This window comes from Flavobacterium anhuiense, assembly GCF_004151235.1.
In the GTDB taxonomy this organism is placed as follows: domain Bacteria; phylum Bacteroidota; class Bacteroidia; order Flavobacteriales; family Flavobacteriaceae; genus Flavobacterium; species Flavobacterium anhuiense_A.
Genome location: NZ_JUIV01000004.1, coordinates 230,687 through 335,758, shown reverse-complemented (window position 1 = coordinate 335,758; position 105,072 = coordinate 230,687). Strand labels below are relative to the sequence as shown.

At 34.3% G+C, this 105,072-nt stretch carries 79 protein-coding genes (1 of these 79 running past the window's edge); 45 read left to right on the top strand and 34 right to left on the bottom strand.

The window, feature by feature from the left end:
- The first annotated feature begins 197 nt into the window (after positions 1 to 197).
- Both NU08_RS08650 and NU08_RS08645 read left to right on the top strand, forming a co-directional pair.
- Positions 198 to 836, top strand: coding sequence for an NAD(P)-dependent oxidoreductase (locus tag NU08_RS08650; protein WP_129746732.1), 639 nt, complete (start codon positions 198 to 200; stop codon positions 834 to 836).
- 75 nt (positions 837 to 911) lie between these two features.
- Positions 912 to 2,054, top strand: a complete 1,143-nt coding sequence (locus tag NU08_RS08645) for an aminotransferase class I/II-fold pyridoxal phosphate-dependent enzyme (RefSeq protein WP_129746731.1) — start codon at positions 912 to 914, stop codon at positions 2,052 to 2,054.
- A 48-nt stretch (positions 2,055 to 2,102) separates the two neighbouring features.
- On the opposite strand, the gene NU08_RS08640 is transcribed toward NU08_RS08645, so the two are convergent.
- Complete coding sequence (locus NU08_RS08640) at positions 2,103 to 6,263, bottom strand: T9SS sorting signal type C domain-containing protein (RefSeq protein ID WP_129746730.1); 4,161 nt, start codon at positions 6,261 to 6,263, stop codon at positions 2,103 to 2,105.
- A gap of 408 nt (positions 6,264 to 6,671) precedes the next feature.
- Positions 6,672 to 7,154 carry a regulatory protein RecX gene (locus tag NU08_RS08635; RefSeq protein ID WP_129746729.1) on the bottom strand — a complete coding sequence of 161 codons (483 nt, stop codon included), beginning with the start codon at positions 7,152 to 7,154 and terminating at the stop codon, positions 6,672 to 6,674.
- A 278-nt stretch (positions 7,155 to 7,432) separates the two neighbouring features.
- On the opposite strand from NU08_RS08635, the gene NU08_RS08630 reads away from it, so the two are divergent.
- From NU08_RS08630 to NU08_RS08620, 3 genes are all read left to right on the top strand, one after another.
- Complete coding sequence (locus NU08_RS08630) at positions 7,433 to 12,286, top strand: T9SS sorting signal type C domain-containing protein (protein ID WP_129746728.1); 4,854 nt, start codon at positions 7,433 to 7,435, stop codon at positions 12,284 to 12,286.
- Positions 12,287 to 12,436: 150 nt separating this feature from the next.
- Positions 12,437 to 16,312: a T9SS sorting signal type C domain-containing protein gene (locus NU08_RS08625; RefSeq protein ID WP_129746727.1), complete on the top strand. Its 3,876-nt coding sequence runs from the start codon at positions 12,437 to 12,439 to the stop codon at positions 16,310 to 16,312.
- A gap of 452 nt (positions 16,313 to 16,764) precedes the next feature.
- Entirely contained in the window at positions 16,765 to 22,452 is a 5,688-nt protein-coding gene (locus tag NU08_RS08620) for a T9SS sorting signal type C domain-containing protein (protein WP_129746726.1), read from the top strand.
- A gap of 41 nt (positions 22,453 to 22,493) precedes the next feature.
- Here the strand turns inward: NU08_RS08620 and NU08_RS08615 are convergent, their stop codons facing one another.
- The 3 genes from NU08_RS08615 to NU08_RS08605 all read right to left on the bottom strand — a co-directional run bounded on the left by NU08_RS08615 (position 22,494) and on the right by NU08_RS08605 (position 25,008).
- Complete coding sequence (locus tag NU08_RS08615) at positions 22,494 to 23,360, bottom strand: cupin-like domain-containing protein (RefSeq protein ID WP_129746725.1); 867 nt, start codon at positions 23,358 to 23,360, stop codon at positions 22,494 to 22,496.
- A gap of 164 nt (positions 23,361 to 23,524) precedes the next feature.
- Positions 23,525 to 23,962: a hypothetical protein gene (locus NU08_RS08610; RefSeq protein ID WP_008465451.1), complete on the bottom strand. Its 438-nt coding sequence runs from the start codon at positions 23,960 to 23,962 to the stop codon at positions 23,525 to 23,527.
- Positions 23,963 to 24,060: 98 nt separating this feature from the next.
- Positions 24,061 to 25,008 carry a bifunctional riboflavin kinase/FAD synthetase gene (locus tag NU08_RS08605; RefSeq protein WP_129746724.1) on the bottom strand — a complete coding sequence of 316 codons (948 nt, stop codon included), beginning with the start codon at positions 25,006 to 25,008 and terminating at the stop codon, positions 24,061 to 24,063.
- 193 nt (positions 25,009 to 25,201) lie between these two features.
- On the opposite strand from NU08_RS08605, the gene NU08_RS08600 reads away from it, so the two are divergent.
- Positions 25,202 to 27,877 carry a reprolysin-like metallopeptidase gene (locus tag NU08_RS08600; RefSeq protein WP_129746723.1) on the top strand — a complete coding sequence of 892 codons (2,676 nt, stop codon included), beginning with the start codon at positions 25,202 to 25,204 and terminating at the stop codon, positions 27,875 to 27,877.
- A gap of 17 nt (positions 27,878 to 27,894) precedes the next feature.
- Here the strand turns inward: NU08_RS08600 and NU08_RS08595 are convergent, their stop codons facing one another.
- Entirely contained in the window at positions 27,895 to 28,575 is a 681-nt protein-coding gene (locus tag NU08_RS08595; protein ID WP_242502512.1) for a ComF family protein, read from the bottom strand.
- A gap of 98 nt (positions 28,576 to 28,673) precedes the next feature.
- Between NU08_RS08595 and NU08_RS08590 the strand changes: the two genes are divergently transcribed.
- The 5 genes from NU08_RS08590 (at position 28,674) to NU08_RS08570 (ending at position 34,562) form a co-directional block, all read left to right on the top strand.
- Positions 28,674 to 30,215 (top strand): glycine--tRNA ligase, encoded by a 1,542-nt coding sequence (locus NU08_RS08590; RefSeq protein ID WP_129746722.1) that lies wholly within the window; start codon positions 28,674 to 28,676, stop codon positions 30,213 to 30,215.
- A gap of 269 nt (positions 30,216 to 30,484) precedes the next feature.
- Complete coding sequence (locus NU08_RS08585) at positions 30,485 to 31,303, top strand: LytR/AlgR family response regulator transcription factor (RefSeq protein WP_129746721.1); 819 nt, start codon at positions 30,485 to 30,487, stop codon at positions 31,301 to 31,303.
- Positions 31,304 to 31,477: 174 nt separating this feature from the next.
- The gene (locus NU08_RS08580) at positions 31,478 to 31,723 is read left to right on the top strand and encodes a hypothetical protein (RefSeq protein ID WP_129746720.1); all 246 of its coding nucleotides are present in this window, start codon (positions 31,478 to 31,480) and stop codon (positions 31,721 to 31,723) included.
- Between the two features lie 351 nt (positions 31,724 to 32,074).
- The gene (locus tag NU08_RS08575) at positions 32,075 to 33,874 is read left to right on the top strand and encodes a tetratricopeptide repeat-containing sensor histidine kinase (protein ID WP_242502511.1); all 1,800 of its coding nucleotides are present in this window, start codon (positions 32,075 to 32,077) and stop codon (positions 33,872 to 33,874) included.
- Positions 33,864 to 34,562, top strand: coding sequence for a response regulator (locus NU08_RS08570; RefSeq protein WP_129746718.1), 699 nt, complete (start codon positions 33,864 to 33,866; stop codon positions 34,560 to 34,562). Before NU08_RS08575 ends, NU08_RS08570 begins: the two co-directional genes overlap by 11 nt.
- A gap of 118 nt (positions 34,563 to 34,680) precedes the next feature.
- Here NU08_RS08570 and thiL read toward each other — a convergent pair whose 3' ends face one another.
- Positions 34,681 to 35,727 (bottom strand): thiamine-phosphate kinase, encoded by a 1,047-nt coding sequence (gene thiL, locus NU08_RS08565; RefSeq protein ID WP_129746717.1) that lies wholly within the window; start codon positions 35,725 to 35,727, stop codon positions 34,681 to 34,683.
- Between the two features lie 302 nt (positions 35,728 to 36,029).
- Here thiL and NU08_RS08560 point away from each other — a divergent pair, with 302 nt between their 5' ends.
- Both NU08_RS08560 and NU08_RS08555 read left to right on the top strand, forming a co-directional pair.
- On the top strand, positions 36,030 to 36,509 hold the full coding sequence (locus NU08_RS08560; protein WP_129746716.1) for a DinB family protein: 480 nt from the start codon (positions 36,030 to 36,032) through the stop codon (positions 36,507 to 36,509).
- A gap of 46 nt (positions 36,510 to 36,555) precedes the next feature.
- The gene (locus tag NU08_RS08555) at positions 36,556 to 37,053 is read left to right on the top strand and encodes a DinB family protein (protein ID WP_129746715.1); all 498 of its coding nucleotides are present in this window, start codon (positions 36,556 to 36,558) and stop codon (positions 37,051 to 37,053) included.
- Between the two features lie 39 nt (positions 37,054 to 37,092).
- On the opposite strand, the gene NU08_RS08550 is transcribed toward NU08_RS08555, so the two are convergent.
- A complete protein-coding gene (locus NU08_RS08550; RefSeq protein ID WP_129746714.1) occupies positions 37,093 to 38,055 on the bottom strand; it encodes a helix-turn-helix transcriptional regulator in 963 nt (320 codons plus the stop codon).
- Positions 38,056 to 38,257: 202 nt separating this feature from the next.
- Here NU08_RS08550 and NU08_RS08545 point away from each other — a divergent pair, with 202 nt between their 5' ends.
- From NU08_RS08545 to NU08_RS08535, 3 genes are read left to right on the top strand one after another with little or no spacing between them, the layout of a single operon-like run.
- Positions 38,258 to 39,001 (top strand): prolipoprotein diacylglyceryl transferase, encoded by a 744-nt coding sequence (locus tag NU08_RS08545; RefSeq protein ID WP_129746713.1) that lies wholly within the window; start codon positions 38,258 to 38,260, stop codon positions 38,999 to 39,001.
- Positions 38,991 to 40,382, top strand: a complete 1,392-nt coding sequence (locus NU08_RS08540) for a radical SAM protein (protein ID WP_129746712.1) — start codon at positions 38,991 to 38,993, stop codon at positions 40,380 to 40,382. The genes NU08_RS08545 and NU08_RS08540 overlap by 11 nt, the downstream gene beginning before the upstream one ends.
- 5 nt (positions 40,383 to 40,387) lie before the next feature.
- Entirely contained in the window at positions 40,388 to 40,585 is a 198-nt protein-coding gene (locus tag NU08_RS08535) for a hypothetical protein (protein WP_129746711.1), read from the top strand.
- Between the two features lie 57 nt (positions 40,586 to 40,642).
- Here NU08_RS08535 and NU08_RS08530 read toward each other — a convergent pair whose 3' ends face one another.
- From NU08_RS08530 to NU08_RS08515, 4 genes are all read right to left on the bottom strand, one after another.
- Positions 40,643 to 41,260: an outer membrane beta-barrel protein gene (locus NU08_RS08530; protein WP_129746710.1), complete on the bottom strand. Its 618-nt coding sequence runs from the start codon at positions 41,258 to 41,260 to the stop codon at positions 40,643 to 40,645.
- 229 nt (positions 41,261 to 41,489) lie between these two features.
- Positions 41,490 to 43,286 carry a translation elongation factor 4 gene (gene lepA / locus NU08_RS08525; RefSeq protein ID WP_129746709.1) on the bottom strand — a complete coding sequence of 599 codons (1,797 nt, stop codon included), beginning with the start codon at positions 43,284 to 43,286 and terminating at the stop codon, positions 41,490 to 41,492.
- 163 nt (positions 43,287 to 43,449) lie between these two features.
- On the bottom strand, positions 43,450 to 44,151 hold the full coding sequence (locus tag NU08_RS08520) for an NUDIX hydrolase (protein WP_129746708.1): 702 nt from the start codon (positions 44,149 to 44,151) through the stop codon (positions 43,450 to 43,452).
- Between the two features lie 35 nt (positions 44,152 to 44,186).
- On the bottom strand, positions 44,187 to 44,903 hold the full coding sequence (locus NU08_RS08515; protein WP_129746707.1) for an NUDIX hydrolase: 717 nt from the start codon (positions 44,901 to 44,903) through the stop codon (positions 44,187 to 44,189).
- A 387-nt stretch (positions 44,904 to 45,290) separates the two neighbouring features.
- Here NU08_RS08515 and NU08_RS08510 point away from each other — a divergent pair, with 387 nt between their 5' ends.
- From NU08_RS08510 to NU08_RS08455, 12 genes are all read left to right on the top strand, one after another.
- Positions 45,291 to 45,536: a hypothetical protein gene (locus NU08_RS08510; RefSeq protein WP_129746706.1), complete on the top strand. Its 246-nt coding sequence runs from the start codon at positions 45,291 to 45,293 to the stop codon at positions 45,534 to 45,536.
- Positions 45,514 to 48,642 (top strand): SusC/RagA family TonB-linked outer membrane protein, encoded by a 3,129-nt coding sequence (locus tag NU08_RS08505; RefSeq protein WP_129746705.1) that lies wholly within the window; start codon positions 45,514 to 45,516, stop codon positions 48,640 to 48,642. Before NU08_RS08510 ends, NU08_RS08505 begins: the two co-directional genes overlap by 23 nt.
- Before the next feature lie 11 nt (positions 48,643 to 48,653).
- Positions 48,654 to 50,228 carry a RagB/SusD family nutrient uptake outer membrane protein gene (locus NU08_RS08500; RefSeq protein ID WP_129746704.1) on the top strand — a complete coding sequence of 525 codons (1,575 nt, stop codon included), beginning with the start codon at positions 48,654 to 48,656 and terminating at the stop codon, positions 50,226 to 50,228.
- 22 nt (positions 50,229 to 50,250) lie between these two features.
- On the top strand, positions 50,251 to 51,123 hold the full coding sequence (locus NU08_RS08495) for a hypothetical protein (RefSeq protein WP_129746703.1): 873 nt from the start codon (positions 50,251 to 50,253) through the stop codon (positions 51,121 to 51,123).
- A gap of 133 nt (positions 51,124 to 51,256) precedes the next feature.
- Complete coding sequence (locus NU08_RS08490; protein WP_129746702.1) at positions 51,257 to 53,743, top strand: glycoside hydrolase family 2 TIM barrel-domain containing protein; 2,487 nt, start codon at positions 51,257 to 51,259, stop codon at positions 53,741 to 53,743.
- A gap of 129 nt (positions 53,744 to 53,872) precedes the next feature.
- Positions 53,873 to 56,272: an alpha-xylosidase gene (locus NU08_RS08485; RefSeq protein WP_129746701.1), complete on the top strand. Its 2,400-nt coding sequence runs from the start codon at positions 53,873 to 53,875 to the stop codon at positions 56,270 to 56,272.
- Between the two features lie 317 nt (positions 56,273 to 56,589).
- On the top strand, positions 56,590 to 58,596 hold the full coding sequence (locus NU08_RS08480; RefSeq protein WP_129746700.1) for a glycoside hydrolase family 97 protein: 2,007 nt from the start codon (positions 56,590 to 56,592) through the stop codon (positions 58,594 to 58,596).
- Between the two features lie 143 nt (positions 58,597 to 58,739).
- Positions 58,740 to 60,311, top strand: a complete 1,572-nt coding sequence (locus tag NU08_RS08475) for a GH39 family glycosyl hydrolase (RefSeq protein ID WP_129746699.1) — start codon at positions 58,740 to 58,742, stop codon at positions 60,309 to 60,311.
- An 88-nt stretch (positions 60,312 to 60,399) separates the two neighbouring features.
- Complete coding sequence (locus NU08_RS08470) at positions 60,400 to 62,637, top strand: glycoside hydrolase family 3 C-terminal domain-containing protein (RefSeq protein WP_129746698.1); 2,238 nt, start codon at positions 60,400 to 60,402, stop codon at positions 62,635 to 62,637.
- Between the two features lie 95 nt (positions 62,638 to 62,732).
- Complete coding sequence (locus NU08_RS08465; RefSeq protein ID WP_129746697.1) at positions 62,733 to 64,223, top strand: cellulase family glycosylhydrolase; 1,491 nt, start codon at positions 62,733 to 62,735, stop codon at positions 64,221 to 64,223.
- 114 nt (positions 64,224 to 64,337) lie between these two features.
- Positions 64,338 to 66,284, top strand: a complete 1,947-nt coding sequence (locus NU08_RS08460; RefSeq protein ID WP_129746696.1) for a sialate O-acetylesterase — start codon at positions 64,338 to 64,340, stop codon at positions 66,282 to 66,284.
- Between the two features lie 264 nt (positions 66,285 to 66,548).
- Positions 66,549 to 68,945: a glycosyl hydrolase family 95 catalytic domain-containing protein gene (locus NU08_RS08455; RefSeq protein ID WP_129746695.1), complete on the top strand. Its 2,397-nt coding sequence runs from the start codon at positions 66,549 to 66,551 to the stop codon at positions 68,943 to 68,945.
- 249 nt (positions 68,946 to 69,194) lie between these two features.
- Here the strand turns inward: NU08_RS08455 and NU08_RS08450 are convergent, their stop codons facing one another.
- Positions 69,195 to 69,740, bottom strand: coding sequence for a CvpA family protein (locus NU08_RS08450; RefSeq protein WP_129746694.1), 546 nt, complete (start codon positions 69,738 to 69,740; stop codon positions 69,195 to 69,197).
- A gap of 243 nt (positions 69,741 to 69,983) precedes the next feature.
- Here NU08_RS08450 and NU08_RS08445 point away from each other — a divergent pair, with 243 nt between their 5' ends.
- The 4 genes from NU08_RS08445 to NU08_RS08430 all read left to right on the top strand — a co-directional run bounded on the left by NU08_RS08445 (position 69,984) and on the right by NU08_RS08430 (position 72,610).
- A complete protein-coding gene (locus NU08_RS08445) occupies positions 69,984 to 70,340 on the top strand; it encodes a hypothetical protein (RefSeq protein ID WP_091494339.1) in 357 nt (118 codons plus the stop codon).
- 146 nt (positions 70,341 to 70,486) lie between these two features.
- Entirely contained in the window at positions 70,487 to 70,936 is a 450-nt protein-coding gene (locus NU08_RS08440) for a hypothetical protein (RefSeq protein ID WP_242502510.1), read from the top strand.
- An 84-nt stretch (positions 70,937 to 71,020) separates the two neighbouring features.
- The gene (gene pheS / locus NU08_RS08435) at positions 71,021 to 72,040 is read left to right on the top strand and encodes a phenylalanine--tRNA ligase subunit alpha (protein WP_091129601.1); all 1,020 of its coding nucleotides are present in this window, start codon (positions 71,021 to 71,023) and stop codon (positions 72,038 to 72,040) included.
- A gap of 162 nt (positions 72,041 to 72,202) precedes the next feature.
- Positions 72,203 to 72,610 carry a hypothetical protein gene (locus NU08_RS08430; RefSeq protein ID WP_111365565.1) on the top strand — a complete coding sequence of 136 codons (408 nt, stop codon included), beginning with the start codon at positions 72,203 to 72,205 and terminating at the stop codon, positions 72,608 to 72,610.
- 162 nt (positions 72,611 to 72,772) lie between these two features.
- Here the strand turns inward: NU08_RS08430 and NU08_RS08425 are convergent, their stop codons facing one another.
- From NU08_RS08425 to NU08_RS08415, 3 genes are all read right to left on the bottom strand, one after another.
- On the bottom strand, positions 72,773 to 73,768 hold the full coding sequence (locus NU08_RS08425; protein ID WP_066033327.1) for an NAD(P)H-dependent glycerol-3-phosphate dehydrogenase: 996 nt from the start codon (positions 73,766 to 73,768) through the stop codon (positions 72,773 to 72,775).
- Positions 73,769 to 74,124: 356 nt separating this feature from the next.
- Entirely contained in the window at positions 74,125 to 75,282 is a 1,158-nt protein-coding gene (locus NU08_RS08420; RefSeq protein ID WP_129746692.1) for an iron-containing alcohol dehydrogenase, read from the bottom strand.
- Between the two features lie 193 nt (positions 75,283 to 75,475).
- Positions 75,476 to 76,237: a type 1 glutamine amidotransferase domain-containing protein gene (locus tag NU08_RS08415; RefSeq protein ID WP_165352436.1), complete on the bottom strand. Its 762-nt coding sequence runs from the start codon at positions 76,235 to 76,237 to the stop codon at positions 75,476 to 75,478.
- A gap of 85 nt (positions 76,238 to 76,322) precedes the next feature.
- Between NU08_RS08415 and NU08_RS08410 the strand changes: the two genes are divergently transcribed.
- The 11 genes from NU08_RS08410 (at position 76,323) to NU08_RS08360 (ending at position 84,692) form a co-directional block, all read left to right on the top strand.
- A complete protein-coding gene (locus NU08_RS08410; protein WP_129746691.1) occupies positions 76,323 to 77,228 on the top strand; it encodes a LysR family transcriptional regulator in 906 nt (301 codons plus the stop codon).
- A 104-nt stretch (positions 77,229 to 77,332) separates the two neighbouring features.
- Positions 77,333 to 77,689, top strand: coding sequence for a PKD domain-containing protein (locus NU08_RS08405; protein WP_129746690.1), 357 nt, complete (start codon positions 77,333 to 77,335; stop codon positions 77,687 to 77,689).
- A gap of 111 nt (positions 77,690 to 77,800) precedes the next feature.
- Positions 77,801 to 78,493, top strand: coding sequence for an NUDIX hydrolase (locus tag NU08_RS08400; protein ID WP_119793340.1), 693 nt, complete (start codon positions 77,801 to 77,803; stop codon positions 78,491 to 78,493).
- Positions 78,494 to 78,567: 74 nt separating this feature from the next.
- Positions 78,568 to 79,401, top strand: coding sequence for a ribose-phosphate diphosphokinase (prs, locus tag NU08_RS08395; RefSeq protein ID WP_129746689.1), 834 nt, complete (start codon positions 78,568 to 78,570; stop codon positions 79,399 to 79,401).
- Positions 79,402 to 79,523: 122 nt separating this feature from the next.
- Complete coding sequence (locus NU08_RS08390; protein WP_129746688.1) at positions 79,524 to 80,051, top strand: NADAR family protein; 528 nt, start codon at positions 79,524 to 79,526, stop codon at positions 80,049 to 80,051.
- Positions 80,052 to 80,061: 10 nt separating this feature from the next.
- The gene (locus tag NU08_RS08385; protein WP_129746687.1) at positions 80,062 to 80,586 is read left to right on the top strand and encodes an O-acetyl-ADP-ribose deacetylase; all 525 of its coding nucleotides are present in this window, start codon (positions 80,062 to 80,064) and stop codon (positions 80,584 to 80,586) included.
- Between the two features lie 33 nt (positions 80,587 to 80,619).
- Positions 80,620 to 81,168 carry an RNA 2'-phosphotransferase gene (locus NU08_RS08380; RefSeq protein ID WP_129746686.1) on the top strand — a complete coding sequence of 183 codons (549 nt, stop codon included), beginning with the start codon at positions 80,620 to 80,622 and terminating at the stop codon, positions 81,166 to 81,168.
- A 19-nt stretch (positions 81,169 to 81,187) separates the two neighbouring features.
- Positions 81,188 to 82,027, top strand: coding sequence for an ADP-ribosylglycohydrolase family protein (locus NU08_RS08375; RefSeq protein WP_129746685.1), 840 nt, complete (start codon positions 81,188 to 81,190; stop codon positions 82,025 to 82,027).
- A gap of 2 nt (positions 82,028 to 82,029) precedes the next feature.
- The gene (locus NU08_RS08370; protein ID WP_129746684.1) at positions 82,030 to 82,761 is read left to right on the top strand and encodes a metallophosphoesterase family protein; all 732 of its coding nucleotides are present in this window, start codon (positions 82,030 to 82,032) and stop codon (positions 82,759 to 82,761) included.
- 2 nt (positions 82,762 to 82,763) lie between these two features.
- Positions 82,764 to 83,216 carry a nucleoside 2-deoxyribosyltransferase domain-containing protein gene (locus NU08_RS08365; protein ID WP_129746683.1) on the top strand — a complete coding sequence of 151 codons (453 nt, stop codon included), beginning with the start codon at positions 82,764 to 82,766 and terminating at the stop codon, positions 83,214 to 83,216.
- Positions 83,217 to 83,222: 6 nt separating this feature from the next.
- Positions 83,223 to 84,692 (top strand): nicotinate phosphoribosyltransferase, encoded by a 1,470-nt coding sequence (locus tag NU08_RS08360; protein WP_129746682.1) that lies wholly within the window; start codon positions 83,223 to 83,225, stop codon positions 84,690 to 84,692.
- A gap of 248 nt (positions 84,693 to 84,940) precedes the next feature.
- Here NU08_RS08360 and nadD read toward each other — a convergent pair whose 3' ends face one another.
- The 4 genes from nadD to NU08_RS08340 all read right to left on the bottom strand — a co-directional run bounded on the left by nadD (position 84,941) and on the right by NU08_RS08340 (position 87,584).
- Positions 84,941 to 85,522, bottom strand: a complete 582-nt coding sequence (gene nadD / locus NU08_RS08355; protein WP_129746681.1) for a nicotinate (nicotinamide) nucleotide adenylyltransferase — start codon at positions 85,520 to 85,522, stop codon at positions 84,941 to 84,943.
- 108 nt (positions 85,523 to 85,630) lie between these two features.
- Positions 85,631 to 86,203, bottom strand: coding sequence for a guanylate kinase (gene gmk, locus NU08_RS08350; RefSeq protein WP_008465369.1), 573 nt, complete (start codon positions 86,201 to 86,203; stop codon positions 85,631 to 85,633).
- A gap of 68 nt (positions 86,204 to 86,271) precedes the next feature.
- Entirely contained in the window at positions 86,272 to 87,132 is an 861-nt protein-coding gene (locus tag NU08_RS08345; protein WP_008465368.1) for a YicC/YloC family endoribonuclease, read from the bottom strand.
- Between the two features lie 104 nt (positions 87,133 to 87,236).
- Positions 87,237 to 87,584: an arsenate reductase family protein gene (locus NU08_RS08340; RefSeq protein WP_129746680.1), complete on the bottom strand. Its 348-nt coding sequence runs from the start codon at positions 87,582 to 87,584 to the stop codon at positions 87,237 to 87,239.
- A gap of 79 nt (positions 87,585 to 87,663) precedes the next feature.
- On the opposite strand from NU08_RS08340, the gene NU08_RS08335 reads away from it, so the two are divergent.
- On the top strand, positions 87,664 to 88,119 hold the full coding sequence (locus NU08_RS08335) for a DinB family protein (protein ID WP_129746679.1): 456 nt from the start codon (positions 87,664 to 87,666) through the stop codon (positions 88,117 to 88,119).
- 33 nt (positions 88,120 to 88,152) lie between these two features.
- Here the strand turns inward: NU08_RS08335 and NU08_RS08330 are convergent, their stop codons facing one another.
- The 6 genes from NU08_RS08330 to NU08_RS08305 all read right to left on the bottom strand — a co-directional run bounded on the left by NU08_RS08330 (position 88,153) and on the right by NU08_RS08305 (position 95,135).
- Positions 88,153 to 88,641: a septal ring lytic transglycosylase RlpA family protein gene (locus NU08_RS08330; RefSeq protein WP_129746678.1), complete on the bottom strand. Its 489-nt coding sequence runs from the start codon at positions 88,639 to 88,641 to the stop codon at positions 88,153 to 88,155.
- Positions 88,642 to 88,732: 91 nt separating this feature from the next.
- Entirely contained in the window at positions 88,733 to 89,155 is a 423-nt protein-coding gene (locus NU08_RS08325; protein WP_129746677.1) for a hypothetical protein, read from the bottom strand.
- A gap of 107 nt (positions 89,156 to 89,262) precedes the next feature.
- The gene (locus tag NU08_RS08320; RefSeq protein WP_129746676.1) at positions 89,263 to 91,995 is read right to left on the bottom strand and encodes a TonB-dependent receptor; all 2,733 of its coding nucleotides are present in this window, start codon (positions 91,993 to 91,995) and stop codon (positions 89,263 to 89,265) included.
- 321 nt (positions 91,996 to 92,316) lie between these two features.
- Positions 92,317 to 93,960, bottom strand: coding sequence for a glucose-6-phosphate isomerase (pgi, locus tag NU08_RS08315; RefSeq protein ID WP_129746675.1), 1,644 nt, complete (start codon positions 93,958 to 93,960; stop codon positions 92,317 to 92,319).
- 117 nt (positions 93,961 to 94,077) lie between these two features.
- On the bottom strand, positions 94,078 to 94,563 hold the full coding sequence (locus tag NU08_RS08310; RefSeq protein ID WP_129746674.1) for a lipocalin-like domain-containing protein: 486 nt from the start codon (positions 94,561 to 94,563) through the stop codon (positions 94,078 to 94,080).
- An 11-nt stretch (positions 94,564 to 94,574) separates the two neighbouring features.
- A complete protein-coding gene (locus NU08_RS08305) occupies positions 94,575 to 95,135 on the bottom strand; it encodes a short chain dehydrogenase (RefSeq protein ID WP_129746673.1) in 561 nt (186 codons plus the stop codon).
- Between the two features lie 95 nt (positions 95,136 to 95,230).
- Between NU08_RS08305 and NU08_RS08300 the strand changes: the two genes are divergently transcribed.
- Entirely contained in the window at positions 95,231 to 96,073 is an 843-nt protein-coding gene (locus tag NU08_RS08300; protein ID WP_129746672.1) for an AraC family transcriptional regulator, read from the top strand.
- A gap of 16 nt (positions 96,074 to 96,089) precedes the next feature.
- On the opposite strand, the gene NU08_RS08295 is transcribed toward NU08_RS08300, so the two are convergent.
- The 8 genes from NU08_RS08295 to NU08_RS08260 form a co-directional block, all read right to left on the bottom strand.
- Positions 96,090 to 96,710, bottom strand: a complete 621-nt coding sequence (locus NU08_RS08295; protein ID WP_129746671.1) for a hypothetical protein — start codon at positions 96,708 to 96,710, stop codon at positions 96,090 to 96,092.
- 9 nt (positions 96,711 to 96,719) lie between these two features.
- Positions 96,720 to 97,328 carry a hypothetical protein gene (locus NU08_RS08290; RefSeq protein ID WP_129746670.1) on the bottom strand — a complete coding sequence of 203 codons (609 nt, stop codon included), beginning with the start codon at positions 97,326 to 97,328 and terminating at the stop codon, positions 96,720 to 96,722.
- 48 nt (positions 97,329 to 97,376) lie between these two features.
- Positions 97,377 to 98,597 carry a peptidoglycan DD-metalloendopeptidase family protein gene (locus NU08_RS08285; RefSeq protein ID WP_129746669.1) on the bottom strand — a complete coding sequence of 407 codons (1,221 nt, stop codon included), beginning with the start codon at positions 98,595 to 98,597 and terminating at the stop codon, positions 97,377 to 97,379.
- 25 nt (positions 98,598 to 98,622) lie between these two features.
- Positions 98,623 to 99,564, bottom strand: coding sequence for a tryptophan 2,3-dioxygenase family protein (locus tag NU08_RS08280; RefSeq protein ID WP_129746668.1), 942 nt, complete (start codon positions 99,562 to 99,564; stop codon positions 98,623 to 98,625).
- Positions 99,564 to 100,334: a DUF3108 domain-containing protein gene (locus NU08_RS08275; RefSeq protein ID WP_129746667.1), complete on the bottom strand. Its 771-nt coding sequence runs from the start codon at positions 100,332 to 100,334 to the stop codon at positions 99,564 to 99,566. The genes NU08_RS08280 and NU08_RS08275 overlap by 1 nt, the downstream gene beginning before the upstream one ends.
- 298 nt (positions 100,335 to 100,632) lie before the next feature.
- Positions 100,633 to 101,793 (bottom strand): 4-hydroxyphenylpyruvate dioxygenase, encoded by a 1,161-nt coding sequence (gene hppD / locus NU08_RS08270; RefSeq protein WP_129746666.1) that lies wholly within the window; start codon positions 101,791 to 101,793, stop codon positions 100,633 to 100,635.
- Positions 101,794 to 102,021: 228 nt separating this feature from the next.
- Positions 102,022 to 103,179: a homogentisate 1,2-dioxygenase gene (locus NU08_RS08265; RefSeq protein ID WP_129746665.1), complete on the bottom strand. Its 1,158-nt coding sequence runs from the start codon at positions 103,177 to 103,179 to the stop codon at positions 102,022 to 102,024.
- A gap of 318 nt (positions 103,180 to 103,497) precedes the next feature.
- On the bottom strand, positions 103,498 to 105,072 hold the 3' portion of the coding sequence (locus NU08_RS08260; RefSeq protein WP_129746664.1) for a patatin-like phospholipase family protein. Its footprint extends 696 nt past the window's final position; 1,575 of the gene's 2,271 nt are visible here — the last part of the coding sequence; the start codon falls outside the window, past its right edge; it ends in the stop codon at positions 103,498 to 103,500.

The following is a 105,072-nucleotide window of genomic DNA, read 5'->3' as shown; positions in this document are numbered from 1 at the left end:
CTTAATTTTAAATTTGTCTAAACTTTTGGGTGCAGTCTAATTTTTAGTCCGGCTTTTTTTATTTTCTTACTTTTGAAGTATCAAAATCTCTTTATAAAATATTTGATCGATTGTAAAAGCTGAGCAAGCTTTTACGCTTTGTTTCATCTAGAATGATGGAGCAAAATTTTTTATGTCAAATTTTATAAAGAATATGTATGAAAAATATATCAAAAGTAGCTGTTCTAGGCGGCGGCGGAAGAACAGGAAAATACCTTGTAAACCAATTATTAGAAAACGGATTCAGCGTAAAACTTCTATTAAGAAATCCGGACAATTTTACCATTCAAAATTCAAAAATAGAAATCATTAAAGGCGATGCTATTAATGAAGAATCTATAAGTTTATTACTCAGAGATTGTCAGGCCGTAATCAGTACACTTGGGCAACGACCTGGAGAACCGATGGTCGCAAGTCAAGCAACAAAGAATGTTTTGAATGCCATGGATACTTATGGAATTCAAAGATATATTCTTCTTGCAGGATTAAATATCGATACTCCATTTGATAAAAAAAGCCCTAAAACAATGATGGCAACAGATTGGATGAAAACTAATTTTCCAGAAATTCAGAAAGATCGACAATTAACCTATGATCTTTTAAATGAAAGTAAAGTGGATTGGACGCAAGTACGAGTTCCATTAATTGTTTTCTCTGATGATAGTAATGAAATCTCTGTAAATCTCGAAGATTGTTTAGGAGATAAAATTACAGCATTGGATATTTCAAAGTTTTTGGTGAAAGAATTGACAGAGTCAAATTATATTAGACAATCGCCTTTTATTAGTGCTATTTAAATTTAGAGAAACAGCGGATTTTTCTGCAATCCGCTGTTTATTTTATTCTGATTGGAATTGCCTAACTTTGTTCTTATGAAGTTTCCCGAAAATCTTAATCAAAAAATAGAAAGTTCTAAGCAGCAAAATCTGTTTAGAAAATTGCCTGTTTTTAGTAACCTCATTGATTTTTCTTCTAATGATTATATAGGATTTTCAAAATCAGAAACTATTTATAAACATGCACATGCCTATTTATTGGAAAATGAGATTTTTCAAAATGGAGCTACAGGTTCAAGATTGAATACAGGAAACCATTTGCTATATCAAATTGCGGAAAGTTTTATAGCGCAATTTCATGAGGCAGAATCTGCTTTAATTTTCAATTCGGGTTATGATGCCGATTTGGGATTTTTTAGCGCTGTACCACAAGAAAATGATGTTGTTTTGTATGATGAATTGTGTCATGCTTCGATAAAGGATGGTCTTGCATTGTCTAAAGCAAAATCATATTCTTTTATCCACAATGATTTTGAAGATTTGGAAAATCATATTCTTAGATTTCCAAGTGCAACAATTTACATTGTAACAGAGACTGTTTTCTCTATGGATGGAGATAGTCCAATATTAGAGGAGTTGGTTCAGCTTTCTGAAAAATACAATTGCTATTTGATTGTTGATGAAGCTCACGCTTTAGGTATTTTTGGAGATAAAGGAGAAGGTCAGGCTCAATATTTACAGTTGCACAATAGAATTTTTGCACGAATTGTAACTTTTGGAAAAGCTCTAGGGTGCCAAGGTGCGGCAATTTTAGGAAGCATCGAGCTCAGAGATTATCTAATCAATTTTGCGAGAAGCTTTATGTATACAACTGCGTTGTCTCCTCATACTGTTGCAACAATTTTTGCAGCATATCAGCAATTAGAAAATGAAAAAGAGGTAATTGAGAAACTTCGTGAGAATATTGTGTTTTTCAATCAGCAGAAGAATTTGTTGGGACTAAAACCAATGTTTGTTCACAGTAAATCTTCGATACATTCTGCAATTGTTCCGGGAAATGAAAATGTAAGAGAGTTGTCTCAGCAGTTACAAGATAAAGGATTTGACGTACAGTTTATTCTATCTCCAATTGTTCCAGAAGGTCAGGAACGTCTTCGTTTTTGCATTCACAGCTATAATTCGAAGGAAGAGATTAATCAAGTCTTGGAATTGATTAGGGATTTTGTTTTTTATAGTTAAAGAACAATAAAAAACAAGAAACCCATCGCATAGATGGGTTTCTTGTTATTAATTAAATATAATTTTCTTAGTGACTACGTGGCCATTTTCTAGAATTGCTTTTATTAGTAAAACTTGATTGCTAGAATGTAAGTTTGTAATGTTTAGTTCTTTTGCTTCAATCTTATTTTTGTTGTAAAGCAATTGCCCGCTAACTGTATAGATTTTTACTTCATTAATGTTTTCATTTTTGCTGGTCACTTTTATTGCTTTTGATTTTACAGCAACTATAACTCCATCTTTTACATTTTCAAAGTCATCTGTGCCTAATGTTTTATTTGTATAACGCAGTACAAAACGATCTGGAAATGTTCCAATAGCTGTATTAAAAGTATAATTATCAGCACGCAAATCAGTCACAATACCTGTTGTTTTGTCTTCAAGATAGACTTCCTGAGTGTTAAAAAATCCATCAGCGTGATCAATTGAAATTGTAAGTTGGGTTTCAGCAACCGCTTTATAGCCAAGAGGGATGATTTCTGTATTATCAAAAGGTAAAGCTCTTGCCTGAATAGTTAACCTTTTAGCTTCATTGATGGTGTAAAAATCTATATAAGAATTGCTGGACAATGTTGTGGCATCATAGCTATAATCGAAACTGTTTGTTGCGCCTTCTGCATATCCGATTAGTAATTGTTTAAATGCGTCCTCATCATTACTTAAATTTAGCCATAGACGATTTGCTTCAATTTCTGTTTCTTTTTCAGTAGTTTTGAAAAACTGTGTGTTTTGTGCTTTAACACGCTGCTCATTGGTAAATCGAAGCGATGTTACTTTTGGTTTTAACATAAATGCTTGCCCCACTCCAATGTATCCTGAAGGAGCCTCGCCTCCAGTTGTAGCTTTTGTTGATCCAAATAGCGTTAAAATAGCATAATCTGGGCTACTGTATTTAGCGGTGTTACTGCCATTTTCTTTTTTAGGAAGCGAAACGTGCGTCCAGAAATATAATGGTCCTACATCTCCGTTATCTCTAATAAATTTTCGCCCGTCTATAGCAGACGGATATGGATTTCCAATAAGATAGTATTTATCTGCAGTTGTTGGAATTGTAAAATCTCCATTGTTTGGTGTTCCATAGAATTTTCCAGTGAATTCAGAAGGAATTTGATTGTTAAAAGACTGCGGACCTCTAATACTGTATCCTTTTGTTGGCTCCATTGTCATTTTTCCGTACAAATCTGTTGCCCATTTGAAATCGGAAGTCCAATAGAAAAATTTATCGTATAAAGTTTCTGGAGATAAAGTGTTCATTTTGAAATCTTTATTGTCCACGGGTGATGACCAATAAGTCAAATCAAAACGACGAATACTAGTGGTTCTTTGTATTTCAAAACTTTCAGGGCTTCCAGTAAAGTTTGTTTTACTCGTTGAAGTTTGCAATAATGATCCTCCAGATTGAATAAGTAATTTTGCCCCAGCTCCAACGTTTATATTTTCATCGACTGTTAAAGTAACATCTTTTTTAACAGTTAATGTAACATTTGGATTGATAGTACAAGAACAAACAGTAAGGTCAGATTCTAATACAGTATTTTGATTTATAATTACGGCGCTTCCGTTTGGAATAGTACCAGTTCCGTCATAAACTATATCGGTTTTGTTGAAATTAATGCCAAGATTAGCATCACCGCCATCCTCTCTTAGGCGAATTTCTACTCTAGAATTATTGTTTAAGGCATAAAGTTGGTTGTTATTAATTGGAAACGAATTGTTGTTCCAGCCATTTTGAGAATAAATTAAAATATCGTCAATGTAAATCTCAATTGCATCATCATGATTAACATGTTGCAATTGATAAGATCCGCAATCAAAGCCTTTACGTTTAAAAACGGCTGTAAAGCTATTGTCTGGTATTTGAGAACCTTGCCAGATGGTTGCAGACGAAGGCGATTTGTCCTTTGGCCAATAATTTGTTGAATCAAGATTTAAATTTGGGTCAACATAATAACCAGCATATCTTACATTGGTTAAGGATATATCATTGTTAACGTAGCCATAAACATTCCATACCTTGTCTCCATATTCAGAAGGATTTCCTTTTGGAATACCAAAGAAAAAAGAAACTCTAGAATCGCCACCGTCTTCGTAATACTCAAGAACAAATTTATGTTGTCCAACTGTTAGATTTTGTGTAGCATAGTCTATAGTGAAACCATGGCCATTCCATCTCGACACAACTGGTACAGCTGCATCATCGATATAAAGTCTTACTCCATCGTCACTTCCAATATCAAAATTGTATAAGCCAGCTTCAGAAATATCAGCTAGCATTTTGTATCTGACAAAGAATCTATCAGAAGGAGCTTCATCACAAGAAAAATTTGAAGTTTCACCTGTAATAGTGCTTCCTCCAATATTTCTATCAAAGTTTTTGTTTTCAGTTACTGTTCCTATATAAGTTGCAACACTAGTATTTGGCAAAGCAGGATAAGAAATATTTGGTGGCAAAGCGGCGTTATCTGTTATTTTATATACATAACCATTCCAGATATTTGCTCCAAAAGCAGTTTGGTCACCAATCGGTACACAAGTTGCTAATTCATGTGCTCCCATATATGGTTTTACCCTTGTGCTATTGTCTATGTCTGTTGGTACAACAGCAATTAAAGTTCCTATAAGTGTTTTATTTACGGCATTATTTGCATCTAAATATAAACTGTTGTTTAGAAATAACGGATTTCCATTTTTAGAATTACTATCCTTACTTGTTGCTTCTTTCCATTCGTCAAGAGTGGTTTTTTTATTTGTTGATGTGTAGTAACTTCCAAAGGTTCCAACATACTGTGAGCTATAGTAGTTATTGTAGTCTAATGTAGGGAATTTTGAACGATCTGAAGATTCGAAGTATACTGCAAAACGTTCGCTTCCTGATGTTTGAGCATTTACAAATATATTGTTTCTAATATCAAATCCAGAACCATCTTTTACGTATAAAGCAGATGAACATCCGTTAGGCTGATTAGTTAAAAGTTTTACACTATTATGGTATAATTTAACACCAGTACCATTGTCAATATAAATACCAAAGCCATTTTGACTACTTACCCCGCCACCTCCAGCTGAACTTACGTCAAGGACAAAATTGTTATATAGCAGTTGATTGTTCCCTGTTGTATAAATTCCGCTAGCAGTTACAGCCTGGTCAGAAATTACAGAGCTAATTTTATTATTATAGATCGATGCGCCATTACCCTCTAGTTTAATCGCTAATGTTCCAGTACTAGTTGAGTTTGAAAAGAAATTAGAAACTATGTTTTGAGAAAGCGTTACATTGTCTCCTTTAATGTAAATTGGATAGCCAATACCGTAACCTTTGCGGTTTTCTATATTTGAAATGGTATTGTTTGAGACAGTTCCATCATTGGCATTTTCTAGATATATCCCAGAAAAGTTAAGATTACCATCAAAATTGGAAGGGATTTTTATCTCATCTAATCTATTTCCTATTACTGAATAATCATTTACATTTAAAAGAGAAATACCTAAAAAAGCTTTTGTGCTTATTTTATTATTTAAAATTTTCCATCCAGTATTGTTTTTGTTTTGACCTTTTACAACTATAGCTTGCTTAACATTGACGAATGTTACATTTTGAATGGTGTTATCGATATTATTTGCATTACTGTCGAAGCTATCTCCAGAGGCCAAAATTCCAGTCGATGTTGTTCCTATTGCATCACCTAAAGTGTTTAATTCGATTGTTAAATTTTTAATAGAATTGTTTTCAGACTTTTTGTACAACCAAATTGCAACTCGACTTGAATAGCTGTTATTGATGTCGTCAAAATTGTTGTAAATTTTTAACTTGTTGTCAGAAACTGTATTGTTTCCGTCAATGATAATGTAATCTGCATTATTAAGTGCAATTAAAGCTCCATTACTAACTTTTCCAGAGATGATAATTTCCTTTCCATCATTTGGTCTTATGGTTACTGTGTTTTTGTTTTTATTTTTAAAACTGGTAATTGTTAATTGAGAAGATAAATTTTGATTTTCATCCAATAGGAACTGAATATCTCTATCTATTCCCACATCTTTCAGTTTTTCAATTGCTTCTGGAAGATTTTTAAAATCGGCTCCAGATTTTGAACCAATGACATAATTACGATTCAATTGAGCGAATCCAAAAAAAGGCAATAATAAGAATAAAAGTAAAGTTTTTTTCATGCTAAATGTTTTCTATCAATTTGTTATGCTGGCATAAGACTTTTTGAACCGCGCAAAGATAGATACATCTACGAGCTAGAATTTGTTAGGGTTTTGTGAACCTCGATATAATCGATGAATTGATAAAATAGTCGATGAACTACATTAAAAATTTTAATGTTCGATAAGTATTCCTATAAAACGACAAAAAATATTATAAGAATAATCGTAAAATATTTGGTTTTTTGGGGCTGATCTTTGCGTTTTTAGACTAAAAAACGTCAGATATGCTATAAATTCTTCAGAAATGGAATAATTTACAACTTAAAGTTATACGGTTTTTAAGGCGATTTAATAACAGATGAAGTAAAGCGAGAAGATGTCGAACGAGCATTAATTTTCTCTTTTTTATTGGCAAAAGAAACAAATCTACTTTTCCTCGAGGTCTTTTACTTTTTCATATACTAAGTTACTTTCGAAACCTCTTCGAAGCATATAGTCGCAGAACTTTTTTCTTTTTTTTAAAAGATTAGTTTCCGGAATATTATGCCAACATCTTTCTGCTAGATTTTCGAAAGTTTCATAATATTCCTCAGCAGAAATTTCTTTTAAGGCCAAAGTGATATTTGTTGAAGAAATGTTTCTAGCTTTCAGTTCATTTGTGATTCTAATTTTTCCCCAATGCTTCATTCTGTGCTTGCCTCTAGCAAAGCTGCAAGCAAAACGAGTTTCGTTTAGAAAATTTCCTTCAATAAGCTGTACGACAATACTGTCAATCTCTTCGCGAGTCATATTTAGACTGTATAATTTAGCAACAACTTCATCATGACAACGCTCTTGATAGGCACAAAAATGCTCTAACTTTTGTAAAGCTTCTTTGATGGTAAAAGTGCTGTTCGTCGGGTTTTTCATGCGTTTTAACGTTTAAATTGAATAATGATGAATTAGTTATAAATTAATTCTGAAATTTGTTAATATTTTATAAAAAGAAATAAATTATAACCTTGCGTATTAGGCTAATTTAAATATTTTTGTACGGAATTTTAACATTTTGAAATTCCGGCCTGAAATGCCAGAATTTAACATTTTAGGGTTCAGTTAGTTACCAAAAGAGCATTGTTCTTTGGAAGAAATGCCATTTTTGCTTTAAGCAAACCAAAAACAAATTTAAAACAAATACCTACTGTTATATGATGAGAAAATTACTTTACTCGTTTTTATTTTTCATTTCCTCTAAATCTTTTCTCAAAAGATTAAGTACTCCAAGTTTAGGATTGCTGTGTGTTGGGATGTTTTTTGTGGTTTCTAGTAATTATGGACAATGTGCTTATCCTAGCTCAGCAACTCAAGCAGGAAGTACAGATTATATGTTTTGTATTGATAACTCTAATACAATAACCGCAGGAAGTATTAGAGCGGGAAGATATATTGTTCTAAATGTAATTAGTGGATTTACTTATACTTTTTCTGGAAACATCTTTACAGGGAATGAAGAAATTACCATTTTTAACGCAACAAATAATGCTTATGTAGGTGCCGGTGGTTTTGCTAGTGGAGGAAATACTAATTTAACGTGGAAAGCTACTTTTAGTGGAAGAATAAAAATTCTACTGACAAAAACGGGCTGTGTTAGTGATAATACTAATGCAAATAATTCCCTTACTATTACATTAGATTCCTTAGCAAATAATATAGACGATCAGACTGCTGCTGGAACTGATATTTGGAAAGGACATCTTTATAATTGGACAAGTAATACTTTGCCTCCAGGGGGTTCTTCGCCATTAACACCACCTACAACAACGCCTTTCTCTAATGCAGAATATGCTGGATATTATGATTTTGGTTCAGAAACAATTGGAACGACATATAATTTTAATGGAGATACTGGCTGTTTTAACGTTTTTTCAGATGGAGTGCAACGTGCAAATATTTACCCAGAAACGTTTGCTGTAAGATATAGAATGAAATCTACAAGACCTGCAGGTTGTTATTTAGTGACGCTTAGAGGTGATGATGGAGTTAGGCTATATGTAGATAATGTTAGAGTGTTTGATGAGTGGAAAGAACAGTCTTCAACAGAGTATGCCAATGTACTTGTTTATTTAAAAGGCCCAGGTGCTGGTGGAAGTGATTTAATTTTAGATTATTATGAAAATGGGGGACAAAATCAAGTAAGTTTCAGTATCGTCCCTTTCGATGCTAACTCAAATACAATTGTTGCACCTTCGCCCTCAGTAGTTTGTAGTGGTGTACAACCAAATACCATTGATGGGTCATCTTATTTATATAATAATTCATCAATAAATCCAACAATAAAATATCAGTGGCAGACAGCAACAAATATAAACGGTCCTTGGAATGACATAAGCGGTGCGACACTTGAAGATTATAGACCAGGTGCCACAACAACGACAACTTCACCTGTTGTGAATTATTATCGTAGAGTTGTTTCTGCAGCAGCTTCAAATGCTTCAGCTTGTACGTGGAATAGTAATGTGATAAGTATTACAACTGGAATAGTTGGAACGCCTACAGCTCCAACTTCAGGTTTAGCTTCTAATATTACATGCTCTAGTTTTACAGCAAATTGGAGTTCAATTACTGCGGCAACAAGTTATAGAATAGATGTTGCTACAAATAACAATTTTGCAGCAGGAAATATGGTTGTTAGTAATTTAGATGTAGGATCAGTTACTTCTTTTAATGTAACAGGTTTAAATACGGCCACTACAACTTATTATTATAGAGTAAGGGCATATAATGGATGTGGTGGTACAACAAGTGCTGTTGCTAGTTCTAACATAATTACCGTAGTTTTGACTTCTCCAACAGTAACAATTAGCGGTACTGCAATGGTTTGTCAAAATGCAAGTGCACCAAATGTGAGTTTTACAAATTCGCAAAATTCAGCAATCACAGTTACTTATAAAATAAACGGAGGAGCGAACACAACTGTGAATGTGCCAGCAAATGGAACTACTAATATTTCTGTTACAACTACAGCGAATGGTACTTTTACGTATAGTTTGGTGAGTGCGGCTTATCAGGCAGTACCGAGTTGTACACAAACTCTATCTGGTTCTGCTGTTATAACAGTAAATCCAAATCCAACAGCTACCGCTGGACCAGCTTTATCTGCAATCTGCCAAGGAGCGACATCAGCGGCTATGGGCGGATCAGTTGGAGGTGGAGCTACAGGCGGTACATGGACTGGAGGGTCTGGAACATGGACAAACGCAGCCGATCCAGTTAATGCTACATATACAGCTGGAGCATCAGAATCAGGAAGCATCATTTTGACGCTTACGACTTCTGGCGGTTCATGCGGAACAGCAACCGCTACTAAAACAATTACGGTAAATCCAAATCCGACAGCCAATGCAGGAGCAGCTTTATCTGCAATCTGCCAAGGAGCGACATCAGCGGCTATGGGCGGATCAGTTGGAGGCGGAGCTACAGGCGGTACATGGACTGGAGGATCTGGAACATGGACAAACGCAGCCGATCCAGCTAATGCTACATATACAGCCGGAGCATCAGAATCAGGAAGCATCACATTGACGCTTACGACTTCTGGTGGTTCATGCGGAACGGCAACCGCTACTAAAACAATTACGGTAAATCCAAATCCGACAGCTACCGCTGGATCAGCTTTATCTGCAATCTGCCAAGGAGCGGTATCAGCAGCTATGGGAGGATCAGTTGGAGGCGGAGCTACAGGCGGTACATGGACTGGAGGATCTGGAACATGGACAAACGCAGCCGATCCAGTTAATGCTACATATACAGCTGGAGCATCAGAATCAGGAAGCATCACATTGACGCTTACGACTTCTGGCGGTTCATGCGGAACGGCAACCGCTACTAAAACAATTACGGTAAATCCAAATCCGACTGCCAATGCAGGATCAGCTTTATCTGCAATATGCCAAGGAGCGACATCAGCACCTATGGGCGGATCAGTTGGAGGCGGAGCTACAGGCGGTACATGGACTGGAGGATCTGGAACATGGACAAACGCAGCCGATCCAGTTAATGCTACATATACAGCCGGAGCATCAGAATCAGGAAGCATCATTTTGACATTGACTACTTCAGGTGGTTTATGCAATACAATATCAGTTACTAAAACTATTACAGTAATTCAAGCACCAATACCATCAATTGTGAAAAACGGCAATGTGTCTTGTGGCAGTTTTGGAAGCATAACAGTAGATACTTTGCCAGCAGATTGGACAATTAACCAAACAGGATTGACTACTTTGCCAAAGACATATTCTGGTACAACATCTACTTTGCCTATTCAAGATTTAACAGCAGATACTTATAGTTTTACTGTTACAGATAATGCTACAGGTTGTACCTCAAGTTCAGCATCTGTTACAATAGATGATATTAGTTCGTTTACTGAGTGGAATGGTTCGGGATGGACAAATAATGAGCCAGACGGAAGTAAAAGTGTTATCATTTCTTCTGTTGTGCCAAATCAGCCTTTCCCAAATGTTACACCTTTACCAAAAACAAATATAGATGCGTGTTCGTTAGAAATTAGAGTTCCGGCTGGATCGGAAGTAGTTATTCCATCTGGTTTGACTTTGACAATAACAAATGCAGTAACAAGTAATGGTAGATTGGTGTTTAGAAATGGTTCAAGTTTAATACAAAAGACAGATGTACAAAATTCAGGAAATATAGTTTATGAGAGAGAAACTAGCGTACGCCGATTTGATTTGACGTATTGGTCAAGTCCAGTTACAGTGTCACCAGATCTTGGGCCAAAGATGAATGAGCTTTCACCTACGACTCTTTTTGACAAGTATTTTTATTTTGAACCAATTGCAGGATGGAAAACTAACTTATATGGAGGAATGTCTATGAAAGTAGGAAATGGTTACAGCATTAGAGGACCACAGGGATTTGATACTGCTGTGCCAAGTATTTTTACAGGAAAGTTTGTTGGAGTTCCAAATAACGGAAACATAACGGTAAAATCTGTAGTTGCCGATAAATATTTCTTTTTTGGGAATCCATATCCATCAGCAATAGATGCAGATGCATTAATAGAGACTAATAAAGATGTTTTAGGAACAATTTATCTTTGGACGCATGTTACGTCTCCGCAAAAAGCACCTGGAGATAATACCTATCGTTATACAAGTGATGATTATATAGCTTATAATATTTCTGGAACAACCAGTGTTGGTAATAATGGCGCACCAGCTAAACCATTTGACGGATTTATTGCCGCAGGACAAGGATTCCTTGCAAGGCCAAAAACAACAGAAATACTTTTTAATAACGCAATGCGTGTTGAAGCAAATAATGGACAATTCCTTAAAACAGCTAAAAGAAGTATAGAAAAAAATCGTATATGGTTGAATATTACAAATACTCAAGGTGCTTTTAAGCAAATATTGGTTGGTTATATTCAAGGTGCAACGAATAGTGTAGACATTAATTATGATGCTTTTAGCGCTGCAGGTAATTCATTTATTGATTTTTATAGTATAAATGAAACCAAAAAATTAACAATTCAAGGGCGTGCTCTTCCATTTGATAATAGTGACTTGGTTCCGTTAGGATATAAAACTGCAATAGAAGGAGAGTTTACAATTGCAATAGATCATGGAGATGGATTCTTTAATACGCAAGAAGTTTTTTTAGAAGATAAAACGACAGGAAAGATCACTAACTTGCGCAATGAAAACTATACATTCAGTACATTGACTGGAACTTTTGCAGATCGTTTTGTTCTTCGTTATACAAATAAAACACTAGGAACAGGTGATTTCGAAAATCTTGAAAGCAGTGTTTTAGTTTCAGTAAAAGATAAAGTAATAAGCATTACTTCTTCTAAAGAAACAATTAAAGAGGTAAATATTTTTGATGTAGGAGCACAATCGTTATACAGCAAGAAAAAAGTTAATTCGTCAGAATTACAAATTAATAATTTACATTCTAGCGATCAGGTTTTATTAGTTAAGGTGACTTTAGAAAACGGTTCTACAATTACTAAAAAAGTTGTTTTCTCAAATTTGTAACTTAAAAATAGATTATATAAAAGTCCATTCTTATAAAGAATGGACTTTTTTTTATGTCTAAAATATCCCTAAATCTTGGTATTGTGTTTTTAATTAACGCTTTATAATTTTAACTTAATTCTTACAAATATTAACTTAGATTATTCTGTTTTGATTAAAAATTTATTTTATACATTAATTTTAATCTCGTTCCCAATCCAAACACTTCTCTCACAGCAGGGTAAAGTTGACAGTTCCTTCAATGTTCTCGACAATGGACAAATTGGTGATGGATTTGATAATACTGTGCGGACACTTTTGATGTTGAAAGATGGCACTTTGCTTGTAGGAGGTGATTATTTAAGTTTGAATGGAACGCCCGTTTCTTATCTTACTCGCTTAAATACAGATGGTTATATCGATGAAAGTTTCAATATTGGAACTGGTTTTAATGGTAAAATCTATGCTTCTTATTTGCAGTCTGATGGCAAAATTATATTGGGAGGTAATTTTACAAGTTTTAATGGCATCAACGCAGGAAGAATAATTCGTTTAAATGTAGATGGTTCGTATGATGAGACTTTTAATACAACAATTGGAGCTACGACTGGTATAGTATACGATATTGACTCGCAGTCAGACGGAAAAATAATTATTGTAGGAAGTTTTACAAAATACAATAATACTACTATTAATAGAGTAGCGCGTTTATTGCCAAACGGATCACTCGATTCGACGTTTCTTACTGGTTCTGGATCTGCATTAAATATTACACATGCAAAAGTTTTATCAGATCAGAAAATACTCCTTACGGGTAATTTTACTGTATTTAACGGTAATTCAGCTAATCATATAATTCGGTTAAATTCTAATGGTACTTTTGACTCTACCTTCAACTGTGGCGTAGGTTTTAATGATAACGTTAATGCGATCGCTTTACAGTCTGATGGGAAAATGGTTTTAGGGGGCAATTTTACTCTTTTTAATGACACTGTAGCTAATCGAATTATTCGCTTGAATGAAGATGGAACTAAAGACGAGAATTTTTTAAATGGTTCAGGTTTTAGTAGAGACGGAGTCCAAACAATCAAAATAAATAAGAATGGAGAGATAATGGTTGGAGGTTCCTTTATAGGTTTTTACAATACTGCCGAGGTTACAAGATTAATTTTTCTCCAACCAGATGGAAGCATAAAACCTAACTTTGACATTGGCTCTGGTCCTGCATCTGCTTCAGTATTGGCTTTAGAATTTGATGAAGAAGGTTCGTGGTTTGTTGGGGGCTCATTTTCTGTTTTTAACGGTCAAAATCAAGGAAGACTAGTGAAAATTAGTACTGAAGGAGATCAAGATATTTCTTATCTAGTATCTGGAATTGGTTTTGATAATTCTGTTCTTACTATTTTGCCTCTTCCAAGCAAGAAAGCAATAATTGGGGGGAATTTTAAAAAGTTTAATGGAGAGACAGCCTCTAAAATAACATGTCTGTTAGAAAATGGGAAAATAGATACAGTTTTCAACATGTCAAAAACAGGAAGTAATGGTTTGATAAAAACATCAGCATTACAAACTGATGGAAAAATTATTTTAGGAGGCAATTTTACAAAGTACAATGATCTTGACAATAATCGTATTGTTAGGATATTTCCAAACGGAGAGATTGATGAATCTTTTGATAGCGGAGATGGATTTAACGCACAAGTTTATGGGTTGGCAATTCAGTCAGATCAAAAAATAATTGTCGGTGGAGCTTTTACAAAATACAATGGATCACCAGTAAATGCAGGTAGAATTATTAGAGTATTGCCAGATGGTACAAAAGATCCTGATTTTATCACTGGTTTTGGTGCCGATGGCATTATAGAAAGTATAATTGTACAATCAGACGGAAAGATTCTTGTAGGCGGTCATTTTAAAAAGTTTAATGATGTCCCTTTTGCTGGATTGGTGCGACTAAACTCAAATGGAAGCATTGATGAAAACTTTAATGTTGGAAATGGCTTCGATAAATATGTTTATACAATTGCGCTGCAATCTGATCAGAAGATTCTTGTTGGCGGGTCTTTCTTAGCTTTTAATGGTATTTCGCAAAAACGAATTAGTAGATTAAATAGCGACGGAAGTTTTGATTCCACATTTGATTCGGGAACTGGTTTCAGTAAAGGAGACGTTCGTACTATTTTAATACAGCCCGATGATAAGATTTTAGTTGGAGGGACTTTTTCGGGAACATATAATAATATTTCTTCTTCTAGGTTGATTCGATTAATGCCTTCAGGATCTTTCGACAATACTTTTAGAGCGTCATTAAATAATGCGCTATATGCAATGAATTTTAGTGAAGATTATAAACTGGTCATAGGAGGAAATTTTAATTCAATTTCAGGTATTTCAAAACATAGAATTGCTTGTTTAAAACTTTGTGTTGATACAACAATCTGGGATGGAATTTCATGGTCAAATGGTTATCCTTCTGCGGGGAAAGATGTTTATTTTAAAGAAGATTTTCGAAACTTTAAGACGGCCAATATTTGTGGCTGTAATATTGAACAGGGGAAAACGGTTACTTTATCTGAAAAAAACACTCTCGGTATTGAATTTGCTTATACTGGTAAAGGAATTCTTGTTCTAGAAGATTCTGCTAGTTTGTATCAAGAGGATGATGATATGGTAAACACAGGAATTGTTCATTTAAAGAGAAAAACAAAACCTGTAATTCGATTCGATTTAACCTATTGGTCCTCTCCAGTAGCTGATATGAAATTGTATGATTTTTCACCAGAAACACTTTTCGATAAATATTTCTGTTATGATGTAATCTCTGGATGGAAAACAAATCTTAACGGAACAATGACCATGATTTCGGGATATGGATACAGTATCAGAGCACCACAAAGTTTTTCTACTACTGAGCGAGCAATATTTGAAGGTGTCTTTAAGGGGATTCCGAATAATGGAAAAATAGAAGTTGAACTTGTTGCTTCAGATCGGTTTTATTTGATTGGGAATCCATATCCTTGCGCAATAAGTGCAGATAAATTTCTAACTGAGAATGCACCAAAAACAAAAGGGGCGTTATATTTTTGGACACACAATACTCCACCTAGGATAACAATACCCGGTACCAATACCTATCGATATAGTAATGACGATTTTGCAGTTTACAATTTGTTAGGAGGAGTTGGTACAAGGTCGGCGCTAAGTTCTGGCGTGAGTAGTGATGCTCCTGACGGTACAATTGCTTCAGGACAAGCTTTTTTTGTGAAAAGCAACCAAACTGGTTACTTAGAATTTAAGAATAGTATGAGAATTAGAGATAATAATAATTCTTTTCTGCGCCCTGCTTTAAATTCAGTAATAAAATCTACTAATGAAAAACATAGGTTTTGGTTAAATGTTACAAATAATGATAATGAATTTAAACAGATTTTACTAGGGTACGCAGAAGGTGCTTCAAATTCTTTAGATTTAAATTATGATGCAGAATATTTAAGTTCAGGGGCATCAATAGATTTTTATAGCATAATAAAAGATAAAAGATTAATAATTCAAGGTCGCGAGTTGCCTTTTTCAGAAAGTGATTCAATTTCTTTAGGTTACAAAACGACTATTGGTGATCATTTCAAAATTGAAATAGATCATCAAGATGATTTTTTCATTAAGAAACCTATTTTTTTAGTAGACAAAAAATTGAATTGCATTCATAATCTTTCTGAAAGCCCTTATCAATTTGATTCTGAAGTTGGAACTTTTAACGATCGGTTTTCGATAGTTTACACTAATAAAACTCTATCAAATAGAACGCTTGAAGGCAACTCTAAAAACATTTTAATATCGGTTAAGAAACATAATATAAATATTGAATCTTTTAAAGATAATTTGAAAGAAGTTATAATATTTGATGTTTCGGGAAATCAATTGTATAGAAAAGATAAGCTCGAAATTAAAAATCTAAATATCCAAAATTTATTTTCTTCTCATCAAGTTTTAATAATAAAAGTCATTTTTGATAATGGCCAATCAATCTCAAAAAAGTTAATTTTTTAATAGAAGTAGGGCTTAATTAACAATTCATTTTGTAAATCTTAATAAATGAATCTTTTACGTTGTTAACGTATTGAAAATCAATAAATTGAAATTTTTTTGTTTTTGTTTTAACAGTTTTTTCCTATTTTTTGTGTTTTTTCCTGTTTAGGTGTTAAAATAATGGGTTTGGTACTACGATGTTAATTTAAATGTAGATAAAATCGTACCTTGTTGTAGCATTTAATCGATTAAGTACGTTTTAAATCGATTAAATGCAATTTTTTACAAGCCTTTCAAGTACACTTTTTCCTTCCAAAATCAGTTTAAAATCTGTCATTCTATCTGCCTCCATTAATTGCAAAATTGTGGTGTATTCTTAATTCTCTATAACATTAAATATTAAGTCTCTTTGGTTTTGCAATTAATCTTGTTTTGAGTTTGAATTTATTTTTCAATTACTAAAAAACCACAAGATGAAAAAAGATTTACTTACTATGCTGCGTTTCTTCAGCTTTTCAACTTTAGTAATTTATATGGGGAAACCATTAAATTTCAATTTAAGATTTCAATTTCTTATTATTTTATTTTTCTCAATTTTTTATACGACTTCTAAAGCGCAGATTTCCCATCCATTTACAGCCAGTGGATCTCTTCTTCTTCCAGCAGGTATGGATGTTGTTACTGTAGAAGGTTGGGGTGCAGGTGGCGCTGGAGGTGGAGCCAAAGTGACGCCAGGTGAAGGTAGAAGCGGCGGCGGCGGCGGCGGTGGAGCTTATGCAAAAGGTACGATTACTACGACAGGATTATCGAGTTTGGGAGTCATTGTTGGAGGAGCTGCCACAGGAGGAGCTGGTGATGGTGTCGCAGGCGGACCATCATATATAACGGGATTTACAACTTCTTTCTATGCGCCAGGAGGTCTTGGAGGAAACGCTAATATTGCAACTACTTCTACTCCAACTGGAGGTATGGGAGGTACTGGCGCTATTGGAAATTTAGGAACAGCAATAGGAGCAAATGGTACAAATGGTAAAGTTGCTGCATTAAGCTTGCTTCTTTCATCTGGTGGAGGTGGAAACGCTGGTAATTTCGGTACTGTAGCTGGAGCTGGAACCGGTGGAGCTGCACAATCTACTTTATTATTAACAGATTTAGCTGGAACTAATGGTGGAACTAATGGAGGCGGAGGAGGAGGGGCTTTAAGTGCTAATACTGCGCAAAACGGAGGAAGCGGCGCAAGAGGTTATATTAATGTTACGTATACTTGTAAAACTTATAGTATAACATCATTATCGGCTACGAATGTCTGTACATCAGTAGGAAATTTTTCTCAAGTGCAAGTCATAAGTACTCCTGCAAATTTGCCAGTTGGAACATATACGGTTAACTACCATAGGAGTAACCCTTCAGCTACAAATTTAACAACAACAATGGTTGTGACAACGGCTGGGTCTGGAAGTTTTACTGCATCTGGATTTATTAATGTAGGAAATAGTAATATTGTTCTTAATAGCTTAACATCAGCTGATTGTACTTCTTCAATAGGAATGTCTACTCAAATTGCAATATCAGCTCAGCCAACAATAACATTAGGAGCTAACGCTACTGCTGTATGCGCAAGTGTTAGCGCACAAACAACTAATTTGAGTTATAGCGCAACGACAAATTCACCAACAAATTATAGTATTACATGGAATGCTAGTCCCGCAAATAATTTCTTGCCAGTTTCGAATGCATCTTTGCCAGCAAGTCCTATTACTATTGCAATCCCCGCTGGTACTGCTGCAGGGACTTATACAGGTATGCTTACTGTAAGTAATGCTGGGTGCGTATCTGGTACAAGTAGTTTTACAGTTACTGTAAATCCATTACCAACAATTACATTGGGTAGTACTACAGCCGTCTGTACAAGTTCAAGTGTACAAAGTACCATACTGCCTTATACGGCAGTTGCCAACTCCCCAAATACTTACAGTATTACATGGAGTTCGAGTCCTACAAATACATTCTTACCAGTTTCAAATGCATCTTTACCAGCAAATCAGATTAATATTTCGGTACCTGCAAATACAGCTGCGGGAACATATACTGGGATATTGACAGTAAAAAATGCAAACGGATGCACATCAGCAGCAAATAATTTCACCGTCACAGTAAGTGCACCTCCAACGATTACATTGAGTAGTACAACAACGTCAGTTTGTTTTAATGCTGGAGCTCAAACGGCTAACCTGAATTATACTGCTACAACAAATTCGCCCACAAATTACAGCATTACCTGGAATGCTAGTCCGACAAATAGCTTCCTGCCTGTTTCAAATGCAGCTTTAACAGCTAGTCCAATAAGTATTGCTGTCCCTGCAGGAACTGCTGCGGGAACCTATACGGGGACTTTGACGGTAAGGAATGCAGGATGTATATCAGCAACAACAAATTTTACAGTGACTGTAAATCCATTGCCGACCATAGCATTAGGCGCGACAACCGCGGTCTGTACAAGTTCAAATTTGCAGAATACAACGTTACCGTATACTGCGGTTACAAACTCGCCAACAAACTATAGCATCACTTGGAATGCCAGTCCAACGAATACTTTTGCGCCAGTCTCAAATGCGTCTTTGCCAGCAAGTGCTATCACAATTCCAATACCTGCAAACACAGCAGCGGGAACCTATATGGGAACATTAACGGTAAGCAATGCAAACGGCTGCGTATCAGCTTCGAATAATTTTTTAGTGACTGTAAATCCGTTGCCGACCATAGCATTAGGCGCGACAGCCGCGGTCTGTACAAGTTCGAATGTTCAGAGTACTGCATTGCCTTATAGTTCAATTACTAATTCTCCAACAACTTACAGTATAACATGGAACGCGAGCCCAACAAATACTTTTTTACCAGTTTCAAATGCGGTTTTACCATCGAGCCCAATTAATATTTCCATACCTGCAAATACAGCTGCAGGCACCTATACAGGAGCTTTGACTGTAAAGAATGCCAATGGTTGCGTTTCTGCACCAAGCAATTTTACGGTAACCGTAAATCCCTTGCCATCGATCACACTTGGCACTGCGGGCGCTGTCTGTTTTAGTGCCTCAGTCCAGACTGCCAGTTTGAGCTATAATGCTCCGACAAATTCTCCGACTGCGTACAGCATTGTCTGGAATGCGAGTCCTGCTAATAATTTTTTAGCGGTTACGGATGCAGCTTTGACTTCCAGTCCGATTAGCATTGCGGTTCCAGCGGGAACAGCTGCAGGCACATATACAGGAACTTTGACTGTAAAAAATGCAAATGGATGCGTTTCTATGCCAAGCAATTTTACAATTACAGTTAATCCCTTGCCATCGATCACACTTGGCACTGCGGGCGCTGTCTGTTTTAGTGCCTCAGCCCAGACTGCCAGTTTGAGCTATAATGCTCCGACAAATTCTCCGACTTCGTACAGCATTGTATGGAATGCGAGTCCGGCTAACAATTTTTTAGCGGTTACGGATGCGGCCTTAACTTCCAGTCCGATTAGCATCGCGGTTCCAGCGGGAACAGCTGCTGGAACATATACAGGAGTTTTGACTGTAAAGAACGCTAATGGCTGCGTTTCTATGCCAAGCAATTTTACAATAACAGTTAATGCAGCTCCTACAATTACTACATCAGGAAATTTAACTCCAATTTGTAAAAGTACATCTTTCCAAATGGCTTCTTTGCCTTATTCCGCTACCACTGGTTCGCCAATTAACTACTCAATTGATTGGTCAACATTAAATGATCAAGGAACTACTGCTTTCTCTTTTGATTCTGTAGGAGGTAATGTCAATAATATTTTTATTCCTGCAAATACAGCAGCGGGAACTTACAGTGGAGTAATGTCAATTTTTACATCAGAAGGATGTTTCGCAACTCAAACAATTTTTTTAACGATTAATAGCGTTCCAACAATAAATACTTCAGGAGTATTTACTTCAGTTTGTCAAAGTTCGTCAGCACAGACTACTACTTTAAGTTATAATTCAACTACTGGATCTCCAAATAGTTATGCTATTGATTGGGTTACTTTGACAGATCAAGGAGCTACACCATTTCCTTTTAGTTCTGGATCAGGAGATATTATAAATGTTAACGTTCCAGCAAATACGACCTCAGGAACTTATAATGGTATTATGACTATTACAACTTCAGGCGGTTGTCTAGCAACGCAAAATGTTTCTTTAACTGTAAATGCCGTTGTGACAGCACCAACAGCATCAGTGACTCAGATCCCAACTTGTGTAAATAACACAGGTGTTATTACAGTTAGTTCGCCAGCATCTGGAACAGGATATAGTTATAGTATTGATGGGACGGATTTTAGCAATACCTCAGGAATATTTACAGGTTTGTCTTCTGGGGTTTACAGTGTGCAAGTTAAAAATAATACAACAGGTTGTGAATCAGAACCAACATCAATTTCAATAAATGCTTTTGTCACTAAGGCATGGAATGGAAGCGTTGATGCTAATTGGGAAAATCCTGCAAATTGGACACCCACAGGGGTACCTATAGCATCTGATTGTGTAGACATTCCAGACGTAGGCGTTGATCCTATTATATCTGGAACTAATGCCAGTTTTTTTGCCAGCAGATTAACGGTTCAGAATAATGGATCTTTAGTAGTAAATGAAACAAATACAATAACCGTAACAAATGAAGTAAATGTTATTGGTAATGGGATTTTAATTTTTGAAAATAATTCTAGCCTAGTTCAAATTGCAGATGTGAACAATGCTGGTGCCATAACTTATAGAAGAAAAACACTTGTAAGACGCTTTGATCTCACCTACTGGTCTTCTCCAGTAACAAGAGTTCCGGGTTTTACGTTGCATGATTTTTCCCCAAATACATTGTTTGATAAATATTTTAAATTTTCTGCGGCTGGAGCTTGGGCAACAGTATATAATGGAGCAGAAGAAATGCTGCCAGGAAATGGTTATAGTATCAGAGGGCCCCAATCTTTTAATAATGTTACACCTTCTGTTTTTACTGGAGAGTTTGTTGGAACTCCAAATAATGGAACTATTCAGGGACCTGCAGCTATTGCAGAAAAATATTGTTTTTTTGGAAATCCTTATCCTTCGGCAATTTATGCAGATGAGTTTATTCATGATAATGCTGCTAATTTTTATGGAACACTATATTTTTGGACACACAATACATTGCCTAAAATAACTGTACCAGGAACTAACACATATCGTTATACTAATGACGATTATGCATTTTACAACTTATCAGGAGATACAGCGATTGGAAGTTTAGTAGGAAGTGGTGCAACATCTCCAGGAAATCAAACTCCTCCGGCAGGATATATTGCTGCAGGGCAAGGATTTTTTGCAAAATCAAAAACAGGACAAAAAGCAGTCTTTACTAATTCTATGAGAGTTCCAGGGTTCAATAGTCAATTTTATAAATCAACGCGAACAGCTGTGATTGAAAGACATCGAGTGTGGCTAAATTTTACAAATTCAGAGGGAGCCTTTAAGCAAATATTAATTGGATATATTGCTGGAGCAACAAATTCTTTTGATTATAATTATGATGCTGTCACAATGAATGCCAATCCTTATGTTGATTTTTATAGTATAAATGACGGTAAAAAATTAGTTATTCAAGGAAGAGCATTGCCATTTGTTGTTTCTGATACAATCCCTTTGGGGTATAAATCGACTATTCCGGAAGGTAATTTTACAATTGCCATAGATCATACCGACGGAAATTTAAGTACTCAGGATATTTATCTGCAAGATAATGTAACCAACACGATCCACAACCTTAGAACGGGAGGTTATACATTTAGATCAGTACCGGGGACTTTTCTTAATCGTTTTGTGTTGCGTTATACAAATCAGGCTGGAGGTGAAACGCTGGGTAATGAAGATTTCGAAAATCAGAATCAGGAGATAGTGGTTTCTGTTAAAGATAAAAACATTAAACTGCAATCTATCTCTGAATTGGAAAATCTTCAAGAAGTCGCTATTTATGATGTAGGCGGAAAATTGTTATATCATAAAAAGGAAATTGGAAATAAGGATTGGGTTGTCAATAATTTTCAATCAGGGCCACAAATTCTATTGGTTAAAATAACTTTAGAAAATGGAAAAACAGCAACAAGAAAAATAGTATTCAGGTAATAAAAAAGCGGTTGAGTTTTTAAAATTCTCAACCGCTTTTTTTAAAGAGTACGCTGTAAATATTGGTGTGTATCTTTAAGAGCTTTTTCATTTTTATAGTCAATCCATTTTTGGCCTTGAATTTTTCGCATCATAATATCAAAATGCCGCATAATAAATACATTATACGCCGCCTTAGATAAATTGACAATGTTTTTTGGAAAAGAGCGAAGGCTCATAGAAAATCCTGGCGTTAGATATTTCATATAATGCCAATACCCTTCTGGCATATAAAGCATTTCGCCATGTTTAAGATTTGTGATATAACCTTCGACATTTTTAAGCGCTGGGAATTTTTCGTAATCTGGATTGTCAAAATCAATATCTTCTCTTGAAATTAATGCATGAGGCACTTTATACATAAATTTTGACTGGTTTGGAGGAAAAATCATGCATTGCTTTTCACCATGAAAATGAAAATGAAGAATATTCGAATAATCAATATCATAATGCATAAAAACCTTTGAATTTTCTCCTCCAAAAAACAACATCGGCATTTGCTTTACCAACTTTAAACCAATATCTGGCCATAAGAAGTCATTTTTTAAAGAAGGAACCTCTTTCATTAGGTTGTAAAGAAAAATACGATAATTAGTAGGCTTTTCTTCCAATAAGTCGATGTAATCACTCATTTTCATGGTTGTATGAGCCTCATTAAAGCCATCTTCATGATTTACAGGTCTGTCGTCGTATAAAGGAACTACTGAATCTCCTGCTATTTCTTTTATATAAGATAATTTCCATTTGTTGTAAGCTGGCCAATCTTCGGTCAATTCTTCAATAACAACAGGAATTTGTTTTTTTACATATTGGGAAACAAAATCGTCTTTTGAGATTTTTTTTACCCTTTCAATTTGCTTTAACTTCATTTTTCAAATAAAAAAAAATTGCTTATAACTCTCTGCTATAAGCAATTTAAAAATATTTCTTGAGATTTAAGATCTCTTTTGGCTAAATTTTTTGATTTGATCGATACACAAAAAGTGCATTTAAAAAGGTATGCCGTTAAAATTTGGTTGCAACAAATTAAAAATTAATCTGCTGCATATTTGTTATTCCAATACAGCATCATCATTAAAGTAACAATTACAGAAGAAGCGATTCCTTCAAATAATAAACAAATACAATAAGTTGGCACTGATGGATTTCCTCCGAACATAAATGTTTCAGATAAAGTTCTTACATAAGCATCTCCGCCTCGGGCATAACTATAAACCAATAAGCCAAAAATGCTTAGTGCCACACCAACTACAGAAGTGGCCATGGCAGAAACAGCATTAGAAACAAAATTGGTTTCTCCTTCATGAAGATTCATCTGCATCGTTCTGTTAACACCATAGAATATGAAGAAAACGTTGAGTGTTCTTAAATAAAACAAATCTGCTAAACCTAGTACATTCATTAATAAAAAATAAATGCCAATTCCGAGAAAAATCAAAAAACCGTTGGTAATTTCTTTAGGTAGTTTCATAGTGGTTATTTTTTAGAAGTTAATAGTAAATGTTTGAAAAACAGTCTTCTATCAAAATTACTAAAAAAATAACTACGATGATTTAAAAACAGCAAAAACTATACAGCCTGATCTTTTAATGAAGAGTCTATAAAAGCTAAAGAATTGATTTTATCTTGATCAAGTTGTGCTTTTAGTGCATCAACTGAACTAAATTTTTGCTCTTCGCGAATATAATGCAGTAAAGAAACTTCAATTTTCTGATCGTAAATGTCTCTGTCGAAGTTAAACAAGTGGACTTCAATAGTTTGTTTTTCACCATTTACAGTCGGATTGAAACCAATATTCATCATGCCGAAAACAGTTTCATTGTTTACAACAGCCCTCACAACATAAACACCAATTTTTGGGATTAATTTATAATCTTCTTCAATTTGAATGTTAGCGGTTGGAAAACCAATAGTACGCCCAAGCTGTTTTCCTTTTACAATGGTTCCGTTCAAGAAATAGCTATAGCCTAAATACTCATTGGCCAAAACCATGTTTCCTTCATTTAAAGCTTTTCTGATTTTGGTTGAACTAACAGAAACATCTTGAATTTCTTCGGCTGAAATTTGTTCTACTTCAAATCCGTATTCAATTCCAAAAGCAATCAGATCGTCAATGTTTGCAGTTCTATTGCGACCAAAACGATGATCATGTCCAATAATAATTTTTTGAATCTGAAATTTCTCTACTAAAATGGTACGAACGAATTCCTCAGCGGTTAATCTTGAAAAACTTTCGTTAAAAGGATGAACAACCAGATTTTCTATTCCAGTTGCTTCCAAAAGATTTATTTTTTCATCAATCGTATTGAGTAATCTTATTTCAGACTTTTCCTGAAGAACCATTCTTGGGTGAGGAAAAAAGGTCAGAACTAGACTTTCATATTTTCCATTTTCAGTATTCTGAGTAATTCGTTCCAGAATTTTTTTATGACCAATATGCACGCCATCAAAGGTGCCAAGAGTTAAAATTGTTTTCTTGGTTGACTGAAAATCGTTTATAGAATGAAAGAGCTTCAAAACAAATTATTTAAGATGCTGCAAATTTATACTATTCTCTTTTAAATTTAATACTATGGCAAATCGATTTTTAACAGATAATATATCTTTTTGTAAAAATATGCCGACTCGTCGATTAAAAAACAATAATTGTTGTGTAGATAATATAATTTCAAATTAATTAAAGTAATTTTGATTATTATATTTTAATAGTATGAAAAAACAACTACTTTGTATACTTTTAATTTTCTGTTCTGCAGCAATTAACGCACAAGACGTTTTATGGCAGAAAGTAACTTCTTCGTCGCTTTCACGAAAAGCTGATGGCGCAAGTACCAATAAACTATACTATAAATTAAATACAAGTCTTCTCAGCTCAAAGTTAGCTTCGGCATCAAATAAAACAGCAAAAAATACAACGTCAGAAATTACCATTCCAAATACTGATGGAATTTTGGAACGTTTTTCTGTTTGGGAATCTTCTAATTTTGATCCCGAATTACAGGCAAAGTATCCAGAAATCAGATCTTATGAAGGACGTGGAATTGACGATAAAAATGCTAAAATACATTTTAGTGTTGCTCCAATCGGAATGCAGACTATGGTTTTTAGAACTGCAAAACCAACAGAATACATAGAGCAAAATCCTGAGAATAAATCAGAATATGTTTTGTTTAAATCTACAGACAACGCAGCGTCAAAAATGATTTTGGATTGCAAAACGCCCAATTCGGTTTTTGAAAATAAATCTTCTGCTACAGCTAAAACGGCTTCTAATGCCAAACAATTTAAAACGCTTCGATTAGCATTATCCTGCACAGGAGAATACACCGCTTATTTTGGTGGAACAATAGCAGGAGCCTTGGCTGGAATGAATGCTACTTTAACTCGAGTAAATGGTGTTTTTAATAGAGATCTTGCGGTACAATTAATCTTAATTGCAAATAATGACGCTGTTATTTATACAGATGCTTCTACAGATCCCTATTCTATAGCATCGGTAGGTGCTGACAATAACAATCCAGCTTGGCCAAAAGAAGTACAAACCACATTAACCAATGTTATAGGTGAGGCCAATTATGACATTGGTCATTTGTTTGGTGCTTCAGGAGGAGGCGGGAATGCAAGTTGTATCGGTTGTGTATGTGTGAGTCCTACTTCTAATGAACCTCTAGGAAAAGGAAGTGCATTTACATCTCCTGCTGATGCAAAACCAGAGGGTGATAATTTTGATATTGATTTTGTGGCCCATGAAATGGGACATCAGCTTGGTGGGTCACATACTTTTTCATACGCAAATGAAGGAATGGGGACATGTTACGAACCAGGAAGCGGTTCAACTATCATGGGATATGCTGGAGTAACAGATTATGATGTTCAGAATCATTCAGATGATTATTTTTCTTATGCAAGTATCAATCAGATTCAGAATAATTTGGCAGGAAAAACATGTCCTGTATCAACAGCTTTAACCGATAATAATCCACCTGTTATAAATGCAGGTCTAGATTATACAATTCCAATTAGTACACCATTTATTTTGACAGGAACGGGTTCTGATCCCGAAGGAAATTCTATAATCTATACTTGGGAGCAATTTGACAGTGCAACTACAGCTTTTGCAGGTAATAGTTTAACCTATCCGACAAAACCAGATGGACCGATGTTTAGATCTTTACCGCCAACAGCTTCACCAGTTCGTTATATGCCAGCTTTAAGTTCAGTATTAAATAATCAATTGACGACAAGTTGGGAATCTGTTTCTTCTATTGGAAAGACAATGAATTTTACACTTACAGGAAGAGACAATGCCGCTTTAGGAAAGGCGCAAACCAATACAGATGCAATGGTCGTGACTGTAAGTGCTGCGGCTGGACCATTTGCTGTAACTTCGCAAACAGATGATAATCTTGGGTGGGCAAAAGGATCTGCACAAACTATCACTTGGAGCGTAAATAATACGAATACACTTCCAGGATCATCAAACGTAAATATAAAATTATCTGTAGATGGCGGATTAACATATCCAATTGTTTTAATTGCCAATACTCCAAACGATGGGACGGAAACAATTTTGATTCCATCTGAAATTGATAATGCAACCAATTGTAGACTTTTGATAGAGCCCGTTAATAATATTTATTATGCTGTCAATAGTAAACCATTTGCAATAGGATATACGGTTTCAACAAATTGTTCCGTTTATAATTTTGAAGGCGGGTATTCGATGGGTACAAGTACAACTTTTATAAACAAATCAGTTACAGTCCCAGCCTCAACGGGAACTATTTCAGATGTAAATGTTTCGGTTAATGTTACTCATGAAAGATTTGCAGATGTTGAAATGCAAATTGTAAGTCCAAGTGGTACAACAGTGTCTTTATTTAACAAAAGTTGTGGTACAACAAATTCTACACTTTCACTTCAGTTTGATGATAGCGGATCTGCTTTAAATTGTGGCGCAACGACCAGTCAAATTGTAATTCCCGCAAGCGCCTTAAGTGCCTTTTACGGAGAAAACCCGCAAGGCGATTGGATTTTTAAAGTCCGTGATGCTGTTGTTGGAAAGTTTGGAAAAATAAATTCTGCATCTATAAATATTTGCACTAAAACCTATACATTAGGAAATAAGGATTTCGAAAATGTTAATTTTGTTGCCTATCCAAATCCAAACAAAGGAACTTTTACAGTGCAATTTGATAGGGACTCGGTAAGCGAGATTAAAGTTTACGTTAATGATATTAATGGAAAATATGTTTACGATAGAACTTTTCAAGGTTCAGGATATTTTATTCAAGATATTCAATTGCCAGATGTGCCTTCAGGTCTTTATTTTGTAACGGTTACTGATGGTAATAGAAAAGAAGTGAAAAAAATATTGGTGAATTAATTTTTGATTTTCAAAGGTTAATGCGCCATTGCCATACAGAGTATACTAATCTTAGTGCCAGGTATTTTTAGCAACGCTTTTGAACATGCTTCAAGTGTGGCACCTGTTGTAAGCACATCATCAACAATTAAAAAGTGTTTGTTGTGATCAGATTCATTGAATCTGACATCAAAAATGTTTTCAATATTTTCAGATCTTCCCAAGAGGTTTTTCTTGGATTGCGTTTTGGTATATAATTTTCGAATTAAAATATTTTCTGCAAAAGGAATTTCAAAACCCGATGCAATTGCTTTTCCAAAAGTGGTAACCTGATTATAGCCTCTTTCCTTAAACTTTCTTTTATGAAGTGGAACAGGAATTACAGCATCAAAAGGAATTTCTAATTGTAGTTCCTTTAAATCTTCGGCATACCAATTTCCTAAAACAGTTCCGATTTCCTGATGCCCTTTGTATTTTAAATTATGGATTAACTCTTGAACCATTCCTTTTTTATTGAAATACAAAAAGGCAGACGCAAATTGCACATCAATTTTGCCATAAAACTTTTTGACAGCTTCATTTTTAGGATTTAAATGATATTGGGTTAGAGGCATTTCATGTCGGCAGACGGTGCAGAAAACGGTTTCATTTTGAAGCAAAAGTGAATGGCATCCGCTGCAGACTTTAGGAAAAAATAGATTTATTAGATAATTAATCACAAAAAGAGAGATTTTATTTACAAAAGTAACAAAATCGAAGCTTCAATCTTTATAATTTTTCTTTTTTATAAAGCTAGTTTTTATATTTTTGCATCACTATGGCAAAACAAGAAGATATATTTAAGAATGTGGTTTCGCACGCAAAAGAGTACGGATTTATTTTTCCGTCAAGCGAAGTTTACGATGGTTTAAGTGCTGTATATGATTACGCACAAAACGGTGTCGAATTAAAAAAGAATATCCGTGAATATTGGTGGAAATCAATGGTTCAGATGAATGAAAATATTGTCGGCCTTGATGCTGCGATATTGATGCATCCAACAACTTGGAAAGCTTCTGGTCACGTTGATGCTTTCAATGATCCATTAATTGATAATAAAGATTCTAAAAAGAGATATAGAGCTGACGTTTTGGTTGAAGATTTTGCTGAAAAAATTCACCAAAAAGCTCAAAAAGAAATCGAAAAAGCAAAAGCTCGTTTTGGGGATGCTTTCAACGAACAAGAATTTGTTACTACAAACGCTCGTGTTATTGAATATTTAGCTAAAGAAAAAGAAATCAGAGAGCGTTTAGGGCGTTCTTTGGGAGCAGGAGATTTAGCTGACGTTAAAGCTTTGATCGAAGAACTAGAAATTGCTGATCCTGAAACGGGTTCTAAAAACTGGACAGAGGTAAAACAATTCAACTTGATGTTCGGAACAAAATTAGGTGCATCTGCTGAAAATGCAATGGATTTATATTTGCGTCCAGAAACAGCTCAAGGTATTTTTGTTAACTTCTTAAACGTTCAGAAATCAGGCCGTATGAAAGTTCCTTTTGGAATTGCTCAGACAGGTAAAGCGTTCAGAAATGAAATTGTGGCAAGACAATTTATTTTCCGTATGCGTGAGTTTGAACAAATGGAAATGCAGTTCTTTGTTCGTCCAGGAGAAGAAATGCAATGGTATGAGCATTGGAAAGAAACTCGTCTAAAATGGCATTTATCTTTAGGATTAGGACAAGAAAATTACCGTTTTCATGATCACGAAAAATTAGCGCACTACGCAAACGCAGCAGCTGATATCGAATTTAATTTCCCATTTGGATTTAAAGAGTTGGAAGGTATTCACTCTCGTACAGACTTCGACTTAAAAGCGCACGAAGAATATTCTGGAAGAAAATTACAATATTTTGATCCTGAATTAAATGAAAACTATGTTCCTTATGTAGTAGAAACATCTGTTGGTTTAGATCGTATGTTCTTGGCAGTTTTTGCTACTTCATTAAAAGAAGAAACATTAGAAGACGGTTCTACAAGAACAGTTTTAAAATTGCCAGCAGTTTTAGCGCCAACTAAAGCAGCAGTATTACCATTAGTTAAAAAAGATGGTTTACCAGAAGTTTCAAGAAAAATCATCGAAGATTTAAAATGGGATTTCAATGTGGCTTATGATGAAAAAGATGCTGTAGGACGCCGTTACAGAAGACAAGATGCTTTAGGAACGCCTTTCTGTATTACAGTAGATCATCAAACGCTTGAAGACGAAACGGTAACAATTCGTCATAGAGATACAATGAAACAAGATCGTGTAAAAATTACTGAATTAAGAGGGATTATCGAAAATGAAGTTTCGATGAAAAACTGGTTAATGAAAATGTAATCTTTACAGTTTATTATAGAAATCCCAAATTCCGTAAAGGAGTTTGGGATTTTTCTTTTTTTAAATAAGTATTTTATCGGATTTTTTTGCATTTCATCTTTATGTATTAACATTTTAATTTAATGTGTTAACAATGAGGTGTTTAAAGTGTTTAAATCCGTAATTTTAAATTTAGATCACCAAAAAGAATAATTTTTTCTTTCATTACAGCAATTTAAAGCTATTTTTTGAGTATGATTGCGGAGTGAGAAAACCAACATAACCCGAAATTGAAAAAGTATTCGTATATTATAATTGATGATGGTGCTGAGAGTATTTTGAAAACCCAAACAACCGCTTCAGGTTTTTCAGAATTATCTTTTAAGGCATCGGCATCAAATTTTCAGGAAGGTTTAGAATTGGTTTTAGAGCATAAACCTGATTTGGTTTTTCTAGAAATTGAACCAGAAAATCTTTCAAGCCATTTGTCTTTGACTTTTATTAGCGAATTGCATCGTTTCTTTCAGGAAATTCCAAAAATTATCATTACTACAAATAAAAAAGACAAAGCATTTGATGCTATTCAGTACGGCGTGTTTGATTATCTGTTAAAACCTATTGGATATATTGATCTGCTAAAAACCGTTTTGAAGCTTAAAAAAGCAAATTTTGAGGTAAAAACAATAGGTGCAATAGAAGAACAGACTTCCACTGTAATAGATAATATAAATAATGTCACAATTCCTCAAAACATTCAAAAACCATTAACGATTTGTATAAAATCGTATGGTGATTACCGTTATCTAAATGCTGATGATATCTGCTATTTTCAAGCCGACAACAACTCGACCGATATTTATTTAAATACTGGCGAAATGATTACGGCTTTTAAAACATTAAAGCATTTTGAGAGTGTTTTGACCTATCCGTTTATCCGAATTCATAACAGTTATGTAATTAATAGAAATTATATTTCGAGGATTCATAGCGGAAACTCAATCTGTTACATAAAAAACTCCACAAAAAAGATTCCTTTTTCTAAAACCTACAGGGCAAATGTAGAGCAGATTATTGCCGATTTTGCAGCAGGAAATTACCTAGAAGTCTAAAAATTAGATAATTACATTGATTTGCTACTCATTGACTATCAATTGGGTATGATTGACTATAAACTCAATTTTTTGTATAAATTTTTTTTTAACCTGGTGTTAGTTTTACACTCTGATTCGCAAGCAAACAGCGGGTCATCTCCAAAAATTATAACAACATTAAAACCTCAGGTCATGAAAAAAACAGCTTTAACAATCGGATTATTCTCATTAGCAATGGTAGCAACTTCATTTGTATTACCAACTGCGACAACTTTTTCTAATGAAAAATCAAGCATAGTTCTTCCTGTAGATGGTGCTACTGGAGGAGGAAGAAAACAAGATCCAAGAATAGCTAGCAATAAGATAGTAATTAAAAACAACGAATTAGGTTTTGCTAAAATCAACCAATCATTTGGTGATTCTAAGAAAATAGACTAATTAAAGAAAATATTTATAGAGTCTTTTGGCTGTCAATTTTTTGGCAGCCTTTTTTTATGTTTGTAGTTTTAGTATTTTTGGTAAAACTCAAAATTTGTATTGAAAAGATTTTATCCAATATTATTACTTTTATTGTTGTTTTTTTCAGGTTGTACCCAAAAGAAAAATTCAAAAGAACTAACTTCAGTGCAAGATAGTCTTCCTGTTTATTTGTTATTGGCAAATGATATTAAGATAAATTATGACCTTAAGCAAAAATATGCTCAGAAGGCATTTTCTATAGTAATTAAACAAAAAAATGACTCTATTAACAGAGTTAATTTGTTTAAGATTGCCAATAGATATTATAATATGAATGATTTAAAATCATATCATGAAATTTCGCAACTAGTTTTAGATAGGTCCATAAGCAGCAAAGATTCTGCAAGTATCGCAAAAGCTTATATTTATCTTGGAGATTATTATGGCTCAAAAGCAATTTCTGATAGTGCTTTCAGAAATTATTTTCTTGCGCAGAAGATTTATTTGCAGATTAACGATCAATATAATTTAGCAAAAACTTTTTTAAGCAAAGCGAGTTTACAATATAACGAATCAGATTTTTTTGAAAGTGAAATATCTGTATTCAAAGCTTTAAGCATATTGAAAAACCAAAAAAATGTAAATGACCAGCTTTATGAATGTTATAATCTGCTGGGGATTTTGTATAATGAAAGGGAAGAATATGAAAAAGCATTAGAATATCAGAATAAAGCTTTAAACACTTTAAATGATAAATCGATTCCGGCTGATCTTCAGCTGAAAGCGACTTCTTTCAATAATATTGGGTTTGTTTATATGCGTATGAAAAACTATAAGCAAGCCATTGTTTATTTTGAAAATGGGCTTAAAGAAAAAAACCTGTTTGAAGAAAAAACTTTTTTATATGCCATGCTACTTGATAATCTGGCTTATTCAAAATTGAAATCAAAACGATTAGATGGTCTTCCAGACCAGTTTTACAGATCGCTAAAAATAAGAGATAGTCTAGGATTGAAAATGGCTACAGTATCCAATCAGATTCATTTGTCTGAGTATTATGCATTTAAAAGAGACACTTCAAGAGCTATACAGTTTTCAAAACAAGCTTTGTTTCTTTCGCGTTCTTCAGATAAATTGGCAAATACTTTGCTAGCTTTAAAACAAATCGCTGCGGTAGATCCTAGAAATGCATCTAAATATTCAAAGGAATATATTCAATTAAATGATAAAATGCTAAAAGTAGAGCGAAATATGGGAGAAAAATTCTCTAGGATTGAATATGAAACCAACGAAATTAAAGATCAAAATTCCAATCTTCAAGATAAAAATAAAACTTTGGTTTATGTATTTAGTATTTGTACATTGCTCGGGTTGTTTTTTTATGTTTACAAAACGCAGCAGGCCAGAAATCGTGAACTACTTTTTAAACAGCAACAGCAGATTGCAAACGAAGACATTTACAATTTGATGATTTCGCAGCAGAACGAAATAGAACTTACGCGAATAAAAGAAAAAAAGAAAGTTGCTCAGGAATTGCATGATGGTGTTTTAGGACGTATGTTCGGCATTAGGATAAGTTTAGATAGTTTGGATAAGTTAGATGAATCTGAGGCCATTTCTAAGAGAAAAAAGTATCTTGACGAATTGAAAAATGTTGAGCAGGATATTCGGGAGATTTCGCATGACTTAAACAGGGAAAAATCGGAATTAATTAATAATTTTGTTTCGATCTTGAATAAACTATTTGAAGATCAGAAGAATACATATAGTTCGAAATTGATTACTGTTTTTGATCCTGAGATTAAATGGGATTTGATTAGCAATATTGTAAAAATTAATCTGTATAGAATTGTTCAAGAAGCGCTTCAGAATTGTAACAAATATGCTAAGGCTGATATTATTAAAGTGGAGTTTAAAAATGAAAACGATAATCTAGTTTTAATCATCGAAGACGACGGAATTGGATTTAATACTAATAAAACCAAAAATGGAATTGGCCTTATTAATATAGAATATAGAGCAACAGAGTGTAAGGGAACAGTTACCATAAAATCTGCCAAAGGAGAAGGAACCATTCTCACCATAAAAGTCCCAATAGAGCCAAATAATAACCTGCATAATGACATTTGATTTAACAGCTTCAGTTCCACAATTAGTTAAAAAAAATATCTTAATAGTAGATGATCATCCGTTTATTATTGAAGGATATAAAAATGCAATAACGCGTTATAATCCAAAACAATATGAGTTCTTAATTTCGCAGGCGCATGATTGCAGGTCGGGTTATGATATAATAGAAGATAATAACACGCCCGATTTTGATATTGCATTTTTGGATATCAGCATGCCTCCTTATGAAGAAAAAGAGATTTTTTCTGGCGAAGATTTGGCAAAATTGCTTTTGAAAAAAATGCCTTCATGCAAGATTATTCTTTTGACGATGTATACCGAATTGCTGAAAATCAAAACCATTATCAGAACAATACAGCCCAACGGATTGATTATTAAAAACGATCTTACTTTCGATGAATTGCTTCTGGCTTTTGATAAAGTAATGAAAAACGAAAAATATTACAGCCAGTCAGTTGTAAAAATGCTGAATCAATCAACTCATAATGCAATTGAAATTGATCAGTACGATAAACAGATATTAATTCATTTGGACAAAGGAACTCCAATTCATGAAGTGTTAGAAAATATTCCAATTTCTTTAAATGCCATCGTGAAACGAAAAAAACATTTAATGGAATTGCTAAAAATAAAAAGTGGTTCTGATCACGACTTGGTAAAAGAAGCTAAAAGCAAAGGGCTCTTTTAAAAAGTTAAATTCCAAGGTTGAAATTCCAAATTCCAAAAAAGCGAAATAAAAAATTCCAAATTCCAATATGATTATTAGTCTTGGAATTTGGAATTTTTTTATTGGAATTTTCTAAAGTTTACTCGCTCAAAGCATCCCATCCGCGAGCTTTTAAGGCAATTTTTGTATTGGCGCGGGTCACAAGATGAATTCCTTCACTTTCTTGCGTCATATGTCCGATAACAGAGAAATTCGGATTTCCTTTTATTTTGTCAAAATCATTAATATCAATAGTAAACAAAAGTTCGTAATCTTCACCGCCGTTTATGGCAACCGTTGTACTGTCGATATTAAATTCTTCGCAAGTAGAAATAAACTGCGGATCTAATGGCAGTTTGTCTTCATACAAATTACAACCCACTTTAGATTGTTTGCAGATATGCATAATCTCAGAAGATAATCCGTCTGAGATATCAATCATTGCATTTGGTTTTATGTCTAAAGCATGAAGTAGGGTGCGAACATCTTTTCGCGCTTCAGGTTTCAATTGGCGTTCTACCAAATAAGTGTAAGGATCTAAATCTGGCTGATTGTTTGGATTAACCTGAAAAACTTGTTTTTCACGCTCTAAAACCTGCAATCCCATATAAGCTGCGCCAAGATCACCCGTAACAACTAATAAATCAGTTTGTTTGGCTCCGTTTCTGTAAACCAATTCATTTTCATCAGCTTCTCCAATTGCAGTGATGCTGATAATTAAACCTTTTTGAGATGAGGTGGTATCTCCGCCAATAACATCAACTTTATATTCTTTTGCAGCGTGAGTAATTCCTGCAAACAATTCTTCTAAAGCTTCAAGCGGAAAACGATTAGAAACTGCAACCGAAACTGTAATTTGAGTCGGTTTTGCGTTCATAGCGCAAATATCAGAGACATTTACTACAACGGCTTTGTATCCTAAATGTTTTAATGGCATGTAAGCCAAATCAAAATGAACTCCTTCAATTAATAAATCGGTTGAAACGACTACTTTTTTGTCTTTAAAATCAAGAACAGCAGCATCGTCACCAATACTTTTTAGAGTGGATTCTTGAGTAACATCAAAGTTTTTGGTTAAATGGTCAATTAAACCGAATTCGCCCAATTGAGCTATACTAGTTCTCTGCTGATTTTTATCTTCTATCATTTCTGTTAAGTTCCAAAGTTATAAAGGTGCAAAGGTACAAAGGATTTTTCTTTTTAAGTTACAAAGACACAAAGGTTCAAAGTTGCAAAGTTTTTTATAAACGAATTTTCCGTAGAGACGCACCGTAGTGCATCTGCCTTGTGTATAAATTTTGGTGTAGATTTCCGATGTGTTAAACGCATTGCGGTGCGTCTAAAATGTGCTGAATAATATTTTTTTAAAATATTTTTTTGCTGCTGACAAACTGTTGTCACCAGCCCATTTTACTTTTGAAGTATTAAAAATATTTAAACTTTAAAACCATGAAAACATTAGAAGCACAAGTTATTACTTCAGAAGATTTATTGAAACATTGGCAAGGGCATAGAGCGCTTACACGTCGTTTAATTGAGATTTTCCCAGAGAAAGATTTCTTCGAATTTTCAATTGGCGGTATGAGACCTTTCTCAAAATTAGTGGATGAGCTTTTGGCTATTGCGGTTCCAGGTTTAAAAGGAATCGTAACGAAAGAAACTGCACCTTTTTCAGAAGGAACAGAAAAATTGATTTTTAAAGCACAATATCTTGAAAAATGGGACGAAGCTACAGTAGAAATTGATAAATATTGGCAAGAATTATCGGTTGAGGATTTTAGCGAGACTTTTAATCTTTTTGGCCAATATGAATTTCCTGTAATTCAGAATATCTTATACTTTATCGATAATGAAGTGCATCACCGTGGACAAGCTTATGTGTATTTAAGAGCTTTAAATATCGAACCGCCATTTTTCTGGGAAAGATAATTGATAATTTTTTACTATCTTAATATCACATTCTAAAACTAAGACTATGAGTTTAAAAAAGATAATGTCCAATTTTGCAGATTACAATTTATGGGTAAACCAGCAATTTGTAAACTGGCTTTCGTCAAAGTCAGATGAATTGCTTAACGCAGAAGTGCAATCGAGTTTCTCTACTATCATGAAAACGCTAGATCATATCTGGTCTACAGAAGAATATTGGTTTTCTGTAATTTCTGAAAATGATATGGCAGAAAAGAAGCCTGAAAACGAATTGTCAAAAGATGAAATATTTGAAGGATTACTCAATTCATCTACAAGATTGAAACACCTTATCAATTCATTGTCGGAAGAAGATTTGATGAAAGAAGCTAAAATTACAAATCCGTGGTTTGAATGCGAATTGCCTGTTTCAGATTATCTGCTTCAGGTTATCAATCACGGAACCTATCACCGAGGACAGATTGTAACGATGGGAAGAAATATCGGAATTACAGATGCTTCCAACACCGATTACAATTTTTATAATGTGGTAAAACAGAAATAAATGAAAAACTCCTGTAGATAATTCTATCAGGAGTTTTTTCTATAAAAGCCTTTGCTTGTTGATTTCCAATAATTTCAGTACGTTGGTTTTTAGTATTTCTGGTTCCAGAATCTCTGCATAATCTCCAAACATCAAAAACCATCTCGGAAAAGCGTTATTAATATCTCTTGACATAAAAGTCATTTCGATTTTTTCATCATCTACATCTTTTTGCGAAATAAAGCCATGATATTTTCTTTCGGTTGCTAAATATCTCGCTATTTTTCGGTCAATTAAAAGACGAACTTTTGTTGTTGGATGGGTTTCTGTTTTGGTTAAATAAGTTTCCAGAGCGTCATGTTCGATTGTAAAATCGACATCTGTTTTTTTAATTCCCTGAATTCTGTCGGTTCTAAACTGACGGTAATCTTTTCTAAGGTGGCAATAACCCAGAAAATACCAATTGTTATTGTCGTGAAAAACCCCCACAGGCTCCAAATTACGTTCCGTAGTTTCGTCTTTTTCAAAAGTTTTATAGGTCAGAAGAATTTGTTTTTTCTCTGCGATTCCTTCAAAAAGAACGGCCAAAGTATTTGGCGAATTATCATTAAACATCGGTTCTGCATCTTGCATGACAATTCGAGATTCGATGTTCGAAAGGTAATCTTTGTCGTTGCTTCTCAAAACTGCTTTCAGTTTATACATCGCCGACGCATAATGTGTTCCCAAAGAAGGATCGGTAAACTTTTGCATTAATTTTTCAGCGGCAATAAAACTGCTGACTTCTTCGCGTGTAAACATAACTGGCGGAAGACGATAGCCGTCCATCAAAGCGTAACCAACTCCGGCTTCACTATAAATAGGAACTCCCGAAGCTTCAAGAGTTCTAATGTCTCTATAAATAGTTCTCAAACTGCACTCAAAACGATCGGCCAATTCTTGCGCCTTTACAATCTTTTTAGATTGCAATTGAATAAGAATGGCAACAATTCGGTCAAATCGTTTTGGAGTTTCGTCGAGCATTTTTTTTAAGATTCTAAGGTTCTGAGTTGCTGAGATTCTAAGTTTTTTTGCTAATGCAAAGATTCAAAGATACAAATGTAAAAACTAAAGAGGATAAAAAAATCTGTTCCAAATTGAGACAGGTTTTAATTTATAAGTCGAATGAATTTAAACATTTTTTTGCATCTTTACAGAATTATAGTATTAAATTTTAGAGTACAGAATGAAACTTCCTTTTGCGCCAGTTATTTTTGGTTATGAAATCAATATCCATTTAGTTTTAGAATATCTGGCCTTTTTCTTAGGATATCGATATTATGTTTTTTTGAGAAAAAGAACCAATGATACTATTGTTTCTACAAACAGGTTATCGATTATTTTGGGTGCAGCAATTGGAGCTTTTTTAGGTTCTAGAATTATGGGTTTTCTGGAAAATCCTGTTTTTCATCTTGATGCAAGATCAATTTTAGACCTTTTCAATGCGAAGACCATTATGGGAGGATTATTTGGCGGACTCTTGGGGGTTGAAATTGCGAAGAAGATTATAGGAGAAAAAGAATCATCGGGTGATTTATTTACTTTTCCGATTATTCTAGGAATTTTTATAGGGAGAATCGGTTGTTTTTTATCTGGAACTAATGAGTTTACCTATGGAAAAGAAACGACTTTTTTTATGGGAATGAATCTTGGAGATAATGTTATAAGGCATCCAATAGCTTTATACGAATTACTTTTTCTGATTATTTTGTTTTTTGTTTTGAAGAAACTAAAAACAAAAAATCTTAAAAGCGGACTATTATTTCAGTATTTTATGATTGCCTATTTTACGTTTCGCTTTTTCGTAGAATTTTTAAAACCAAATTATTTCCTGATTTTTGGAATAAGTTCGATTCAGATTTTATGTTTGATTTGTCTGCTTTATTATAACAAAACAATTTTAAATTTATTTGTAAAAAATGCCAGTTAGAAAATACACTTATTATGATTTTACATTAAGCCTTTGTCCAGAATGCTTAAAGAGAATTGATGCTAAAATTGTTTTTGAAGACGAGAATGTCTATATGCTTAAAAGATGTCCAGAACACGGAAATTCTAAGGTTTTGATTGCTGACGATATTCAGTATTACAAGAATATCCGAAACTACAATAAACCGTCTGAGATGCCGTATACTTTCAATACAAAAACACATTATGGCTGTCCGTACGATTGTGGTTTATGCCCAGATCATGAACAGCATTCTTGTTTGACAGTTGTAGAGGTTACAGATCGATGCAATTTGACGTGTCCAACTTGTTATGCAGGTTCATCGCCTAGTTACGGCAGGCACAGAACTCTTGAAGAAATAAAAGCAATGCTCGATACGGTTGTTAAAAATGAAAAAGAACCTGATGTAGTGCAGATCAGCGGAGGTGAACCAACCATACATCCTGAGTTTTTTGAAATTTTGGATTACGCAAAATCAATTCCGATAAAACATTTAATGCTAAATACAAATGGAATTAAAATTGCAAAAGACAAAGAATTTGTTCAGCGATTAAAAAGCTATTCTCCAGACTTTGAAATTTATCTTCAGTTTGATTCTTTTGAAGATAGCGTATTGCAGGAACTTCGCGGAGCTGATTTAAGCGAAATACGAAAACAAGCTTTAGAAAATCTAAATGAAGTTAATTTGTCCACGACTTTGGTTGTTACACTTCAGAAAGGATTAAACGATCATGAAATAGGTAAAATTATTGAGTTTGCCTTAAAGCAAAAATGTGTTCGTGGAGTTACATTTCAGCCCACTCAAATTGCAGGCCGATTGGAGAATTTTAACTTAGAAACCGATCGAATGACCTTAACAGAAGTAAGAAGAAAAATTCTGGAGCAGACGACAGTTTTTAATTCTGATGATTTACTTCCGGTTCCTTGTAATCCTGATGCTCTGGTAATGGGTTATGCATTGAAATTAGGAGACGAAGTTTTTCCGCTGACACGATATATTAATCCAAACGATTTATTGGACAATAGTAAAAACACAATTATTTATGAGCAGGATGAAGTGCTTCGTGGCAAAATGATAGATTTGTTTAGTACGGGAAATTCTGTAGAAGTTGCACAGGAAAATCTGAAATCTATATTGTGTTGTCTTCCTAATATTGATGCGCCAGAACTAGGTTATGACAATCTGTTTCGAATTATCATCATGCAGTTTATTGATGCCTATAATTTTGATGTGAGAGCAATAAAAAAATCATGCGTGCATATTGTCAATAAGGATAATAAAATAATTCCGTTTGAAACCATGAATTTATTTTATAGAGATGATAAAGTAAAAAGATTAGAAGAATTAAGAACTGAAATATAAAGAATATGACAGCACTAGAAGTTGGTAATTTAAATGGTTTGGTTGCGTTTTTTGTAGCGATTATGGTAGGGCCGCCAATTTTAATGGCAATTATTGGTTTCGCAATTAAGAAAAACAATCCCAATGCAGCAAAAGTTTGTTTTATTATTGGAGCATTATATTTGCTTATTGGATTAGGAATATGCGGAACACTTCTGTCTTAAGAAAAACCCTCAATAAACTGAATTATTGAGGGTTTAAGTTATATTATTACAAGAGGATTAAAATCTAAACAATAATCCGAATTTTGGTTGGTCAAAGATGTTTTCAAATAAATTGATGTTTAATTGAAAAGTGTCAGACGATGGGCCATTTTCTGGAGAAACACTGTTGTATGATAATAAATTAGCAAGAGTAAAAGTAACGGCAATGTTTTTAGTTACGAAATAATTTAAACCAACATTGATATTGGCTGTTAGACTATTGCTATTATCTGTACCAGTAATTGGACTTTCGTATTTATTTCTGCCGTATCCCAAACCTACTTCTCCATAAGCTTTGAATCGTTTTTTATCGAGTTCCAATACATAATATCTTGCGAAACCACCGATTCCAAAAATATTAGTTTTTTCATCGGTTGCTTCAACTTTATTACTAGAATAGCTCAATTGTCCCCCAACGGCAAATTTATCATTAAGAAAATATCCAAATTTGGGATTAAAAGCATAATAGTCTTTATCTCCACCAGTAGTGATCTGAATAGAACCTTCTATAAACATATCGCCATGTTGGAAAGTAATACCTTTTGCAGAATTCATTTCTGAGTCAACTTGATCTTGCTGTGCATTTGCAAAGTAAAATGTAAATAATGCTAGAATAACAGATAATTTGGTTTTCATAGTCTTGTAATGTTAAAGTTGTAAGATTAAAAATACATTTTTTGTGTTAAAAAGGCTTGCGATTTATTCGAATGAGTTAATATTGAATTTTTTGAGTTAATAATCTGTTTAATTTGTAAGTTTTAACGTTATAATTTTTTAACTTTAAACAAATAAAAAACCCGACAACATAAGTCATCGGGTTTAGTCTATTATCTTTGTTCTTTACTCTTTTATCTAAAAAGAAAGTCTAGTCGTTCAATTTCAAAACAGCCATAAATGCTTCTTGCGGAATCTCAACGTTTCCTACCTGACGCATACGTTTTTTACCTTTTTTCTGTTTTTCAAGAAGTTTACGCTTACGCGAAATATCTCCACCGTAACATTTTGCGGTAACGTCTTTACGAAGTGCTTTAATAGTTTCACGAGCAATAATCTTAGCTCCAATTGCCGCTTGAATCGGAATATCAAATTGCTGTCTTGGGATAAGTTCGCGTAATTTCTCGGTCATTTTTTTACCGATGTTGTAAGCGTTATCTTCGTGAATCAATGCAGAAAGTGCATCAACAGTTTGTGCATTCAAAAGAACGTCAAGCTTAACTAATTTCGAAGTTCTCATTCCGATTGGAGAATAATCGAAAGAAGCGTAACCTTTAGAAACTGTTTTTAAACGATCGTAAAAATCGAATACAATTTCGGCCAATGGCATGTCAAAGTTTAATTCAACACGTTCAGTTGTTAAGTAAGTTTGGTTGGTAATTAAACCACGCTTTTCGATACATAAACTCATTACGTTTCCAACAAAGTCAGATTTTGTAATGATCGTAGCTTTAATAAAAGGCTCTTCAACTCTGTCCAGTTTTGAAGGCTCTGGTAAATCTGAAGGGTTGTTTACAACGATTGGAGTTTCTGGATGTTTTTTAGTATAAGCTAAGTACGAAACGTTAGGAACCGTAGTAATTACAGTCATGTCAAACTCACGCTCTAAACGCTCTTGGATAATTTCCATGTGAAGCATCCCTAAGAATCCGCAACGGAAACCAAATCCTAATGCCGCAGAACTTTCTGGAGTAAATACTAAAGAAGCATCATTTAACTGTAATTTTTCCATTGAAGAACGTAAATCCTCGTAATCTTCTGTATCAACAGGATAAATACCAGCAAATACCATTGGTTTTACATCCTCAAAACCAGCAACCATATTCGTTGTCGGAACTTTTGCATCTGTAATCGTATCACCAACTTTTACTTCACGAGCTTCTTTAATTCCAGAAATCAAATAGCCAACATCTCCTGCTGAAACCACATTTTTAGGAACTTGATTTAATTTTAAAGTACCAATTTCGTCAGCAAAATATTCATTATCTGTAGCCATGAATTTAATTTTCTGGCCTTTTTTGATTTCACCATTTACAACTCTAAAGATTACCTCAATTCCACGAAATGGATTGTAAACCGAGTCAAAAATTAAAGCTTGCAATGGCTCTTCTGGATCACCTTTCGGAGCAGGAATTTTTTCGATAATGGCAGCAAGAATGTTCTCAACACCAAAACCAGTTTTTCCTGAAGCATGAATAATATCTTCCAATTTACAACCAAGTAAATCGATAATATCATCACTAACTTCTTCTGGGTTTGCACTTGGTAAATCGACTTTATTTAAAACCGGAATGATTTCTAAGTCGTTTTCAAGTGCTAAATATAAATTTGAAATTGTTTGTGCTTGAATACTTTGTGCCGCATCAACAATCAATAAAGCTCCTTCGCAGGCAGCGATAGATCTAGAAACTTCATAAGAAAAGTCAACGTGGCCAGGAGTATCAATTAGGTTTAAGATATATTCCTCGCCTTTGTATTTGTATTCCATCTGAATGGCATGACTCTTAATGGTAATTCCACGCTCGCGCTCCAAGTCCATGTTGTCAAGCAATTGCGCTTTTTCTTCACGAGCTGTAACGGTTTGTGTCGCACTTAGTAATCGGTCTGCTAATGTACTTTTACCGTGGTCAATGTGTGCAATAATGCAAAAATTACGTATCTTCTTCATTTTAATATATCGGTTCTCTAATCGATTTTAAGTCTTTTTTTGGAAATAATCTGCGTCAAAGCAATTGCTTTAAAGCATGTTATTAAGGCGCAAAGATAGCGCAAAGTTTTGGATTCTGGAATGCAGATTTTAGATAGTTGAAAGATGTGAATTAAAATTGGCGTTAAAATTCAAAATTAAACCCTTTTTCAGTTAATTTTTTGTACATCTCATCATCAAATTTATAAAGTTTGGCAGCTCTGTGCGAAACGTCTTTTTGTTTTTCATCTAATGCTGTGAGCAATTTCATGTGAAGAATTTTTCGTCTGAAATTAGATTTGTCCAATTCGATTCCAAGAATTTCTTCATACAAATGCATGAGCTGCAACAAAGTAAATTTTTCAGGAAGAAGATTGAAACCAATCGGCGCCTGACGTACACGGTTTCTAAGCTGCAATAGACTAAAATTTAGAATTTCATTGTGGTCAAAAATAAGCTCAGGAATTTCATTGATTTTATACCATTTGGCTTCGATAACTCTCAAACTGGCTTTAATATTATAATCTTCACGATTCACCAAAGTGTAATAGCCAATCGTTACAACACGTCTTTCTGGAACACGTTTTGGATTTGTGAATGCTTTTAGCTGTTCCAGATAAATATTTTCAAGTCCTGTAAGTTCTTGCAAAATACGTTGCGCGGCATCATCAGCACTTTCTTCGAGCTGAAGCCAACCTCCTAGAAGTCCCCATTTGCCTTTGCTTTCACCTTGAGCGTGCTGAACCAAGAGAACTTCGAGGCTCTCTTTATTAAATCCGAAGAAAACACAGTCAATTGTGATTCCCTCTACAGCTGGTTTATGATAGTTAGTAGTTATTTCAGTCAATGTATTATTGTCGTGTTATTTTGTGTATAGAAAATTTAGAATTCAAAATTGAATCCTTTTTCAGTTAATTTCTCATAAATCTCAGGATCAAACTTATAGAGTTGAGCTGCTCTATGAGAAACATCTTGCTGTTTTTCGTCTAATGCCACCAAGAGTTTCATGTGCAGAATTTTTCGTCTGAAATTGGGCTTGTCCATTTCGATTCCCAAAATTTCTTCATACAACTGCATCAATTGCAATAAAGTAAATTTTTCAGGAAGAAGATTAAATCCAATTGGCGCTTGACGAACTCTGTTTCGAAGGTGTTTTAAACTGTAATCTAAAATCTCATTATGGTCGTAAATCAAATCTGGAATTTCATTGATTTTATACCATTGGGCATCAGAAGCGGTAAAACCTGCTTTAATATTATAATCTTCTCTTTTTACAAGAGCATAATAACCAATTGTAATAACACGTCTCAGCGGAAAACGATCTGGATCTCCAAATGCTTTAAGCTGCTCCAGATAAATATTATCAAGACCTGTCAGCTCGTTCAATAAACGATGAGCGGCATTGTCTGTACTTTCTTTTTTATAAATCCATCCTCCTGGAAGTCCCCATTTTCCTTTACTGATACCTTCAGCATGCTGCACTAAAAGAACTTCAAGACTGCCCTTATCAAAACCAAAAATAACACAGTCAATCGTGATGGCATTCATCGCGCTGTTTTCATTTTTATGAGCGGTTTTGTCGTCTACATTTTCAATCATATATGAGATAAATTTTGACAAATTAAATAAATAAAATCATTATTAGCCTTTTTGAAGGCCTTATATTTTTTTTAACGAAACAAAAAATTGACAATCAGTTGTTTAAAAGGCCATAAAAAAAGTGTACCTATTAGGTGAAATCTTAAACGACTGATTGTCAATTTTATAAAACGATGGTTTTATTTCAATTTTTGTTTCGATTCTTGTTTAAATTTTATGGCATTAATAAAAAGAAGTTAGGATTAATCAGAATCGAAAAAAAATAACCCTAATATTTTGTTAATACAGAAAATTTGTTTTACACTTGTAGTCAAATTTACCATAAGATAAATTCAAATTGACTATAAGTAAAAAAACAAAACTACACTTAACTTAAACTTACCACAAATGTATTTTTTAGGAATTGATTTTAATCGCTTTTTGATGAGATTACCATCATCAAATTCTGCCGAAAGAATCGATTTTGAAGTTGCTTATAGTCTACAAGCACTAAATGTTAGAAATGAGATTCAGGCCCTCATTTCTGACATGACCTGCTTGGGAAGTTTTTTTCAGATTTCTCTTAGGGTAGAAAACACTAACTATAACTTAAACTTAATCAATTCTTATTATGAAAAGCAAAAATTGTATTAAAACAACAAAGCTTCCATATTTTATGGCGGTGCTGCTTAGCGTATTTATGATGCAGTTTGGATTTGCTCAAGAATCCAAAACTGTAAGTGGGACAATTACCTCTTCTGAAGACGGATTTGGGGTTCCGGGAGCGACTGTACTTGTACAGGGAACAAAATCGAGTACGGTTACCGATTTTGATGGAAAATATAAAGTAGAGGCTAAAGCAGGCGATGTTTTAGTGATCACTTTTGTAGGTTTTAAAACAGAGAAAATTACGGTTGGAAGTCAAAAAACAGTAAATGTAGTTTTGCAGCCAGAAGCTGCAGAGCTTAAAGAAATCGTAGTAATTGGATATGGCTCACAAAAGAAAACTCTTGTGACTAATGCTGTTACGCAGGTTAGTGGAGAGAGCCTTGCTAAAACAAATACGACAAATGCTCTACAAGCACTTCAAGGACAGGCCGCTGGTCTTCAGGTTACATCAACTTCAGGACAACCTGGGGAGGGTTTAAATGTGGTGATCAGAGGAGCTGGTTCTACAGGTGGAACTTCTCCTTTATATGTTGTAGACGGAATATTGACAAGTGATATTTCTTATTTAAGTAACTCTGATATTGAATCTATTTCTGTTTTAAAAGATGCTGCTTCGGCTGCAATCTATGGATCTCAGGCTTCAAACGGGGTTATTTTAGTAACAACAAAAAAAGGAAAACGTGGAGCGAGTGGTCAAATTACATTTGATCAATATTACGGCGTGCAATCTGTAGCAAGAAAAATGGATATGCTAAATGCAACAGAATATGCTACGATATTAAATGAAGCAGCGGTAAATTCTGGGAAAGCTCCTTATTTTACAAGTGCTCAAATTGCTCAATTAGGAGCAGGAACCAACTGGATGGATAAAGTGATTACGGATAATGCCGCTACTAAAAATTTCGCTTTTGGTGCATCAGGAGGTTCTGACTCGTCAGTTTACTCAACTTCATTATCATACCTAGGGCAAGAAGGAGTTGTAGGCGGAGCAGATTTGTCTAACTATGAACGTTATAATTTTAGATTTAATTCAGAACATAAGCTTTACAAAGATGTGGTAACATTGGGAGAAAACTTAAGTTTTGCATACATTAATAAAAACGGAATTGGTGTTGGGAATCAATACAACAATTCTTTGAGAAGTGCTTTCCAGACTTCGCCATTATTGCCAATGTATGATGACAAGGGGAATTATTACGATACTACAAATGATACAGAACCGTGGTTGGCAGGTCAGGCAAATCCATATGCAATGATGGTCTACAACAATCAAAATGAAAGCAACAACCAGAAATTGCTTGGAAATGTGTATTTGCAAATTGAGCCAATCAAAAACTTAACATTCAAAACTACGCTTGGTCTTGATTATTATGCAGGTGAGGGGCATTCTTATTCTCCTATTTATCGCTTGTCAATTTATGCAAATAGTACCGTTAACTCAGTTAACCAAAGTATGAACAAAGGAAAAACACTTACTTGGGATAACTTATTGACATATAAATTTAATGTGGCTAATAATCATCATTTCGAAGCCATGGCGGGTACATCATCTATTAATTATGACGGAACTTCAATTGGTGCAACCAATGCAGATATCATTTTTAATGATTTGCAGCATGCCTGGTTAGATAATGCTACCAATAAAGACGGAGCCAAAATGTCAATGAATGGTCAAAGAAGTGAGACCAAAAGAATGTCTTATTATGGAAGATTAAACTACAATTACAAAGAAAAGTATTTGATAAATGCCACTTATAGAATAGACGGATCTTCTGTTTTTTCTCCAGAAAACCAATGGGGTTATTTCCCATCAATATCTGGAGGTTGGGTAGTGTCAAATGAAGAATTCTTGAAAGATAAATCAGCACTTAGCTTTTTAAAATTAAGAGCAAGCTGGGGACAAGTTGGAAATCAAAATGCAAGGCCTTTCCAATATTTGTCAACTATAAAATCAAATAATACCAATTATACTTTTGGTGACAAAGAAGGTGTTCTTACTCCTGGAGCTTATCCTGACAGATTATCTAATTTGGATTTAAAATGGGAAACATCAGAGCAAATCGATCTTGGTTTTGATGCCAGATTTTTAGACAACGCGCTTAGTGTAACTTTTGATGCGTACAAAAAAACAAATAAAGACTGGTTGATTTTGGCTCCAGTATTAGCAACAGCGGGTGCCGATGCCCCATATATTAATGGTGGTGATGTAGTTAACCGAGGATTAGAGCTTTCATTGCAATATCAAAATAAAATAGGCGACTTTAATTATAGTATTAGTGCAAACGGTGCCTATAATGAAAATAAAGTGGGACAAATACCTACTTCAGATGGTATTATCCATGGTTTAACTAATGAGCTTTATGCTAATGCTGGTGAATTTTATAGAGCAGAAAACGGACAGCCATTAGGTTATTTCTGGGGGTATAAAACAGCGGGTGTTTTTCAAAACCAAGCTCAAATTGACAATTATAAGTCGGCAAGCGGTATTGTATTGCAACCTAATGCAACTCCAGGAGATGTTATCTATGTAAATACTAACGGAGATGATAAAATAAACGCCGATGATAAAACCAAAATAGGGAAACCAAATCCTGACTTTACTTATGGATTCTCATTATCTGCAAATTATAAGGCTTTTGATTTCTATCTTAATGCAAATGGTGTAGCAGGAAATGAAATCGTACAATCTTATAGAGATCAATCTGGAGCTTATGGCAATTATAATTCTTCAATCTTAGATCGTTGGCACGGAGAAGGAACTTCAAACACTACTCCAAAAGTAACAGAAGACAACAGAAACTTTACGCAATTTTCAGATTTATACCTACAGAATGGAGATTTCTTAAGAATAAGTACAGTTACATTAGGATTTGATTTGGCAAAAATGAAACAATCAAAACCATTCTTTGCAAGCCAGTTTAGACTTTACTTCTCGGTATTGAATCTTTACACTTTTACTAAATATAATGGGATGGATCCAGAAATTGGATTTGGTTCTTCAAACAATGATCAGAAATTTTCTTCAGGTGTGGATATAGGTTACTACCCAAGACCAAGAACATTTATGATGGGATTAAATATTAAACTTTAATAATTAAAAAAATGAAAAATATCTATTTATATATTTTCTGTTTGAGTTTATTATCTCTTGGTTCTTGCAGTTTAGATACAGAACCTTTGACTCAAAAAACAGACACGAATTTTTATAAAACTACAGATGATGCTTTTTCAGCATTAGTAGGTTGTTATGACGGTTTACAAGTTGCAACTGGCGCTGGCGGTAGAGGAATTCCTGTAATGAGCGAAGTAATGTCTGATGACTGTTTTGGCGGAGGTGGTGCTTCTGATGGTTACGATTTGGCAGCTGTAGATGAGTTTGATATCAGCCGTTCTCCAGCAGATGTAGATTTATATAACAGCAACTGGATTGCTTATTATAAAGCGATTTATCGTTGTAATGTTTTCTTGTCTAAAATGGATCAGATTGACTGGAAAGGTGATACAGTTCTTAGAAATACTTACGAATCGGAAACTAAATTTATTAGAGCATATATTTATTTTGAAATGGTGCGTTTGTGGGGTAACATCCCATTATTAATAGCTCCGTCTTCTGAAAATATTCCGCAGGCAAATCCAGATGAGGTTTATAAAGTTATAGCAGAAGATTTAGTATTTGCTGCAAACAATTTGCCAGCAGTTGGATATAGTGCTACAACAAGCGGACATGTTACTAAGTGGGCAGCAAAATCTTTATTAGGCCGTGTGTTTTTATATTATACAGGATACTACGGAAAAACTGATTTAGTAGGAGTGGTTACAAAAGCCCAAGCTTTAGCTCATTTAGAAGATGTTATCGCAGGAAGTGGACATGGTTTAGTTGATGATTTTTCTGCTTTGTGGCCAGCAGCATCAGTTGATAAATATGCAGGAGAAGATAATAGAGAAACAGTATTTGCTATAAAGTACAGCTATACTAGTGATTACAATGGAAATACAGATGGTAATGCTTGGTTAGTAATGTTCGGAATGAGAGAGTTCTCCTCTTACCCTTACGGACATGGATGGGGAGTTACTGTAAATTCAAAATTATGGAATATTTACGATGCTAATGATACAAGACGAGACGCAAGTATAATTGGAATCGCTGAAGAAAATATTCCATTTGACAAATTGAATAGCCAAAGAGAGTATACTGGATATTATAATAAAAAATATACTCCAATGGTTGATGAGAACGGATTAGAACTTCCTATTAAATTGGGTAGCAAATTCTGGGATATAAGTCAATTTCAAGATTATGTGGTTATAAGATATGCAGATGTATTATTGATGGCTGCCGAATTAGAAAGCGGAAATTCTCAGGCTTATTTCGATCAAGTGAGACAAAGAGCTTATAAAGCCAATTTTACATCGTTACCAGTAAGTAAAGATAATATACTGAAAGAAAGACATTTAGAATTTGCTCTAGAAGGTGTTAGATATTGGGACTTATTGCGTCAAGGAATTGGAACGGCTTCTTCAACTATCGCAGAAACTACAACTTTGCTAAGCGGCGGTGTGGCTGGAACAAAAACAATCTCAGCGGCTAAAATTCAAGCTACAAAAGGATTGCAACAAATTCCTAATACACAAATAACGTTATCTGGTGGAGTTTTAAAACAAAATGCGGGTTGGTAATATTAACTAAAAAATGAAAAAAATGAAAAAGACTAAATTAGTAATTACATCATTTTTGATGTTAGTGGTACTATTTCTTATACCATCTTGTTCCCCTGAATCCTATTCTTTAGATAGTATAATGGATAAATCGGATGTAAAGTTTGAGGTTACTCAGGATCTTGTAGCAAAACCGGGCGGAAATGTAGTAAAATTAAAGAACTTGACTCCAGGAATTATTCCTTATTTTAGTTATACAGATAGTAAAGGCAATGCATTAGGACATAGTAATTTGAACGAAACTACGATTTCACTGCCATTCTCAGGCACTTACAACATTAGCCTTACTGCCTTTGGACAAGGAGGTTCAGTAAGTTCGACAAAAACAGTAACCGTTACAGAAAATGATACGAGTTTATTTAGTGATCCAAGATGGGATTTACTAACTAATGGAGTTGAAGGCAAAACATGGGTATTGTACATGACTGCACCTCTTGAATTTATCGGCAAACCAGCATCTTATCAGAATATTGCCGTAAGCGGTCATGGTTGGTGGCCAAATTTATCTGATATTTCTTGGGCAGGTCTGGAAAATAAAGATTGGGGAGAAATTACATTTGATCTTAATGGAGGTTATAATGTTTCCGTAAAACAAACTAATTCAGCGCTAGGCAATACTACACAGCAAACTAAAATCGGAACTTTTAATTTTAGCCTGACGCCAGGTTCAACAAATGATAGACTTGGTTTTAACGGAGGAACAGAAATGCTACATCCAATGGTTGCGAGCTATTATAGTTCTGCTTTTAGTTTTACTAATGTGCAAATTGTAGAACTTACCGAAACAACATTGGCTTTTATAGCGATCAGGGCAGATGGTGATTACTTAATTTATCACTTGGTGGCAAAACAATAATAGTTTAATTTAGTAAGTCTCAGCTTTTTAAAATAGGTGCTATTTTTTAAAACTGAGACTTACTACTTGTTTTAAGCGGTGGAGAAAATATAATTTTAGTTCTAACTTAATTTTCAAACAAAAAACAATGCTCATGAATAAAAGAAAAAGTTTTAGGAACAGATTGTTCTTACTAATGTTAGTAGGAATCACAGTATTCAGTTCTTGTAACAAAAAACAAGATGCATTTGTAAACCGAAAAGTTTCTTTTAATGCCAACTGGAGCTTTCACCTTAATGATAGTATAGTCGATAAAGACACGATTGGAGTTTCAACAAAATGGAGAACTTTAGACGTTCCTCACGATTGGAGCATTGAAGGAAAATTTGATGAAAAAAGCCCTGCTGGTTATGGAGGAGGATCTCTTAGCGGAGGTTTAGGCTGGTACAAAAAAATATTTAAAGTCGCTGCAGAAGACAGTACAAAAATAACTTCAATCACTTTTGATGGCGTTTACAGAAACAGTGAAGTCTGGATAAATGGCCATTATTTGGGAAAACGTCCAAACGGATATATTGGTTTTCAATATGAAATTTCTCAATACTTAAATTACGGAGACAAAAACAACGAAATAATTGTTAAGGTTGACAATTCAAAACAACCTAATTCACGCTGGTATTCGGGTTCAGGAATTTTTAGAAATGTCTGGATCGAAACCACAGATAAACTTCACGTTGGACAATGGGGAACGTACATTACAACTCCAAAAGTTACCGCTGAAAAAGCTTCGGTAAATATTGAAACAACAATCAAAAATCAATACAAAGAAGGTAAAAAGGCAACGGTAACGACTACTATTTTTAAAGAAGATACCAAAGTAACATCGGTTACTCAAAATATAACAATTGGTGCGAATGACAATCAAACTATAAAGCAATCTGCAGAAGTTGAAAATCCGATTTTATGGTCAGATGAAAAACCGGAATTGTACACAGCTGTTACCGAAATTTCGCTTGACGATAAAATAATAGATCAATACAAAACTACTTTCGGAATCAGAGATTTTAAATTTGACTTGAACAAAGGTTTTGTTTTGAATGGAAAGCAAGTCAAAATAAAAGGAGTCTGCATGCATCACGATTTAGGACCGCTGGGTTCTGCAATCAATACAAGAGCAATCCAACGACAGTTAGAGATTTTGAAAGAAATGGGCGTAAACGGAATCAGAACTTCACACAATCCTCCAGCTCCAGAACTGTTACAGCTTTGCGACAAAATGGGTTTCATTGTAATGGATGAAGCTTTTGATATGTGGAAAACGAATAAGACAAAATACGATTATGCCAATGATTGGGAAAAATGGCATAAAAAAGATTTGACAGATCAATTGCTTCGTGACCGTAATCATGCCAGTATTTTTATTTGGAGCATTGGAAATGAAATTCCAGATCAATGGAGCGAAACCGGACTGCAAATTGCCAAAGAATTAGCTGGAATTGTACGCCAATATGATAAAACACGTCCGATTACTGCAGCGATGAATCCGCCAGTCAATATGAATATTAACGAGGTAACGTTGCAATTTGAGAAGAAAAATGTTCAAATTAATCCAATTGCTGCTTCTGGAGTTTTAGATTTAATAGGATACAATTATGCGCATCAAACCTATTCGCATCATCAGGAAAATTTCCCGAAAACACCTTTTATCGCAACCGAAACTACTTCAGGTTTGCAGACAAGAGGATATTATGATGCTGTTTCTGATACAATAAAAAAATGGCCAGTAAGATGGGATCTTAAATTTACTGAAGGAAATCCAGAGAATACTGTTTCAGCTTACGATCAGGTTCAAGCGCCTTGGGGTTCTACGCACGAAGCGACTTGGAAAGTGATTAAAAAACACGATTACCTTTCAGGAATGTACATTTGGACTGGCTTCGATTACATTGGAGAACCAACTCCATACGAATGGCCATCGGTAAGTTCGTATTTCGGAATTGTAGATTTGGCAGGTTTCCCGAAAGACGTTTATTATATGTACCAAAGTGAATGGACAGATAAAACGGTTCTTCATATTTTCCCACATTGGAACTGGAAAGCTGGACAAACGGTTGATGTTTGGGCATACTACAATAAAGCCGATGAGGTGGAACTTTTCGTAAACGGAAAATCAGTTGGAAAAAGAAGCAAAAAAGGAGATGATTTACATGTAATGTGGCGAATTCCTTTTGAAGCAGGAACTCTAAAAGCCATTTCTCGTAAAGATGGAAAAATGGTTTTAGAAAAAGAAATCAAAACAGCTGGAAATCCTGCACAATTAAAATTAACTGCAGATAGAAGCACCATCAAAGCGGATAAAAATGATTTGTCATTTATTACAGTTGATATTTTAGATGATAAAGCAACTTTAGCACCAAATGCAAATAACGAAATCAACTTTTCATTAAAAGGAAACGGAAAAATCGTAGGCGTTTGCAGTGGAGATCCAGTTAGTCATGAACCGTACAAAGGAACTAAACATACGGCTTTGGCAGGAAAATGTTTGGTGATTGTACAATCTGGAGATACATCAGGTAGATTGGAATTGACCGCTAAAGCGAATGGCTTAAAACAAGCTACAATTGTAATAACAACAGAATAATAAGTTACGCTATCCTAACAGGTTTCCAAAACCTGTTAGGTATCAATAGATTTTTATTAAGATATAAATAAAATACCTAACAGGTTTTGGAAACCTGTTAGGATAAACTAACATCTAGATTATTAACCAATGAAAAACTCAAAACTAACCGCATTGTTTTCTGCCTTAATGTTTGGATTTTTAGTAGTTCCAAATGCAACTGCTCAAATCCAAAATGCAGATGTATTAAATGCTCCAATAGATATCAGTAAAGATTTTCAGAACTATCTGAACACTTTTTATTTCGCAGACGAACTAGCTTCTTTTGATCCTGCAACAGGAAAAGGAACCATAAAATATTTGCGATACAATTATAAAACACGTCAGGCTTTCAACAACATGATGATGAAACCCGATGTAGAAAAAGCAAACGAATTTCCAACAACAGAATATGAAGCTTCGCCAGTTTTGCCATTCGAAATTCAGTTTGTTTCAGATAGAACTGTTAGAATCAAAACGACTTCTGGACCTCAATTTCATCCTCAGGCAGCATCTTTAATGTTGGTTGACGGCGTTGCGCCAAATCACCCTGAATTATGGAAATATGCTAAAATCGAAGGTGGTCACAGTTACACAAGCAAACATGGACGAGTTGAAATATTAGTAAAACCATGGCACGTAAAAATCTACGATGAAAAAGGGAAATTGCTGACAAGTACACTTCATGATACTGATTTTAAAAACACCTATACACCAACACTTCCGTTTTCTTACGTTCGCAGAAACAGCGATTATTCAAGAAGTATGGGCGCGGCTTTCAGTTTGGAACCAGACGAAAAAATATTTGGTTGCGGTGAATCATTCACACAATTCAACAAACGCGGTTCAAAAGTAGTTTTGTGGGCAGATGATGCAAACGGAATCCAAAATGAAACGATGTATAAACCAATTCCGTTTTACATGAGCAGTCGTGGATACGGAGTTTTTATGCATCATTCCACACCAATTACAGTTGACTTTGGAAAATACTTTTCAAGTGCCAACGAAATGTATATTGGAGACGACGAAGCCGATTTGTTTTTCTTTATTGGAGAACCAAAAGACATTTTAGATCAATATACCAATTTGACAGGAAAAGCTGCCATGCCACCACTTTGGTCATTCGGTTTCTGGATGAGCCGTATTACCTATTTCTCAGAAAAAGAAGGACGTGACGTTGCAAGAGATTTGCGTAAATACAAAATTCCAACCGATGTTATTCACTTTGACACAGGCTGGTTTGATGTAGATTGGAGAAACAACTACGAGTTTGCAAAATCTCGTTTCCCAGATGCTGTAAAAATGATGTCTGATTTAAAGAAAGATGGTTTCCAAGTTTGTCTTTGGCAGTTGCCTTATTTCACGCCAAAAAATACTTTGTTTCCAGAAATCATGGATAAAAATTTAGCCGTTAGAGACAGAAAAGGAAATCTTCCTTATGAAGATGCTGTTTTAGACTTCTCGAATCCAGAAACTATTTCTTGGTACCAAGGAAAATTGAAAAAATTGTTTGATGATGGGGTCGCGGTTTTTAAGGTTGATTTTGGAGAAGCAGCACCGCCAGACGGAATTTACCATTCTGGAAGAACAGGTTTCTACGAGCATAATTTATATCCATTAAGATACAATAAAGCAGTTGCAGAAATTACTCAAAAAGAAAAAGGATATACTTTAATCTGGGCTAGAAGTACTTGGGCAGGATCGCAGCGTTATCCTTTGCATTGGGGTGGAGATGCTGAAACTTCAAACGGCGCAATGTCGGCAGAATTACGCGGTGGACTTTCATTAGGTCTTAGCGGATTCAGTTTCTGGAGTCATGATGTTGGAGGTTTCGCAACCAAATCGCCTGAAAACATTTACAGACGATGGACGCCATTCGGAATGTTTACTTCACACGTAAGAAGCCACGGCGAACCTCCGCGCGAGCCTTGGTTATATAGCAAAGAATTCTTAGAAGGATTTAGAAAAGCTGATAATATGCGTTACGAATTGATGCCATATATCTACGCTCAAGCAAAAGAAAGTTCTCAAAAAGGATTGCCAATGATGCGAGCTCTTTTTGTAGAATATCCAAACGATCCAGGAGCTTGGTTAGTAGATAATCAATATTTATTTGGTTCAAGTATGTTGGTTGCACCACTTTTTGAAGAAGTTGAAGAAAGAGACGTGTACCTTCCAGAAGGAACTTGGATTGATTATCAAACTAAAAAAGTGTACCAATCTGGTTGGCATAAAATCAAAGCGGGTGAAGTGCCAATCGTAGTTTTAGTAAAAGACGGAACTGCAATTCCGCACATCGGTTTAGCGCAGTCTACAAAAGATATGGATTGGAGCAAATTGACATTAAAAGTATTCGCAAGCGATAAAACGACTTCGGCAACAGCCAAAGTATTTTTACCGGAAGGTGATGCTGTTCAGGAAATAAAAGTGAACAAAAACGGAAACAATTTCGACGTAGCAGCAAATCCATTAAACGGAAAAACCACTTTTAAAACCGAGTGGATTAAATAAAAAAGTTAAACACAAATTACACGAATTACCACGAATTGAATTTGTGATAATTTGTGGAATTTGTGGTGAAAAAATAAAAATATTTAAACACATAGAAACATAGGTTTCATATTTGTGAATAAAGAAATTGGAAAGAAACTAGTTTCTAACACATAGAAAACTATGTGAATTTAAACAAGTGAAACGCCTTTTTTTAAAGACTCCAATGAGCTATATTTCTATGTGTTAAAAAAATGCAACCACAAATTGCACAAATTATCACAAATTCAATTCGTGGAAATTAGTGAAATTCGTGGCAAAAAATAATTCCAAAAAACATGAAAAATTATCTAATTCTCCCAGCCGTACTGTTTTCAATAACAATAGGCTACAGTCAAAAAACTAAGAATGCTTACGAATTGGCATCGCCAAACGGACAAAATAAAATCAAATTTGAGCTGGTAAAAAATGCTCCAAAATATGCCGTTTCTCACGGAAAGACAGAAGTAATTTCTCCGTCGGATATGGGATTTATATTGAAAGGAAATGAAGACTTAAGTTCAAATTTTGAAATTAAAGGAGCAAAAACTTCTACGTTTGACGAGACTTGGGAACAAGTTTGGGGAGAAAAGAAAAACATAAGAAATCACTACAATCAATTGGTAGTCGATTTACAGCAAAAAACAGGAAACAAAAGAAAACTACAGATTCAGTTTCGTGCTTTTGATGACGGAGTAGCTTTCAGATATGTTTATCCAAAACAAAATGTAAAAGACAGTATTTTCATCATGGATGAAAAAACGACTTTTAACTTAAAAGAAGATGGAAAAGCATGGTGGATTCCTGCAAACCGACCAGACCGTGATGAATATTTATTTAAAGATGCGCCAGTAAGCACTTTGGATACCGTTTTAACTCCATTAACAATTGAAAGCAAAAGCGGATTGGCTTTAAGTTTCCACGAAGCAAACTTGTATGACTTCGCAAGTATGACTTTGGTAAACACAAAAGGAACAGAATTAAAATCAGATCTTGTGCCTTGGGCTGATGGAATTAAAGTTCGTGTAAAAGATTCGTTTACTTCTTCTTGGAGAACGATTCAAATAGGAGAAAATCCAGGAGAATTAATTACTTCTTATTTGGTTTTAAACTTGAATGAGCCAAACAAATTAAAGAATACAAACAGCTATTTCAAACCGTATAAATATTTAGGAATTTGGTGGGGAATGCACATCGGGAAATATACTTTCTGGGAAAGCGACAAACAAGGAGCAACTACAAAACACGCCGAAGAATATATCGATTTTACAGCAAAAGAAGGTTTCAACCATTTATTGATTGAAGGTTGGAACAAAGGCTGGACTCCGGCTTGGTATGAAAACCGTATGCACATGTTCAGCTTCACGAAAAGCGCTGACAATTTCGATTTAGAAAAAGTGGTTGAATATGGAAAGAAAAAGAACATCGAATTAATCGGATATCACGAAACGGGTTCAAACTTGATTAACTACTTAAAAGAAGTTGACGAAGGTTTTGCTCTATACAAAAAATTAGGAATTCATACCGTAAAAATTGGTCACGTTGGTTCTAAACTGAATATGAAACAAATGCACTTTGGGCAGTTTGGAGTAAATTATTTCAGATACATTTTAGAAAAAGCGGCACAATACGATTTAGCCGTTTTATACCACGAATCAATTAAAGATACAGGAGAAAGAAGAACTTATCCAAACATGGTTTCGAGAGAAGCAGCACGCGGACAAGAATACAACGCTTGGAGTGAAGGAAATCCACCTAACCATTTAAGTATTATTCCGTTTACAAGATTACTTTCGGGACCAATGGATTTTACGCCTGGAATTTTTGATGTTGAGGTAAAACAAGGTTATCCAGGAAAAAGAATTCAAGGAACAGTTGGACAGCAATTGGCATTGTATGTAACGATTTATTCTCCAATTCAAATGTTAGCCGATCTTCCTGAAAATTACGAAGGAAAACCAGCATTGCAATTCTTAAAAGATGTTCCAACAGATTGGGAAGACACAAAAATCTTAGAAGGAAAAATTGGTGAGTACATCACAACAGCAAGAAAAGACAGAAACAGTGCTGATTGGTATTTAGGAACTTTAACAAATGAAAAACCAAGAAATGTAGAAGTTTCATTATCATTCTTAGATTCGAATGCCACTTACGAAGCACAAATTTATGTTGATGCTGAAGGAACAGATCAGACTCATAATCCAGAAGCAGTGGCAATTTCGAAAAAAACAGTAAAAGCATCAGATAAATTACAATTGAAATTAGGCGGAGCTGGCGGTGGCGCAGTAAGATTCAAGAAATTATAATTTTAAGTATCCTAACAGGTTTCCAAAACCTGTTAGGTGTTTAATTTAGAAGAACTTATGAATTAGTTGCTAAAGATTAGGAGCGTAAAAGATACCTAACAGGTTTCTAAAACCTGTTAGGATAATAATAAACATATTTTCAGATGAAAAGAATTTTAATATTATTGGTTTTAATTCATTCAATCCAAATCATTGGACAAAACAATAATGCTGAAAATCGAATCATAAAAGTTGATTTCAAAAAAGAAGCAGGAAAATTAAACACCATGTTTAAAGAATGCATTGGTGCGGGAAGAGCAAATGAAGGTCTTCGCGCCGATTGGCAGCAGCAATTAGCATTGGTAAAAAAAGAATGCGATTTTAAATACATTCGTTTTCATGGTTTATTGTCTGATGATATGGCCGTTTATCGTGAAGACGAAAAAGGAAAATCAGAATATAATTACCAATATGTAGATGTTTTATTTGATTATATTGTGAGCCTGAAAATGAAACCATTTGTAGAATTAGGTTTTATGCCGAATGCTTTGGCGAGTGGAAAAGAAACCATTTTTTGGTGGAAAGGAAACGTAACGCCACCGAAAGATTATAAAAAATGGGAGGATTTAATTAGAAATTTAACCCAACATTTTAAAGAGCGTTATGGAGACGAAGAAGTAAAAACTTGGTATTTTGAAGTTTGGAACGAACCGAATTTATCGCCAGGATTTTGGACTGGAACTCAGGAAGAATATTTCAAATTATACGATTACGCAGCTCGCGGTGTAAAAGCAGTAAATCCAGCTTACAGAGTCGGCGGACCAGCAACAGCAGGTTCAGCATGGGTTGCTGAAACAATTGATTTTTGTGCGAAGAATAATGTTCCGATGGATTTTGTTTCGACACATACTTATGGAGTGAAACATGGTTATTTGGACGAATTCGGAACTTCGGGAACAATTTTGAATCAGGATGAATGGAGTGTAAGCGGTGAAATTATCAATTCAAGAAAATTGATTACAGAATCGGTTAAACCAAATCTAGAATTGCATTACACAGAATGGAGTTCATCTTACACACCGGCAGATCCAATTCACGACAGTTATCATTCGGCAGCATATATTTTGCAAAAAATTAAACAAGTTGGAAATGCTGCAAACTCCATGTCATATTGGGTTTTTACCGATATTTTTGAAGAAGCGGGACCAAGATTTACGCCTTTTCATGGCGGTTTCGGATTGTTGAATACACAGGGAATTAAAAAGCCAGCCTATTTCTCTTATTATTTAATGAATAAATTGGGAGAAACAGAACTTCAAAATTCAGATAAAGCTTCTTGGACTTCTAAAAATGCAAAAGGCGATGTGCAAGTTTTGCTTTGGGATTTTACGAATACGCATCCTGGTGATAAAGAATTGAATCAAACCTATTACATTAAAGATCTTCCATCAAAAGAAAAAGGAAAAGTGAAAGTTGAAATTGACGGAATACAAAAAGGAAAATATCTTTTAGAAATATACAAAGTCGGTTATAAAGTGAATGACGCTTACGCGGATTATATGGCTATGAATAAACCAAGTCAATTAACACGTGAGCAAGTTAATTCAATAAAAGAGAAAAATAACGGCGCGCCGATTTCGACAGAAAAAATTACAATTGACGGAAAAGGAACTTTTAGCAAGGAATTTAAAATCAATGAGAATGATGTTTTTTTTCTTAATTTAATCAAAGAATAAAAACCACAAACAATATAATTATTAACTGGATTTGAAGTCTATGCGTGAGGAATCAAAAATCTTTAAATCCAAAAACACCTAACTATCTATGAAAAACAAAATGATGTTCCTTTCAGCAGCTCTAGTTTTTGCATTCTTTACTTCTTGTAAAAATGATGCACAGACCTTAGCTTCAAATTCGACGCAGACCGAAGAATACGTTGGAAAAGAAATAAGCACAGACCATGACGCCGAAATCGATAAACTGATTTCACAGATGACATTGGAAGAAAAAGTGGGAATGCTTCACGGAAACAGCATGTTTGCAAATGCAGGCGTAAAACGTTTAGGAATTCCAGAATTAAAAATGGCCGATGGTCCGTTGGGAGTTCGTGAGGAAATTTCAAGAGACAATTGGGCTCCGGCTGGTTGGACAAACGATTTTGCAACGTATTATCCAGCGGGTGGTGCTTTGGCTGCAACTTGGAATGCAGAAATGGCGCATACTTTCGGAACCAGTTTAGGAGAAGAATTACGTGCCAGAGATAAAGATATGTTGCTTTCGCCAGCGATCAATATGGTAAGAACACCGCTTGGAGGAAGAACTTATGAATACATGTCTGAAGATCCGTTTTTGAATAAAAAAATTGCCGTGCCTTTGATTGTTGGTTTACAGGAAAAAGATGTAATGGCATGCGTAAAACATTACGCAGCAAATAATCAGGAAACGAATCGCGATTTTGTAGATGTGCAAATTGATGAGCGTACACTTCGCGAAATTTATCTTCCTGCATTCGAAGCTTCGGTAAAAGAAGCAAAAGCGTATAGTATTATGGGCGCTTACAATAAATTCAGAGGAGAATATTTATGTGAGAACGATTATATGCTGAATAAAATCCTTCGTGACGAATGGGGATTCAAAGGTGTAGTAGTTTCAGATTGGGCTGCGGTGCATTCAACAGCAAAATCTTTGAAAAATGGTTTGGATATTGAAATGGGAACACCAAAACCGTTCAACGAATTCTTCTTAGCCGATAAATTAATTGCAGCAGTTAAATCTGGTGAAGTTTCTGAGAAAGAAATTGATCTGCATGTAAAACGTATTTTAAGAGTTTTATTCCAAGTGAAAGCAATGGGCGGAGGCGAGCGCGCAAAAGGAAGCATCGCAACCGAAGCGCATTACCAAGACGCTTACAAAATTGCTGCTGAAGCAATCGTATTGTTGAAAAACGAAAATAATGCGCTTCCGCTAAAAGCAGACGGAATTAAATCTATTGCCGTAATTGGAAATAATGCAACAAAGAAAAATGCTCTTGGCGGATTTGGAGCGGGAGTTAAAACAAAAAGAGAAGTTACGCCTTTAGAAGGTCTTAAAAATAGATTGCCTTCATCAGTTAAAATCAATTATGCGGAAGGATATTTAGAGCGTTATGATAAAAAGAACAGAGGAAATTTAGGAAATATTACGGCTAATGGTCCGGTTACAATTGACGAACTAGATCCAGCAAAAGTTCAAGAAGCGGTTGATGCAGCTAAAAACTCAGATGTTGCGATCATTTTTGCGGGTTCAAACCGTGATTACGAAACAGAAGCTTCTGATCGTAGAGATTTGCACTTGCCTTTTGGACAAGAAGAATTAATCAAAAAAGTAATAGAAGCTAATCCAAAAACGATTGTAGTGATGGTGGCGGGTGCTCCATTTGATATTAATGAAGTAAGCAAAAAATCTTCTGCTTTAGTTTGGAGCTGGTTTAATGGTTCTGAAGGAGGAAATGCTCTGGCGGATGTAATTTTAGGAAAAGTAAATCCGTCAGGAAAATTACCTTGGACAATGCCAGTTGCTTTAAAAGATTCTCCGGCGCATGCCACAAACAGTTTCCCTGGAGACAAAGCGGTAAATTATGCAGAAGGTCTTTTAATTGGATACCGTTGGTTTGATACTAAAAATGTTACGCCATTATATCCTTTCGGTTACGGATTATCATACACGACTTTCGCACTTGATAATGCTAAAACAGATAAAACTTCCTATGCTCAAAACGACGTAATCGAAGTTTCTGTTGATGTTAAAAACACAGGAAAAGTAGACGGAAAAGAAGTAGTTCAATTATACACTTCAAAATCTGATTCTAAAATTACACGTGCAGCTCAGGAACTAAAAGGTTTCAAAAAAGCAGATGTAAAAGCGGGAAGTTCAGCAAAAGTAACGATCAAAGTACCAGTAAAAGAATTGGCTTATTATGATGTTGCTTCTAAAAAATGGACAGTTGAACCAGGAAAATACACTATCAAATTGGGAACTTCTTCAAGAGATATTAAGAAAGAAATTCAGGTAACAGTTAAATAAAACTGTTATTGCTTAAAATAACCAAACTCTCAACGCCAGCCCATAAAAAGCTGGCGTTGATTTTAAAAACTTACACTTAACTTAAACCAAACCAAATGAAAAAAACAATCAAGGATTATCTTTTATCTTTTATTCTCTGCTTTGCTTTTTTAGGAGTTTCAGCTTGCAGCTCAGATAAAGAAGAAAATCCGCCAGCTATAAAAACGCTTTCTTCTACTACAAGCAAAATTGATTTTGAAAGCAAAGAAAATACAATTGAAATAACGATTAATTCTAATGGTGTCACTTGGACTTTGAGTAATTCTGCTAGTTGGATAAAATTAAGTCAGACTACTGGAACATCGGGACAAACTGTGGTAAAAATTACTGCTTTAGAAAATACGACTACAGATCTTCGAAATGCAGTGATTACGTTAAGTGGAGGTGAACTTGCCTCAGAAGCAATTTTAGTTTCACAGGCAGCAGGAAGTTTATACCCAAGTTACAACACTAACCCAATTGCGGCTGATGCATCTGGAATGGGAAGTTCGGCGGTTGAATTGGCAGCAAAAATTAAATTAGGCTGGAATATTGGAAATACATTAGAAGCAACTGGAGGCGAAACCTCATGGGGAAATCCAAAAGTGACTAAAGCTTTAATTGATGCTGTAAAAGCAAACGGATTTAATGCAATTAGAATTCCGTGTTCTTGGAATCAGAATTTAGAAAATACTGCAACAGCAAAAATCAAAGTGGATTGGTTAAACCGAGTGAAAGAAGTGGTTCAATATTGCGTTGATAACGATATGTATGTCGTAGTAAACATCCACTGGGACGGCGGTTGGCTGGAAAACAATATTACCGAAGCCAAAAAAGTAGAAAACAATGCCAAACAAAAAGCGTTTTGGGAACAAATTGCAACACATTTAAGAGGTTTCGACGAACATTTACTTTTCGCGAGCGCCAACGAACCTGCGGTTGAAGATGCTACGCAAATGGCAGTTTTAACTTCGTATCACCAAACTTTTATTGATGCAGTTCGTTCAACTGGAGGAAAAAATGCAACGCGTGTTTTGGTTGTTCAAGGTCCAACAACAGATATTGAAAAAACAAACAAATTAATGACTACATTGCCAGTAGATAAAGTAACGGGCAGAATGATGGTCGAAGTTCATTATTATTCTCCTTGGAATTTTGCTGGTTTAACCAAAGACGAAACTTGGGGTAAAATGTTCTATTATTGGGGTGCAGGATTTCATTCTACAACCGATACAGAACGAAATGCAACTTGGGGAGAAGAAGCCGATTTAGAGAAAAGCTTTAAATTAATGAAAACTCAATTTGTAGATAAAGGAATTCCCGTTTTATTGGGAGAATTTGGTGCAATCCGTAGAACAACTTTAACGGGAGATGCGCTTACATTACATTTAAATTCAAGAGCGTATTATTTAAAAACGGTCGTAAAAACAGCAAAAGCAAACGGATTATTACCATTTTATTGGGATGAAGGAAGCTTAGGAAACAATGGTTTCGGAATCATGAATAGAGCTAATAATTCCGTCTTCGACACACAAGCTTTAAACGCTTTAATAGACGGATTAAAGTGAAAAAATTAGTTTAAACCATATAAGTGATATAAGATATTTTAAGTTTTTACTTAGAGATGTACTTAATTTTACTTATATCACTTATATGGTTCAAAAAATATTTAAATTAAAAAAATGAAAAAGAGTGTAATATTTATTTTGCTGTTAATTAGTGTTTTAGCTAATGCTAATGTGAGAATGCCTTTAATATTCTCTGACGGAATGGTGCTCCAAAGAGACAAGCAAATTCCGATTTGGGGTTTTGCTGATGCGAATGAAACTGTAGAAGTTCATTTCAACAAACAAATTAAGAAAACAACAGCCGATAAAAACGGAAAATGGACGGTAAATTTAAATGCTGAAAAAGCTGGCGGACCTTTCGAATTAGTCATTATCGGAAAAAATAAAATCACCATCAAAAATGTTTTGGTTGGAGAAGTTTGGATTTGCAGCGGACAATCGAATATGGAATTTCAGGTTTTCAAAACCATGAATTCCGAAAAAGAAATCAGTAGTGCAGATTATCCAATGATTCGTCATTTTGGTGTCGTACAAGATTTAAGCGGAACTCCAAAAGACGATTTAAAACAAGGAAAATGGGAAGTGGCTAACAAAGAAAATGTTGGGAACTTTACAGCAGTTGGGTATTATTTTGCCAGAAAATTATATTCAGAATTAAAAATCCCAATCGGAATCATCAATACTTCTTGGGGCGGAACGAATGTAGAAACCTGGACAAGCCGCGAAGCTTTCGAAAAAAGCAATGAATTCAAAAACATGATTGCCGATGTTCCGAGTTTGAATGTTGACTCTATTTCAAAACTATATGCCAGAAGAATGAAAGAAAGAGTCGAAAAAATTCAGGGAATTCCCGTTAGCAATGACAATGAGAAATCATTTAAAGAACTTTCTTTTAATGATAATTCTTGGGACGAATTAAACACGCCAAGTCTATGGGAAAATCAGCCGCTTGGCGATTTAGATGGTGTAGTTTGGATGCGAAAAACCATTACACTTTCGGCGGAAGACATTAAAAATAAAGCTACATTAAGTTTAGCAAAAATCGACGACGAAGATATTACATATGTAAACGGAATCGAAGTGGGCCGAAATACACAATGGGATGCGAGACGTATTTATCAGATACCCGAAAATGTATTAAAAGAAGGGAAAAATGTAATTGCTGTTAGAATTGTCGATAACAGCGGCGGCGGTGGTATCTATGGAGAATCTCAAGATTTGAAATTAACAATAGGAAGTAAAATTATTCCGCTTGACGGAAAATGGAAATTCAGAGTTATTGTTGTAAAAACAGCTTTATCACCAAACAGTTATCCGTCATTATTGTACAATGCGATGGTAAATCCGTTGGTTCCTTATGGAATTCAGGGCGTTTTATGGTATCAAGGAGAAGCGAATGTTTGGAGAGCGGAAGAATATAAAAAGTCATTTCCATTAATGATTACTGATTGGAGAACAAAATTCAACCAAGGAAATTTTCCTTTTTACTTCGTTCAATTGTCCACTTTTGATGAATTTGGAGGAAACAGCCAAAAAGGAAGCCGTTGGGCAGAACTTCGCGAAGCACAATCTGAAACTTTAAAATTGCCAAACACCGGAATGGCCGTGACAACCGATATTGGAAATGCGAAAGACATTCACCCAACCAACAAACAAGACATTGGTTTGCGTCTGGCCGCGATCGCCATGAATAATATTTACGGCAAAAAACAAGTTTACAGCGGACCAACTTATAAATCTCAGCAAATAAAAGGAAATCAAATTATTCTCACTTTCGATAACATCGGCAGCGGCTTATCAACGCCAAATAACGATGAATTAAAAGGTTTTGAAATCGCTGGTTCAGACAAAGTTTTTCATTCCGCGAAAGCAATCATAAAAGACAACAAAATAATCGTTTCAAGCGATAAAGTTCAAAATCCTGTAGCAGTACATTACGGCTGGGCAGATGATGATACGGCAATTAATCTTTTCAATAAAGAGAAATTTCCTGCATCGCCATTTAGAACTGATAATTGGGAAATGATTACGGCGAATGAGAAATATAAAGTGAGTAAATAGTTATTAGTTCTTAGTAAAGAGCCAATAAAACGTAACAATAGATGTTCCGTTAGGAACATTTCATCGGTAGCAACGGATGAAATCCGTTGATAAAAAATAAGCGTCCCATAATAATGTTCCGTAGGAACATCTGATTGATTATAGGTTTTTATCCTAACAGGTTTCCAAAACCTGTTAGGTATCACATAGATTTTTTATTAGTTTTAGAATTCAATAAATACCTAACAGGTTTTGGAAACCTGTTAGGATATAAGATAACACAATATGATAAAAAAAATATTTTTCATCTTACTTCTCACGTCTTGTTACACAAATATTTCGGCGCAATCCAAAAATGTTTTATGGTACAAACAACCCGCAGAATTCTTTGAAGAAAGCTTGGTTTTAGGAAACGGAAAAATGGGAGCGACCGTTTTTGGAGGCGCCAATTCAGATAAAATTTATCTGAACGATATTACGCTTTGGTCGGGTGAACCCGTAAATGCGAATATGAGTCCGGAAGCTTATAAAAACATTCCCGCAATTCGTGAAGCTTTACAAAAAGAAAACTACAAACTGGCCGAAGAACTCAATAAAAAAGTTCAGGGTAAAAATTCCGAATCTTATGCGCCTTTAGGAACATTAGAAATCAATAATTCAGAAAAAGGAAAAGCAGTAAACTACCATCGTGAATTGGATCTTTCGAATGCCATTTCTAAAGTAAGTTACGAAATGGCGGGTATTAAATATACCCGAGAATATTTTGTTTCAGCTCCAGATAAGATCATGATTATCAAATTAACCGCCGATCAAAAAGGAGCTTTGAATTTTGATATTAATTTAAAAAGTCTTTTACAATCTAATGTTGAAGTACGAAATAATATTTTGGTGTTGAGAGGTTCTGCTCCAATTCATGAAAATGCTGGATATAATGTTCCTCAAAAATATTTAAGTTTAAAAGAAAGAGGTACAAGATTTACAGGTTTAGTACAAATCAAAAAAACCGACGGGAAGATCACGAGTTCAAGAGAATCGTTGACTTTAACAGATGCAACTGAAGCTATAATTTTTGTTTCTGTTGCAACCAGTTTTAATGGTTTCGACAAAAATCCAGCGTCAGAAGGTTTAGATGACGTTTCAATTGCTTTGCAGAATTTGAATAATGCTTACGCAAAAGCATTCGATAAATTAAAAGAATCTCACATTGTCGATTATCAAAAATTCTTCAATCGCGTCAATTTAGATTTAGGAAAAACAACCGCTCCAGATTTGCCAACAGACGAACGTTTATTGCGTTATGCGGACGGAAAAGAAGATAAAAATCTAGAAATTTTATATTTCAATTTCGGACGATATTTATTAATCAGTTCATCAAGAACTTTGGGCGTTCCAGCCAATTTGCAAGGACTTTGGAATCCGTATGTGAATCCGCCTTGGAGCAGTAATTATACGATGAATATCAATCTGGAAGAAAATTACTGGCTGGCAGAAAATACCAATCTTTCTGAAATGCATTCGTCCCTTTTGAGTTTCATTAAAAACCTTTCGGTAACAGGAAAAGTTACTGCCAAAACTTTTTACGGAGTAGATAAAGGCTGGGCTGCGGCGCACAATTCTGATATTTGGGCAATGACCAATCCGGTTGGACAATTTGGAAAAGAAGATCCAATGTGGGCTTGCTGGCCAATGGCACAAGCTTGGCTGAGCACTCATATTTGGGAACATTATACTTTTACACAAGATTTATCCTATTTGAAAAAAGAAGGTTATCCGTTAATGAAAGGCGCGGCCGAATTTTGTTTAGGCTGGTTGATAACCGATAAAAACGGAAGTTTAATTACTTCACCATCAACTTCTCCAGAAAATCAATATAAATTGACTGACGGATTTGTGGGCGCAACATTATATGGCGGAACTGCTGATTTGGCTATGATTCGCGAATGTTTTGATAAAACGATTAAAGCTTCAAAAGTGCTGAATACTGATGCTGATTTCAGAAATAAATTAGAAACAGCACTTTCAAAACTGCATCCATATCAAATTGGAAAAAAAGGAAATCTGCAGGAATGGTATTTTGATTGGGAAGATAATGATCCGAAACATCGTCATCAATCGCATTTATTCGGACTTTTTCCGGGCGATCATATTACGCCTTTAAAAACGCCTGAACTTGCCGAAGCTTCTAAGAAAACTTTAGAAATAAAAGGCGACGAAACCACTGGCTGGTCAAAAGGCTGGAGAATTAATCTCTGGGCCAGACTTTGGGATGGAAATCGTGCATATAAAATGTATCGTGAATTATTACGTTACGTAGATCCTGACGGAAAGAAAACGGAAAAACCAAGAAGAGGCGGAGGAACGTATCCGAATTTATTTGACGCGCATCCGCCGTTTCAAATTGATGGTAATTTTGGTGGTGCAGCTGCCGTTGCCGAAATGTTAGTTCAGTCTGATGAAAATGAAATTAGATTACTTCCTGCTTTGCCAGATGCGTGGTCAGAGGGTTCTGTAAAAGGAATTTGTGCGAGAGGAGGTTTTGAAATCGAAATGAATTGGAATAATAAAAATATAACACACGCTGTAATCTCTTCTAAAACAGGAGGAAAAACAACTTTAGTTTTAGGTGATTATAAAAAAGAAATTGTTTTGAAGAAAGGAGAAAGCATAGAAATCAATATTTAAAAACAATATTTTAATTATAGTTAGGTAAGCTTCGGAGAAGCGAAAAATTTATAGAAAAATAGACATTTACAATATAGAGCTCCAGCGGAGCGACATATAGTTTTTCGCAATCTTATATGTCGCTCCGCTGGAGCTTTTTTACATTTGCGTGATTTAATTTCTATAAATATTTAGCTTCTCTGAAGCTTTTAATAACAAACCCGACAGGTTTCAAAAACCTGTCGGGTTTAATTCTAAACGATCTAGCTATTAATTCTCTGTCTGTTCTTTTTCTTCTTCTGGTTTCTCAGAATGTTCCTTTTTAAAAGTCTCGTACCATTTTTCAATGGACGGATAAACAAAAGCAGCCACTTTTTTGACAGGATTATAAAAAATAAAATTATCTAAAGTTTCTTTTTTAGCGAATGTATTATTGAAATTGATTTTTTCAAAAAGAGCGATAAAAATACTCAGAATCAGAATAGTTTTTAAAACCCTGAAAAAACCGCCTCCGAGTTTGTTCATCCAGCCTAACATGGCAAAATCGGCAATTCCGGTTAAAATTTTCGCTAAGAAATAAACGCCAATAACGACCAGAATAAAAGTCAAAATAAAAGCTGTAATTTGAATATTGGTTGGATTCCAAGAAACGTGTTTTGAAATCATTCCTGTCATTAATGAAGAAAATTTAATGGCAAGATAAATTCCCAATAATAGGGAAATAAAAGAGACAACTTCTACAAAAAGTCCGTTTTTAATGCCTTTATACAGACTGTATCCTAAAAGTGTGGCTACAATAATATCAAAAAAACTCATGATTTACGGGTGTTTAATAAAGGCGCAAAGATATGTTTTTTTTAAGGTTCAAAGGCGCAGAGAGGCAAAGGTTCAGAGGTTTTTTGTAGTGCTCTTTTGGTATGTGTTTATTTTTTTAGGTGCAATGTATTGAACTCTGTATCTTTGCAATTCAAAATTTAGAGTTAGATTGCGATTCTGCCCCCTCAGAATTGTTTTTTTACATCAGTAATCTAAAATCTACAATCAAAAATCATAAATTAAATGTCTAGAGATATACAGTTAAAAGAGCGATGGGAAAAGCTCGTCGATATGCTTTCAAATCAGTTTTCGCAAGGTGAAGACTTAGATTTGGATGCCATAATTTACCTAATTGGAGTTCAGGAACTCGGAAAAGTGCATCGTCAATTTAAGAAAGACGAAAAATTAAATCTAATGCATATTGCCATTTGCAGATTGTTAGAACCTTATGGTTATTACGAATTTGATTTTTTTGATAGCGAAGGCTGGCCACACTACAAAATAAAAGAGCAATTGCCACCGTTAAAAGCGGGTGAACAATCTGTTTTAATGAAAGAAGCAATTGTAAATTATTTTTTGGAAAGAAAACTTATTGAGTAGAGTCCAGTTTACAGTCTCAGTTTGCAATTTGGACTGCGACTGCGACTGAATACTGAAAACTAAATAAAATGTGCAGATACGCAATGACATCCTATAAACCTCATTATGCTTGTTTTAATTGTCGAAAGACTTTTAAAAGAAGATTGATGGTGGATATAAAAAAAGGAGAAGCATCAGTTTTTGAAGCCAAATGTCCGCAATGTGGAGAATTAATGGCCAATATGGGGCTTGATTTTGAATCGCCTAAAAAAGACGATGTCAAAAAGTGGGAGCATATCAAAAGTTTGTTTACTGTTGGTATTACATTTCACTCTTGCGGTTGCAGCGGACCAGGGTATATTCCGAATTCAAAAGAAAAATTAATTGAATATTTTGAAGGCATAAAAAAGACCTATTTTAAAAATATGGATTTTTGGCGCACCAGAGTTGAACCTGCTACAAAACAGGAAAAAGAAAGGGATTCGAATAAAAACTGGCATGAATTAAATCGAATTTCTTCGAATTTTAGAAAGGAAACAGTAACCAATCAGGAAGGTTTAGATTATTGGCATCTAAAGATTAAACAAGTTGAAGAAAAGTTAAATCTGATAAAATAATTTGCAGAAAATCTAAAACTGCGACTGAGACCGCACACTTTCAACTAAAAACACTAAATTTGTACTCTCAATTATCGAAGGAAAATGATAGATAAGATAAAACAGCACATAGAGGAAGCTAAAGCCTTTAATGAGAAAAATAAAGAATCGTTAGAACAATTCCGTATTAAATATTTAGGAAGTAAAGGTTTGCTTAAAGAACTTTTTACTGAATTTAAAAATATTCCAAACGACCAGAAAAAAGATTTCGGACAAGTAATCAATACTTTAAAAGCGGTTGCTGAAGAAAAAGTAAAGCAGATTCAGGAAGAGCTTGAAAGCAAAGAAGAGTCTAAAGGAGTTTTTGGAGATTTAACGCGTGCTGCAGAACCAGTAATTATTGGTTCGCGCCACCCAATTTCTATCGTTAAAAATCAGATTATAGATATTTTTGCTAATATCGGATTCAACGTTTCTGAAGGTCCAGAAATCGAAGACGACTGGCATAACTTTACAGCATTGAACTTGCCAGAATATCACCCAGCGCGTGATATGCAAGATACGTTTTTCATTCAGACGAATCCTGATGTGTTGTTGCGTACGCATACATCATCTGTTCAGGTGCGTTATATGGAAAATCATAAACCGCCAATCCGTACGATTTCTCCAGGACGCGTTTTCCGTAACGAAGCAATTTCATCTCGTTCACACTGTATTTTCCATCAAGTGGAAGGATTATATATTGACAAAGATGTTTCTTTCGCTGATTTGAAGCAGACATTACTTTATTTCACAAAAGAAATGTTCGGAAAATCTAAGATTCGTCTTCGTCCATCATATTTCCCATTTACAGAGCCAAGTGCCGAAATTGATATTTATTGGGGACTAAAAACAGAAACCGATTACCGTATCACAAAAGGAACAGGCTGGTTAGAAATTGGAGGTTGCGGAATGGTAGATCCAAACGTTCTAAAAAACTGTGATATCAATCCAGATGAATACAACGGATTTGCTTTCGGAATGGGAGTAGAGCGTATTGCAATGCTTTTATACCAAATTGGAGATATTCGTATGTTCTACGAAAATGATGTTCGTTTCTTAGAGCAATTTAAAGCTAATATTTAGGAGCTGTTTCCTGCTGTCCGCTGTATCTTTTGTTTTTTAAAGAAAAAAACAAAAGGATGCCGCTTCCATCAGGGCTAGGGCTTTACGTTATAAATTACCTTTACAATAAACAAACCTTTGTTGAAGCTTTAGGCTTTGACAAAGGTTTTTAAAATTTAATAGATGAAAAAAGATATAATAATTCCAGAAGTAGAAAACGTGTTTCTTGCCGCAGTGCAGGAATGGAGTGACGATTTTATGGAAAAAGTGTGGTACGCATACTTGGTTAATGACAGTGATTTTAACTTAGACAGCGTTATGGTCGTTTCAAAAGCATTTGGAACTATTGATGGAGAAATGAAAAAAACTTCGATCCTGCGTCATGCATTTGTTGAGGTTCCTTCAGTTTCTGTGGTAAAGATAGAATTGGTAGAAAAGAGCCTTTTAGCGCTAAATAACGAATTCATGGTAACTTTCTTCATCGGAAATACTTTGTACGATAAGAAGTTCATTTTTAAAGCCAATTCGCTTGACGAAAACAATACGGAAGAAGTGCCGATTTTGTTTGTTGAAGGGATTATGGTGAAGTAGAGTTTTAAAGAAGCAAGAAGCAAGAGAAAAGACTATATTGAGACTTAAATAGAATAAAAGAGAAAGAGCCAAGACTGAAATTCAGTTTGGCTCTTTTTTTATATCAAACAAAAGTCTTTACTCTTGCTTCTTGTTTCTTTTCACTTGTCTCTCACTAAAAATCTAATCCAAAGACTCAGTCAATTTCTTGAAAACCGTTTTAGCATCTTTTCCTTCGTAAAGAACAGCATAAACAGCATCGATAATTGGCGTTTTGGCACCGTAGCCTTGATTTAGTTTATAAGCACTTTTTGTTGCATAATAACCTTCGGCAACCATACTCATTTCCATCATGGCACTTTTTACGGTATAACCTTTTCCGATCATATTTCCGAACATTCTATTTCTTGAGAAAACAGAATATCCTGTAACCAATAAATCGCCTAGATAAGCCGAATCGTTAATGTTACGTTTCATTTTATGCACTTTTCTAATGAATTTCTTCATTTCGCGAATCGCATTACTCATTAAAACCGACTGGAAGTTATCGCCATAACCTAAACCGTGGGCAATTCCGGCAGCAATAGAATAAATGTTTTTTAGCATTGCAGCGTATTCAGTTCCGATAATATCGTCTGAAATTTTAGCTTTAATGTAATTTCCTGAAAGTGATTTTGCCACAATACAAGCTTTTTCTGGATCACCGCACGCAATTGTTAAGTAAGAAAGTCTTTCTAAGGCAACTTCCTCTGCGTGGCAAGGTCCTGTAATAACTCCAATGTTGTAATAAGGAATGTCGTATTGAATGTGGAAATGTTCGCCGACGATTAAACTCGTTTCTGGAACGATACCTTTAATAGCAGAAAAAATGATTTTATCGGCTAGAGAAACCGTCATATTTTTTAATTCGGCATCTAAGAAAGCTGATGGAATGGCAAAAATGATATAATCTGCATATTCAATCGCTTCATTTATATTGCTTGTCAGTTTAAGTTTGTTGGTGTCAAATTCAACAGAACTTAAATAGTTAGGATTGTGTTTGTATTTCTGAAGATGTTCAATCGCAGATTCATTACGCATATACCACGCAATTTCCGAAAGATTCACACATAACATTTTGGCAATTGCCGTTGCCCAACTTCCTCCTCCAATTACTGCAAATTTTAACTTTTCGCTCATTATTTTATTAATTTGAAACAAAAGTACTTAATAATGTGCTAATAAAGCAAAATCTGCTTTAAGAAATTTAAAAAAGCCCTTTAATTACAATGACTTTCAAGAGGTTTTAGCCTAAAATATTTTTTTGCAATGCAATACAATAAAATCAAAACAGTATCGTTATAAAAGTTTATAAATTAGAATTTTAATGAATTTAAAAAAAATTGAGTTAGTTAGTTTTGTTTTAGTATTTTAAAAAGGCGTTCCTAAACTTGTTAAGAACGCCTTTTTTATTTAAATCTCAATTCTAAAATTCCAAGTTCCAATTGGGTAATCTCAAAAGATTTGGAATTTGGAATTTTCAAATTGGAATTTCATTAATAAGAAAGTTCAACAATTGATTTTACTTTGTCTAAAGTTACCAATTGATTTTCTCCTAAACCTTTCCAGCCTCTTTCATCAAAACGTTTTACGATAAAGTCTGCTGTATTGGAATAGTCTTCTGTGTATTGAGAAAGTTTAGTGTCCATTCCCATTGTATGGAAAAATTCAACCGTTTTGTTGATGGCTTCTTTGGCTACTTCTTCATCAGAACCTGTTAAGTTGAAGATTCTTCTTCCGTATTGTGCTAATTTTGCTTTTTTAGTTTCAAACATTACATGGTACAAACTTGGTCCAATTATCGCCAAAGTTCTAGCATGATCAATTTCGTAAAGTGCTGTCAATTCGTGACCAATCATATGCGTTGCCCAATCGCTTGGAACACCTTTCTGGATTAATCCGTTTAATGCCATCGTACAGCTCCACATAAAATTAGAAGCCAAAGTATAATCGGTTGGATTTTTAACTACTCCTGGACCAACTTCAATTAAAGTCTGTAGAATTCCTTCAGCAATTCTGTCCTGAAGAAAAGCATCTGTTGGATAGGTTAAATATTGCTCCATTACGTGTGTGTAAGCATCTACAACACCATTTTCGATTTGTCTTTTTGGTAAAGAAGAAATCACAGTCGGGTCACAAATAGAGAATTGTGGAAATAAAGCGCTTCCGCCAGAAGATAATTTTTCTTGAGTTGCTTCAATCGTTACCACATATCCAGAATTCATTTCGCTTCCTGTTGCAGGTAGCGTTAAAACAGTTCCGAATGGCATTGCATTTTCTTTAATTAAAATTCTTTTTTGAAGAATGTCAATTGGATTTCCTTCAAAATTAACAGCGCCCGAAATAAATTTAACGCCATCAATTACAGATCCACCACCAACAGCCAAAATAAAATCGATTTTTTCTGCTTTGATTACACCAACGGCTTTCATCAGAGTTTCAAATCTCGGATTTGGCTCAATTCCGCCAAATTCTACAATTTCAAAACCTTTTAAGTTAGCAATCACCTGATCGTAGATTCCATTTTTAAAAATGCTTCCACCGCCGTAAGCCAAAAGAATTTTTGCATTTTTTGGAACTAAAGTTGAAAGTTTTTCAATTTGCCCTTTCCCGAAAACTAAGTTTGTCGGATTGTATAATTCGAAGTTTAACATATTTTTTTTAAGGTTCTAAGATGCTATCCCGATAGTTATCGGGACTGAGGCTCTAAGTTTTTTTACCTATTGCTCTTGGAATTTTAGCATCGAGTTAATTTTATTCTTTTAATTATTTAATAAAGTCTAAGTTGCTAAAGGAAAACTTAGTCCCTTAGCAACTCAGTCCCGATAGCTATCGGGATAGTACCTTTTAATTCAATTTCTTTAATAATTTATCGGCTACGAGTTTTGATGACGCTGGATTTTGACCTGTAATTAAAAGTCCGTCTTCAACAGCATAAGGTTGCCAGTTTGGTCCTTTAGAAAAAATTCCGCCGTTTGAAGCTAAAGCATCTTCCAATAAAAACGGAACTACTTTTGTTAAACCAACTGCTTCTTCTTCGGCATTAGTAAATCCGGTTATTTTTTTACCTTTTACTAAGTATTCTCCATTTACTTTTACATTTTTCAAAACTGCAGGAGCGTGACATACAAATGCTACTGGTTTATTGTGTGTGTAAAAAGATTCAATTAAAGCGATTGAATTATGGTCTTGCACCAAATCCCAAAGTGGACCATGGCCTCCTGGATAAAAAACAGCATCGTAATCTTTTTGATTAACCGTTGAAAGTTTTAGAGTGTGTTTTAATTTTTCCTGTAAAACTTTATCGGCATCAAAACGTTTTGTGTCTTCAGTTGCCGAAGCTGGATCGGCACTTTTTGGATCAATCGGCGGCTGGCCTCCAAGCGGAGAAGCGATTGCGATTTCTACTCCCTGATCTAATAATTCATAATATGGTGCAGCAAATTCTTCTGACCAGAATCCTGTTTTTTCTCCTGTATTGCCCAGTTTATCATTGCTGGTTACAACAAATAATACTTTTTTCATACTCTTCTTGTTTGATTTTTGAGCTTCAGCTGAAATGCTTACAGATGTAAATGCAGTTATTGCGAATAGTGCTATTTTCTTCATAATATTAAATTTTGAACAAATTTACGGCGAAAGTGATATCAGTAAAAATAAAATAAACTATGTTTGTTATAAATAAATTTATGTCATGGTAAATCTAGAATGGTACAGAACTTTTAAGGCAGTTTACAAAAACGGTAATTTTTCAGTGGCTGCGAAGGAATTATTTATGAGTCAGCCTGCGGTTAGTCAGCAGATTTCAATGCTTGAGGCGCACGTCGGAAATAGATTATTTAACCGGAAATCAAAAGGTGTTGAACCAACCGAATATGCTAAGTTACTGAATAATTTGATTATAGACGCTCTTGACAGGCTCGAAAGTGTCGAAACCAGTTTCAGGGCTAAAGCCGAAGATGCTAATCGATTGATTTCTGTTGGAATCTCGAAGCATCTTTTTGACTGTGTTGGCAATCTCTTAATTTCAAAATTCGATTTAATCGATTTTACTTTTGCAGAAAACGATGAACTTTTTGCTTTAGTAGATGCTAAAAAACTTGATTTTGCTATTACAACCAAAAGATTTGACACTTTTGATACGACTTACGAAATTGTTGGAAAAATTAAATTGATATTGGTTGCTCCAACAAGTTTAGATATAACAGAGTTTCGCCAAAGGTTAAAAGCAGATAATTACACCGAAATTGAACAATGGCTGAATGCGCAGAAATGGTACAGTCACGATGCGAGAATTCCGCATATAAAATTATTCTGGCTGCATGCCTTCAATAAAAAAAGACCGTCGATGGTTCCCAATTACATTATCCCTTCAGAGTCTGAAATGTTGAGGCTTTTAGCTAAAAATGAAGGAATCGCAGCCACTTGGAATTGTAATGCTAGAAATTATATTAAAGAAAATAAATTGCAACTAGTTTGGAATAGTTTTCACGTGCCAGAAGAGTTTGTGTATTTATTAGCTCCAAAAAATAATAACGTAAAGTCATTTTTTGATATTATCGAGAAAGAACTGAAACTGTTTTTTGGGAATAGATTATAGAAATAGCTAAATGTGAAATAGATGAAAATTCTTGTATTTCAGTTTGATAATGTCTTTTAAAAAGGATATTTTTGATATATATAAACCACTAAAAATTTCCGATTATGAAAAAGATTGCGGCTATTTTGATGTTTTCGATGGTGTTTTTTGGAATCAATTCTTGCAGTAAACACGATGATGAAGTAATTATTGATTGTCTTGCAGAATCACTTTACGTGAAAATGCATAATTCTACTGATGCCACTAATCCTAAATTGATGAATTACTCAGTGACATATGACGGAACCGGAACTTTGGTTTCTGTAAAATGGACATTTGGAGACGGGACGACAGGAACTGGTGCGGTGGTAACACATACTTATGCTGCGGCTGGAACGTATGAAGCTAAAGCTGAAGTTACAGTTAAAAAAGATGGTCAAGAATGTACATCTATTCCAAAACGAACTGTTACGGTAAATTAGAAAAACAAAATAAGAGATCATATTTGAGAGCCAATTTTATAATTTAAGCTTTTGCATTAGATTATAAAATTGGCTCTCATTCGTTATATTTGTTTGATATGATTTAGGATTATGGAAAAATTGCAAAATATTAGAATTGCCGTAGATGCAATTGTTTTCGGATATAAAAACAACGGTTTATATGCATTGTTGATCGAACAGCAGTTTGGCACTTCAGAAAAATACTGGGCTTTGCCAGGAGGTTTGGTTCAGAATGATGAATCTTTAAGCGATGCTGTCATTCGCGAATTGCACGAAGAAACCAATGTACAACTCACTTTTATGGAACAATTGTACACTTTTGGAGATGATATCTACAGAGATTCTAGAAACCGAGTTATTTCAGTAGCGTATTACGCTTTAGTAGATGCTTCGAATTTAGAAATTAAAGCAGATACAGATGCCGAAAGAGTGCAATGGTTTAAAATAGATGAAATTCCGCCTTTAGCCTTTGACCATAATTTAATCTTAAAAAAAGGAATAGAAAGGCTTAAAGCCAAATTGACATATGAACCAATTGGTTTCGATTTACTTCCAGAAGAATTCTTGTTTTCAGATCTTGAAAATCTTTACTGCACCATTTTAGAAAAAGAAATCGACCGTCGCAATTTCAGAAAAAAAATACTGAGCTATGGTATTTTAGAAGAAACTGAAAAATTTTCACCCATTAAAACAGGCCGTCCAGCAAAACTTTTTAAGTTCAATAAGTTGAAATATAATGAGTTAATTCAAAAAGGATTTCACTTCGAAATAAAGTTTGCGTAATTTTTACACAAAATAAATTGTTTATTCAAAATTAAATTCTACATTTGCGTATAATTAACGCAAACTAAAAAGCTATGATACTAAATCTCGACCCAAAATTCGCTCCATTTCAAAATCAGGAAGAAATCAAATTTCAAAGTTTTACATTTTCTGGAGGTGAGCCACACATTAAAATTGCGCCAGATTTTGATGCTAATAGAAAAGTAACCGTTACACATAGATTGAATTCATTCAATGATTTAGGTTTATTGTGCGTTACCATCGATGCGTTACGTAGAATGGATGTTAAGATTATCGATCTTTTTATTCCGTATTTTCCAGCTGCAAGACAAGATCGTGTTATGATTCCAGGCGAACCGTTGTCTGTAAAAGTATATGCTGATATTATTAATGCGATGCAATTGAACAAAGTTTTTGTTTTTGATGCGCATTCAGAAGTAACTCCTGCTTTGTTGAATAATAGCACTGTAATTCCGAATTATACTTTTATAAAAGCAGTTTTAGAAAATATCGGAAATGATGTAAAACTAATATCTCCAGACGGAGGCGCTTTGAAAAAAATCTACAAAGTATCTGAGTTTTTAGGTGGTGTTGAGGTTGTAGAATGCAGTAAAAGCCGTGATGTAAAAACTGGAAAACTATCTGGTTTTAAAGTTTACGAAGATGATTTACAAGGAATGGATTGTTTAATTGTAGACGATATCTGCGATGGAGGAGGAACTTTCGTAGGATTAGCAGAAGAATTAAAAAAGAAAAATGCCGGAAAATTATACTTAGCCGTAAGCCACGGAATCTTCAATAAAGGTTTTGAAGTTTTAAACTGTTTCGACGGAATTTTTACCACAAACTCTTTTAAAGATTTTGAAGGTGAAAGCGTTAAGGTAATTGGATTGGATCAATTAGTTTAAATGTTTCAAGTTTCAGGTTTCAAGTTCTCTGTGTAACGTAAATCTGAAACGAAAAAAATGCTAACTGTTTCAAGTTGAGCGAAAAACCTGAAACTTTAAACTTGAAACAAAAAACAGAAAAAATGAAATACAACATAGATAACATAGCTCCAGAAAGTAAATTTTTATTTTTCTGGGGACATCAGCCAAGTAAAGACGGAACGGTTACTAAAACTTGCTTTAGCCAATGGTGGTTAAGTTCTTTTGAAGTTGCTGGTGTGACTTACAAAACAGCCGAACATTGGATGATGGCAAAAAAAGCTGAATTGTTTCAAGATCAGGAAATTTTAGATAAAATCCTTGAAGCAGATTCTCCCGCAGTAGCTAAGAAACTAGGTCGTGAAGTGAGAAATTATGATGACAAAGTTTGGTTAGAAAACCGATATGAAATTGTAAAACAAGGAAACTATCACAAATTCAGCCAAAATGCTGATTTAAAAACTTTCTTACTAAACACGAAAGAACGAGTTATTGTTGAGGCAAGCCCCGTAGATCCAATTTGGGGAATCGGAATGGCAAGTGACCACAAAGATGTTCTTAATCCGAAAGCTTGGAAAGGATTGAATCTTTTAGGTTTTGCTTTGATGGAAGTTAGGGATGAATTGAGATAAATTTTGAGAAATGAAAATAGAACTTCTAAAAGCAGATATAACAGAAATTGAGGTTGATGCAATTGTCAATGCGGCCAATACTTCTTTATTGGGTGGAGGTGGAGTTGATGGAGCGATTCACAGAAAAGGAGGAAAGGCAATTTTAGAAGCATGTATTCAGATTCGTAATAAGCAAGGCGGATGTAAAACAGGCGAAGCGGTTATAACGACAGCAGGAAATCTACCTTCAAAATATGTTATTCATACAGTCGGACCAGTTTGGAATAGTGATAAAGAAGAGAAATCTAAATTACTAGCGGATTGTTATAAAAATAGCTTGAATCTTGCTGTTCGAAACGGAATTAAATCCATTGCTTTTCCAAATATCAGTACTGGAATTTATCATTTTCCAAAAGATAAAGCAGCAGAAATTGCTGTAAAAACCATAAAAGATTTTGATAAATCAGATGAAATACAAAAAGTAATATTTGTCTGTTTCGATGATGAAAATTACAAGATTTACAAAAGTCTTTTGCAGATCGAAGATATTCCGTAGGAACATTTCATCGGTAGAAAAAAAATATTAATTATGAATGAAAATATAGCAAAGAGCGTCAGCAAGTTTTTAAGCCTGGTGCTCAGACATTCGCCAGAAAAAATCGGATTAAAATTAGACGAAAACGGTTGGGCAGATGTCAATGAATTAATAGAAAAATGTACTAAAAAAGGGAATCGTCTCGACGCCGAACTTTTAGATTACGTCGTAGAAAATAACGATAAAAAGCGTTTTGCTTACAATGAAGATAAAACCAAAATTCGTGCAAGTCAGGGACATTCGATTTCGGTTGAATTGAATTTAACAGAAACAGAACCTTTAGAATATCTGTATCACGGAACCGTTGGAAAATTCATGGAAAACATTCAGAAAGAAGGTTTGAAGAAAATGAGCCGTCAGCATGTGCATCTTTCTAAAGACAAAGAAACGGCAACCAAAGTAGGAAGCAGAAGAGGAGTTCCGCAGATTCTAACGGTTAGAAGCGGTGCGATGCATAGAGATGGATTCAAATTTTATTTGTCTGAAAATAATGTCTGGCTGACAGATGAAGTTCCGCCAAAGTATATCGAATTTAAATCTTAAATAATCAAACACAACAATCATGATTTTAGAAGCAGCAATAGGCGATGCATACGGTGCGGGTTTTGAGTTTAGGGATTTAGATTTTATTTCTAAAAACAATAATTTAACTCAGTATGATAAACACGGAATGTATACAGAGATTTATAAAAAATATACTGATGATACTCAAATGGCAATTGCGATTTCGGAATTGCTGCTTGAAGATGATAATTGGAACGAAATAAAAGTAGCAGATAAGTTTGTTGAAGTATTTCACAGAGATAAAAGACGCGGTTATTCAGATCGAGTTTACAATGCTTTGGATGCCAGTAAAAATGGTTCAGATTTTATCAAAATAATTGATAACGGAAGTAGCGGTAATGGTTCTGCGATGCGAGCGTATTCAATTGGACATTTAAAAAACATCAAACAAATACTTGAGTTCTGTGAGATTCAGGCGAAAACTTCCCATAATACAGTTGAAGGAATAAGCTGTGCTAAACGTATAGCATTGGCTGTTCATTATTTTAAATATAATCTGGGTGATGGACTTACTCTGATAGATTTTCTGAATGAGACTTTAAAAGAAAGTGAAAATTATAGAATTACTTCTCCAATCGATATGCATGGATATCCAACTACGCAAGCTGTAATTAAAATGGTTTCCGAAGCTGTTTCTATGAAAGATTGCCTAAAAACAGGAATTGGTTACGGCGGAGATACTGATACCGTTGCAGCATTGTCTATGGCAATTTTAAGTCAGAAGCAAAATTGTGAGAAGACATTACCATCGTTTCTATATGAAGAATTGGAAAATGATAAATTCGGAAAAGATTTTCTCATAAAACTGGATTTAGCACTGAATAACAAGTTTAGTTAATCATGAAAAGAACCTTAGTTTTTGGAGATATTCATGGCGGATTAAAAGCATTAATTCAGCTATTGGAAAGAGCAGATTTTTCAGAAAATGATCGATTTATTTTTTTGGGAGATTATGTTGATGGCTGGAGCGAATCTAAACAATTGATTGATTTTCTTATTGATTTATCTCAAAAACAGGAATGTGTTTTTATAAAAGGAAATCATGATGCCTGGTGTCAGGAATGGTTAGAAAATGATATCATAAATGATATTTGGTTTTTGCATGGAGGAAAATCAACAATAGAAAGTTATAAGGAAATTGACTCTTCCGATAAAGAAAAGCATCTCGAATTCTTCAACAGAATGAAAGATTACTTTGTAGACGAAAACAACAATTTGTTCATCCACGCTGGTTTTTCATCTATGCATGGTCCAGAAAAAGAACATTACAAAACCAATTATTCGTGGGACAGAACGCTTTGGGAAATGGCTCTGACCATGGACAAAAGAATTCAAAAAGATTCACTTTCATATCCAAAACGATTATTGCTTTTTAATGAAATTTATATCGGTCACACACCAACACTTCATTATGATGTCGAAATTCCGATGCAAGGATGCAATGTTTGGAATATTGATACTGGAGCAGGTTTTTATGGAAAATTAACTTGTCTGGATATTGAAACCAAAGTCTTTTGGCAAAGTGATGTTGTGCAAACATTTTATCCAAATGAAAAAGGAAGAAATAAATAGTCATGAAGAAAATTTATAAAGCACCAGAAGAAATTCCCTTGCAAATTGATTTAAAAACCATTTTCTTAGCAGGTTCTATAGAGATGGATAAAGCGGTTGATTGGCAGAAAAAATGCGAAGAATTACTGCAAGATCAATTTGTTGTTTTTAATCCAAGAAGAAATGAATGGGATAGCAGCTGGTCACAAACCATAGAAAATCCTAATTTTAAAGAGCAAGTCAATTGGGAACTTAATGCATTAGAAAAAGCAGATATAATTATTATGTTTTTTGCAGAGAATACAATGTCACACATATCGTTACTAGAATTTGGACTTTATGCTCAAACTAATAAAATGAAAGTAGTTGTAGAGGAAAATTTTTGGAGAAAAGGAAACATCGATATTGTATGTGAGAGATATTCAGTAGAACAGTTTAAAACATTGGATGAACTAATTCAAAATTTATTAAAATAAAAATATATGAACCCACTATTATTAACCGATGGTTACAAAGTTGACCACAGAAGACAATATCCAAACGGAACAACATTAGTATATTCTAACTGGACGCCAAGAAAATCTAGATTAGAAGAAGTTGATGAGGTTGTGTTTTTCGGACTACAGTATTTTATCAAAAAATATATTATTCATGATTTTGAAGAGTATTTCTTTAAAAAATCAAAAGAAGAAGTTGTTGCAAAATATGCTCGCAGAATCAATAATTATTTGGGTGATAATCAAGTTGGAACTAAGCACATTGAAGATTTACACGATTTAGGATATATTCCGATGGTCTTCAAAGCTTTGCCAGAAGGCGCAAGCGTGCCATTGAGAGTGCCAATGTTTACGATGTATAATACAATTCCAGAATTTTTCTGGCTGACGAATTATTTCGAAACTTTGCTTTCTGCAGTGATCTGGCTTCCTTGCAACTCTGCTACAATTGCAAAAGAGTATAGAAAGGTTTTGGATAAATATGCAGATCAGACTTCATCTGTTCCAGAATTTGTAGATTGGCAGGCACACGATTTCTCAATGAGGGGAATGGGCGGAATTGAAGCGGCTTTAACTTCTGCATCTGGACACTTGTTGAGCTTCACAGGTTCTGATACGATTCCAGCGATTGATTTCTTAGAAGAATATTACAAAGCCAATTCAGATCAAGAATTAGTGGCAGGTTCAGTAGCGGCAACAGAACATTCTGTAATGTGTATGGGAACGACAGAAGGCGAGTATGAAACTTTCAAAAGATTAATCACAGAAGTGTATCCAAAAGGAATTGTTTCTATCGTTTCTGACACTTGGGATTTATGGAAAGTTTTAACGGATTATTTGCCAAGATTGAGAGAAGATATTGTTTCAAGAGAAGGCAAAGTAGTAATTCGTCCTGATAGTGGTGATCCAGTTGATATTATCTGCGGAAATCCGAACGGAAAAACTGAGCAGGAGAAAAAAGGAGTTATCGAATTGCTTTGGGATGTATTTGGCGGTACAACAAATGCTAAAGGGTTCAAAGAATTGGTTCCGCAAATCGGAGCGATTTATGGAGATAGTATTACAGTAGCAAGAGCGACTCAAATCTGCGAAAGATTAAAAGAAAAAGGATTTGCTTCTACAAATGTTGTTCTAGGAATTGGATCTTTCACGTATCAATACAATACCAGGGATACTTTCGGATTTGCAATGAAAGCAACTTACGGAGAAGTAAACGGAGAGGGAAGAGCGATCTTCAAAGATCCGATTACAGATGACGGAACCAAAAAATCTGCTAAAGGATTAATGAAAATTGATTTAATCGACGGTAAGTATCATTTAACGGATAATGTTTCTTGGGAAGAAGAAAAACAAGGTGAATTGAAAGAAGTTTTTAGAGACGGAAAACTTTTAGTTGATCAATCACTGAGTGAAATCAGAACGAGAGTAAAAAGTGAAGTGAGTATCGAAGCTTAATTATAAAACGAAAGCCTGAATTTAAAATTCAGGCTTTTTTTATGATTTGAGTTTTTTGCCTTCTATTTGTCATTTCGACGAAGGAGAAATCTTCGCAAGAAACTCTACAAAGATTGGCGTTTTACTATATGGAGCTACTTGCGAAGATTTCTCCTTCGTCGAAATGACAAGATTATGTAGGATTATTCTTTTGAGAATAACAAAAAAACTCCAGTTAAAACTGGAGGCAATTCAAATTTTTAAATTCTTTATTTCTTATAAAAATTATTATGATCAATATATTCCCAAACCTTTGGCGGTAGCAAAGGCTGAATATTTTTGCCTTCTTTAATGCTGTTTCTGATAAAAGTAGAAGAAATTTCTACAATTGGGGCATCAATTATATGAATTTTGGGATGCGATTTTAATTCGACATTTTCAGGTTCGTCAGAAATTCTCGGATATACATAAATATCATGATTTTCAAGAATCACTTCATAATTTCTCCATTTGTGAAGCGTTTTCAAATTGTCTTCGCCCATAATTAAAGAAAATTCATGATTTGGATATTTCTCTTGTAAATGAGCGAGTGTAATCACTGTATAGCTTGGCTGAGGCAATTTAAATTCAATATCCGATGGTTTTATTTTTGGATAATCTTCTGTTGCCAAATAAACCATTTGAAGTCGTTGCTGATCGTCTAATAAAGTCGCTTTCTTTTTTAACGGATTATGTGGCGTAACAACCATCCAGATCTGATCTAAATCGGCAAACTCAGCCATATGATTGGCAATGATCAAATGACCAACATGTATAGGATTATATGTTCCGAAGTAAAGACCTATTTTCATTTTTTATAGTTTCGCAGAGAGTCGCTAAGATAGCACAAAGATTCGCAAAGTTTAAAAAACCTTTTGCGAATCTCCGTGTTTGTCTTTGTGAATCTTTGCGTAATAAAATTACTTATTTACGAACTCTTTCACTAATTGATATGCTTCTTCTTTAGCAGTATCTAAATCGTAGTTTTTAATAATTGTATCAAATTGAGGAGCAGTTGCCAATTCAACTGAAGCTTTTGCAATACGCATATTAATTTTGTCTTCACTTTCTGTAGAACGTTGTTTTAATCGGCGTTTTAATTCGTCAACACTAGGAGGTTTAACAAATACAGCTAAAGTTTCTTCTGGGAATTTATGTTTAATGCGAAGACCGCCAACCACGTCAATATCAAAAATGACATTTTTTCCCAAAGCCCAGATTCTTTCAATCTCCGATTTTAAAGTGCCATAGAAGTTGTCGCGGTAAACTTCTTCCCATTCTAAGAAATCCTCAGCTTTAATGTGCTTTTTGAATTCTTCTAGCGAAATGAAATAATAATCCTTTCCGTGTACTTCTTCACCGCGTGGTGCACGCGATGCTGCCGAAATCGAAAATTCAAGATTTAAATCTTCTTGTCCTAATAAATGTTTTACGATAGTTGTTTTTCCTGAGCCTGAGGGTGCCGAAAAAACAATTAATTTTCCTTTGTTCATTGTGTATGCTTTAAGCTTTAGGCAGAAGGCCTTGGGCTTTAATTGATTTTGTTTTTAGCTTATGGCTTTTACAGAACATTCAATACTTGCTCCTTGATTTTCTCTAATTCATCTTTCATCATCACGACCAATTTCTGCATTTGAGCATGATTAGATTTAGAACCCATAGTATTAATTTCACGACCCATTTCCTGAGTGATAAAACCAAGTTTTCTTCCGTTAGCTTCAGAACCATTTAAAGTTTCCAAGAAGTAATCTAAATGATTTCCTAAACGTACTTTTTCTTCTGTAATATCTAATTTTTCTAAATAATAGATTAATTCCTGCTCAAAACGATTTTCGTCAACATTAACTTGCAATTCTGAAATTGCAGTTTGCAAACGATCTTTTATAGCTTGTATACGCTCTGGATCAAGTGCTAATGTATCGTTCATATATTGGCGAATGTTTCCAATTCGGAAATTGAATTCTTTTTCAAGTGCTTCTCCTTCATCTTTTCTGAAATTTAAGATGTTTTGAAGTGCTTCGTCAATAATTACCTGAATTTGCTCCCAATCATTTTCATCAATTTCTTCGCGTTCTGTTTTTAATGTATCTGGCATACGCACGGCCATTTTCATTAATTCAGTTTCGTCAGCATCGGGATTTACTTCTTTTAATTGTGCGATGTAATTTTTTACAACAGGTACATTTACTTTGGTTGAAGTCTGTTCTGCAGTGCTTTCTACATAAATTGCAAAATCGATTTTACCTCTTTCCAGTTTGGTCGAAATGAGAGTTCGTAAACCAAGTTCCAATTCACGGTAAACCGATGGCATTCTTACATTCAAATCTAAACCTTTACTGTTTAGGGATTTTACTTCAACGGTAATTTTTTTTGTAGGCAATTGCAAAGAAGCTTTGCCAAACCCTGTCATAGATTGTATCATATAATTGAGTATAAAGGCGCAAAGATAAATAAAAGTTTGCTCTATTTAGTTGGAAATTAGTGTTCAGTAGCAGTTTTCGGTTTAACAAGAAAAAAAATAGCTTTTTAACTCAGAGCATTTATCACTTCGGCTACATTTTTTTGGCTGTTGCCAATGTATATTTTGCCATCAATAATAAAAACTGGACGACTTAAGAAAGTGTAATGTTCCAGAATGTATTTTTTAAAATCCGCTTCTGTTAAAGCTTGGTCTTTAAGTCCCATTGACTTGTATAACTGTGCTTTTTTGCTAAATAATGCTTCGTAACTTCCTGCTAGTTTGTGCATTTCTTCCAATTGTTGTTCTGTAATTGGATCTTGTTTAATATCTTGAAAAACTAAATTGTTTTCAGGTAAACTTTTGATGATTTTTCTGCAGGTATCACAAGATGATAAATAATATATTTTGTTCATTTTTTTATGGATTTGTTAGAATGCAAAGAAAATCCATTTAAAACTTAAAAATGACTAATTTTAGAAAAAAAATAAAATTATGAGTTCAGTTTTTGATGTACAAAAAACAATTAGAGAAGTTCTATTGAAAATCTTAGATAGTCATTCATTAGAACAATTAAACAAAATTCCAGATGGGTTCAGCAATAATATTATTTGGAATATGGGCCATTGTATTTCTTCGCAACAGGTTTTGGTCTATAAATTATCGGGTCTTCCAACAATGGTTTCTGAAGATTTCGTTAACAAATATAAAAAAGGAACTAAACCAGAAAGCGATGTTTCTCAAGCTGAGGTTGATGAAATTAGAACATTGCTTTCAACAACATTAGAAAAAACAAAAAATGATTTTGAAAGCGGTCTGTTTGTTAATTATCATGAATACACTACTAGTATCGGATTTACACTTCGCCATATTCAAGGTGCCTTAGATTTTAATAATTTTCATGAAGGGCTTCATACTGGAGTTATAATGTCAATAAAAAAATTCGTTTAAATAAAAAAAATCCCGCTTTAAGCGGGATTTTTTTTATTCGATTATGGTTTCGATGGTAACCTTCATTGCTCCGGCACCTTTGCTTTTGGTAATATCCATAAAAGCTCTTTTAGACAAATCGATTTCGCGGGTTTTTACAAATGGACCGCGGTCTGTAATTTTTACGATAACAAATTTGCCATTGGCTTCATTGGTTACTTTTACTCTAGTTCCAAAAGGAAGTTTTTTGTGAGCTGCTGTGTAGCTGTTGTTGTTGAATCGGCTTCCGTTAGCGGTTCTTTTTCCATTAAAACGATCTGCATAGTAGGAGGCATGAGCGTTTTTTTTGTATGGTCTAAGTTTTAAACCTTTGTCAGTAAAAACAGAATCCGGCAATGGGATAATTGTTGGCTTTACATTCTTAACAGTATCTTGAATAATTTTAGGTTCTGTTGTAGGTTTGGTCTGGCTTATCATGTAGGTAAAGCCGCTAATTAAGGTTAAAGCGATTGTGGCGAATAAAATTTTTGTTTTATTTCTCATGGGTTATTTTTTTTCAGACTTGGGGGGAGTTTGTACAAATAATATGCCGAGATAAAAAAAGCCCTGATGAAGGGCTTTTAATTGGTATTTTTTAGAACCAAAGGTTCCATGGAATTCTACTTAAAATAAGCAATAATCCTAATGTGTAAAAAATAGCAAAGGTTTTAAATTTAGCTTCGCTATTAACTAATTTTTTATGTTTAGACCATCCGATAGTGATTAGGATGATAGCAATAATGTTAATTAGAGGGTGCTCTAATGATGTTAATCTTAGTTCTGCATTAGACATTTGTCCAAAGGCTGCTTTTCCAAGCGGAGAAACAAAATATAAGATTAAACCAATCAATAATTGAGTGTGTGTGCCAATTAAAGCAAATAAAGCGATTTTACGATCTTTAGCTGTAAATTCTTTTTTTGAAGTTACTCCGATAATTGCGTTAACAACAGCTACTAGTAGAAGAAGCAATGCTAAGTATGCCCAGCCAGAGTGAAATTTTTGTAGAAAATTATACATAAGGGGTGTTTTTTGTTCAAAAACAAATATAACAAAAAAGGCTATAAAAAAACGGCATTAAACTTAAAAGTCAATGCCGTTTTTATTATTTATTTAGATTCTAAATTTTAGAAATTGAATCTCATACTAAAGTTCCATGTTCTTCCAAATCCAAAGAATACTTGGTTTGCTGTTGCAATACCACGGTAAACTTGTCCGTTTGAAGCGTAAGTACCCAGAGCTGGGTTTGTAGCATTTATATTATCATCAGCAAAAATGTTTGTTCTTGATTCAGAAATATAAACTTCATTTAGAACGTTGTTTACGTTTAATCTGAAACTTAAAGAATTTTTATTAGAGCTTCCAATTAACCATTTGTAAGAAACTCCCGCATCCATTAATCCGTAAGATGGAAGTTCTAAAGTTCCTTTGTGATTTTCAGCAGAGAATCTTCCTGGTTCGATAGCAGCGTAAAGTTGATCTGTATATCTGTAATTTGCATCTACACTAAAACGTTCCAAGATTTCATAGGCAGCACCTAAACTTGCAGTTGTTTGTGCAGCATCACCAACTTTTACACCATCTAGATATAAAGTTCCTGATTCTAAAGGAGCATTATTTTGATCAAATTTGTTGTAGGTGGCATTTCCTTCATATTTCCATTGACCAACAGAAACCATTGCGTTTAAACTTAATTGTGGAGTTGCTTTAGCATTCACTTCAAGTTCGAGACCTGTATGAAGTTCGTTTACACCTAATGCATCATAGTAACCATTTCTATTAGTACTGCTTGGATCTGTAGATCTTTGGTATCTGTCTTTCCAAGATGTATAATATGCATTTAAGTTTGCATTAACTTTAGATGATCTGTATCCGTATCCAGCCTCAATTCCAACAACTTTTTCATTTGGAGTATCAAATGCTACTGATTGGTTGTTGCGGTAAACTGCATTAAAGAATGGTTGTTTAGAGTAGTATCCTGCGTTTGCAAATACGTTATGGTGCTCATTGATGTTGTAATTTGCGCCCCCTTTAATGTTTCCTCCAGTAATATTTTTAGTATCTGTTTTGTATAACGGATCTGATTCTAGGTAAAGGAAAGTATCTTCTCTTTGGAAACCTTGATTTGAAATTGCTCCCTGAATGAAAGCTGATAAGTTTTCTCCTGAGTATTCTAATTGTGTAAACGCTCCGTACCAATTAACATATCCATTATTGTTGTATTCAATTTTCTCCTGATCTTTTACATTAGTAAAAGGGTTCCAACTTGGTGTAGCAGAATATGTTTCATATAAATATCTACCATTAGGTTTGAAAGTAGCACTTTGGTTATCAAAGTAAACATCAGCACCTAATCTGTCATTAACATTTCTAAAGTGGTATCCTGTGTATGTTCTTGCATCGATACCAAAATCAAGAGTTAATGTTCTTGTTAATTTTTGATTTAAGTTAATTACAGCTCCATACCAGTCATGAGAGTTGATAGATGATCTTCTTGTAAAACCAGTTGTTCTGTTAACTACATATTCTCCGTCAGCATTTGGTGTTAATGGTGCTCCAATTGTATTTGGCTGTCCAGTGTTATACTTAACGAATTCATCAAAAGGAACTAAACCGTCTTCAGTTTTAAATGCAAAAGGACTTTTTCCAATGTTTCCTGTTCCTCCTCCTCTTCCCCAAGAAGCATATAATACTGAAGATAATTTTGTGTTATCTGAGATTTTGTAGTCATAATTAAGAGACATTACAGGTTTGCTGTAAAAGTTTCTTGCCCATGAATACTCTTGTCCATTTTTATAACCCCAATCAGAGTTGTATTTAATGTCTGGTTTGTTTTCAGCTGGATTTCCGTATTGGATATATGAAGCTAAAGTATTAGCAAAGCTTCTTTGATTGTGCCATTGTGGAGCACCAGTAAAAGTAAATTGGAAATCGTGTTTGTTGTTTTTTGAAGTATAACCGATTCCGATAAAATAGTTTTGACCAGAAAATTTAGTTCCATCTACATAACCGTCACCAATAGTGTTGCTAAATAAGACAGATGCAGAAAGACCATTACTCAATTTTCCAGTAGAATATGAAACAAGGCTTTTGAAGTAATTGTCATTACCAGTAGTAAGAGCAATCGTTCCTCCCTCTTTCATGTCTGCAGATCTTGTAACCACGTTTATCGTTCCACCAACAGATGATATAGCTAATTTAGAAGAACCTAAACCTCTTTGAACCTGCATAGCAGAAGTTACATCAGATAAACCAGCCCAGTTACTCCAATAAACAGAACTGTTTTCCATGTCATTAACCGGAACACCATTTATCATTACGGCAATGTTTCTCTGATCGAATCCTCTAATGTTAATTCTTGAGTCTCCGTAACCACCACCACCTTTTGTAGCATATACAGAGGGAGTGTTAGCTAAGATTTCTGGGAATTCTTGTGAACCAAGTTTTTGTTGAATTTCAGCTGCTTTAATTGTAGAAACAGCAACCGGAGTTTTTCTGTCTTTTGCAATATCTACAACAGTACTTTTAACTACAATCTCGCTCAATTCGTTTGAGTTAGAAACTAAAGTGATAGTTCCTAAGTCTGTAGTTCCCGCGTTTGATACGGTAAATTTTACAGTTTGGTTGTCATAACCTAAAAAAGAGATTACAATCTCTCCTGTGCTTGATGGTGTAGTAAGAGTAAATTTACCATCAAAGTCTGTTGAAGTTCCTGTAGTAGATCCTTTGATCACTACATTTGCTCCTGGTAATCCACCTGTTCCGTCGGTAATTTTACCAGTAACTTTTCCTTGAGAAAATACGGTCGAAACTATCATAAAAAATAGTCCAGTCAGTAACCAATTTTTCATTTTCTTCATTTTGTTATTGAGTTTATTGTTTTTGGCAAAATTATAACAAATAACTCAGATAATGTTATCGAAATGTTAAGAAAAAGCAGTTTTGTCTTTTGTGCTGCGTATTAAAATGAATTTTTCTTTTTTCTTTAAAAAAAATATTGTTTTCTTGAATTTATCGAGAGCTTTTTTGTTAAATATGTAATTATTTGAGTGATGCTGTAAGTAGAAACAGGCAAATTGGCGGATAATTCTGCTTTTTGTCGGTATTTTATGTAAAAAACGTCCTAATTTTACTAGAAATTAGGACGTTTCAAAAGTTAGAGAATATTTAAAAAAATGTTTCTATTTATTTTTTAAGAAATGATTTAACAAAAACGTAGTTGAGCTATCGTGATTCTTAACAGTCTTAGAATTGATTTCATCTAAGATAGAATTTGCCAACTGTTTACCCAATTCAACGCCCCATTGGTCAAAACTGAAAATGTTCCAGATAATACCTTGCACAAAAATCTTGTGTTCGTATAACGCGATTAATGATCCTAAGCTTTTTGGAGTAAGTTTTTGAATCAAAATAGTGTTTGTCGGTTTGTTTCCAGTGAAAACTTTAAAAGGCAATAAGTATGATGCTTTTTCAGCCGCTAATCCTTGTTTGTCAAATTCTGCCTGAACCTGCGCTTCTGTTTTTCCGTTCATTAAAGCTTCAGTCTGAGCAAAGAAGTTTGACATTAGTTTGTCGTGATGATCTTCATTTCCATATAAAGGTTTAACAAAACCAACAAAATCAGTCGGGATCAATTTTGTTCCTTGGTGAATTAACTGGAAGAAAGCATGTTGAGAATTTGTTCCTGGTTCTCCCCAAATAATTGTTCCAGTTTGATAGTTGACAGGTTTTCCGTCACGGCCAACACTTTTTCCGTTACTTTCCATAAATGCTTGTTGCAAATAAGGGGCAAGTTTGTGTAAATATTGTGTGTACGGAATCAAAGCTTCACTTTCTGCTCCAAAGAAATTATTATACCAAACGCTTAATAAAGCTAAAATAACAGGAATGTTTTGGTCAAATTCTGCCGATTTAAAGTGCTCGTCCATTTCATAGGCACCAGTTAATAAATCATTGTAATTGTCAAAACCAACTGCCAATGCAATGCTTAAACCAACCGCACTCCAAAGAGAAAATCTTCCTCCAACCCAATCCCACATTGGGAAAACATTATTTGGATTAATTCCGAATTCAGTTACTTTTTGAATGTTTGTAGAAACGGCTACGAAATGTTTTGCAATATCTTCTTGAGAAGCTGATTTCAAGAACCATTCTTTGATAGTCTCAGAATTTGAAAGTGTTTCCTGAGTGGTAAAAGTTTTAGAAACAATTACAAAAAGCGTTGTTTCTGGATTTAGTTTTTTGATGACTTCATTTACGTGGTCACCGTCAACATTCGAAACGAAATGTGTACTCAAGTGGTTTTTGTAAAACTGCAAAGCTTCAACAGCCATAACAGGACCAAGGTCAGAACCGCCAATTCCAATATTTACAATATCAGTAAAAGCTTTTCCGGTATATCCTTTTCTTTCTCCAGAAATTACTTCTTGAGTAAAGTTTTTGATTTTATTTTTTACTTCGTAAACTTCAGGAATTACATTTTCTCCATCTACTTTAATAACTGCAGATTCTGGAGCGCGTAATGCTGTATGTAAAACGGCGCGATTTTCTGTTTGATTGATTAATTCTCCACCAAAATATTGTGCAATTGCATCTTTCAATCCAATCGAGTTTGCTAATTCTAATAATAGCGAAACCGTTTCCTGACTAATATTATTTTTTGAATAATCTACTAAAAAATCATTCCATTGCAAGTTGAATTTTTCAGCACGCGCACTATCTTGTTGAAACAATTCTTGTATTGTGGTTTCGTGAATTGCGTTATAGTGGTTTTGTAGATTTTTCCACGCTTCAGTCCCAGTTGGGTTTGTTGTGTTTAAAGCCATTTTTATCTATAATTGAGTTTGTTTTCTGAAACACAAAAATACTGAAATAACTTTTAAAAGGATGACGGTTTGCAATTATATAACAATTAGTTACGAAAACGTTTTATGAAATGTAAGTCATAACTTTTTCCAGACAACTTCGGCTGTTACCGATTTTCCGCCTTGGGTAGTATTGGTCACCGCATATTTAAGTTCATTGTTTGTAAAAGTGTAAGATCTCTTTTGAATCGTGCTTTCCCAATTTGGAAAAGATGCCGTTTTTATTTTAAAAGTTATAGTCTTATTTGTTTCGTCAATTTCATATTCGCCAAAATGCGAATTGCTTCCTTGTACAATTGCTGCGTTTTCTTCGGGAGTGCATTTATTTTTATCTCCAGAAGCAATTTTTGCCCTTTTATCTTTATAAATCTGAATGGCATAATTTCCTTTTTCATCAAAGAACAAAAAGCCCTTCGGATTTACATCATACGGAAGCGTTTTGGTTCCGTCAGAATTGGTGTTTTCAACCGAAGCCAAAGTCCATGAACCCGAAAAATTAGATTTGTTTTGAGCATAAATTGAATTTAAAATCAAAAGCAGTAGAATCAAAATTGCGTTTTTCATCTTTTGAAAGTTTAATAGTTTACTTTAATAATTTCTCCATTTATAGTTTCTTCAATACTCTTCGCATAAGCATTTATTAGATCTTCTGTCGGAATATCCGAGACTTTTGCTGGACTAATGGCATTTATTCTGATTCCTCTTTCCAATTCCAACGAAGTTGCCAGAACAAAACTGTTGATTCCGCCATTTACAATAGCTTTGCTTATATTGTTTTTCACAGGTTTGTCGCCCATTTTTCCTGAAGTGAGTGTAAATGATCCATTATCGTTTAAGTATTTTTGGCCAATTAAAACCAGATTAATTTGTCCAAGCAATTTGTTCTGAATGCCGATGTTTAATTTTTTTTCGTCAAGCGAAAGCAAATTACCTGTGTAGCAATCGCCCGCAACACAAATACAAGCATCAATGTTTTTTACTTCTTCAAATAATTTTTCAATCGAATTTGAATCTGATAAATCGATTCTGAAATCTCCGCTGTTTCTTCCAGCCGAAATTATTTCATGTTTTTTTGCAAAAGCCGGATGTAGTATTTTACCAATTTCTCCATTTGCGCCAATTAAAAGTATTTTCATTTTGCAGATTTTTAGTTTGTTATCTGAAACAAAATTAAGAAGTTAGCTTTGGCTGAAAATTGTACTTATTGGTACTAAAATTGTATTTTAGCATAATGACAAACACAAATTTGTATCTTCCTTTTGAAGTTGATTTTAAAGAACTAGCACAGTTTCCGAAAACAATTCGGAAAAACAATTTCTTTGAATTGATTTATATTGTTGATGGAACAGGAATTCAGGTAATTAATAACAATACATTTCAGTACCGAAAAGGGAATATGTTTTTGGTAACGCCACAAGATGTGCATTCATTTGAGATTATAACGCCAACAAAATTCTTTTTTCTTCGATTTAATGAATATTACATAAAAGCAAGTTCTCAAAATGGGCAATCTGAAGCCGTTTTGCGAATGGAATATATTCTTCAAAATGCAAGCCATCGCCCAGGCTGTATTTTGAAAAATCAAATTGATAAACCTTTAATCGCTTCGTTAATTGACAACATAATCGGTGAATTAAGCAACCAGCAGATTTACCATCAAAAGATTATTGAGCAGATTGTGAATACAATTATTACAATTGTTGCGAGAAATATTGCTTTGAAACTTCCGAAGAATATTAAAGAAAAAACCGGAGAAATGGTTCTCGAAATTTTGCATTATATTCAAGAGAACATTTACAATCCAAAAGAATTAAAATCAGAAAAAATAAGCGACCATTTTAATATCACGCTTAATTATTTGGGTAAATATTTTAAGAAGCAAACGGGTGAAACGCTGCAAGAATATATTGCAAACTATAAATTGAGATTAATTGAAGCCAGACTTTTAAATAGCGATATGCGAATTAATGAAATTGCAGACGAATTAAATTTTTCTGATGAAAGCCATTTAAATAAAGTCTTTAAAAAGCATAAAGGAATGAATCCTTCTGAATTTAGAAAAAGATATTCTTAATAATTAAAAAGTTTGCTTACCAAAATTTCCACCAAGGCTTTTTATTGATTTCTATGATTTTCTTCGAAACATCGACATCAATTCTTTTTGGAGATTCAGTTTTAATCTTAGAATCGTCAAAAAATAATTCACCATTATCACTCATTCCAATTGGAGATTTTGTTCTTTCTTTCCAATTTTCAGTTTGTAATTCTGGAATTAAGTCAATATCGATTTTTTCGCGAAAGCGTTTTTGAGCTTTTTCTATAATTTCTTCTTCTAAGTTTGAAGATGAATTTTTGAAAAGTGAAATCGAATTGTCTGGAATATTCAGAAGAAAAATTTGTGTTTTGTCACCAATTTTCTGAATGTCCAATACTTTAAAATAAGCAATCGAGTCTAAAAGATAATGACCAATTTTTGCCGAGTCAGGATTAAATTTTGACAAATCTTTGGCATGCGCGCTTGCAATCAAATATCTGAAATTTCCAGAAAGGCCTCCGCCAATCGAACTCATGTCAGTAAAACCTTTTTCTTGAATAATTTGACCTACTTTATAATTTAAAATTAAATTTTCAGGAAGATTTGTATCTCTATAAAATAATTTTAAACCAGAAAAAGTTTCATGATACATGGTTTTGAGGCGTTCATTTTTCATGACTGTTTCTTATTTGAATTGAATTGTAACTAAGAAATAATGCGGAATATTAAAATGTGTTCCAAGATTTTCTGGTTTAACGTTTGACTGAACTACTTCGCAGTAAGAAGCACTTCCGTCTGCATGTTTAGTTGGAGTAATAATAGCAAGGATTGGTGTTTCTTGATTGGAGTCAATATTCAATTCTGTTTTATTTCCAAAAAAATCTTTTAAGGTATAATCGTCAGAATCACTTTTTAGATTAAAGTACGATTTTTTACTTCCAAATCTTACACCTCTGATATAAGTCTTTAATTTTCCATCGGCTATCTTAAATAGAAAAGTAAGAGACTCTTTATTTGATTTTATTTTGAAATAATCAGTTTCTCTTCCGTCAAAAAGTAAAGATGTATTTACAAGTTTGCCATCTGAAAATTCTTGTAGATTGATAACATATTGTTTTCCTTTTAAATCTTTTCCTTCAAAATAGAACTGCTCAAGATATATTTTTTCAAAATCAAGTAAATTCTGAATTTCACTATTCTTACTTCCGTAAATGTTAGTTATTTTAATGTTGTTTTGGGCAAAAGAAAAATTTACTGCCAAAGTAAGAAGCAGAAGTAAGTTTTTGAATTTCATATAGAATTGCTTGTTGGTTTTATTTTTTGCTAAAATAAAGATTTATTCTTACAAATTTCCAATGCTATCCAATTCTCTTTTCAAAGGTTCAATCTGAGTCATAAAGCGAGTTCTGTCATTTCCTGTCAAAGATTCTCCTGTTGGTAGATTCAGACGAAGTGCATCAACTTGTACGCCGTTTTTCCAGAAACGATAGCAAACGTGCGGACCAGAAGCTAAACCTGTACTTCCAACCAAACCAATTGTCTGGCCTTGCGTAACACGTTGTCCGCGACGAACCAAAATTTTAGACATATGTAAATATTGGGTAGAGTAGGTTCCGTTGTGTTTTACTTTTACAAAGTTTCCGTTTCCTGCTGTATATCCAGTAGTTTCTACAACTCCCGATGCCGTAGTAGAAATTGGCGTTCCTGTTGGAGCCGCATAGTCAGTTCCTTTATGTGCTTTCCAAGTATGCTGTACTGGGTGAAATCTATTCATGGTGAATCGAGAAGTGATTCGGCTGAATTTGATTGGCGTTTTTAGGAAGAAGTTTTTAAGCGTTTTTCCTTGATCGTCATAATATTCAATCTTTCCAGAAGTAGTGTCTCTTTCAAAAGGAAAAGCATAAACGATTTTGCCTTTATATTCAAAAAATGCGGCTTCAAGATCTTCAACTCCGTCATACGTTTTTCCGTTAATGAAACGTTCTGTGAAAATTAATCCATAGCGATCTCCTTTTTTTAGTTTGAAGAAGTCAATAGACCAAGAAAATACTTTTGTAATTCTGCTTGCCAAAGCGGTTTCTACACTTTCATTTCCTAAAGTTTCGGATAATGAACTTTTTAAAACTCCGCCAATCATTTTTCGTTTTAAAGTGACAGGTTTTATTTTTTTATAAGCTTTTGCAATGCTGTCTCTTAAATCTATAACATAATAACTTAAGGCATCTGGCTGATAGATAAAAACCTGAAGATTATTGGTTTTGTTTTTAGAACGAAGTAAAGTAAATGGTTTGCCATAACGAATGCTTCTGACATTGAAAGAATCTTTTACCTGTTCAACAATCTCATTTACTTTTTTGTCTCCAATGTTTTGGCTTTGCATAATTGAGCCAAAAGAATCTCCTTTTGAAATAGTGTCATTAACAACATTAAAGTCTGCGTAATTAAAACCGAATTCTATTTTTTTGGTTGCTGGTTTAGTAATTTTTGCTTCTACTTTTTCTTCTTCTTTTTTACATGAAAAAATAGAAAACAAGACAATTAAAATTACGACTGCTTTTTTCAAACTTTATAAATTTTTTGTGGTGAAATTAGACATCAGTTTCATTTCCCCAATTGGACAATTCTTCTTCGGTCCACAATTTAGGAAAAAAGATGCGTCTTTGGTATTTTGGGTGCATATATTTTTGCCAATCGCTTCCGCCTGTAGCTTCGCCATTGCCTTTTCCGCTTTCTAAGATGTATTTTCTTGCAGTATTAAGGTGTTGCATTACCCAAGTAATATTTACTGTTTTGTCGTAATGGCGCATTGCAGCAATCAGTTCTGGATTTTGCTGATCTTCGACTGGTAATTGAGTAAATTTTTGCCAAATGTTTTTTGTTTTAAACGATGCCATTTGTCTTAAAAACTGCTCTTTATATTTCTTTTCAAATTCATTCAACAAATATGATTTTTCGCCAGTGTGATAATCTTTTCCGGCAGCTTGCCAATAAAGGTGTTCAAAGCTGGTTTCTAAATCGGTATTTTCATCAAAGTTTGCTTTGTATCTGCGGTCTGTTAAATTTATAACATCAGTCGACGCAAATTCGATCATTCTATATTGTGCACTCTGGAATCCGCTGGCAGGAGTAAGCGTGTTTCTGAATTTCATGTATTGATCTACTTCCATTCCATTTTCCATAATGCTGAACGAATTGGTAAGCATATCAAAATATCTTGTAATTCTTGATAATCTTTCACTGAAAAAATCAACCTGAATGTTTTCTGTTTCTGCTATCTGATCAATTTCCCACAAGATCATTTTAAAGATTAATTCGTTTACCTGATGGTACATAATAAAAACCATTTCATCAGGAAGTGTAGTGCGCTGAATTTGTAAATTTAATAGTGCATCAGTTTGAATGTAATCCCAGTAAGTGATTGGTTTAGCCCAAAGCAATCCTTCTAATTGAACATCAGTTTTTTGATTTATGGCTTGAAATTTAAGGTCAATTTCTTTTAAAATTGCTTCAGAATGATCTGTAGGGTTCATTATTTTTTTGCTTTAAGTGGACTTTGCAATCCTTTATATTCATCGAGATCGGCCTTAAGAGATCCTACTGCCAAATCTGCTTTAATTCTAATCGGAACTTTGTTCACATCGTCTGTTATCCAGAGTGTTAAGCTCTCTTTTTCTTTAAACACTCTACCTGTTTGTACCAATGGTTTGAATACCATCGTAGAAACCGTTCCAAATTTAGTCGTAATATCTTGACGACCTACATATTTTAACTTAAATTTTGTGATTTCGTCATCAAAAAACATATCGATTGTAATGGCTTCACCTGATTTAAGTTTGTCAATGTTTGGGTGATTTCTCAAATAGTAAAATGCAGAAACAATATCCTGTACTTCTTCTGAAACCATAATGGTTTTTTCTGATTTGCGCTTATAGTCTTTTACTAAAACTTTGTTTTCACTTTGATTAAAAAAACCTTCTTGATTTTTGGTGTAACCGCCTTCATCAATTTTTCTAACATAACGATATGGTTTTCCCGTTTCTTTGTCAAAATAGCTTTCATATAAATCTTCTACTTTGAAGAAAAATTTGGACATTCCGGTTGTGTAACCCTTTCCAACAGAGTGGTATACCTTTTTATTATTTATGGTCGCATCTTTAACTTCTAGAGTTGCATATCCAGCATTTACAAATCCATAATGTATTCTAAATTTGAAATATTCTCCAGTATCGAAAGCATCTTCTTTTTGAGGAGCAAAAGAAAGTATTGTTAGTGCTAATATAATGAGGATGAGCTTTTTCATAGTACATTCTTTACGTTTTATTATAAAGGTAGATAAATGCAAATTCTATTCCAAATGTATCAAAACAAAAAAACTCAGTCAAAGATGACTGAGTTTTTATGCTATTAACTAACCAAAAAACTATAAATTATGAAATTTATATCAATTCGGAAGGAAACCACCCCTTCCTGATTTGCGAGTGCAAAGATAGATAGAAAGTTCAAAAATAAAATAGCAAAAGTCAAGTTTAACATAACATTTGCAAAAAAAGCATCGTTTTTTGGAGAATTATACGGTTTTCTATATGTAAATTAACATTTTATAGCGTTCCTCTCAATTCTTGCTCTCTTTCGATAGACTCAAAAAGGGCTTTAAAGTTGCCTGCACCGAATCCTTTTGCACCCATTCTCTGAATAATTTCGAAGAAAAGTGTCGGTCTGTCTTGAACTGGCTTGGTAAAAATCTGTAATAAGTATCCATCTTCGTCTGCGTCTACCATGATTGCCAATTTTTCGATTTCGTTCAAATCTTCTTTCATCATATCCATATGAACACCCAATCTTTCTGGAATTGCTTCATAATAAGTATGAGGAGGAGCAGATAAAAATTCAACACCGCGTGCTCTTAATAGAGATACTGTTTTAATAATATCATCTGTTGCGATAGCGATATGCTGAATTCCAGGTCCGCCATAGAAATCTAAATATTCTTCGATTTGAGATTTTTTCTTTCCTTCAGCTGGTTCGTTGATAGGGAATTTAATTCTTCCGTTTCCATTTGACATTACTTTACTCATCAAAGCAGAATATTCTGTAGTGATTTGTTTGTCATCAAAAGATAGGAAATTTACAAATCCCATAACTTCTTCGTAGAATTTTACCCAAGTATTCATTTCGTTCCATCCCACATTTCCAACCATGTGGTCGATGTATTTTAATCCTGTTGGTTCTGGATTAAAGTCAGATTTCCATTCTCTGTAACCTGGCAAGAAAACTCCGTTATAGTTTTTTCTTTCTACGAAAATGTGAACCGTTTCTCCATAAGTGTAAATTCCAGAACGAACTACTTGACCAAATTCATCTTCTTCAACGGTTGGTTCCATAAAAGAACGCGCACCGCGTTTCATAGTTTCTTCGTAAGATTTTGTAGCATCTTCAACCCAAAGTGCAGCCACTTTTACTCCGTCGCCGTGTTTTTTCAAATGTTCGTTTATTGGAGAATCGGCCGTTAAAGGCGTTGTTAAAACAATTCTGATTTTGTCTTGTTTCAAAACATAAGATGCTCTGTCTCTTACTCCAGTTTCTAATCCGGCATAAGCCAATGACTGGTATCCAAATGCAGATTTATAATAATGTGCTGCTTGTTTTGCATTACCTACATAAAACTCTACATAATCTGTTCCTAATAATGGAAGGAAATCTTGCGCTCCTTCAAATATTTTTTCTAATCCGTATTCTACTGATTTTACTTCTTTGCTCATTTTCTTTATTTGTTTAATCGGTTAATCGTTTAATTGATCGAAAACCGAAGTGTTAGTGTTGTGTTTGATTTTTTTTTACCGCAAAGAGCGCAAAGATTTTTTTGATTTAGATTTTATAAAATCGCTAAGAACGCAAAGCTTTGCGAACTTGGTTTGGTAAAACTTACTTAGAATCTTTGTGAACTTTGCGTAAAATCCTTTGCGAACTTTGCGGTTAAACTCGATTAGTTACTCCGTCCAAGATTTGTAATATTTCCCGTCATCCAATCCCATAGCTTCTTCAGTAACCATTAACGGGCGGAAAGTATCCACCATAACGGCTAATTCCTGAGTTTCTTTGTGACCAATACTACGTTCCATTGCGCCAGGCGCTGGTCCGTGTGGAATTCCTTTTGGATGTAAAGTGATATGGCCTTGCTCAATATTATTACGGCTCATAAAATCGCCGTCAACATAATATAGTACTTCGTCAGAATCTATATTGCTATGATTGTATGGTGCCGGAATAGCTTTTGGGTGATAATCGTAAAGTCTAGGGCAGAATGAACAAACAACAAAAGCTGCTGTTTCAAAAGTTTGATGTACTGGTGGCGGTTGGTGAACACGCCCAGTTATAGGTTCGAAATTGTGAATTGAAAATCCGTATGGGAAATTGTAGCCGTCCCAGCCCACAACGTCAAACGGATGTGTGGCATAAACCACTTCGTGAATCATTCCCTCTTTTTTGATTTTAATTAAAAAATCACCTTTTTCGTCATGCGTTTCCAATTCGTTAGGCAAAATAAAATCACGCTCGCAAAATGGAGAATGTTCTAAATGCTGACCAGATTGGTTTTTATAACGTTTTGGAGTATAAAAAGGAGAATACGATTCTACGTAAAATAGTCGGTTATCTTCTGTTTCGAATTCGATTTGATAAATAATGCCGCGTGGAATAATTAAATAATCGCCATATTCGAATGGAATATTTCCTAACATGGTTCTTAATTTTCCTTTTCCTCTATGGATGAAAAGCATTTCATCTGCATCGGCATTTTTGTAGAAATAATTTCGAAGCGATTCTTTCGGCGCAGCCAAACCGATAATACAGTCTTTATTGACCAACATTGCTTTTCGGCTGTCTAGAAAATCATTTTCAGGTTTCAATTCAAAACCTTTAAATAATAATGATTTTATATTTTTTCCGATTGCGATTTTAGGTTCAACCGAATAAGAGTTTGAAATTTCTTTAACCTGCGTCGGTCTGTGTACGTGATACGATAGTGAGGAATGTCCGTGAAAACCTTCAGTTCCAAACAATTGTTCGTAGTAAAAACCTCCATTTGGTTTTTCGAATTGGGTGTGTCTTTTTTGAGGGAAATCCCCAAGTTTATGATATAGTGGCATGGCTTTTCAATTAGATAATTAGTAAATTAGATAATTCGAAAATTTGAATTGCAGAGATAAACAACCAGTTCAATTTTTAATATTGACTGATTATTTCAATTCGATAGAGCCATTACTCAGGATTTCTCTTGATGAGGAATTGAAGATACTCTAATAAACCTGTCCAATTTGTTTTCATTATAACAAATGTCGTAATTTTTTCGGAGTAAAAATAAAAATTATATTATTTATAACTATAAAATAACTTAGTTTTTTTGATATAATTTTTAGGATGTAAAAAAATAGGCAGAATTTATTGAAGTATTCTCGATTATACTACTAAAATTGAAACCCGATACTAAACCACGTAAAGCTTTTTGACATTTCTGGAGACCAAGATTGTTTTACTTCGATTGGGCCAATGATAGTTTCTAGTCCATAACCAACGGCATATCCTGTATACTTTGGCATCGAAACCCAATCAACAGAAGAAAAAATGTCATCTCCTAAGTTGGCAAAATTAGCTGATACATTGATGTGATTTTTTTTGAAGATTTCGTAATCAATATTAATATCAGTTTTAATATAGCTGTTGCCGGCAATACTTAGAAAATCATATCCGTAGAAATAATTGAAATTATTTATTTTGTTGTAGCCATAACCTCCCAGTATAAAATCAAAAAACGGAACGCTGTCGCTGCCAATATTAAATCCAGCGTCGGTTCCAAATTTTATAGTTGCTTTTCTAAATAACGGTCTAACAATTGACACCTCGGCTTTTGCAATCGAAAAAGGTTTAAATTGCTTGGTATAATCTGATGATGCCATATAGGTCTGCACATCTGTAGAAAAATACAATCCAGAACTCGGGTAATATTTTTCATCTAGCGAATCGTATTTTAAATAAGCAAAAGCACTAAAATAATTGCTTTTCTCAATTATATTGTCCTCATTGGCAAGTGTAGGCGAATTGATTTTTAAATATTTATATTCTAAACCACCGCCCATTAAAAATTTCTGCACAAAAATAGTCTGAAAATAAGCTTGATTATTTATGTCCATAAAGTCAACATTAATAAGATTGACATTTGGGGTTTCTTTAAGAACACCGCTCAAACTAGTGGTTACATTTCGGTTAAATTGATTCAATCTAGAACGGAATCCAAAACTGATGTTAAAGCCATTTTCGACATAATAGTTAAAATCATATCTGAAATTATCACCCAAAATGATATCAAGCGAAGTAACATCGTTTTTTAAGAAAGTCTTTTTATGCGTAAGATTTAATAAAACGGCACTTTTGTAAAGGCCATCATAATGAAGTCCAAGTTTTAGATAAGTCTGGGTTGGGTTTTCTCTTAAAACCAAATCCAAGTTGTCTTTGTCTCCATTTGGCTGAAGACAATAGGAAATTGTGCTAAAGTTTTGTGTTGCATTTAAGTTGTTTATTCCTGTTTTAAGTCCGTCATAAGTTATGGTGCTGCCAGGTTTAAAGCGAAGCTTACCGCGAATGTATTCTTTAGTATAATTTTCTAATTTGTCGGTATTTATTTCTTGAATATGAAGAGTGTCTGAATCAATTTTTAATTTTGGTTTTTTATAAAAGTTGTTCTCATCGGTCAATGTTTTGATTTTTTCATAAACAGCAAAAGCCGCTTCTTCTCCTTTTCTGATGATTTCTTCTCCTCGATCAAATGAAATAACACCAAAATCGCGAATATCGGGTTTGATATAAACATCGGTATCCTTTCTTTTGTTTTTCATTTTCTCGATAGATTGCAGATTGGTAATCTGAACCAAAATTCTCGTGGCATTTTTCAGGTTTTTTCTTTTCAGCAAATCGTCCTGAACGTCGACACCAATAATAATATCTGCGCCAAGATTGCGAACTTCTTGTATAGGGTAATTGTTTAC

Coding starts and splice junctions, on each gene's coding strand:
- NU08_RS08650 (WP_129746732.1), top strand. CDS start 198: ATGAAAAATATATCAAAAGTAGCTGTTCTAGGCGGCGGCGGAAGAACA.
- NU08_RS08645 (WP_129746731.1), top strand. CDS start 912: ATGAAGTTTCCCGAAAATCTTAATCAAAAAATAGAAAGTTCTAAGCAG.
- NU08_RS08640 (WP_129746730.1), bottom strand. CDS start 6,263: ATGAAAAAAACTTTACTTTTATTCTTATTATTGCCTTTTTTTGGATTC.
- NU08_RS08635 (WP_129746729.1), bottom strand. CDS start 7,154: ATGAAAAACCCGACGAACAGCACTTTTACCATCAAAGAAGCTTTACAA.
- NU08_RS08630 (WP_129746728.1), top strand. CDS start 7,433: ATGATGAGAAAATTACTTTACTCGTTTTTATTTTTCATTTCCTCTAAA.
- NU08_RS08620 (WP_129746726.1), top strand. CDS start 16,765: ATGAAAAAAGATTTACTTACTATGCTGCGTTTCTTCAGCTTTTCAACT.
- NU08_RS08615 (WP_129746725.1), bottom strand. CDS start 23,360: ATGAAGTTAAAGCAAATTGAAAGGGTAAAAAAAATCTCAAAAGACGAT.
- NU08_RS08610 (WP_008465451.1), bottom strand. CDS start 23,962: ATGAAACTACCTAAAGAAATTACCAACGGTTTTTTGATTTTTCTCGGA.
- NU08_RS08600 (WP_129746723.1), top strand. CDS start 25,202: ATGAAAAAACAACTACTTTGTATACTTTTAATTTTCTGTTCTGCAGCA.
- NU08_RS08590 (WP_129746722.1), top strand. CDS start 28,674: ATGGCAAAACAAGAAGATATATTTAAGAATGTGGTTTCGCACGCAAAA.
- NU08_RS08580 (WP_129746720.1), top strand. CDS start 31,478: ATGAAAAAAACAGCTTTAACAATCGGATTATTCTCATTAGCAATGGTA.
- NU08_RS08575 (WP_242502511.1), top strand. CDS start 32,075: ATGAATGATTTAAAATCATATCATGAAATTTCGCAACTAGTTTTAGAT.
- NU08_RS08570 (WP_129746718.1), top strand. CDS start 33,864: ATGACATTTGATTTAACAGCTTCAGTTCCACAATTAGTTAAAAAAAAT.
- thiL (WP_129746717.1), bottom strand. CDS start 35,727: ATGATAGAAGATAAAAATCAGCAGAGAACTAGTATAGCTCAATTGGGC.
- NU08_RS08560 (WP_129746716.1), top strand. CDS start 36,030: ATGAAAACATTAGAAGCACAAGTTATTACTTCAGAAGATTTATTGAAA.
- NU08_RS08555 (WP_129746715.1), top strand. CDS start 36,556: ATGAGTTTAAAAAAGATAATGTCCAATTTTGCAGATTACAATTTATGG.
- NU08_RS08550 (WP_129746714.1), bottom strand. CDS start 38,055: ATGCTCGACGAAACTCCAAAACGATTTGACCGAATTGTTGCCATTCTT.
- NU08_RS08545 (WP_129746713.1), top strand. CDS start 38,258: ATGAAACTTCCTTTTGCGCCAGTTATTTTTGGTTATGAAATCAATATC.
- NU08_RS08540 (WP_129746712.1), top strand. CDS start 38,991: ATGCCAGTTAGAAAATACACTTATTATGATTTTACATTAAGCCTTTGT.
- NU08_RS08535 (WP_129746711.1), top strand. CDS start 40,388: ATGACAGCACTAGAAGTTGGTAATTTAAATGGTTTGGTTGCGTTTTTT.
- NU08_RS08530 (WP_129746710.1), bottom strand. CDS start 41,260: ATGAAAACCAAATTATCTGTTATTCTAGCATTATTTACATTTTACTTT.
- lepA (WP_129746709.1), bottom strand. CDS start 43,286: ATGAAGAAGATACGTAATTTTTGCATTATTGCACACATTGACCACGGT.
- NU08_RS08515 (WP_129746707.1), bottom strand. CDS start 44,903: ATGATTGAAAATGTAGACGACAAAACCGCTCATAAAAATGAAAACAGC.
- NU08_RS08510 (WP_129746706.1), top strand. CDS start 45,291: ATGTATTTTTTAGGAATTGATTTTAATCGCTTTTTGATGAGATTACCA.
- NU08_RS08505 (WP_129746705.1), top strand. CDS start 45,514: ATGAAAAGCAAAAATTGTATTAAAACAACAAAGCTTCCATATTTTATG.
- NU08_RS08500 (WP_129746704.1), top strand. CDS start 48,654: ATGAAAAATATCTATTTATATATTTTCTGTTTGAGTTTATTATCTCTT.
- NU08_RS08495 (WP_129746703.1), top strand. CDS start 50,251: ATGAAAAAGACTAAATTAGTAATTACATCATTTTTGATGTTAGTGGTA.
- NU08_RS08490 (WP_129746702.1), top strand. CDS start 51,257: ATGAATAAAAGAAAAAGTTTTAGGAACAGATTGTTCTTACTAATGTTA.
- NU08_RS08485 (WP_129746701.1), top strand. CDS start 53,873: ATGAAAAACTCAAAACTAACCGCATTGTTTTCTGCCTTAATGTTTGGA.
- NU08_RS08480 (WP_129746700.1), top strand. CDS start 56,590: ATGAAAAATTATCTAATTCTCCCAGCCGTACTGTTTTCAATAACAATA.
- NU08_RS08475 (WP_129746699.1), top strand. CDS start 58,740: ATGAAAAGAATTTTAATATTATTGGTTTTAATTCATTCAATCCAAATC.
- NU08_RS08470 (WP_129746698.1), top strand. CDS start 60,400: ATGAAAAACAAAATGATGTTCCTTTCAGCAGCTCTAGTTTTTGCATTC.
- NU08_RS08465 (WP_129746697.1), top strand. CDS start 62,733: ATGAAAAAAACAATCAAGGATTATCTTTTATCTTTTATTCTCTGCTTT.
- NU08_RS08460 (WP_129746696.1), top strand. CDS start 64,338: ATGAAAAAGAGTGTAATATTTATTTTGCTGTTAATTAGTGTTTTAGCT.
- NU08_RS08455 (WP_129746695.1), top strand. CDS start 66,549: ATGATAAAAAAAATATTTTTCATCTTACTTCTCACGTCTTGTTACACA.
- NU08_RS08450 (WP_129746694.1), bottom strand. CDS start 69,740: ATGAGTTTTTTTGATATTATTGTAGCCACACTTTTAGGATACAGTCTG.
- NU08_RS08445 (WP_091494339.1), top strand. CDS start 69,984: ATGTCTAGAGATATACAGTTAAAAGAGCGATGGGAAAAGCTCGTCGAT.
- NU08_RS08440 (WP_242502510.1), top strand. CDS start 70,487: ATGGTGGATATAAAAAAAGGAGAAGCATCAGTTTTTGAAGCCAAATGT.
- pheS (WP_091129601.1), top strand. CDS start 71,021: ATGATAGATAAGATAAAACAGCACATAGAGGAAGCTAAAGCCTTTAAT.
- NU08_RS08430 (WP_111365565.1), top strand. CDS start 72,203: ATGAAAAAAGATATAATAATTCCAGAAGTAGAAAACGTGTTTCTTGCC.
- NU08_RS08425 (WP_066033327.1), bottom strand. CDS start 73,768: ATGAGCGAAAAGTTAAAATTTGCAGTAATTGGAGGAGGAAGTTGGGCA.
- NU08_RS08420 (WP_129746692.1), bottom strand. CDS start 75,282: ATGTTAAACTTCGAATTATACAATCCGACAAACTTAGTTTTCGGGAAA.
- NU08_RS08415 (WP_165352436.1), bottom strand. CDS start 76,237: ATGAAGAAAATAGCACTATTCGCAATAACTGCATTTACATCTGTAAGC.
- NU08_RS08410 (WP_129746691.1), top strand. CDS start 76,323: ATGGTAAATCTAGAATGGTACAGAACTTTTAAGGCAGTTTACAAAAAC.
- NU08_RS08405 (WP_129746690.1), top strand. CDS start 77,333: ATGAAAAAGATTGCGGCTATTTTGATGTTTTCGATGGTGTTTTTTGGA.
- NU08_RS08400 (WP_119793340.1), top strand. CDS start 77,801: ATGGAAAAATTGCAAAATATTAGAATTGCCGTAGATGCAATTGTTTTC.
- prs (WP_129746689.1), top strand. CDS start 78,568: ATGATACTAAATCTCGACCCAAAATTCGCTCCATTTCAAAATCAGGAA.
- NU08_RS08390 (WP_129746688.1), top strand. CDS start 79,524: ATGAAATACAACATAGATAACATAGCTCCAGAAAGTAAATTTTTATTT.
- NU08_RS08385 (WP_129746687.1), top strand. CDS start 80,062: ATGAAAATAGAACTTCTAAAAGCAGATATAACAGAAATTGAGGTTGAT.
- NU08_RS08380 (WP_129746686.1), top strand. CDS start 80,620: ATGAATGAAAATATAGCAAAGAGCGTCAGCAAGTTTTTAAGCCTGGTG.
- NU08_RS08375 (WP_129746685.1), top strand. CDS start 81,188: ATGATTTTAGAAGCAGCAATAGGCGATGCATACGGTGCGGGTTTTGAG.
- NU08_RS08370 (WP_129746684.1), top strand. CDS start 82,030: ATGAAAAGAACCTTAGTTTTTGGAGATATTCATGGCGGATTAAAAGCA.
- NU08_RS08365 (WP_129746683.1), top strand. CDS start 82,764: ATGAAGAAAATTTATAAAGCACCAGAAGAAATTCCCTTGCAAATTGAT.
- NU08_RS08360 (WP_129746682.1), top strand. CDS start 83,223: ATGAACCCACTATTATTAACCGATGGTTACAAAGTTGACCACAGAAGA.
- nadD (WP_129746681.1), bottom strand. CDS start 85,522: ATGAAAATAGGTCTTTACTTCGGAACATATAATCCTATACATGTTGGT.
- gmk (WP_008465369.1), bottom strand. CDS start 86,203: ATGAACAAAGGAAAATTAATTGTTTTTTCGGCACCCTCAGGCTCAGGA.
- NU08_RS08345 (WP_008465368.1), bottom strand. CDS start 87,132: ATGATACAATCTATGACAGGGTTTGGCAAAGCTTCTTTGCAATTGCCT.
- NU08_RS08340 (WP_129746680.1), bottom strand. CDS start 87,584: ATGAACAAAATATATTATTTATCATCTTGTGATACCTGCAGAAAAATC.
- NU08_RS08335 (WP_129746679.1), top strand. CDS start 87,664: ATGAGTTCAGTTTTTGATGTACAAAAAACAATTAGAGAAGTTCTATTG.
- NU08_RS08330 (WP_129746678.1), bottom strand. CDS start 88,641: ATGAGAAATAAAACAAAAATTTTATTCGCCACAATCGCTTTAACCTTA.
- NU08_RS08325 (WP_129746677.1), bottom strand. CDS start 89,155: ATGTATAATTTTCTACAAAAATTTCACTCTGGCTGGGCATACTTAGCA.
- NU08_RS08320 (WP_129746676.1), bottom strand. CDS start 91,995: ATGAAGAAAATGAAAAATTGGTTACTGACTGGACTATTTTTTATGATA.
- pgi (WP_129746675.1), bottom strand. CDS start 93,960: ATGGCTTTAAACACAACAAACCCAACTGGGACTGAAGCGTGGAAAAAT.
- NU08_RS08310 (WP_129746674.1), bottom strand. CDS start 94,563: ATGAAAAACGCAATTTTGATTCTACTGCTTTTGATTTTAAATTCAATT.
- NU08_RS08305 (WP_129746673.1), bottom strand. CDS start 95,135: ATGAAAATACTTTTAATTGGCGCAAATGGAGAAATTGGTAAAATACTA.
- NU08_RS08300 (WP_129746672.1), top strand. CDS start 95,231: ATGACAAACACAAATTTGTATCTTCCTTTTGAAGTTGATTTTAAAGAA.
- NU08_RS08295 (WP_129746671.1), bottom strand. CDS start 96,710: ATGAAAAATGAACGCCTCAAAACCATGTATCATGAAACTTTTTCTGGT.
- NU08_RS08290 (WP_129746670.1), bottom strand. CDS start 97,328: ATGAAATTCAAAAACTTACTTCTGCTTCTTACTTTGGCAGTAAATTTT.
- NU08_RS08280 (WP_129746668.1), bottom strand. CDS start 99,564: ATGAACCCTACAGATCATTCTGAAGCAATTTTAAAAGAAATTGACCTT.
- NU08_RS08275 (WP_129746667.1), bottom strand. CDS start 100,334: ATGAAAAAGCTCATCCTCATTATATTAGCACTAACAATACTTTCTTTT.
- hppD (WP_129746666.1), bottom strand. CDS start 101,793: ATGAGCAAAGAAGTAAAATCAGTAGAATACGGATTAGAAAAAATATTT.
- NU08_RS08265 (WP_129746665.1), bottom strand. CDS start 103,179: ATGCCACTATATCATAAACTTGGGGATTTCCCTCAAAAAAGACACACC.